The organism is Carnobacterium jeotgali MS3, assembly GCF_000745125.1.
Lineage (GTDB): Bacteria > Bacillota > Bacilli > Lactobacillales > Carnobacteriaceae > Carnobacterium_B > Carnobacterium_B jeotgali.
Genome location: NZ_JQNF01000010.1, coordinates 403,700 through 519,042 on the forward strand (window position 1 = coordinate 403,700; position 115,343 = coordinate 519,042).

Annotated in this window: 113 protein-coding genes and 1 pseudogene (2 of these 114 running past the window's edge); 38 read left to right on the forward strand and 76 right to left on the reverse strand. The window is 35.4% G+C overall.

Annotated features, from left to right (window positions below; all coding sequences use genetic code 11):
* A protein-coding gene (locus tag BP18_RS09445; protein WP_007721890.1) for a TPM domain-containing protein crosses the window boundary here: on the forward strand, nt 1-539 show its 3' portion. It extends 277 nt beyond the left edge of the window; only the last 539 of its 816 coding nucleotides appear in the window; the start codon falls outside the window, past its left edge; its stop codon occupies nt 537-539.
* A 226-nt stretch (nt 540-765) separates the two neighbouring features.
* On the opposite strand, the gene lacD is transcribed toward BP18_RS09445, so the two are convergent.
* The 8 genes from lacD to BP18_RS09485 are packed head-to-tail and all read right to left on the reverse strand — an operon-like array spanning nt 766 to nt 8,577.
* A complete protein-coding gene (gene lacD / locus BP18_RS09450; RefSeq protein WP_007721892.1) occupies nt 766-1,764 on the reverse strand; it encodes a tagatose-bisphosphate aldolase in 999 nt (332 codons plus the stop codon).
* Between the two features lie 12 nt (nt 1,765-1,776).
* Nucleotides 1,777-2,937: an N-acetylglucosamine-6-phosphate deacetylase gene (nagA, locus tag BP18_RS09455; protein WP_007721893.1), complete on the reverse strand. Its 1,161-nt coding sequence runs from the start codon at nt 2,935-2,937 to the stop codon at nt 1,777-1,779.
* Nucleotides 2,938-2,957: 20 nt separating this feature from the next.
* Nucleotides 2,958-4,139: an SIS domain-containing protein gene (locus BP18_RS09460; RefSeq protein WP_007721895.1), complete on the reverse strand. Its 1,182-nt coding sequence runs from the start codon at nt 4,137-4,139 to the stop codon at nt 2,958-2,960.
* A gap of 17 nt (nt 4,140-4,156) precedes the next feature.
* A complete protein-coding gene (locus tag BP18_RS09465; protein WP_007721897.1) occupies nt 4,157-4,564 on the reverse strand; it encodes a PTS sugar transporter subunit IIA in 408 nt (135 codons plus the stop codon).
* 24 nt (nt 4,565-4,588) lie between these two features.
* The gene (locus BP18_RS09470) at nt 4,589-5,398 is read right to left on the reverse strand and encodes a PTS system mannose/fructose/sorbose family transporter subunit IID (RefSeq protein ID WP_007721899.1); all 810 of its coding nucleotides are present in this window, start codon (nt 5,396-5,398) and stop codon (nt 4,589-4,591) included.
* A complete protein-coding gene (locus tag BP18_RS09475; RefSeq protein WP_007721901.1) occupies nt 5,385-6,272 on the reverse strand; it encodes a PTS mannose/fructose/sorbose/N-acetylgalactosamine transporter subunit IIC in 888 nt (295 codons plus the stop codon). The genes BP18_RS09470 and BP18_RS09475 overlap by 14 nt, the downstream gene beginning before the upstream one ends.
* A gap of 30 nt (nt 6,273-6,302) precedes the next feature.
* Nucleotides 6,303-6,788 (reverse strand): PTS system mannose/fructose/N-acetylgalactosamine-transporter subunit IIB, encoded by a 486-nt coding sequence (locus BP18_RS09480; RefSeq protein ID WP_007721903.1) that lies wholly within the window; start codon nt 6,786-6,788, stop codon nt 6,303-6,305.
* 1 nt (nt 6,789) lies between these two features.
* Nucleotides 6,790-8,577, reverse strand: coding sequence for a glycoside hydrolase family 35 protein (locus tag BP18_RS09485; protein WP_007721905.1), 1,788 nt, complete (start codon nt 8,575-8,577; stop codon nt 6,790-6,792).
* 171 nt (nt 8,578-8,748) lie between these two features.
* On the opposite strand from BP18_RS09485, the gene BP18_RS09490 reads away from it, so the two are divergent.
* The 6 genes from BP18_RS09490 (at nt 8,749) to BP18_RS09515 (ending at nt 15,483) form a co-directional block, all read left to right on the forward strand.
* Nucleotides 8,749-9,462, forward strand: coding sequence for a GntR family transcriptional regulator (locus BP18_RS09490; RefSeq protein WP_007721906.1), 714 nt, complete (start codon nt 8,749-8,751; stop codon nt 9,460-9,462).
* 229 nt (nt 9,463-9,691) lie between these two features.
* Nucleotides 9,692-10,870, forward strand: a complete 1,179-nt coding sequence (locus tag BP18_RS09495; RefSeq protein WP_007721908.1) for a galactokinase — start codon at nt 9,692-9,694, stop codon at nt 10,868-10,870.
* Nucleotides 10,867-11,868, forward strand: a complete 1,002-nt coding sequence (galE, locus tag BP18_RS09500; protein ID WP_007721910.1) for a UDP-glucose 4-epimerase GalE — start codon at nt 10,867-10,869, stop codon at nt 11,866-11,868. Before BP18_RS09495 ends, galE begins: the two co-directional genes overlap by 4 nt.
* 5 nt (nt 11,869-11,873) lie before the next feature.
* Entirely contained in the window at nt 11,874-13,367 is a 1,494-nt protein-coding gene (galT, locus tag BP18_RS09505) for a UDP-glucose--hexose-1-phosphate uridylyltransferase (protein WP_035019359.1), read from the forward strand.
* An 18-nt stretch (nt 13,368-13,385) separates the two neighbouring features.
* On the forward strand, nt 13,386-14,435 hold the full coding sequence (locus BP18_RS09510; RefSeq protein WP_007721914.1) for an aldose epimerase family protein: 1,050 nt from the start codon (nt 13,386-13,388) through the stop codon (nt 14,433-14,435).
* A 55-nt stretch (nt 14,436-14,490) separates the two neighbouring features.
* Nucleotides 14,491-15,483: a LacI family DNA-binding transcriptional regulator gene (locus tag BP18_RS09515; protein WP_029276681.1), complete on the forward strand. Its 993-nt coding sequence runs from the start codon at nt 14,491-14,493 to the stop codon at nt 15,481-15,483.
* Between the two features lie 82 nt (nt 15,484-15,565).
* Here the strand turns inward: BP18_RS09515 and BP18_RS09520 are convergent, their stop codons facing one another.
* The 15 genes from BP18_RS09520 to BP18_RS09590 form a co-directional block, all read right to left on the reverse strand.
* Nucleotides 15,566-16,903: an acetyl-CoA hydrolase/transferase family protein gene (locus BP18_RS09520; RefSeq protein ID WP_007721918.1), complete on the reverse strand. Its 1,338-nt coding sequence runs from the start codon at nt 16,901-16,903 to the stop codon at nt 15,566-15,568.
* Nucleotides 16,904-16,938: 35 nt separating this feature from the next.
* Nucleotides 16,939-17,724, reverse strand: coding sequence for an enoyl-CoA hydratase-related protein (locus BP18_RS09525; protein WP_007721919.1), 786 nt, complete (start codon nt 17,722-17,724; stop codon nt 16,939-16,941).
* A gap of 15 nt (nt 17,725-17,739) precedes the next feature.
* Nucleotides 17,740-18,594: a 3-hydroxybutyryl-CoA dehydrogenase gene (locus BP18_RS09530; protein ID WP_007721920.1), complete on the reverse strand. Its 855-nt coding sequence runs from the start codon at nt 18,592-18,594 to the stop codon at nt 17,740-17,742.
* A gap of 43 nt (nt 18,595-18,637) precedes the next feature.
* Entirely contained in the window at nt 18,638-19,759 is a 1,122-nt protein-coding gene (locus BP18_RS09535) for an acyl-CoA dehydrogenase family protein (RefSeq protein WP_007721921.1), read from the reverse strand.
* A 54-nt stretch (nt 19,760-19,813) separates the two neighbouring features.
* The gene (locus BP18_RS09540) at nt 19,814-20,992 is read right to left on the reverse strand and encodes an acetyl-CoA C-acetyltransferase (RefSeq protein WP_007721923.1); all 1,179 of its coding nucleotides are present in this window, start codon (nt 20,990-20,992) and stop codon (nt 19,814-19,816) included.
* Nucleotides 20,993-21,258: 266 nt separating this feature from the next.
* Nucleotides 21,259-22,149 carry a LysR family transcriptional regulator gene (locus BP18_RS09545; protein ID WP_007721925.1) on the reverse strand — a complete coding sequence of 297 codons (891 nt, stop codon included), beginning with the start codon at nt 22,147-22,149 and terminating at the stop codon, nt 21,259-21,261.
* Nucleotides 22,150-22,320: 171 nt separating this feature from the next.
* The gene (fadE, locus tag BP18_RS09550) at nt 22,321-23,541 is read right to left on the reverse strand and encodes an acyl-CoA dehydrogenase FadE (RefSeq protein ID WP_007721927.1); all 1,221 of its coding nucleotides are present in this window, start codon (nt 23,539-23,541) and stop codon (nt 22,321-22,323) included.
* Nucleotides 23,542-23,784: 243 nt separating this feature from the next.
* Entirely contained in the window at nt 23,785-24,651 is an 867-nt protein-coding gene (locus BP18_RS09555) for a YtnP family quorum-quenching lactonase (protein ID WP_007721929.1), read from the reverse strand.
* A gap of 158 nt (nt 24,652-24,809) precedes the next feature.
* A complete protein-coding gene (locus BP18_RS09560; RefSeq protein ID WP_007721931.1) occupies nt 24,810-25,736 on the reverse strand; it encodes a 2-dehydropantoate 2-reductase in 927 nt (308 codons plus the stop codon).
* A 39-nt stretch (nt 25,737-25,775) separates the two neighbouring features.
* Entirely contained in the window at nt 25,776-26,822 is a 1,047-nt protein-coding gene (locus BP18_RS09565) for a PTS transporter subunit IIC (protein WP_007721933.1), read from the reverse strand.
* A 508-nt stretch (nt 26,823-27,330) separates the two neighbouring features.
* Nucleotides 27,331-28,809, reverse strand: a complete 1,479-nt coding sequence (locus tag BP18_RS09570) for a carbon starvation CstA family protein (protein WP_007721935.1) — start codon at nt 28,807-28,809, stop codon at nt 27,331-27,333.
* 168 nt (nt 28,810-28,977) lie between these two features.
* Complete coding sequence (locus BP18_RS09575) at nt 28,978-29,706, reverse strand: LytTR family transcriptional regulator DNA-binding domain-containing protein (protein ID WP_007721936.1); 729 nt, start codon at nt 29,704-29,706, stop codon at nt 28,978-28,980.
* 2 nt (nt 29,707-29,708) lie between these two features.
* Nucleotides 29,709-31,457 carry a sensor histidine kinase gene (locus BP18_RS09580; RefSeq protein ID WP_029276686.1) on the reverse strand — a complete coding sequence of 583 codons (1,749 nt, stop codon included), beginning with the start codon at nt 31,455-31,457 and terminating at the stop codon, nt 29,709-29,711.
* A gap of 122 nt (nt 31,458-31,579) precedes the next feature.
* Nucleotides 31,580-31,795, reverse strand: a complete 216-nt coding sequence (locus BP18_RS09585; protein ID WP_023179262.1) for a helix-turn-helix domain-containing protein — start codon at nt 31,793-31,795, stop codon at nt 31,580-31,582.
* A 15-nt stretch (nt 31,796-31,810) separates the two neighbouring features.
* The gene (locus tag BP18_RS09590; protein WP_029276689.1) at nt 31,811-32,287 is read right to left on the reverse strand and encodes a DUF2975 domain-containing protein; all 477 of its coding nucleotides are present in this window, start codon (nt 32,285-32,287) and stop codon (nt 31,811-31,813) included.
* Between the two features lie 252 nt (nt 32,288-32,539).
* Between BP18_RS09590 and BP18_RS09595 the strand changes: the two genes are divergently transcribed.
* Complete coding sequence (locus BP18_RS09595) at nt 32,540-32,911, forward strand: iron chaperone (RefSeq protein ID WP_029276691.1); 372 nt, start codon at nt 32,540-32,542, stop codon at nt 32,909-32,911.
* A gap of 475 nt (nt 32,912-33,386) precedes the next feature.
* Nucleotides 33,387-33,938 carry a GNAT family N-acetyltransferase gene (locus tag BP18_RS09600; RefSeq protein ID WP_029276693.1) on the forward strand — a complete coding sequence of 184 codons (552 nt, stop codon included), beginning with the start codon at nt 33,387-33,389 and terminating at the stop codon, nt 33,936-33,938.
* A gap of 435 nt (nt 33,939-34,373) precedes the next feature.
* On the opposite strand, the gene BP18_RS12620 is transcribed toward BP18_RS09600, so the two are convergent.
* Entirely contained in the window at nt 34,374-34,544 is a 171-nt protein-coding gene (locus BP18_RS12620) for a hypothetical protein (RefSeq protein WP_156097226.1), read from the reverse strand.
* A gap of 170 nt (nt 34,545-34,714) precedes the next feature.
* Between BP18_RS12620 and BP18_RS09605 the strand changes: the two genes are divergently transcribed.
* Nucleotides 34,715-35,560: a hypothetical protein gene (locus BP18_RS09605; RefSeq protein ID WP_029276695.1), complete on the forward strand. Its 846-nt coding sequence runs from the start codon at nt 34,715-34,717 to the stop codon at nt 35,558-35,560.
* 88 nt (nt 35,561-35,648) lie between these two features.
* On the opposite strand, the gene BP18_RS09610 is transcribed toward BP18_RS09605, so the two are convergent.
* Entirely contained in the window at nt 35,649-36,533 is an 885-nt protein-coding gene (locus BP18_RS09610) for an SDR family oxidoreductase (RefSeq protein ID WP_029276697.1), read from the reverse strand.
* A 232-nt stretch (nt 36,534-36,765) separates the two neighbouring features.
* On the opposite strand from BP18_RS09610, the gene BP18_RS09615 reads away from it, so the two are divergent.
* Nucleotides 36,766-37,644, forward strand: coding sequence for a coiled-coil domain-containing protein (locus BP18_RS09615; protein ID WP_029276699.1), 879 nt, complete (start codon nt 36,766-36,768; stop codon nt 37,642-37,644).
* Nucleotides 37,645-38,034: 390 nt separating this feature from the next.
* On the opposite strand, the gene BP18_RS09620 is transcribed toward BP18_RS09615, so the two are convergent.
* Complete coding sequence (locus tag BP18_RS09620; protein ID WP_081835454.1) at nt 38,035-38,682, reverse strand: NADPH-dependent FMN reductase; 648 nt, start codon at nt 38,680-38,682, stop codon at nt 38,035-38,037.
* 352 nt (nt 38,683-39,034) lie between these two features.
* Here BP18_RS09620 and BP18_RS09625 point away from each other — a divergent pair, with 352 nt between their 5' ends.
* Genes BP18_RS09625 through BP18_RS09640 form a run of 4 tightly spaced genes read left to right on the forward strand, consistent with a single transcriptional unit; the run spans nt 39,035 to nt 42,136 of the window.
* Entirely contained in the window at nt 39,035-39,970 is a 936-nt protein-coding gene (locus BP18_RS09625; RefSeq protein ID WP_029276703.1) for a ring-cleaving dioxygenase, read from the forward strand.
* Between the two features lie 37 nt (nt 39,971-40,007).
* A complete protein-coding gene (locus tag BP18_RS09630; protein WP_029276705.1) occupies nt 40,008-41,000 on the forward strand; it encodes a ring-cleaving dioxygenase in 993 nt (330 codons plus the stop codon).
* Nucleotides 41,001-41,043: 43 nt separating this feature from the next.
* Nucleotides 41,044-41,649 carry an alpha/beta hydrolase gene (locus BP18_RS09635; RefSeq protein WP_007721974.1) on the forward strand — a complete coding sequence of 202 codons (606 nt, stop codon included), beginning with the start codon at nt 41,044-41,046 and terminating at the stop codon, nt 41,647-41,649.
* Between the two features lie 43 nt (nt 41,650-41,692).
* Entirely contained in the window at nt 41,693-42,136 is a 444-nt protein-coding gene (locus tag BP18_RS09640) for a lipocalin-like domain-containing protein (protein WP_007721975.1), read from the forward strand.
* A gap of 88 nt (nt 42,137-42,224) precedes the next feature.
* On the opposite strand, the gene BP18_RS09645 is transcribed toward BP18_RS09640, so the two are convergent.
* The 8 genes from BP18_RS09645 to BP18_RS09680 form a co-directional block, all read right to left on the reverse strand.
* Complete coding sequence (locus tag BP18_RS09645) at nt 42,225-42,629, reverse strand: cupin domain-containing protein (RefSeq protein WP_007721977.1); 405 nt, start codon at nt 42,627-42,629, stop codon at nt 42,225-42,227.
* A 311-nt stretch (nt 42,630-42,940) separates the two neighbouring features.
* The gene (locus tag BP18_RS09650) at nt 42,941-43,315 is read right to left on the reverse strand and encodes a hypothetical protein (protein WP_029276708.1); all 375 of its coding nucleotides are present in this window, start codon (nt 43,313-43,315) and stop codon (nt 42,941-42,943) included.
* Nucleotides 43,316-43,492: 177 nt separating this feature from the next.
* Nucleotides 43,493-44,125: a class I SAM-dependent DNA methyltransferase gene (locus BP18_RS09655; protein ID WP_231549462.1), complete on the reverse strand. Its 633-nt coding sequence runs from the start codon at nt 44,123-44,125 to the stop codon at nt 43,493-43,495.
* A gap of 5 nt (nt 44,126-44,130) precedes the next feature.
* Nucleotides 44,131-45,039, reverse strand: a complete 909-nt coding sequence (locus BP18_RS09660; RefSeq protein ID WP_029276712.1) for an NAD(P)/FAD-dependent oxidoreductase — start codon at nt 45,037-45,039, stop codon at nt 44,131-44,133.
* A 69-nt stretch (nt 45,040-45,108) separates the two neighbouring features.
* The gene (locus tag BP18_RS09665; protein WP_029276714.1) at nt 45,109-45,522 is read right to left on the reverse strand and encodes an RrF2 family transcriptional regulator; all 414 of its coding nucleotides are present in this window, start codon (nt 45,520-45,522) and stop codon (nt 45,109-45,111) included.
* Between the two features lie 106 nt (nt 45,523-45,628).
* Complete coding sequence (locus BP18_RS09670; protein WP_035050606.1) at nt 45,629-47,083, reverse strand: SulP family inorganic anion transporter; 1,455 nt, start codon at nt 47,081-47,083, stop codon at nt 45,629-45,631.
* Nucleotides 47,084-47,339: 256 nt separating this feature from the next.
* Nucleotides 47,340-48,173, reverse strand: a complete 834-nt coding sequence (gene fghA, locus BP18_RS09675; protein WP_029276718.1) for an S-formylglutathione hydrolase — start codon at nt 48,171-48,173, stop codon at nt 47,340-47,342.
* A 4-nt stretch (nt 48,174-48,177) separates the two neighbouring features.
* On the reverse strand, nt 48,178-49,293 hold the full coding sequence (locus BP18_RS09680) for an S-(hydroxymethyl)glutathione dehydrogenase/class III alcohol dehydrogenase (RefSeq protein WP_029276720.1): 1,116 nt from the start codon (nt 49,291-49,293) through the stop codon (nt 48,178-48,180).
* Nucleotides 49,294-49,422: 129 nt separating this feature from the next.
* On the opposite strand from BP18_RS09680, the gene BP18_RS09685 reads away from it, so the two are divergent.
* The 3 genes from BP18_RS09685 (at nt 49,423) to BP18_RS09695 (ending at nt 51,381) form a co-directional block, all read left to right on the forward strand.
* Nucleotides 49,423-49,764 (forward strand): winged helix-turn-helix transcriptional regulator, encoded by a 342-nt coding sequence (locus tag BP18_RS09685; RefSeq protein WP_007721994.1) that lies wholly within the window; start codon nt 49,423-49,425, stop codon nt 49,762-49,764.
* A gap of 204 nt (nt 49,765-49,968) precedes the next feature.
* On the forward strand, nt 49,969-50,244 hold the full coding sequence (locus BP18_RS09690; protein WP_007721996.1) for a hypothetical protein: 276 nt from the start codon (nt 49,969-49,971) through the stop codon (nt 50,242-50,244).
* A 177-nt stretch (nt 50,245-50,421) separates the two neighbouring features.
* Nucleotides 50,422-51,381, forward strand: a complete 960-nt coding sequence (locus BP18_RS09695; protein WP_035050157.1) for an IS30 family transposase — start codon at nt 50,422-50,424, stop codon at nt 51,379-51,381.
* A 41-nt stretch (nt 51,382-51,422) separates the two neighbouring features.
* Here the strand turns inward: BP18_RS09695 and BP18_RS09700 are convergent, their stop codons facing one another.
* Complete coding sequence (locus BP18_RS09700) at nt 51,423-52,172, reverse strand: sulfite exporter TauE/SafE family protein (RefSeq protein WP_029278219.1); 750 nt, start codon at nt 52,170-52,172, stop codon at nt 51,423-51,425.
* A gap of 178 nt (nt 52,173-52,350) precedes the next feature.
* Between BP18_RS09700 and BP18_RS09705 the strand changes: the two genes are divergently transcribed.
* Together BP18_RS09705 and map are read left to right on the forward strand one after the other, a co-directional pair.
* Nucleotides 52,351-52,662 (forward strand): hypothetical protein, encoded by a 312-nt coding sequence (locus BP18_RS09705; protein ID WP_007721999.1) that lies wholly within the window; start codon nt 52,351-52,353, stop codon nt 52,660-52,662.
* Nucleotides 52,663-52,813: 151 nt separating this feature from the next.
* Nucleotides 52,814-53,569 (forward strand): type I methionyl aminopeptidase, encoded by a 756-nt coding sequence (gene map, locus BP18_RS09710; protein ID WP_007722001.1) that lies wholly within the window; start codon nt 52,814-52,816, stop codon nt 53,567-53,569.
* A 75-nt stretch (nt 53,570-53,644) separates the two neighbouring features.
* Here the strand turns inward: map and BP18_RS09715 are convergent, their stop codons facing one another.
* The 8 genes from BP18_RS09715 to BP18_RS09750 form a co-directional block, all read right to left on the reverse strand.
* Nucleotides 53,645-54,823 (reverse strand): NupC/NupG family nucleoside CNT transporter, encoded by a 1,179-nt coding sequence (locus tag BP18_RS09715; RefSeq protein WP_007722003.1) that lies wholly within the window; start codon nt 54,821-54,823, stop codon nt 53,645-53,647.
* Nucleotides 54,816-55,481 (reverse strand): deoxynucleoside kinase, encoded by a 666-nt coding sequence (locus BP18_RS09720; protein WP_007722006.1) that lies wholly within the window; start codon nt 55,479-55,481, stop codon nt 54,816-54,818. Before BP18_RS09720 ends, BP18_RS09715 begins: the two co-directional genes overlap by 8 nt.
* Before the next feature lie 349 nt (nt 55,482-55,830).
* Nucleotides 55,831-57,738 carry a carbohydrate-binding domain-containing protein gene (locus BP18_RS09725; RefSeq protein ID WP_051926206.1) on the reverse strand — a complete coding sequence of 636 codons (1,908 nt, stop codon included), beginning with the start codon at nt 57,736-57,738 and terminating at the stop codon, nt 55,831-55,833.
* Nucleotides 57,738-58,421: a DUF4956 domain-containing protein gene (locus tag BP18_RS09730; protein WP_029278223.1), complete on the reverse strand. Its 684-nt coding sequence runs from the start codon at nt 58,419-58,421 to the stop codon at nt 57,738-57,740. The genes BP18_RS09725 and BP18_RS09730 overlap by 1 nt, the downstream gene beginning before the upstream one ends.
* On the reverse strand, nt 58,418-59,167 hold the full coding sequence (locus BP18_RS09735) for a polyphosphate polymerase domain-containing protein (RefSeq protein ID WP_007722010.1): 750 nt from the start codon (nt 59,165-59,167) through the stop codon (nt 58,418-58,420). The genes BP18_RS09730 and BP18_RS09735 overlap by 4 nt, the downstream gene beginning before the upstream one ends.
* A gap of 346 nt (nt 59,168-59,513) precedes the next feature.
* Complete coding sequence (locus BP18_RS09740; protein ID WP_029278225.1) at nt 59,514-60,893, reverse strand: glycoside hydrolase family 1 protein; 1,380 nt, start codon at nt 60,891-60,893, stop codon at nt 59,514-59,516.
* 277 nt (nt 60,894-61,170) lie between these two features.
* A complete protein-coding gene (locus tag BP18_RS09745) occupies nt 61,171-62,409 on the reverse strand; it encodes a sensor histidine kinase (RefSeq protein WP_029278227.1) in 1,239 nt (412 codons plus the stop codon).
* Nucleotides 62,406-63,080, reverse strand: a complete 675-nt coding sequence (locus tag BP18_RS09750; protein WP_029278229.1) for a response regulator transcription factor — start codon at nt 63,078-63,080, stop codon at nt 62,406-62,408. Before BP18_RS09750 ends, BP18_RS09745 begins: the two co-directional genes overlap by 4 nt.
* A 279-nt stretch (nt 63,081-63,359) precedes the next feature.
* Between BP18_RS09750 and BP18_RS09755 the strand changes: the two genes are divergently transcribed.
* From BP18_RS09755 to BP18_RS09765, 3 genes are all read left to right on the forward strand, one after another.
* On the forward strand, nt 63,360-63,674 hold the full coding sequence (locus tag BP18_RS09755; protein WP_007725073.1) for a PadR family transcriptional regulator: 315 nt from the start codon (nt 63,360-63,362) through the stop codon (nt 63,672-63,674).
* Between the two features lie 2 nt (nt 63,675-63,676).
* On the forward strand, nt 63,677-64,219 hold the full coding sequence (locus BP18_RS09760; protein ID WP_007725074.1) for a DUF2812 domain-containing protein: 543 nt from the start codon (nt 63,677-63,679) through the stop codon (nt 64,217-64,219).
* Nucleotides 64,220-64,397: 178 nt separating this feature from the next.
* Entirely contained in the window at nt 64,398-65,000 is a 603-nt protein-coding gene (locus BP18_RS09765) for a hypothetical protein (RefSeq protein ID WP_007725077.1), read from the forward strand.
* Nucleotides 65,001-65,049: 49 nt separating this feature from the next.
* On the opposite strand, the gene BP18_RS09770 is transcribed toward BP18_RS09765, so the two are convergent.
* On the reverse strand, nt 65,050-65,880 hold the full coding sequence (locus BP18_RS09770; RefSeq protein ID WP_007725080.1) for a squalene/phytoene synthase family protein: 831 nt from the start codon (nt 65,878-65,880) through the stop codon (nt 65,050-65,052).
* 325 nt (nt 65,881-66,205) lie between these two features.
* Here BP18_RS09770 and BP18_RS09775 point away from each other — a divergent pair, with 325 nt between their 5' ends.
* A complete protein-coding gene (locus BP18_RS09775; RefSeq protein ID WP_081835489.1) occupies nt 66,206-66,829 on the forward strand; it encodes a trimeric intracellular cation channel family protein in 624 nt (207 codons plus the stop codon).
* Between the two features lie 254 nt (nt 66,830-67,083).
* Here the strand turns inward: BP18_RS09775 and BP18_RS13025 are convergent, their stop codons facing one another.
* From BP18_RS13025 to BP18_RS09820, 9 genes and pseudogenes are all read right to left on the reverse strand, one after another.
* On the reverse strand, nt 67,084-67,200 hold the full coding sequence (locus BP18_RS13025; RefSeq protein WP_155860443.1) for an IS3 family transposase: 117 nt from the start codon (nt 67,198-67,200) through the stop codon (nt 67,084-67,086).
* A gap of 371 nt (nt 67,201-67,571) precedes the next feature.
* The gene (locus tag BP18_RS09785) at nt 67,572-68,843 is read right to left on the reverse strand and encodes a cytosine deaminase (protein ID WP_029278233.1); all 1,272 of its coding nucleotides are present in this window, start codon (nt 68,841-68,843) and stop codon (nt 67,572-67,574) included.
* Between the two features lie 16 nt (nt 68,844-68,859).
* The gene (gene codB, locus BP18_RS09790) at nt 68,860-70,110 is read right to left on the reverse strand and encodes a cytosine permease (RefSeq protein ID WP_007725089.1); all 1,251 of its coding nucleotides are present in this window, start codon (nt 70,108-70,110) and stop codon (nt 68,860-68,862) included.
* 526 nt (nt 70,111-70,636) lie between these two features.
* Nucleotides 70,637-71,104 (reverse strand): annotated as a pseudogene (locus tag BP18_RS09795) (GNAT family N-acetyltransferase); the annotation flags it as partial.
* Between the two features lie 406 nt (nt 71,105-71,510).
* Nucleotides 71,511-72,608 (reverse strand): GGDEF domain-containing protein, encoded by a 1,098-nt coding sequence (locus BP18_RS09800; protein WP_007725092.1) that lies wholly within the window; start codon nt 72,606-72,608, stop codon nt 71,511-71,513.
* A gap of 62 nt (nt 72,609-72,670) precedes the next feature.
* Complete coding sequence (locus tag BP18_RS09805; protein WP_007725093.1) at nt 72,671-73,393, reverse strand: EAL domain-containing protein; 723 nt, start codon at nt 73,391-73,393, stop codon at nt 72,671-72,673.
* A 145-nt stretch (nt 73,394-73,538) separates the two neighbouring features.
* A complete protein-coding gene (locus tag BP18_RS09810; RefSeq protein WP_007725096.1) occupies nt 73,539-75,389 on the reverse strand; it encodes a hypothetical protein in 1,851 nt (616 codons plus the stop codon).
* A complete protein-coding gene (locus BP18_RS09815) occupies nt 75,386-77,596 on the reverse strand; it encodes a glycosyltransferase (protein ID WP_007725098.1) in 2,211 nt (736 codons plus the stop codon). Before BP18_RS09815 ends, BP18_RS09810 begins: the two co-directional genes overlap by 4 nt.
* Nucleotides 77,593-78,645 carry a bifunctional glycosyltransferase family 2/GtrA family protein gene (locus BP18_RS09820; protein WP_007725100.1) on the reverse strand — a complete coding sequence of 351 codons (1,053 nt, stop codon included), beginning with the start codon at nt 78,643-78,645 and terminating at the stop codon, nt 77,593-77,595. Before BP18_RS09820 ends, BP18_RS09815 begins: the two co-directional genes overlap by 4 nt.
* A gap of 492 nt (nt 78,646-79,137) precedes the next feature.
* Between BP18_RS09820 and BP18_RS09825 the strand changes: the two genes are divergently transcribed.
* Both BP18_RS09825 and BP18_RS09830 read left to right on the forward strand, forming a co-directional pair.
* Entirely contained in the window at nt 79,138-79,362 is a 225-nt protein-coding gene (locus BP18_RS09825) for a DUF1858 domain-containing protein (protein WP_007725102.1), read from the forward strand.
* A gap of 4 nt (nt 79,363-79,366) precedes the next feature.
* The gene (locus BP18_RS09830; RefSeq protein WP_007725104.1) at nt 79,367-80,686 is read left to right on the forward strand and encodes a DUF438 domain-containing protein; all 1,320 of its coding nucleotides are present in this window, start codon (nt 79,367-79,369) and stop codon (nt 80,684-80,686) included.
* Between the two features lie 102 nt (nt 80,687-80,788).
* Here BP18_RS09830 and BP18_RS09835 read toward each other — a convergent pair whose 3' ends face one another.
* From BP18_RS09835 to BP18_RS09885, 11 genes are all read right to left on the reverse strand, one after another.
* On the reverse strand, nt 80,789-81,382 hold the full coding sequence (locus BP18_RS09835) for a chorismate mutase family protein (protein WP_007725106.1): 594 nt from the start codon (nt 81,380-81,382) through the stop codon (nt 80,789-80,791).
* 133 nt (nt 81,383-81,515) lie between these two features.
* Nucleotides 81,516-82,655, reverse strand: a complete 1,140-nt coding sequence (locus tag BP18_RS09840) for an acyl-CoA dehydrogenase family protein (RefSeq protein ID WP_007725108.1) — start codon at nt 82,653-82,655, stop codon at nt 81,516-81,518.
* Nucleotides 82,656-82,946: 291 nt separating this feature from the next.
* Nucleotides 82,947-83,834 (reverse strand): ROK family protein, encoded by an 888-nt coding sequence (locus tag BP18_RS09845; RefSeq protein WP_007725110.1) that lies wholly within the window; start codon nt 83,832-83,834, stop codon nt 82,947-82,949.
* Between the two features lie 184 nt (nt 83,835-84,018).
* Nucleotides 84,019-84,732 (reverse strand): GntR family transcriptional regulator, encoded by a 714-nt coding sequence (locus BP18_RS09850; protein WP_007725116.1) that lies wholly within the window; start codon nt 84,730-84,732, stop codon nt 84,019-84,021.
* Between the two features lie 140 nt (nt 84,733-84,872).
* Nucleotides 84,873-86,291, reverse strand: coding sequence for a glycoside hydrolase family 1 protein (locus BP18_RS09855; protein ID WP_007725119.1), 1,419 nt, complete (start codon nt 86,289-86,291; stop codon nt 84,873-84,875).
* 22 nt (nt 86,292-86,313) lie between these two features.
* The gene (locus BP18_RS09860; RefSeq protein ID WP_007725122.1) at nt 86,314-88,545 is read right to left on the reverse strand and encodes an alpha-galactosidase; all 2,232 of its coding nucleotides are present in this window, start codon (nt 88,543-88,545) and stop codon (nt 86,314-86,316) included.
* A gap of 55 nt (nt 88,546-88,600) precedes the next feature.
* Nucleotides 88,601-89,209, reverse strand: coding sequence for a hypothetical protein (locus BP18_RS09865; protein ID WP_007725125.1), 609 nt, complete (start codon nt 89,207-89,209; stop codon nt 88,601-88,603).
* Nucleotides 89,210-89,238: 29 nt separating this feature from the next.
* Nucleotides 89,239-90,099 (reverse strand): carbohydrate ABC transporter permease, encoded by an 861-nt coding sequence (locus BP18_RS09870; protein ID WP_051669187.1) that lies wholly within the window; start codon nt 90,097-90,099, stop codon nt 89,239-89,241.
* 3 nt (nt 90,100-90,102) lie between these two features.
* Nucleotides 90,103-90,996, reverse strand: a complete 894-nt coding sequence (locus tag BP18_RS09875; RefSeq protein ID WP_407921364.1) for a carbohydrate ABC transporter permease — start codon at nt 90,994-90,996, stop codon at nt 90,103-90,105.
* A gap of 47 nt (nt 90,997-91,043) precedes the next feature.
* Nucleotides 91,044-92,366 carry an ABC transporter substrate-binding protein gene (locus tag BP18_RS09880; RefSeq protein ID WP_029276172.1) on the reverse strand — a complete coding sequence of 441 codons (1,323 nt, stop codon included), beginning with the start codon at nt 92,364-92,366 and terminating at the stop codon, nt 91,044-91,046.
* Between the two features lie 98 nt (nt 92,367-92,464).
* Nucleotides 92,465-93,394, reverse strand: a complete 930-nt coding sequence (locus BP18_RS09885) for a glycoside hydrolase family 113 (RefSeq protein WP_029276170.1) — start codon at nt 93,392-93,394, stop codon at nt 92,465-92,467.
* Between the two features lie 154 nt (nt 93,395-93,548).
* On the opposite strand from BP18_RS09885, the gene BP18_RS09890 reads away from it, so the two are divergent.
* Genes BP18_RS09890 through BP18_RS09900 form a run of 3 tightly spaced genes read left to right on the forward strand, consistent with a single transcriptional unit; the run spans nt 93,549 to nt 97,070 of the window.
* On the forward strand, nt 93,549-94,886 hold the full coding sequence (locus BP18_RS09890; RefSeq protein WP_007722025.1) for an MATE family efflux transporter: 1,338 nt from the start codon (nt 93,549-93,551) through the stop codon (nt 94,884-94,886).
* Between the two features lie 32 nt (nt 94,887-94,918).
* Nucleotides 94,919-96,124 carry an AGE family epimerase/isomerase gene (locus BP18_RS09895; RefSeq protein ID WP_007722026.1) on the forward strand — a complete coding sequence of 402 codons (1,206 nt, stop codon included), beginning with the start codon at nt 94,919-94,921 and terminating at the stop codon, nt 96,122-96,124.
* 1 nt (nt 96,125) lies between these two features.
* Nucleotides 96,126-97,070: an acetylxylan esterase gene (locus tag BP18_RS09900; protein WP_007722028.1), complete on the forward strand. Its 945-nt coding sequence runs from the start codon at nt 96,126-96,128 to the stop codon at nt 97,068-97,070.
* Between the two features lie 118 nt (nt 97,071-97,188).
* Here BP18_RS09900 and BP18_RS09905 read toward each other — a convergent pair whose 3' ends face one another.
* The gene (locus tag BP18_RS09905) at nt 97,189-98,181 is read right to left on the reverse strand and encodes a sensor domain-containing diguanylate cyclase (protein WP_007722030.1); all 993 of its coding nucleotides are present in this window, start codon (nt 98,179-98,181) and stop codon (nt 97,189-97,191) included.
* Nucleotides 98,182-98,451: 270 nt separating this feature from the next.
* Here BP18_RS09905 and BP18_RS09910 point away from each other — a divergent pair, with 270 nt between their 5' ends.
* Genes BP18_RS09910 through BP18_RS09920 form a run of 3 tightly spaced genes read left to right on the forward strand, consistent with a single transcriptional unit; the run spans nt 98,452 to nt 100,936 of the window.
* Nucleotides 98,452-99,237, forward strand: coding sequence for a DeoR/GlpR family DNA-binding transcription regulator (locus BP18_RS09910; RefSeq protein WP_007722032.1), 786 nt, complete (start codon nt 98,452-98,454; stop codon nt 99,235-99,237).
* Nucleotides 99,227-100,612: a M24 family metallopeptidase gene (locus tag BP18_RS09915; protein ID WP_007722034.1), complete on the forward strand. Its 1,386-nt coding sequence runs from the start codon at nt 99,227-99,229 to the stop codon at nt 100,610-100,612. Before BP18_RS09910 ends, BP18_RS09915 begins: the two co-directional genes overlap by 11 nt.
* A 57-nt stretch (nt 100,613-100,669) precedes the next feature.
* Entirely contained in the window at nt 100,670-100,936 is a 267-nt protein-coding gene (locus BP18_RS09920) for a linear amide C-N hydrolase (RefSeq protein ID WP_269319415.1), read from the forward strand.
* On the opposite strand, the gene BP18_RS09925 is transcribed toward BP18_RS09920, so the two are convergent.
* From BP18_RS09925 to BP18_RS09935, 3 genes are all read right to left on the reverse strand, one after another.
* Entirely contained in the window at nt 100,925-101,626 is a 702-nt protein-coding gene (locus tag BP18_RS09925) for a hypothetical protein (RefSeq protein ID WP_007722037.1), read from the reverse strand. The genes BP18_RS09920 and BP18_RS09925 overlap by 12 nt on opposite strands.
* A gap of 1 nt (nt 101,627) precedes the next feature.
* Nucleotides 101,628-102,338, reverse strand: a complete 711-nt coding sequence (locus BP18_RS09930; RefSeq protein ID WP_007722038.1) for an ABC transporter ATP-binding protein — start codon at nt 102,336-102,338, stop codon at nt 101,628-101,630.
* An 83-nt stretch (nt 102,339-102,421) separates the two neighbouring features.
* A complete protein-coding gene (locus tag BP18_RS09935) occupies nt 102,422-103,060 on the reverse strand; it encodes a TetR/AcrR family transcriptional regulator (protein WP_007722039.1) in 639 nt (212 codons plus the stop codon).
* 228 nt (nt 103,061-103,288) lie between these two features.
* Between BP18_RS09935 and BP18_RS09940 the strand changes: the two genes are divergently transcribed.
* From BP18_RS09940 to BP18_RS09950, 3 genes are all read left to right on the forward strand, one after another.
* Entirely contained in the window at nt 103,289-103,735 is a 447-nt protein-coding gene (locus BP18_RS09940) for a HEAT repeat domain-containing protein (protein WP_007722040.1), read from the forward strand.
* 155 nt (nt 103,736-103,890) lie between these two features.
* Entirely contained in the window at nt 103,891-105,354 is a 1,464-nt protein-coding gene (locus BP18_RS09945) for a PTS transporter subunit EIIC (RefSeq protein ID WP_007722041.1), read from the forward strand.
* A 316-nt stretch (nt 105,355-105,670) separates the two neighbouring features.
* The gene (locus BP18_RS09950; protein WP_007722042.1) at nt 105,671-106,687 is read left to right on the forward strand and encodes a N(5)-(carboxyethyl)ornithine synthase; all 1,017 of its coding nucleotides are present in this window, start codon (nt 105,671-105,673) and stop codon (nt 106,685-106,687) included.
* 113 nt (nt 106,688-106,800) lie between these two features.
* Here BP18_RS09950 and BP18_RS12955 read toward each other — a convergent pair whose 3' ends face one another.
* The 4 genes from BP18_RS12955 to BP18_RS09970 form a co-directional block, all read right to left on the reverse strand.
* The gene (locus tag BP18_RS12955; RefSeq protein WP_007722044.1) at nt 106,801-106,935 is read right to left on the reverse strand and encodes a hypothetical protein; all 135 of its coding nucleotides are present in this window, start codon (nt 106,933-106,935) and stop codon (nt 106,801-106,803) included.
* A 314-nt stretch (nt 106,936-107,249) separates the two neighbouring features.
* Nucleotides 107,250-108,239, reverse strand: coding sequence for an L-glyceraldehyde 3-phosphate reductase (gene mgrA, locus BP18_RS09960; RefSeq protein WP_007722046.1), 990 nt, complete (start codon nt 108,237-108,239; stop codon nt 107,250-107,252).
* Between the two features lie 122 nt (nt 108,240-108,361).
* Nucleotides 108,362-108,871 carry a GNAT family N-acetyltransferase gene (locus BP18_RS09965; protein ID WP_007722048.1) on the reverse strand — a complete coding sequence of 170 codons (510 nt, stop codon included), beginning with the start codon at nt 108,869-108,871 and terminating at the stop codon, nt 108,362-108,364.
* A 14-nt stretch (nt 108,872-108,885) separates the two neighbouring features.
* Nucleotides 108,886-109,338, reverse strand: coding sequence for a MarR family winged helix-turn-helix transcriptional regulator (locus BP18_RS09970; protein WP_007722050.1), 453 nt, complete (start codon nt 109,336-109,338; stop codon nt 108,886-108,888).
* Between the two features lie 155 nt (nt 109,339-109,493).
* On the opposite strand from BP18_RS09970, the gene BP18_RS09975 reads away from it, so the two are divergent.
* Complete coding sequence (locus BP18_RS09975; RefSeq protein WP_007722051.1) at nt 109,494-110,840, forward strand: FAD-dependent oxidoreductase; 1,347 nt, start codon at nt 109,494-109,496, stop codon at nt 110,838-110,840.
* Between the two features lie 223 nt (nt 110,841-111,063).
* Here BP18_RS09975 and BP18_RS09980 read toward each other — a convergent pair whose 3' ends face one another.
* From BP18_RS09980 to aroE, 4 genes are read right to left on the reverse strand one after another with little or no spacing between them, the layout of a single operon-like run.
* Nucleotides 111,064-111,900 carry a prephenate dehydrogenase gene (locus BP18_RS09980; RefSeq protein ID WP_007722054.1) on the reverse strand — a complete coding sequence of 279 codons (837 nt, stop codon included), beginning with the start codon at nt 111,898-111,900 and terminating at the stop codon, nt 111,064-111,066.
* Complete coding sequence (gene aroQ / locus BP18_RS09985; protein ID WP_007722055.1) at nt 111,900-112,346, reverse strand: type II 3-dehydroquinate dehydratase; 447 nt, start codon at nt 112,344-112,346, stop codon at nt 111,900-111,902. The genes BP18_RS09980 and aroQ overlap by 1 nt, the downstream gene beginning before the upstream one ends.
* Nucleotide 112,347: 1 nt before the next feature.
* Complete coding sequence (locus tag BP18_RS09990; protein ID WP_007722056.1) at nt 112,348-112,869, reverse strand: shikimate kinase; 522 nt, start codon at nt 112,867-112,869, stop codon at nt 112,348-112,350.
* Nucleotides 112,866-113,681 carry a shikimate dehydrogenase gene (gene aroE, locus BP18_RS09995; protein WP_007722057.1) on the reverse strand — a complete coding sequence of 272 codons (816 nt, stop codon included), beginning with the start codon at nt 113,679-113,681 and terminating at the stop codon, nt 112,866-112,868. The genes BP18_RS09990 and aroE overlap by 4 nt, the downstream gene beginning before the upstream one ends.
* Nucleotides 113,682-114,208: 527 nt before the next feature.
* On the opposite strand from aroE, the gene BP18_RS10000 reads away from it, so the two are divergent.
* Both BP18_RS10000 and aroF read left to right on the forward strand, forming a co-directional pair.
* Complete coding sequence (locus BP18_RS10000; protein ID WP_007722064.1) at nt 114,209-114,745, forward strand: hypothetical protein; 537 nt, start codon at nt 114,209-114,211, stop codon at nt 114,743-114,745.
* Between the two features lie 21 nt (nt 114,746-114,766).
* Nucleotides 114,767-115,343, forward strand: the 5' portion of a protein-coding gene (gene aroF / locus BP18_RS10005; RefSeq protein WP_007722066.1) for a 3-deoxy-7-phosphoheptulonate synthase. Its footprint extends 464 nt past the window's final position; the window shows 577 of its 1,041 coding nt (coding positions 1-577); it begins with the start codon at nt 114,767-114,769; its stop codon lies beyond the right edge, outside the window.

Sequence of the window (115,343 nt, forward strand, 5' to 3'; positions counted from 1 at the left end):
CTGCCTTATTCGAAAAATGGAAAATTGGAAATACTGACTACGATAATGGTGTCCTCATCTTACTAGCTTTAAAGGAACGAGAAATTCGTTTCGAAGTTGGCTACGGTTTAGAAGGCATTCTAACAGATGGAAAAACAGGAAAAATATTAGATAATAACATAACTTATTTAAGCAACAATTTATTCGATAGTGGGCTTCAACAGATATTTAGAGCTACTGCAATAGAAGTAGCTACCGAATACCAGTATGATATTGAGGCAACTTTAGCTTCTAGTAATTCAAAAGTCATTGAAACGCTCAACACTACACCGCGTGACAAGGGTTTTATTCCATCTACTATTCGTTTTTTTAAGAGTTTAAAACCCTTTAATGTGCTTATTATTATTGTGGGTATAGCTTTTGCTGTTTTCACCCCTGGTAGTGGCGGCGGTTCAAGTGGGCGTAGAAATAAATCCGGTTCTGGAAGAAATAGGAAATCAAGCAGACGCTCTGGTGGCGGTGGTCGTTCTGGCGGTGGCGGTTCTAGTCGGAAATTTTAAATGAATATTTCGAACGAACTTAACGACTAACAGTCTTATTGACAGATTATCTGATAATTTATTACCATGATGAATTTGATAACGATTGTTTTTCTGCCGAGTAAATCTAGAATATACCGTAAATATTTTTTTAGGATTATGACTCAACAAAAAACCGTTGCTCACATCTGTAAGCAACGATTTTTCTTTTATCTCTAAATTTATAAGATAGCTTTCTTTATTAATTCTATCTCACTAATTCACTTACTTCTACTTTTTCATGCCAAGAAGTAGCTGTGCGTTCTACTACTTTGTTTAAACTTTCAATATTTTCTCTGCCTTCTGATTGAAGCCATTTTCTAGTAGCGTCTTCTCCATTTGCTACAAAGTGGTGAACACCATTTTTCCATGTTGCTCTTCCACAAAGAACACCACTAAAAGTAGAACCTGCTTCTTTTGCAAATTCAAGCGTCTCTTGGAATAAGTTTGCAGACACACCAGCACTAAGAAAAATAAACGGTAACTGTGTTGATTCACTTTGTTCTTTAAAATAAGCTGCAGCAGTTTCTTTTGTATAAACAGCTTCTTTCCCAAAACCTTCAACTACATCCATGTTGACAGGTACTTCTACCTTTAACACGTCAACTTTATATTGAGGTTTGGAAAATTCTTTCATCATATCGATTACTTTACGAGGTTTAACTTTTGCATAGTCGTTAGAATTATTATCTTGAATAGTTTTATCATAAGACAGTAGTTCTAAATAGAACGGGATATCTTCTCCAAAACATTCGCTTCCTAAACGTTCTACAAAAGCATGCTTTTGATGGTTTATTTTAGGTTCCTCATTTACATCATAATAAAGCAAGAATTTGATTGCATCTGCACCTTTATCTTTTAAGCCCTTTACTGACCAGTCTTCTAACAAGTCAGGTAATCGTCCAGGAATTGTCACGTCATAGCCTGTTTTTTCATAGGCTAATAGTAATCCAGCTTCAGCATGGCGAGCATCAGCTGCTTCTATACCAAACTCAGGATCCAATAAAATAGAAGAAGCATATGGCGTTAATTCTTCAGATACTAATTTTTTGAATTCAATAATGAGTTCATCAGTTGGTTCTTGACCTTCTGCTTTAATCATTTTTTTTAAAGCACCGCGTTGATCAATAGCTAAAGCTTCTATAAAGCCTTCTTTAGTAGATAAACGATCCATTGCTGCCTTTTTTGCTTTTGAAATTTTTAGCATTTTCTTCATCCTTTAGTTATCATTTTTGTAAACAGATACACCATTTAAATAGGTTTCATGTAACTTCAATTGAGGATCTATCACTAAAAAATCCGCATCATGACCAGCTTGTAAACTGCCACAACAATCATCGATATGACAGCTTCTTGCTGGAATGATAGAAGCCATTCGAATTGTCTCTTCAATGGTTGCACTATCCCAATCACAAACATTTCTGACAGCATCCATCAATTTCAGAACACTACCAGCTAGGCTTCCATTTTCTTTTAAACGAGCTGCTCCGTCTTTTACTTCAACTGGAAAGTCTCCTAAAGTGTAATCTCCCTCAGGCATTCCACCAGCTCTCATACAATCGGTGACTAAAACAATATGTTCTGGCGTTTTTGCTTTTATTAAAACATCTGCCGCTGCTGGATGGACATGGTGTCCATCACAAATCAACTCAGCAAAAGTATCTTTTGTTGTCATAGCTGCTCCAACCATTCCAGGTTCTCTGTGGTTCATACCACTCATTCCATTGTATGTGTGAACAAAGATTGAAGCACCAGAAGAAACAGCTGTTCCAGCTTGTTCATATGTTGCAGAACTATGCGCCAGGGCAACAGTTACCCCTTCTTTGACTACATTTTCGGTAAAGTGAACTGCTCCTGCTCTTTCTGGAGCAATAGCAATTTTCTTTATTAAGCCCTTTGATAATTCTTGCCAATGATGAAAAATCTCTAGATTAGGATCTTGGAAGAACCGAGGATTTTGCGCCCCCTTGTGTTCTTCTGTAAAAAAAGGTCCCTCAAAGAAAATACCACGAATTTTAGCTCCTTGTACTTCTTGATAGTGATCCCCGATTGTCCGACTCACTTGATTTAAAGTTTCAATATCTGAAGTCAGTGTAGTAGGTAAAAAGGACGTTACACCACAACTTAATAACCCTTTTGATATTGCCTTGAGGCCTTCAAAGTCATTGTCCATCACATCATGACCCATAAATCCATGAATATGTGTATCCACAAGGCCAGGTGTAATCCATTTTCCTGAATAATCAAGAACTTGCTCATTTTCATTAGGTAATTCCTTTATATACGACCCAAACTTTCCATCTTTAACCGCTAGATAGCCTTCACCTTTTATTCCACTCGGCAAGAAAAACCGGCTCGCGTATATATAATAGGTTCCCATCTTTTCATCCCTTTTTTTGATTAGTCCTTGTACTCGTGTATCGTTACACCTTTGACTACTCGATTAACCGTTCCAGATTTAGAAGGAGTATCCGGTGTATTAGTCACTTTAATAGAAGCTAGTAACGAAACGGTCTGTGCTGCCATGATAAATGGCAACGCAAGATAAGCTTCTGGCAAGAGCAAATGCTGGTTATCAAAATCAATTGTTGTACCAGAAAAATTTTGTCCTTCAACAGGCTGAGCTATCGCTATTGTTTGCATAGCAATTTGATCCTGTTGTATTTCTTCTAAAATATCTAAATCATATTTACGGGTATAGGGGTCATTGCTTACAAAAACAAAGACCAGCGTTTGTTCATTTACAAATGATTTAGGTCCATGGCGGAATCCCATAGAGGAGTCAAACATTGTTGCAATTTTCCCAGCTGTTAATTCTAATACTTTTAGCTGTGCTTCACGTGTTAAACCTGCTAAGCTGCCGGATCCTAAATAAACAATGCGATTGAAGTCAACCGCTACTAATTTATCTAAGTTTCCTTCATGTTCAATCACTTCTTTGCCCATTTTAGTTGCAGTCATCACATAACTTTCTTTATCAGCCACAGAGGACTGATCAAAAACCAGTAATGCAGTCAATGTCATACAAGTAAAACTTCCCGTCATAGCAAATCCTTGATCATTTGATCGTTCAGGCATTAGTAACAATAAATTTTCTTTATCTGTGGCTGCTGCTTTTGCTAAAGCTCCATCTGCTGCACAAGTAATGGTGATGTGTCGAATATTTTTCACGACTTTATTCGCATTGGAAACTGCTGTAACACTTTCAGGGCTGTTTCCACTTCTTGCAAATGAAACCAATACCGTCCAATCATTTTCATGCAGATAATCTTTTGGGGAAGAAACAAGGTCCGTTGTTGGAATACTTTCAAAAATAAATGAATCTGTATCTCCCGCATTATTTAAGTATGGTAGCACAGTATCCCCAACATAAGCCGATGTTCCTGCTCCAGTAAAAACTACACGTATTTTACTAGAGGACTCTTTTTTTATTTGTTGCAAAAAAGAGTCTATTACATCTTTTTTATCTTGATAGTTATCCCAGGCTTCTTCCCAAAGCCCAGGTTGTTGTATGATTTCTTGAGTCGTAATCGCTGCTCCAAGATCCTTTAATTCATTTTGTGATTTAGTAAATAGTTGCACGTTCATTTCACTCCAATCTATTCATCTTCTTCATCAAAATCATTTGCTTCTAATAAATCATTTACTTTGATGATGCTCTCTTTCGTTTCCTCTAAAACTGAAAGCGGATTGCCAATCAATGTTGCATTTACAAAACTAATGATCATTGGCAAGTTCATACCCGTATATAGATCAAAATGAGCACCGTTCATAATTTTTTTTGAAACGATGTTACAAGGAGTGCCACCCAATAAGTCAGAGAATACAATATAATCTCCCTCTAACGAATCAGCTACTGCATCAAATTTCTCAGTAAATTCTTTTTCACCTTCGTGTGGCAATAAAGATACCGTGAAAATATTTTCTTGTGAACCTAGTATCATTTCTGCACTCTTCTTTAATTCTGTACTGAAATCTCCATGGCTTACGAGTATCAAACTTTTCATTCTATTCATTCCTTCACTTGATTCTTATTTTGAAATCACGCCTAATGCAGATAAAGCGATAGAAACTATTAATACAATAAAGATAGCTTTAGTAGAGGTGATATTCTTTTTACCTAATAACCAATAGACAGCTCCAACGATTACAGCTGGTAACAGACGAGGCATAATCATATCAACGTTATTTTGTACATCAACAACTAAATCGCCAATCATAGGTGTCCAAGATAAACGAACATTGATCATGGTTGCTACTAAAGCACCAACCATAAATACACCTAATAATGTAGCTGCATCTGTGATAGCTGTTAGTCGACTCTGCATGGTTGTAACAAGTGATACTCCTTCTTTATGAGCAATTTCAAGTTGTTTCCAACGGAAGAACATTACCGCAAAGTTAACGATCATCCATATAAATGCGCCTATTGGGTTTCCGCTTACGGCCATATTAGCTGCTAATGCTCCAAAAATAGTTGGCAATAAAGCTCCGAAAATTGAGTCTCCAATTGCAGCGAATGGTCCCATCAAACCAACTTTAATCCCAGCAATTGATTCTTGTGCATCAATACCTTCTTCTTCTTCAATCGCCATATCAATCCCTGTAACGATTGTATTTAAAAAGTTACTTGTGTTGAAGAATTGAGCATGTGTTTTCATCATTGCTTTCAACTCTGGTGTACCATCACCATACAATTTTCTTAATTGCGGTAATATCGTATACAGATACCCAGATCCTTGCATACGTTCGTAATTCCAACCAAGTTGAAATCCAAACAAACTTCTTCTATTAATTTGGTTAAAGTCTTTTTTGGTCAATTTATAATTAGATTTCGTCATCTTCTATTTCCCCTTCCTCTGATGCAGAATTAGTTGTGTGTTGCGTTTTTGGGGCTTCTGTTGTTCGTTTATATTCTTTAAAAGCAAAGGCAAAGCCAATCAATGCAATAGCTAACATTGGCATACCTGTAAATGTATTTGCAAATCCGTCTACTACACCTGCTACAGATCCGCCAAGTACTTGAATATTTCCAAATACTGTTGTTAACAATGCGGTAATAACAAATCCTAAAATCAAGTACGGCAGGTGTTTTTTCACTGGTAAGTATCTTAATAAGATAGCAAACCCAACTGCAGGTAGAACAGCACCAGCTACAGCTAATCCATTACCTAACCACAACAATTGATTGTTTAGAACGCCTACAATAGAATTAACAAAACTTCCACCTAGACTCAATGCTAATAAGACTGGAACTGCTCTTGATAATGACCAAGAAAGAGCACCCATAAGATAATTGCGTTCAATGCCTTTGTAGTCCATTTCTTCAATTTTTGTATCAATACGATGTGCAAAGAATGTATTTGCAAATCGTCCTAGGATATCCATTTGAATCATTAATCCTGCTACTGGAACTGCGATTGCAGCGATTGCTTGCTCCGGATTCATTCCAATTCCTACTGAAAAAGCTGTAGCCAAAACGGTACCAGAGTTAGCATCAATTTTTGATGAACCCCCAAATGTACCTATACCCAAAACGGTTAATTGCATACTTCCACCAATAATAAGTCCAGTTGTTACGTCACCCATAATTAAACCCGCTACTAATCCGGCAAATACCGGTTGAGCAAGCCCAGTATAAACTTGCAATTCATCTAAAATTTGATACCCTGCGTAAAGCGTTAATAATATTATCTGCCACCATGCTACTGCCATTATTTTTCCTCCTCTATCTATCTTTATTTATTAAATATGTTGTTTTAACAAGTCCATAAATTTCTCTTCACGATCATTTGGCACCATTTGCGATACCAACTCGACACCTTTTTCATCAAGTTTTTTAAAGTTTTCAATATCTTCTTCTATAACGTTAATCGATCTTGTAATAGATTTTGAGTCATCCGATTGAGACATATTCCCCACATTAATTTTTTTAATAGGTACCCCTAATTCCACCAGTTTTAATAAACGATTTGGTTTCTTTGCAATAATCAGCAATCGTTGTGAATCATATTTTCCAGCCAATATATTTGTAGCTGCTTTTTCAATCGACAAAATACTTAATTTAACCCCTGCTGGAGTAGCCAATTTCAAACCACTTTTTTCAATTGCATTCGTCGTTACTCCATCATCTACAACCATGATTCTGTTAATACCTAATTTTGTAGTCCAAAGATTTGCAACTTGTCCGTGAATCAATCTTCCATCTATTCTTACTGCTGTGATACTCATATTACTCTTCCTCCTTATCCATTTTTTTAAATTTTGGTTCTTTTTCTAAACTTATTGTCTCTGACCAAATACCTTCTGTTTCAAAAACAATAATCTCATTTTCTCCCTTTTTAAAGAGAGATTTTGGAGCATATAAAGACAGTGTCGGTCCTACATTCCAGAATCGTCCAATATTAAACCCATTTACTAGGACAATTCCTTTACCAAATAATTCCATGTTGATAAAGGTATCTTCTGGTGTATCAATTGTGACCTTATACTGGTAAAAAGAAGGTGCATTCTCTTTCCATTCTTCATTAAAATCTATCGTTAACGGTTTCAAAAAATCTAAACTGTACTGTTCCCAATCCGTAATAAAGTGCAAATCAGACATGACACCTCTTCGAATTCCTTTTTGTTGTGTATCTGCTAATAATTTATGCCCATAATTGACACGTCCCATATTTTCTACTAATACATCTAGCTGATTAGAACCCGCTATAGGTGAACCGTATATTTTTTCGCCAATTTCTTCTTGGTACTGTGTAGCAATTTTTTCTTCATTCAGGAAAAAGTGTACTCGATCGCTTCCGTCTATTACACGGTAAAATTCTTCGTCACTGTCTTTTGTTACAAAACTTCTATATAACGTGTAGCCATATTGCTGTCCTAATGCTTCCATTGTTTTTGGGTATTTTGATTCTTGTTTATCCGCAATACGATCGATAATAGAAAGCAGGTTTACTTTTCCAACAACTGGAACATCCGTGATGCTCATACTATTTTTAACTAGCGGAGAATGTTGTTCAATCCCTGGAAAACTTTCTTTCATCATTTTTTGCAAACTATCGTATTTATTCGTTGGATTTCCTTGTTCATTTAATGGTGCATCATAGTCATAAGACGTTAATTGAGGTAAATCTTTTCCTAATCTTGCTGAACAACCATTCATGAAACCAAAATTAGTTCCGCCATGAAACATATAAAGATTTAGGCTTCCAATTTTTAATGCTTCTTTTACATCATTTGTTAAATCTTGTGCATCTCTTTTTATGATGGGATCATTCCAGCGATTGAACCAACCACCCCAATATTCCATACACATTAAAGGCCAATTTTTTCCTTTTGATTCATGAAACTCTTTCAAATTTTTAAAATTTTCTTTTGATTGGGAGCCAAAATTTCCTGTGGTCAAAATATCAAGATCCGTCATTGTTCCTGCTTCTTGAGTTGCTTTCCAAGCTCCGTCTGATGTGAAAATTGGAACCGTTACGCCCAATTCTAGCATTAACTCATAAAGTGTTTTCAAGTACTCCTTATCTTCACCATAAGACCCATATTCATTTTCTAACTGCATCATAATAACCGGTCCACCTGAAGTTACTTGTAACGGTACAATTTGTTCAAAAAGTTTTTTATAATAACTAGAAACTTTTTCAATGAACTGTGGATCAGAAGAACGAATGCGCATATTTTTATAAGTGAGTAACCATGCAGGCAGTCCTCCAAATTCCCATTCTGCACAAATATAAGGAGACGGTCGAAGAATTACAAACAAACCTAATTCTTTTGCTGTTTGAACAAATCGTTGAATATCTAACTGACCAGAAAAATCATATTCTCTTTCTTTAGTTTCATGTACATTCCAAGGAATATAGGTTTCTACTGTATTAAACCCAAGGGCTTTTAAATTGTATAATGAATGGTACCAATCCTCAGGGAGAATTCTAAAGTAATGAATAGCTCCTGATATAATTTTAAATGGTTCACCATTTAGTAAAAATTCTTCTTTCACTTCAAATGTATTCATTAGGTTCCCCTTTCTTAAAACGTTTACATTTAATATATTAATATACTAAGTTGCTTTCTGTCAATCATTTTTTAGTAAAAAAGAAAAAAATTTACTAAAGAAAGAAATAATTGGTAAAATTCCTTTTTTTAAGTTAGTATATTAAATAAATGGTATAGCAAGGAGAAAAGCATGAGAATCCCAAAGTATCAACAAATTAAAGATGATTTACTCAAAAAAATTGAAGTTGGAGAGTTTAAACATGGCGATCGTTTTTATAGTGAAGCAGAGTTAGTAAAAATTTATAATGTCAGCTCAATTACCGTTATTAGAGCCATCCAAGAGTTAGCAAATGATGGTTATCTTGTCCGCTATCAAGGAAAAGGGACGTATGTTTCACGCTCACGGAAACGGAAACTGGTTGGATTCTCAGATATAGAAGTTTATTCTGGCGAACCAGAAACCGTTGAAGTCTTAAGTATGAAGATTCAAAAGGATGAGGAAAAACGAAAAGAACTACAATTAAGAAAAAAGGAAGATTATTATGAAATTATTCGCTTGAGAAAAGTTAATGATGATCCTTTTTTATTGCATCTTTCGTATATTCCCAACAAGTTTATTAAACAGGACATTCCAAGTCTTGACTATTATGATTCCATTTATAATCGCTTTAAAGATGATTTCAATATCTACATGTACGACGAAGAATCGAAAGAAACCAATGAAATTTGTTTTCCTACAGATGACTGGGTTGCTGAATTATTAAAAATGGGAACAAACGAACCTACTATCAGACAAGAAAAGAAAACTATTTTACAAGATGGAACTGTAGCTGAAGTCGTGATTAGTTACAAAAAATGGAACTATTATAAGATAGAATTGACTTCATTCAAAAACCCGAATTAAAGAATAGCGGGCTCCACGGTTAACATATATAGAAAGCTAAAGAGCTGTCTTCTTTTAATTAGCTTATCAACCAATCCTAATAACCATAACAAAACGGTCTCAGAAATTACACTGGTCCATTTTGCTATGGTTATTCTCTTTTTTAAAATTTTACTAAATTTACTTGATTTTATTTACTAAATTAATTAAACTGATGACAATAACCTATTCTTAAGGAGGATATTTAAAAATGGACTTAAACACACTGAAAAACAGATTCGAGGAGTTATTTAAACAATCAGATATGAAAGCGTTCTTCTCTCCAGGAAGAATTAATTTAATTGGCGAACATACAGACTATAATGGAGGAAACGTGTTTCCTTGCGCTATCACTTTAGGAACCTATGGCCTAGCCACCAAAAGAGATGATACTCTAATCAAACTCTATTCTGAAAATTTTTCTGAATTAGGCGTGATTACGATTGACTTAAACAATTTAGAATATGATCCAGCAGACAAATGGACTAATTACCCTAAAGGAATGATTAAATTTTTAAAAGAAGCTGGCTACGTTATTGATCATGGATTAAATATTCTATATTACGGAACTATTCCAAATGGAGCTGGACTTTCCTCTTCTGCTTCTATTGAACTATTGACTGGTTTTATCGTTCAAGATTTATTTGAGTTAGAGTTAGACCGATTAGATCTAATAAAAACGGGACAACGAGTTGAAAATGAGTTTATCGGAGTCAACTCAGGAATCATGGATCAATTTGCAATAGGAAAAGGGAAAAAAGATACTGCAATCTTGCTAGACTGCAACACCTTAGAATATGAAATGATTCCAGTAGTCTTAAAAGATCATTCTATCGTGATTATGAATACTAAAAAAAGGCGTGAGTTAGCTGATTCTAAATACAATGAACGTCGCAGTGAATGTGATCAAGCTCTAGCAGAATTTCAAAAAGAACTTAATATCTCTTCATTAGGTGCTATGGATGAAAAAACATTTGATGAGCACAAAGCAATTCTTTCAAATGAAACTATTCTAAAACGAGCACGACATGCTGTGACCGAAAACCAACGGACATTGAAAGCTGCTACCGCATTAAAAGCTGGTAAATTAGCAGAATTTGGCAAGTTAATGAACGAATCACACATTTCTTTACGAGATGACTATGAAGTAACTGGCTTAGAGTTAGATGCTTTGGTTCAAGCTGCTTGGGACCAATCAGGTGTGTTAGGTGCTCGAATGACTGGTGCTGGTTTTGGTGGATGTGCCATTGCTATTGTTGAAAATAATGCGATTGATGATTTTATCGGTCAAGTTGGCAAACAGTATCAAGAGAAAGTCGGTTATCCAGGTGAATTTTACATTGCTCAAATCAGTGATGGTCCTAAAGTACTTGAGGGAGAAAACTTATGACCGTATTAGTGTTAGGTGGAGCAGGATACATTGGTTCTCACGCTGTCGATCAGTTAATTGAAAAACAGTATGATGTTGCAGTAATCGACAACTTGCGCACAGGACATCAACAAGCTGTTCACAAAAAAGCACGCTTCTATCAAGGAGACATTCGTGATAAGTCGTTTATGGAATCTATCTTTGAAAAAGAAGCTATCGAAGGAGTTCTTCATTTTGCAGCTCATTCATTAGTTGGAGAATCTATGCAACAACCTTTACAATATTTTAATAATAATGTTTATGGAACGCAGGTAGTCTTAGAAGTTATGCAAAAATTCGGCGTGAAATTAATTGTCTTTTCTTCTTCAGCTGCCACTTATGGCGAACCTAAAGAGATTCCAATCAAAGAAACTGCTGATACGAATCCTGAAAGTCCTTATGGAGAAACAAAATTAATGATGGAGAACATTTTAAAATGGTGTGATCACGCTTATGATATGAAATTTGTTGCTTTGCGTTATTTTAATGTTGCCGGAGCAAAATTAGACGGCAGTATTGGTGAAGACCATTCGCCTGAATCACACTTAGTGCCGCTTATCCTCCAAACTGCTTTGGGTCAGCGTAAAGAAATGCTTATCTTCGGAGACGATTACCCAACAGCTGACGGAACTTGTATTCGTGACTATGTCCACGTCGTCGATTTAATTGAAGCCCATATTTTAGCACTTGACTATTTGAAGGCTGGAAATCAAAGCACTATTTTTAATTTAGGTAGCAGTGCCGGTTTTTCAGTCAAACAAATGTTGGATACCGCTCGAGAAGTTACTGGAAAAGAGATTCCAGCGGTAGTGACTGCACGCCGCGCTGGTGACCCAAGTACTTTGATTGCTTCGAGTGAAAAAGCAAGAAACATCTTAGGTTGGAAGCCTCAGCATACAGATATAAAGGCTATTATCGCTTCAGCTTGGAACTGGCATAATGCTTTTCCAAATGGCTATGACGATACTAAAAATGAATAGAAAGGATGAATAGCGTGATTGACCAAGCAATAACAGATTTCATTCAAATTGGGTATATAAATGAAGACATTCATCCATTAGATTTACTTCTCAAACAAAATCAACTTCTCGCTTTAGTTGGAAAACAAGCATTAAATACAGACCTAACTGCTGCTACACTTTTGCCTGATCGTTTAGACGTATTGGATTCTTTAGTCAACTATGCTGTCAAAAAAAAAATCATCTCTGACAATGAATCTGAAAGAGACATCTTGGCATCAAAAATAATGAACCTTATTACACCTCTGCCTTCGGAAATAAACCGCAAATTTTGGGAGCTATATCAAGAGAGTCCTGCAGCTGCTACAACTTATTTTTACAACCTTAGCCAAGAAAATGATTATATTAAAACGAGAGCTATTGAAAAAAACATCGAGTTTACTAAGACAACTATTTATGGGGATTTGGAGATTACAATAAATTTATCTAAACCAGAAAAAGATCCAAAACAAATTGCTTTAGCTAAAACTGCTCCTGCTTCATTTGGCTACCCTACTTGTCTTTTATGTATGGAAAATGAAGGGTATGAAGGTCATTTAAATCATCCGGCTAGAAGCAACCATCGAATTATTCGTTTAAAGATTAACCAAAATGACTGGGGATTGCAATATTCGCCTTACGCTTACTATGAAGAACATTGTATTTTTCTATCCCAAGAACACAAACCGATGAAATTAGAAAAAGCGACATTTGCAAAACTACTCAATATAGTTGAGCAGTTTCCCCATTATTTTGTGGGATCTAACGCTGATTTACCGATAGTTGGGGGATCAATTCTCTCTCATGATCACTATCAAGGCGGCCAACACACTTTTGCAATGGCAAATGCAGCAATCGACTTTCCTTTTGAGCTAAAAGACTATCCGACTGTAGCAGCTGGGCTTGTTCAATGGCCTATGTCTGTTATTCGCTTAAGTAGTACTCATCAAGCTGATTTAACGGCTGCAGCTAGCATGATTTTGGACAAATGGCGCTCTTATTCAGATGAATCTGTAAATATAATAGCTCATACAGATGGGGAGCTTCACAACACAGTCACCCCTATCGCAAGATATAATGACGGAAAATACGAACTAGATTTGGTATTACGCAATAATCGAACTTCAAAAGAATACCCAGATGGCATCTTCCATCCACATTCGGATGTTCAACACATAAAGAAAGAAAATATTGGCTTAATTGAAGTCATGGGTCTTGCTATATTGCCACCTAGACTGAAACAAGAACTTGCTGAGGTTGAACGTTATTTATTAGAAGAACCTAATCAGTTAGATCCTTCGCATAAACAATGGGCTAATGAATTAAAGAATTCATCCAACATCACTAAAGAAACTGTAGGAACTATTGTAGAAGAGGCCGTTGGTTCTGTTTTTCTACGAGTCTTAGAAGATGCGGGTGTATTCAAAAAATCCGCTGAAGGAAAAGCCGCGTTCAAGAAATTTGCAACCCTTTTTTGCTAAAATATGAGGAGGAATATCATGGAAATTTCAATTAAGGATTTTGGAAAACTTTCAGAAACTATCATTCAAGAATATACTTTGACGAATCGTCAAGGCGTATCCCTTTCAGCTATAACTTATGGAGCTGCCGTCACTTCTATTCAAACACCAGACAAGAATGGACTTTTTCAAAATATTTTATTAGGTTATACCGACTTAAATGAGTATGCCAATTATCGTCCTTATTACGGTGCAACAATTGGTAGAGTTGCTGGAAGAATTGATAAAGGGTCGTTTACATTAGAAGGTACCCCTTACAAGCTAGAAACAAATGATAAAACCAATCATTCTCATGGTGGAATAAATGGTTTGGATACCAAAATTTGGACTGTTGAAACAGTTTCTTCAGAAGATGAAGCTCAGCTGATTTTCACTTATACTAGTCCACATCATGAAAATGGCTATCCAGGAAATTTGACCGTTCAAGTTACTTATACTTTAAACGAATCGAATGAATGGAAAATCAATTACCAAGCTACCACAGATAAAACAACCTTATTTAATCCAACAAATCACGTCTATTTTAATTTGTCAGGAGAGCCAACTAAAGGGATTAACCAACATGAATTGACTTTAACTAGCTCCCATTTTGCTGAACTACGAGCAGACTCTATTCCAACCGGAAAGTTGTTGCCCGTAAATGGAACACCGTTTGATTTTAGAACGACTGATACTGTGAATAAAGGTTTTGAAAGCGACTATCCACAAAACAAACTCGTTTCAGGATATGATCACCCTTTTATTCTTGAGCATCTAGCGAACAAACCAGAAGCAATCTTATCTGACCGTGCTAGCGGTAGACAAGTTCAAATGGTTACGGATAGAGATGCTGTTGTGATTTATGCTGTCAATACATTAGATGGTCGACATACTGATGAAGGTAGCTTACAAGAACATTTTGCTGGAATTACTTTAGAAGCGCAAAATCTACCTAACGCAATTAACCAAGCTGGTTTTGGGAACGTCATCCTGCATCCTAATGAAACTTTTCATTCCGAAACGACTTACCGCTTTGATACCATGTTATAATAGAGAAAGAGTAATGATAAACTAAATGGTACCTTCAAAGAAAGTGGTGAGAAAATTGGCAACCATCAAAGATATTGCCGAACAAGCAGGCGTTTCAAGTTCTACAGTATCTCGTGTATTGAATTATGACGATACTTTATCTGTAGGAGATGACACAAAAAAGCGTATTTTTGAAGTCGCTGAAGCTTTAGACTATACAAAATATCAAAAGAAGCAATCTAAAAAACAAGGCAAATTGGCCATCGTTCAGTGGTACACCGAAAAAGAAGAACTAGATGATCTTTATTATTTATCGATTCGTTTAGGCGTAGAAAAAAGAGCAGAAGAAATGAATTACGATATCATTCGAGTTTTTCAAAATACTGATTTTGAGATGAGCGCAGAGATAGAAGGTATTATCGCAATCGGAAAATTTAGTGATTCACAGGTGAACAAGCTTACCTCGTGGACAGAGAATATCTGCTTTGTTGATTTCGACCAACTTCATCGTAAATTAGATTCTGTTGTCATCGATTTTGAACAAGCCGTCAATGCCGTTCTTGACTATTTCCAAACTCACGGTCAACGTCGTATTGGCTTGATTGCTGGACAAGAAAATTTTGGTGACAAATCTAAAACGATTATTGACAAAAGAACCATCATTTATGAAAACTATATGAAGCAAGTGGAGCTTTATGAAGAAGAGATTGTATTTACTGGAGCATTCAATGTTTCATCTGGACAAGAACTCATGAAACACGCTATTGAAACGTTAAAAGACGATTTACCAAAAGCTTTTTTTGTTTCAAATGATTCAATGGCCATTGGTTGTTTAAGAGCCTTACAAGAAGCAGGAATATCCGTACCAGAGCGGGTCAGCCTTATTGGCTTTAACGATATCAGTGTAGCCAAATACATCTATCCTACATTGAGCACAGTGAAAGTGCATACAGAGTTAATGGGAGAAACGGGCTTTGATTTGTGGTTGGATAAAGTCACAAGTGAAAGAACCGTTGCAAAAAAAATCACTTTATCTACCGATTTGATCTTACGAGAAAGCACAAAATAAGGGTTTATAACCAAATCAAAAAAAGGTACAAGCCTAGAATTCAAGTGAATTCTAGGCTTGTACCCTTTTATTTTTTATTCCATTACCCTTCCATCATGACCATTGTTTCTTCTTTTTCAGCAACTTCTTCCACAATAAAGTGTTTTTCAATGGCTTTTTGTCGCAATTCTTCACGAAACTTAGGATGTGCTACTTCAATCAAAGCCTCTGCTCTTTCTTGTACTGTTTTCCCAATTAATTCAGCTTTTCCATACTCCGTTACAATTGTATCGATATCATTTTTAGAAGTTGATACAGCTGATCCTAAAGCTAATTCAGGTACAATTGTAGAGATAGTGTCGTTCTTAGCTGTTGAATACAAGCAGATGATTCCACAGCCATTTTTAGCTAGTCTAACTCCTTTAGTAAAGTCAGCTTGACCACCTGTAGATGAATAATACGAACCTTTTACCGTTTCTGAATTGCATTGTCCTAAAAAGTCAACTTCAACTGTCGAATTGATGGCTTTTAAATTATCAATTTTAGCAATTTCGCGAATATCATTCGTCATATCACAGGGCAACATCAATATATCTCTGTTGTTATTCATAAATTCATATAATTGTTTTGAGCCGATCGCGAACGTAGAAACTGTTTTTGTTGGATAAGTAGTTTTATATTTATTGTTGACAATGCCTTTTGCATAGAGTTCCACAATTTTATCTGGAAGCATCTCACTATGAACACCTAAATTTCGTTTATCCATCAAGTAGTCCATTACAGCATTTGGCATTGAACCAAAACCAATTTGAACCGTATCTCCATCTTTCACCGTTTCAGCAATGATTTTGCCGATAGCCAAATCTTTTTCACTTAATTTAGGGCTAGGTAAAGTTGGCAATTCAAAATCGTGTTCAATTAATGCTGAGACTTCACTAATATGAATGGTATTTTTGGCACCAAATGTACGTGGCATATTCTTGTTGACTTCAAGAATGATGGTTTTTGCATCTTCAATCAATGAAGCAACATAAGAAGGACTTGTTCCTAAAGAGAAGTTACCGTCTTCATCCATTGACGATACTGTCGCCATGATTACTGGACGATCTGTACGTTTTTTTAGTAATGCCGGTATATCCGAAAAGTGATTTGGCAGTAAATCAATGTTGCCTTGATTAAATCCTTTTCTGTCCATACCTGATAAAAATATTGATACTTGTTTTAGCTTAGATGGCGAGATATCCACGGTCGGAAAGCTTGGCAGCATACGGTATAAAGTATTTCCTTTTAACGACCCATTTATAGGTAACGCTTCCAATAATGCTGGAGGTTCGCCTGGCATGATTGGGAAAATGATCCCCTCTCCTGGCTCAATCAATTGTACCGCTTCTTGTGCTGTTGTTTTTTTCTTTTCATACATTTTTTCGTATAATTTTAACATGACTACAATCCCCCAATCAGATGAATGATTCTTTTTTATTTATTTTCAAATTGTGCATTACGCTTTTCAACAAAAGCAGTCATACCCTCTTTTTGATCTTCAGTAGCAAATAAAGCTCCAAAAACTTCAGATTCCAATGCTAATCCTTGCTGTATACTCATTTGCATGCCTTGATTGATTGATTTTTTACTGCCTTCTACACCTAATGGCGAATTTTTGATTATTTTTTCAGCCATCGCTTTTGTTTCTTCTAGCAAGTCTTCAACGGCTACTACTTTATTCAGTAAACCAATTCGATAAGCTTCTGCGGCTGCGACGTTTGCTCCTGTGTAAATCAATTCTTTAGCTTTCCCAGTTCCAACCAGGCGTGGCAAGCGTTGGGTTCCGCCAAATCCAGGAATGATTCCCAACCCTACTTCAGGTTGTCCAAATTTTGCATTTTCAGCGCCGATTCGAATGTCACAAGCTAAAGCAAGTTCACACCCACCGCCTAAAGCAAATCCATTAACGGCAGCTATAGTCGGCTGACGTAATTGTTCCAATTTTGAAAAAACCGCATTGCCTAAGGAAGAAAAAATTGTTCCTTCAACTGCATTTTTTTCTTTCATTTCTTTGATATCTGCACCTGCTACAAACGCTTTAGTACCTGAACCGGTCACGATTAGCACACGAATCGCACCATCTTTCTCCACCTCATCAAGCGCAACCGACACTTCTTCTAAGACTTCTTGACTTAATGCGTTTAACATTTTAGGTCGATTAATGGTTAAAGTAGCGATTCCTTCTGCTTTTTCTAAAGTAAGTGTATTATATTCTGTCATTTCGTTGTCCTCTCCTTATGAAGCATATTCATAAAACCCTTTACCGGTTTTTCTACCTAGCCAGCCAGCTTCTACATATTTTTTCAACAACGGACAAGGACGATATTTGGAATCATTAAATCCTATATATAAAACTTCCATAATAGCTAAACAAACATCCAGTCCAATATAATCTGCTAAAGCAATTGGACCCATTGGGTGATTTGCACCTAGCTTCATTGCTTCGTCGACTTCTTCAAGTGTTGCTATGCCTTCATGCACCGTAAAAATGGCTTCATTGATCATTGGTATCAAAATACGATTAACGGCAAACCCTGGCGAATCTTTAATATCAATCGTAATTTTCCCGATTTTTTCGCTCAACGCTTTAATAGTGGCTGCTGTTTCATCATCTGTTGCCAAACCTCGATTGATCTCTACTAATTTCATAACAGGAACCGGATTAAAGAAGTGCAATCCAATAACTTTTTCAGGTCGATTTGTCGCTGCAGCAATTTCTGTAATCGAAAGAGAGGACGTATTGCTGGCTAAAATCGTTTCTTTATCTGTAATTTCATCTAGTTCTTTAAAAATAGACAATTTGATTTTTTTATTTTCTGTCGCTGCTTCAATGACTAATTGCGCTTCTTTTGCATCTTGAATATCTGTTGAAAGTGTAAAATGAACTAAAATACGTTGTTTTTCGGCTTCTGTTTTACGACCTTTTTCAACTTCACGAGTTAACCCTTTTTCGATCTTAGTGAATCCTCGTTGCACAAATTCTTCTTTTATATCGTTCAAGATAACATCATATCCAGCTTGTGCCATAACTTGCGCAATACCACTGCCCATTTGTCCTGATCCGATTACCATAACTTTTTTGATTTCCATCATCTCACTCCTCTAAATAAGTAACTAGTACTTTTCTTTGTGATCAGTTAATCCATTTTTTTGCAATTGCATCTTTTTGCGTTTCTAACGTACCACCATAAATGGCTGTTAACTTAGCATCTCTAACGTAGCGTTCGATATCGTTGTTCCGCATGTATCCGTAACCGCCAGTTACTTGAATGGCCATTTCAGTCATTTCGATACTAGTATTTGCAGCTTTCAACTTAACCATAGCGACCATTATTGAATCAAGTTGATCGTTTTTCGCTACTTGATCCAACAGTGCAGCCGCAGCTTGTAATTCTGTATACATTTCAGCGAGTTTAAATTGTGTGTTGCGCAGATCAATCAGTCGTTGCCCAAATTTACGATCTTGACTAACATAGTTTAAAGCTCGTTCAAAAGATCCTTCAGCGATTCCTATCGCTTGAGCGGCAATTGACAATCGCATATGATCACTGATAGATTGGCATTGCTCTGCTCCATTACAGCTACCACCCAATAAATTTTCTTTTGAAACGCATATCTGGTCAAACTCAAGTGAAGCCACAGGAAGAGCACGTATACCCATCTTTTCTTCTCTATTTCCTATAGTAAGCCCACGCATTTCAGCTGTTATAATAAAGATACCGTATCCGCTTGTTCCATCTTTAGCTATGGTCTTACTTCCTATTAAATAAACGTTTGCTTTTCCCGCATTTGAAACAAATGCTTTAGCCCCACTTAGTTCCCAATAATTTTCTTTTTCAACTGCAAGAGTTTCCATGTTTTCAAGATTATTGCCCATCCCTAACTCATTTAGTCCAAATGCACCAAAGGTTTCTCCACTTAGCATAGCAGGCAGATGCTTCTGTTTTTGTCGTTCAGTGCCATATTGATAGATTGGCCAAAGGCTCATAGATGTTTGAGTCAGTAAAATACTAGCTGTTGAAGCACAATCTCTTGATACGATCCGAATGACTTCCAACAAATCTTTAAATGATCCCCCAAGTCCCCCATGCAACCGATCAAATGGCATCCGTAAAACGCCCATATCACTTAATTGATTTAGTTGTTCTTCAGGAAATGCTTCTGTTTTATCATATTCAGAAGCATTTGGTCGTATGACTGTTTTAGAAAAATCAGCTACTCGACTGATCAAATGGTTCATTGTTTCATTCATCATGTTTGGATACTCCTCTTTGAATTTTCTACTAGCTAGCCATACATTTTTTATTTCTTAACGTTCAACGATTAGTGACATTCCTTGTCCTCCGCCAATACATAACGTTGCTAATCCACGTTTTGAATCGCGTTTTTCCATTTCGTGAAGTAAAGTGACCAAGATACGAGCACCACTAGCTCCAACTGGGTGTCCTAAAGCAATCGCACCACCATTGACGTTAACGATATCCGTGTTGAATTTTAAATCTGTTATGACACTTAATGCTTGTGCCGCAAAAGCTTCATTTGCTTCGATCAAGTCTAAATCTTCTACTGTTAAACCGGCTTTTTTCAATGCTTTTTGAGTTGCTGGAATTGGACCACATCCCATAATTTTTGGATCTACACCTGCACTTGCATATGACTTGATTGTAGCTAGAGGTTTCAATCCTAACTCATCTGCTTTTTCACGGCTCATAACGATCAAGACTGCTGCACCATCGTTCAATCCTGAAGCATTTCCTGCTGTTACTGAACCATCTTTTTTGAAAGCGGGTTTTAATTTCGCCATTGCTTCATTTGTTGTACCAAAACGTGGGTGTTCATCTGTATCGATTACTTTAGGTCCTCCTCTGCGTTGAGGTACTTCGATTGGAACGATTTCTTCTTTGAATCGGCCAGAGGTTACAGCCTTCTCAGCATTATTTTGACTGCGAACCGCTAATTCGTCTTGTTGCTCACGAGTAAATTGATATTTTTCAACAATATTTTCAGCTGTTATGCCCATATGAATATCGGTAAAGGCATCCGTTAAACCATCCTTCAACATTGTATCGATCATTTGACCATTACCCATTCGTTTACCCCATCGTGCATCAGGCAATACGTATGGTGCTTGACTCATACTTTCGGTTCCACCAGCAATAACAATTTCATTGTCTCCTGAAAGAATTGATTGCGCTGCTAAAGCGACCGTTTTCAATCCCGAACCACATACTTTATTGATAGCAAAAGATGGAACGTGTTTTGGGATTCCAGCTTTTATTGCTACTTGTCTAGCAACATTTTGACCTAAACCTGCACTTAAAACGTTTCCAAATATCATTTCATCAATTGTTGCTGGATCTAATCCAATACTGTCAATTGCTTTTTTTACAACAGCAGCTCCTAAATCAACGGCTGATACATCTTTAAAAGCTCCTCCAAATGATCCAACTGGCGTTCTTAATGCTGACACGATTACTGCTTCTGTCATTTAAATTACCTCCAAATAATTTCCCTATTTTTATTACGTCTTCAAGTTTACGTGAAGCGTTTACATCGTTATCATAAATGGATTGATTCTAAACGTCTAACAAGTATATATTACAGATTCAATAAGTTTTATTAATACCTTTGTGAAAGGGTATTCAAAAAAAACAAAAATACGAAAGAACCGGATAAAAACATCGGGCCTTTCGTATTTGAGTAAAGAAATTTCTTGCACAATTTCAAGCTAATTTGTACTGCTTACTTCATGAATCAGTAAAAATAACTTAAAACAGATTCATGTAAATTTGTTTCAACAACTGAATAATTAGTTTTTATCGGACGGCACAATAGAACATTAAAAGGAATCGGGTTCTTAAATGTTTTTTCCACATAATCCTCACTGTTTAAATAGCGTCCAATAGGTGAAGGTAAAATAGCAATTGTATCTGAGTAACGAGTTGTTTCAATTAAAAAATCCCACGAAGAAGAAGTAAAAATAATTTCTGCATTAGAATTTTGTTCCTTAAATGTTCGTTTAACTAAATCGTTGGTCACAAATGATTCATTAAATGTAGCAATTGGGTAATCATCAATTTCTGTCCAATTGATTTTATTCTTCCTGCTTAAATCATGAGTTGTTGACATAAAAGCTGTTAATTCATCAATTTGAATCACATGCTCTTCATAGGCTTTCGGATCAAGATTCGTTGGTTCGATCAATACGACATAATCTAAATCTTTTTGCAAGAACATCCTTCTCAACTCATTACAGCCATCTTCTACAATCTCTATTTTAATTTCCGGGTTTTCCACGATGAATTTAGAGAAGAAGTTGGAAAAGAAAACACGTAAAATCAAAGAAGGTACACCTAAACGAATCGTTCCTTTTTGTTTGGATGATTCTTTACGAATCATATTTTTCATTTCATCATGCATTTTCAAAATATCTAAAGCATATCGGTATAACTTAATACCACTTGGTGTCATTTCTTCTAATCTTCCATTTTTACGATAAAAGAGACTTAATTCTTCATCTTTTTCAAAATTAGTAATCATTTGGCTTAAAGCTGACTGCGAGATATGAATTTTTTTTGCAGCTAACGATAAATTGCAACCGCATTCAACAATGTTGATAAAATAATTCAATTGTGTAATATCCAATTCCAGTTATTCCCCTTTTTTTTGATTATTCCTTTTGAGACCAGTTTATGTCATAAGAAATAATTATATCTATATATAGAATACCATGGTTAAAGATGTTTGTGCAAAAGGAGACAAAAAAACTCAGAAAACAAGGATCATTGATCCCGTTTTCTGAGTTTTTAATAACATTTAAACAAAAGCGCCTACACCTGTCAAATATCTTCCAACAATTAAAGCATTGATTTCATGTGTTCCTTCGTAAGAGTAGATAGCTTCTGCATCTGCAAAGAATCGAGCAACATCCGTTTCCAGTGTAATTCCATTTCCACCGACTACTTCGCGAGCTAATGCAACAGTCTCACGCATGCGTAAAGCATTATGCATTTTTGCCATTGAAGAATTCACTTCGCGGTAATTGCCTTCTTCCTGCATTTGAGCTAAACGTACAGAGAAACTTAAATTAGCCGTTACGTTTGCTTGCATGATAGACAGTTTTTCTTGAACCAATTGGAATGAACCTAAATTCTTACCAAATTGTTCGCGTTGTTTGACGTAACGTAAAGCAGCTTCAAACGCACCTGCTGTTAATCCTGTCGCCAAATGAGAGATATCTGCACGCGTAATCCGTAGAATACCTGCTACATCTTTAAATGAATTCACGTTTTGCAATCTGCGATCTTCTCCAACTTTCACATCCGTAAACGTGATATGCCCATTTTGTGTCATACGAAGTGAAATTTTTCCTTCGATTTTTTGAACATGTACCCCTTCAGCTTTACCAGGAACCATAAAGGCTTTAACTTTTCCATCCGCTTCATCACGAGCAAATACAGCCATTTCATCTGCTGATCCAGCTCCACCGATCCAACGTTTTTCTCCATTGATGATCCAAGTATCGCCTTCTTTACGTGCAGTAGTTGCTAGTCCGCCAGCAATATCTGAACCGTGTTCGGGTTCGGTCAAAGCAAAACACCCTTGAATTTCATACGAAGCTGTTTTATCAGCCCAACGTTCGATTTGTTCTTCATTTCCGCCTTGTAACAACGTTGCGTAGAATAATCCGCCATGAACCGTGTAGAAGGTTGCGATAGAAGCATCTAGTTTAGCTAACTCAAAATATCTAAAAACGTTGTATAATTCGCTTGGTTTACGTGTATTTTCACGACCTTCAAATAACAATGGATTATCCATCATTCTTACTTTTCCGATTTTCTCAAAAGCTTCAAAAGGAAATTCGGCTTTTTCCCAATACTCACTTAGTACAGGACGTAAATTTATTTCAAGAGCCTCACGCAACTCTTTTAAAACTGTTAATTCTCCATCTGTTAATGCACTTGAATACTCATAAAGATCTGATGGATAAAAAGTAGCTAAATCAACTGGTCTTTCCATTGTCTTTGTGTTCATCATTTTAATCGCCCCTTAATTATTTTTAATTTTTAATAGGTTTTGTTTTATCAACCGCTTACAATGCTTAATTTAAGCCATTTATAAATTTTAGTCTACTTACCATAAATTATAGAAGGTATAAGAAGAACTTAACGTCATTCTACAAACCTATAGTTTATTGCTTTTTTCAAAATAAATGACAAAAATAAAAACACTATCTAAAAACAGATTCTTAAAATCAGCTTTTAAATAGTGTTGTTTGTTTTAGTTAAAGGTAATATATGCTTGTTTACTTCGCTTCAATGAATCTACTACATTTTTTCCAGTCTCATCCCATTCAATCATACGATAATACGCATCGTGGTAAAAAATGAATTTATACTGGTTTTTATAAGCTTCTTTCATCCATTTTTCTTTACTGAATATAGACGTCATTGGATAATCATCGTAAGCCAAGACCCATAAAGGATTTTGATGTGCATGTGTTGGCATGATGTCGGCCATATGCACTAACGTTTCACCATTTTGTGTTAGTTTGATTAATGCATGCCCTACACTGTGTCCTCCAGTGTGGATCATATCAATTCCAGGCACTACTTCAAGCGATTCCTGATACGTAATGATTTGATCCTGAACTGGCTCCCAATTTTCTTTCCAATACGTGCTTTTGGAACGAATATTTGGATTTCTCATTTCATCCCATTCAATCTCGTTAACGTAAATAGCTGCACTTGGAAAAGTAGAAACGAGCTTCTCATTTTCCCAATGTGTTAATCCGCCGGCATGGTCAAAATGTAAATGTGTCATTAATAATACATCAATGTCATTCACGGTCAATCCAAGTTCTGCTAGACTTTCCTTTATCTTTGTCTCTTCCACAACTCCATAATTGCGTCGTTGCTTATCTGATAATTTCCCTTGCCCTACTCCAGCATCAATCAAATAATTCTTATTTTGATATTGGATCAGAATCGAATCCGTTGGTAACTCGATTTGATTTTTTTCATTGACCGGATATTTACGTGACCATAATGGTTTAGGCACTACCCCAAACATTGCTCCTCCATCCATAGAAGTGATTCCACCATCCATCCAAGTTAACTTCATGTCATGAAATACTAAACTATCCATCTTCTTCCTCCTTCTATTAAAAAAAGCGTTTCCATTCATTCCCAATTGATTATACGCAATCTTTCGTATTTATTCAAAATTAAGAAAAACATTTAATAATTTGATCAACAAAAAAAGATTCAAAGTTTTTTACTTTGAACCTTTTTTTAAAGTCGTTTTTAACGTTTAATTCCTAGGATATCTTCTTTTGCATGGATTAACTGCGTGATTTGTTTGCTATATGGTGCTTCAAAACCTCTACGTTCAGATTCTTTTGCTACCATGCCATTCAAAAAGTCGATTTCAGTTGGGCGTTTATTCTTTAAATCTTGATGCATTGATGGATAATGTCCACCAACTTTTTCGGCAATTCCTTTCAAGTAATTAATCGTTTCTTCAACATCTAATGTTACACCTTCCGTTTCTGCTACACGAGAAAATTCACTAACAATTCCTTGATTTAATTCGTCAATTTGAGCCACATCAAACAATTCTTTGATATTGCAGTCCAATAAAGAACAAAGGGCATTCATTGTTCCATTAACACATGCTTTTCTCCAAGTTGTAAAATGGACATTTGAACTATACACTCCGTTTAGTCCACAATCTGCCATCATTTGAACAACTTGACGTGTACCTTCTTCTTCGTTCTCATCACTATTTTGAACTTCAACAGGACCTTCTCCCATAAAATGCGTTTTCCCAGGTGCGTCTAGACCACCTGTCCACACTGTTGTTCCCATGATGATATTCTTTTTAGGAATATATTCAGAGATGGTATTCGCATGTCCTAATCCATTTAATAAGCACACCACTTTTGTGTCTTCTGTTAACGTGTGTTTGATTTCTTCCAACATATGTCTCAAACCCATTGATTTAGTAAAGATAAAAATAGTATCAAATGTATCCTTGATCTCTTCCGGTTTGCCAATTGAAATATTGATAGTATCTTCTTTGCCATTTACTGTAACTGACAATCCATTTTCTTTAATGGTATTGATATGTTCGTCCCAAAAATCTAATAATGTAACATCATTTCCACCTTTTTGCATCATGTAACCAAATCCACATCCTAAAGCTCCTGAACCTGCAATTGCTATTTTCATTATAAAATTCCTCCAATTTAATTTAACGTATCTTTTGTATTAGTTTGATGCAGGGATAAATTTAAAGATTTCATCCTCATAAACATGTAAGAACTTGCTACATACCAAGTCAATAATATATCCTCCAACGAAAGGAATTACAAAATAGGCTAATAAAACATTTAACAACCCAGTTCCCATATTGAAAGCTTGAATAGGTCCAACTAGTCCCACGATTCCAAAACCAGCTGTTTGCGGAGTTCCATGAATCGTAAGAACATAAACCCCTATACCTGAAACAATGGCATTCAGCACAACAGGAATCATGATTTTTGGGTACTTAATTAAGTTAGGAATCATCATCTTCATAGCACCAAGTAAGATGGCCAAAGTGGTTCCTGTTTGATTAATTCGGATAGAGCCGATAACAAGAATAGCTGTACATGCTGTCACTCCTACTGCTGCAGCACCAGCTCCTAAACCAGATACGCCAATAGCAATTCCAATCGCTACTGTTGAGATCGGTGAAATAATTAATACTGAGAAAGCCACCGAAATCAAAATAGCCATCACTAATGGTTGAAGAGTCGTGAAGCTATTGATTAAATTCCCTATTGTAGAAGTAATCATTCCAACATATGGTAACATAATCAAACCAATTGTTCCTACCCCAGCACCAACAATAATTGGCATCAAGATCAATGTCAATGAGCCTAATTTGCCTTGCAATAAACGGGTAACAAAAACGGCAATAGCAGAAACAAGCATAACATTTATTAAATCTCCGATGCCAACTAATTGAACACCCGTTTCGGTAACTTTATAAGCACCAGATCCTAAGAATGTTGCTGCTCCAATAACGACACTTTCCATTCCGTTCATTTTAAACTGTAAAGCTACAAGCACACCAATAATAGCGGGTGTAATAAATTGCATAACCATAACCACACTTGATAGCAGTGCAAATATAGATCCATAAGGAATAAGAGCTTTAAATATCGACCCTAGTATCGCATTAGCAATCAATCCGATAACAATACCCGATGCCGTTCCTCCTAAAACCTTGTTTAAATAATCTTTACTCGTATATTTTACTGTATCTCCCATTAAACTCAACCTCTCTTGTTTTATTAAATGAATAATTAACCCTTTTTTATATTTGTTAAACTATTCACTAATATTTACTACTAGTTAAATTTATCACAATCTATCTTTCGTTTCAATATAAATATCATATTCTAATTTTTTACTCATCTGTTTTTTTCGCGTAATTGATTGGTATACTTATCTAAACAATCATCTTTCCTATTACAAACAACGTATATAAAGACTCGTTTGAAAGATGACTATGCTTAAAATACCAATTGATTTCAAATACAAATTTAATTTTCCAACTTAATACCCATCTAATTGCTCAACGAATAACAAAACAAACCATTTAATTACCTAATCACTAATAAAAAAATCTATCTGAACATTTTCTTGCATAAAAAAACATTTTATCAAATTTTAAAAGTACTCTCAAATATTAGTCACCTCATCACACAAAAAGAAAGAAAGAAAGAGCAAAATTTAAAAATTGAAGAATTTGCTCTTTCTTGTTTAAAACATTTTACTAATTATTTGATGAAAATGTACCAATTGGCAATTGATCATTTAACAATTCGTCTGATGGATCTAAACTTCTTTTTTGCTTTTTACCGGTTTCCCAATAAAGAATCATAATACCAATTGTTAAAATTAAACTTAAAATATACGTTAGCCTACTCAATCCCATACCTAAGCCAATTGGTTCACTAAATATATAGACCACACAAGCATATAGCATGAATATTCCGGGAAGAAGAGTCACGAAATAGTTTTTATTTTTTAAATATAAATAACGTGTAGAGACTAATAGAGAAATTACTGCCGTAACTTGATTTGCCCAGTTGAAATATCTCCATAAAATATTAAAATCAACTTGCGTTAAGATTAAAGAAATAATGTATAGAGGAATGGTTACCATCAATACTTTTTTCAGTGTATCTTGTTTAATATGCAAGTAATCTGCAGCTATCGTACGTAAACTTCTAAAAGCAGAAAGACCTGAAGAGATTGGCAATACAATTACACCAATAATCGCAACTGTCCCAAAGACACTACCCAACAACATGTAAGATACTTGGTTCACTACAAGTGATGGCGTCCCATTATTGATCATTTGACTGAGTGTTTGTCCATTAAATAAAGACATAGATGCCGCAGCCCAAATCATTGCAATCACACCTTCAGCAATCATCATGCCATAAAAAGTAAAGCGTCCTTCTTTTTCATTTTTAGACGTTCTAGAAACCATTGGCGCTTGTGTAGCATGAAAACCAGATAAAGCTCCACAAGAAATGGTAAAGAATAGCGCAGGAAAAATAGGTGTCCCTTCTGGATTGAAGTTTTGCATCGTCCCTGGTGTTAAGTTTGGTATGCTGTGTCCACCAAAAATCAAGCTCAATCCAATAGCTAGCGTGCTGATAATTAAAATAGCTCCAAAATAAGGATAAACAGCCCCCATTGCTTTATCGATTGGCAAAATGGTTGAAATGAGATAATACATAAAGATTAATCCAATGATTACACCTAATGTTAACCAGTCAGGTGTAATACTTTCAATCAAATTAGCTGGTGAAGTAACGAAAACTGTACCAACTAACATCAGAAGCAGCATAGAAAAAATATTCACCACATGTTTTACCGGTTTCCCTAAGTATTTGCTAGCTAATTCTGGCAAGTGGGCACCATCATTTCGTAAAGAAATCATACCTAGCATATAATCGTGCACTGCTCCTCCTAGAATACAACCTACGATAATCCAAATGTAAGCAACTGGTCCGTAAAGCGCTCCCATTATTGGTCCGAAAATAGGGCCTGTTCCTGCAATATTTAATAATTGAATAATAGCATTTTTAGATTTAGACATTGGGACAAAATCGTAGCCGTCTCTCAATGCTTCTGCAGGCGTTGTACGATCCGGATCAATACCAAAATTCTTTTCAATATACTTTCCATAAATAAAATAACCTAAAATTAATAACGCGATACCACCCAACAACGTAATCATTTTTCCTACCTCCTTATAGTATTAAGCAAAAAATTGGCGTTGCCAATTTTTTTATAGCCCTACTGTACTATAAAAAATGAGGTTTAGGATCCAAATCAAGCTGACATAGCAAAACTGCTAGCTAAAGTGCCCGCCAGCAGTTCTCAAATTCATTTAATCAATGAGCCATTACAATCCTACTTCTTCTTTAAATTGTTTCATATAATGTCTACTTACCGGGATTTTCACTTGATTGCTCATCGTAACGAGAAACGTATGGTTAAACCACGGCTGTATTTCTAGGATCTCTTTCATGTTAAGCAAATAAGAGCGGTGTACTCGCAAAAAAGCATGCCCTTTCACTTTTTCTTCATAGGCGTTTAAAGGTTCAGTCGCAGTGTATTCTTTCTCATCAGTATAGATAGTTGTAATGCCGTTTTCCACAGCGATAGCAATAATGTCTTCGATTTTAACAATGTAGATACGCTCGTCCATTTGAATAGGGATCGTCTTTAAGTATTCTTGTTTGTCCTCCGCTTGCAATTGTACCCGTTCTTTTTGATATCTAGTGTACGCTTTTTGGACAGCATCTTGAATTCGAGGCAATTCAAACGGTTTTAAAACGTAATCCGTTGCATTTAATTCAAATGCTTTTATGGCATATTCATCATAAGCGGTCGCAAAAATAATCATTGGCGGATTCTTTAACTGGTTGATTTTATTCGCTAACGTCAGTCCGCTTTCACTGGTCAAATGAATATCTAAGAAAATCAAATCTATTTCATGCTGCAGCATTTTTTCCAAAGCTTCTTCAATAGATTCGGCTTCAACGATAGCTGTAATTCCTTCACAACGTTCCAATAAATACGCCAGTTCATTTCTAGCTAATGGTTCATCATCCACTATTAAGGTATACATTTTTATCCCTCCATTCCTTGGTAAGGTATCTTGCAAAAAACAACGGTTCCTTGTTCTGAAGATTTAAAGTTCAATTGAGCTTTATCCCCAAATAAACTGATCAGGCGCTTATTTAAATTTTCTAAAGCTGATCCGGTTCCTTTTTCAGAAGTAACACTTTCTTTGCCTAATTTTCCAAGCCTATCCTCTTCTATCCCATAACCATTGTCTTGTACACTTACGAGAATGTCCTGATTCATCTTATTGACCGTTACTTGGACTAGATTATCCACTTTCCGGTTTTTAAATGCATGTTTAAAGGCATTTTCTACCAATATTTGAATCACAAATGGAGGCAATAAAATATTCTTCAACCCATTTTCTATGTTCATTTCGACCTGATAGCGATCTGGAAAGCGCGCTTGTTCCAACTTCATATAAGCTTCTACTTGAAGCAGTTCTTTTTCTAAAGGAATCACATTCGTTCTGGCACCTTGCAGATTAGATCGGAAAAAGGTACTCAACTGCAGCAACATTTCGCGAGCTTTCTCACTATCCACTCGAATCAATGCAGAAATGGTATTGATGGTATTAAAGAAGAAATGTGGATTTACTTGAGCTTGCAACGATTTGATTTCTGCATCTTGCAATAGTTGACTTTGCAATTCCATTTCGCCAAGTTCAATTTGACTGGAAAATATAGTAGCCAAGCCTTCCGCTAATTGTCTTTCAACAAAGGTCAACTTTGAGGCGTCAGTGAAATACAACTTTAACGTTCCAATCGTTTTTTCCTTTGACTTTAAAGGAATAACGATTGCAGCTTCTAATGGGCAGCCAGGGTGATCACACCCGATTTCTCCATGAGAATGTGCTTCTTTGATCTCTCCCGTTCGCAAAACTTCTTTAGATAAGTTGGTCACTATTTTTTTTGACGGAAAATGATGATCACTGGCTGCACCAACATGTGCTAAAATGCTATCTTTGTTGGTGATGCTTACAGCTGAAACTTTGATCAGCTTCTGAATGATTTTTGCTGCTTGCGTACAGGATTCTTCATTCATGCCCGAACGAAAATAAGGCATCGTTTCATTGGTCAATTGGAAAACATCATGGGTTTGGACGGCTCTTGTCTGTTCTTCCTGCCGCAATGTTGAGTCAATGATCGACAAGAAAATCCCTGTTCCAATACTGTTCGTCAAAATCATGGGCAACCCAATAAATTTGACTAAATTTACAGCTTCTTGGAAGTTTGTACTTAATAAAATAATACACACCATTTGGACAGCTTCCATTGCTGCACCAAAGACGAGTCCCTCTCCAACTTTTGGATAAGTATTTTCCCGAATAGACTTCAACCCATATAACCCGGAAAATAATCCAACTAATATAGATGAAATCACGTAAATATAAGCGTCCATTCCGCCTTGAAGATAGCGGATAGCTCCCGAAATGATTCCTACACTCACACCTATGATCGGTCCTCCTATCAATCCTGAAACACCAATCGTCAATACACGTGTATTAGCCAGCGAAGAATGGGTGGCTAAGTCAGTAAATGGTTGATCGATCATAATTTGATTTCCGTCAATTTCTATACCGGTAAAATTAGAAATAATAGCAAATATTCCGAATACTACAATCAGCTGAACCATCGTACTTGCTCTTCTTCGATTTCCTAAAAGATTTTTAAAATAAGGAATATTCATTAAAATATATGCCAAAATAATAATCAATCCGCCACGTTCAAGCATTAAAATAAATAAGTTGAACATCTTTTCACTTCCTAAAGTTTGATGTCTTTAGTTTACCTTACAAAAACCCGTTATGCACACAAATAAATAGAGCTCCACCATCAATTGACGCAGAGCTCTGTTTGTTCATTTTTCTATCTATTTTATTGAGTATTATTATTTTTGTATTCTAAAATGTCTCCAGGTTGACAGTCTAATGCTTTGCAAATCGCCTCTAAAGTTGAAAAACGGATCGCTTTTGCCTTTCCATTTTTCAATATCGAAAGATTAGCCATTGTAATTCCAACCTTTTGGGAAAGTTCGGTTACGCTCATTTTTCGTTTAGCCAACATTACATCAATATTGATTATAATTGCCATATTATTCACCTCAGATTAGACTATTAAATCATTTTCCTTTTTTATCTCAATAGCATCTTGCAAAAGTCTTTGAAGAACAGCAGCAAAGACTGCGATAACCAATGATGCAAAAATTGGAACCATTCCGACTAAGACAAGCCCTGGGGCATCATCTATTTGTGCTAAACCAAAAACAAATGGTAGAATTACCACATATAAACCACTGATTATCAATGCACAAAATTTAATCTTTTTTAGCGCTTTAACAGATAGATCAGAGAACGCTTGGTTCTTGTCAATATAGCTTAACAATTTAAATGCCTGATACAGAGCAATGAAAAAAGGGATAGTAGATATATAAATACCAATTATGATGGGATAGAGTACTTGGTCATAATCTGGATTTGCCGGATTACTTATTAACCCAATCAATCCGAATATACACAATGCAATAATCGGAAGACCAATAAAAAGAACGGCTAACTTCAAAAACAATGTTGTTCCTCGTTTCATAAAATAACCTCCTCACTTAGTATATATAAATATTAACTTGTTTTTTATCGAATATCAATAAATATATATCATTTTAGGATAAACTTATATTGTTATCAAAAAATAAGGCACATTAATAATTTGTTCCATAAAGTTATTTGACTAACAAGGTTGTAAAATATATAGTTGAAACAAGAATTACTCAAAAAGTTTATTTACTAATAGGATCGATCACTTTCTCAGAGCGACTACCTTAATTTCAGGAGGGATTACATGGACATCTTTTCAGACTATTTAGCAAACATTGATAATATACAACAGCGGGAACGAACAGAAGAAGTACTAACTTGGGTAGCAAAGACCTTTCCAAAATTGAAACCAAGAGTTGCATGGAATCAGCCCATGTTTACCGATCACGATACATTTATTATTGGCTTTAGCGTATCCAAAAATCATATGTCTGTTGCGCCTGAAAAAGTAGGAATCCGTCAATTTTCTAATGAAATTGTACAAGCTGGCTATAATCCCACTAAGGAAATTTTCCGTATCCAGTGGAACAGCCCGATAGATTTCTCATTACTTGAAAAAATAATCGAATTTAATATTTTAGATAAAGCAGATTGTTCAACTTTTTGGCGAAAATAAGGAGTTTTCAATGAGAAAAATAATCGATTACAAGTAATTGGTACTGTTCTTTTAGATAGTGGTTTTCTGTTATATTTTATTGTTTTTTCACACAATTTAACCCTATCTATATCTGATATTAAAGAATGGATCACGATAATACTGGTACTGATTTTTTCAGTCTATACAACGTTTGACACATTCAAAAAAATTATTCTAAAGTAATGCTAAGGAGAAGGAGAAGGAATATGAGAACTAGAAAACAACTTATAGTTACGCTATTACTAGTTTTTCTGGCAGTTATTCTAAGTACTAACTTTAGATTTTCACCTGCAATAGATAATCTATTCTTACTATTTTTTGTTTTATTAGGATGCTGGTTTTCTTATGTTAATTACAAAAAAAAGAACAACTGATGTATACTAAACAGCATCACACTGCTTTTAACTATTTTTGATTTTTTTACAGCAATTTTATTTAGTAAAGGAGAATTTCTATGAAACATTATTTTCATTTGCCAATAGATTCAAAATTATCACTTGTACAACCTACTGTAGACATGGCATCTACGCTTTTTGATCTGGTGGATAGCGATAGAGAACACATCAGACAATTCCTTGACTTTGTGGACGTAACTAAGGAACCAACTGATGAGATCAAGTACATAAACATGAAATTATCAGGTCAAGTAAAAGGAACAGATAGACTATTTTTAATTTCATATGAAGATAAATTAGTTGGTTCTATTGATTTACATTTTATTGATTCTCGCAATAAAAAAGCAGAAATAGGCTATTGGATCCATTCTTCTCAAGCAAAAAAAGGACTAACAACTAAATGTGTAAAAAAAGTATGTCAAATAGCTTTCGAAGAAATGGGATTAAATAAACTAACTATTGTTGCTGATACTGAAAACATAGGCAGTAATGCAGTGGCCTTAAAAAGTGGATTTTCTCTAGTTGGAACAGATAAAGAAGATATCATTATGTATGGTGATTTACGCGATATGAACAACTATTCTCTTTTGAAATCTGAATTTAAGCTTTAAAAATCCAAGTAGTTCAAGAGGGTATGAGTAGTTTATTTAGTTGTCATTTTTGTTGGCGTCTGTTTAATTTTTTCAATGATTTAAAACTACTAAACTTTGAAAGAGCGGAGTATTCAAATGAATAAACTAAAAGAAATACTATTCATTATATTGATATTCTTTATTTTTTATTCCATGTTCTGTACATTAATAGCTTTAATAGTCGCAACATACCAAACAGTTAGATATAAAGCATCGTTCAAAGAGTCGTACAGAGACACTTTTTTGTACTTTATCTTTGAAATGTTTGATCCATTCAATTATTTTTAAAAGTATTAGTCAAGTTATAACGGTCTTTGCTATGACCTATCCTACTTAACATGAAAAAACACTTAATTTCTTTTGACATTAAGTGTTTTTCTTCTATTCTATATGTAACATCTTAGTCAATTATGTCTAATTAGGATGTTTATTTATTTTTTTTAGCTCTTCACTGATTTCACTTAAATACTTATTTTGTTCTTTCATTAATTTCAATACTGCATAAACAACGACTACCAAAACTACCGGCCAAAATAAAATAATTAACACACTATAAAGTTGAAACAGAACATCTGAAAAAACCATAAAATTCCTCCCTAATATCATATTTATTAGTTTATTTATAACATGCGGTATCTATATAAGTACATGACTATTCAAATCATCTGTCTCACCTTTTCACTCATAAGCCTATTTAGTTTACCTCAAAAAAAGAAAGCGTTATCCTTAATATAACCTATTAAGGAGGCCTTTTTATGAAAAAAAAGAAAATTCCCCAATTTTTAATAATGGGGCTATGTGGTGCAGTATTGGTAGGATGTTCAACTAATGGAGATACAGGCGACACGTCATCATCTGACAATGAGTCAGATGAAACGCAAAGCATGGACACAACTAGCAGTGAAAGCAGTTCAGCTGCTTCTGAAGCAAGTAGTAGTTCAAGTAGCGAAGAAGCAACCAGCTCTTCTTCTGTTAATGAAGAAAGCCAAGAAACGCCTTCGTACCAACCTATTGGGATATCTTCTGAATTGAAAATGAACCCTGATCATGTCTTATTGCCAACAGCTTTTCCAACTACTGAATCCTCTTCAGTTACAGCCGATATAATAACAAATGAAGTAGATAACTATACCGTTAGTTATACGGATGACCAAGGAGAATTAGCTGAAGTTACTGGAACAATTTATGGAAATTCCGATTTGGCAAGTGAAGAAATGGATACCTTCTCAAATGGAAAATCCATAAGCCCCTATGAGGAAGGCGGTTCAGATTTGGGCTATGGTATTACCGGCTATGGAGAAGGCGCTGCTGGGACTCAATACTTTAGCTGGGAAGAAGGAAACTGGCTGTTTTCTATCCGTTCTGTTAGTGAAGATCAAATGGATAACCCTGGAATTGCAAAAAAAATAGTGGACTATTTAGAAGTTCATTATCTTCCAGCTCCTGATGATCAAGGTGTCGTTTATATACAATATCCACAAGGTGGAGAAGAAGTTAATGTGGATATTCGTTGGCAAGATGGCAACATAGTTTATCAACTGAGAACTACTAGAGTTCCATTAAAAGCATTAGAAATGACCGTTTCAATGAAACAATCATAAAGGTTAAACCTTTCTCTTTATCAAACACAAACTCGTCTAAATTTGGAAGAGCAAAAAAAGAACTGCCTCACAGAGGCAATTCTTTTTTTTATAGTTTATCTTTTATTTTATTCACGATGCCTTTTGTAGGAGTTGTAGCTGGTTCAATATCAATTGATTTCTGAACCATTTCATGTCGTTCTCTTAAATTCTCATCGATCTTTTTATTCCACAATTCTTTTTGTCTTTTTTTAACGATTGACTCCATTGCCTTAGGAATGACATTCCGATAGTCGTTCGTTTCGCCAGTCATTACTTTAATAGCCTCTTTGATGAGCTCTTCAGGATCAAATTGTTCATAAGGGAACGCTAGCTGTGTATAGTCGAAAATGCGTTCTTCTGGATTATCTCTCCAAGTTCTCCAAGCTTCAAACTCGCGGTCATTGAAGCCCGTCAAGTAAGGTCCAGGATTAATGGTTGACACTTGTACATTAAATTCCTGAAGTTCTTTGCTTAAAGACTCGGCAAATGCTTCCAATGTAAATTTTGATCCGCCATAAGGTCCTGATAATGGATCTGCCATCAGACCAGAAACAGAAGACATAAACACGATTTTTCCTCTTTGTTTCTTAACCATTGCTTTGGCTATTTTTTGAGTTAATAAAATTGGTCCGAATACATTTACTTCAAATTGATTACGCAATCGTTCTTCTGGTATATCTACCAAAGATCCACCTTCTGAAATTCCAGCATTATTCAATAATACGTCAATATCCCATGTCCATGCTCTTTCTCTATCTGCTGGATTGGTCACGTCTAATTTCTCAACTTGTATCTCAATCTTCTTTTCTTCTGCTTCTTTTAAAAGTGCAGATACTTCCGACATTGTTTCGACTCCTGCGATAACTTTTTTTCCTTGTTCCGCCAGACCTAAAGCAATCCCTTTTCCAAATCCTGTACCTGCACCTGTAATCAAATACGTTTCTTGTACCATATACTATTCCTCCTAAAAGATTTAATAGATTGGTTAACACATAAGAAGTATAACGGTACATAGAAACCGTTTTCCAGTAATACGCATTAATTCCTATAATTTTTAAAAAAAGATAACTTAAAGAGAATAAACTCATTTTTTACTATTGAGGTTCCTCATTTTTTAAGACATAATAGTTTTAACGAGTACCTGATTCGTTCAAAGAAATTATACATAGAGAGTGGGTTCAATAATGGAAGAATATGAAGCTTTACAAGCAAAATTAAAGACTCTATTAAAAAAAGAAGCCTCTGCCAACATACGTTACAAAGAAAATAATGAACGCTACGAACTAGCAAAGGAAACTTTTGATAAAGAAAGTGAAGATGTCGAAAAGTTACAAGCGGAATCCTTGTCCACTTTTTTAAAACGGTTGGTTGGAAATTATGATAAAAAATTAGGCAAAGAAATGCAGGAACAGCTTACTGCTAAAATGGAATTAGATTTATCTTTAGCTTTATTGCTTGAAGCTAGAGAAGATTTAGCCGCTATTCAAGCCGCTGTTGAACAAAGTACTACTCAAATCAAACAACTAAAAGACGTTTTATACCGTCAAGACCCTCATTTTCGCGAAAAGATTACTGACGAAGAAATAAAACGGGCTCAACTAAATCAAGAATTACTTGAATTAGATGAAGCATCAGCTGCTGGAGAAAGAGTCTTGGAAGGAATTGACGATGCACTAAGGGATTTAGATTCAGCTGATTCTTTTTCAACTTGGGATATGTTTACAGACAGCAGCCTTATATTTGATATGATGAAATACGATAAAATTAATAAAGCTGAAACTAAAATGAGTCGCTTAGAACAACTATTAGAAAGTTACACTAAAGAACTAAAAGACCTTTCTTTAGATACTTATCTTAGCTATGAAAAATTTAGCGGCATGGGTAAAACTTTCGATATTTTCTTTGATAATCTCTTTTCAGATTGGGATACAAAAGCAAAAATTGGCCGCAATATTGATATGCTAGAAACACTCGGCAGATCAATCGCCGACTTACAAGGTAAACTTAAACTAAATAGACAAGAACTAGAGAAACAAATCAAAGAATCAGAAACTTTATTTTAAGCTACGGCAAAAAGCTACCTAAAAAGCGTGTTTACTTTTAGATTAATTTCTATCAAGTAAATACGTTTTTTAATTTTATCAGTCTAGTAAACTATTGTGTTCTTATCTACTATATAAATAGTATTTTTCATTCTTATCCTTCTCAAAAAGAGTTTGCGTGCCATATGGTTAGTTTTATCAAAAAGATAAGGTCCATAATCTATCCTTCAGTACCACATTTTCAGTTTTACCACACGCATACGGTTCTTATACTGAATTTACGCACCTTATGACGAGTATTCTATCCTCCGTATGGTACTTCAATTACTTTACTGCTTTAATTCTAGTTTAAAGCAAAAAATCCTATTCTATTCCCGAAACGGGTATAGAATAGGATTCATTTTTTCAAGCTTATCTAATTGTGTTAAGAGCTTTAGTCCATAACAACAAGTCATCAAACATGCCTTGTGCATTTACTTTATTGTAATCATTTGGTTTGAAAACACTCATATTTTCAAAATCAGCCATTAGAGAGAAGTTCGTTGTTGTGTGAACTGATGCCACACTTAATTCTCCTAAAATCACACGCATGTTTTCGTGAGCACGTGCGCCACCTAGGCTACCGTATCCAACTAATGCTGCTGCTTTGTTCGCTACTTCTACTTTTAAGAAGTCAGTCGCATTTTTCAATGCTCCTCCTACTGCATGGTTGTATTCTGGAGTGATAAATACGTATCCGTCAAATGAAGCCATTTTTTCAGACCAGGCTTGAATTGCTGCTCCAGCTGTTGCTTGGCGTTCTTCAGAAAGTTTAGCGCCTAATAATGGTAGATCGTAATCTGCTAATTCTACCATTTCGTATTCTACACCTTCATCATTTCTACTTATTGCAAAATCGTAAATCCATTGTGTTACTGCTGCTGAGTTTCTTCCTTCACGTACGCTTCCTGAGATAATACCGATTTTCATAATTTTGTTCCCCTTTTCTTCTACTGTTTTTTGTTCATTTTTTCCGAATAAAGCTTCACTCACTCTTGTAAAGACCGATTTGTTAGTCAATGTGTTTCCTCCATTACAGATTATTTAATTGAAGGTCCCCCACCAATTAACACTTACATTTCGTAAGTACATTTACTAGTATGCCATAGACTACAAATTATTTCAACACTAAATATTCTTAATTAAACGTTTTTACAAAAAATAAGTAAAATTCCAAATCGCTATCACCTTTTTCTTCTATAAATGTGCCAAAATTAAAAGGATAGTAAAAAAATGTTTATTATTTTTTTATCTTCTGATCCATTTGACAAAACAGATCAAACGTATTACAATTACCTCGAATTAGTAATAAATGAATTCGTACTTTTAAAAAACGTTTTATTAATCAACTATCTCAAAAGGAGCGATTTATATGAAAAAAACAGCAGGTATTCACCATATTACAGCTATCGTGGGGCACCCTCAGGAAAATGTCGATTTTTATGCCGGAATTTTAGGTTTGCGCTTAATTAAGAAGACCGTTAACTTTGACGACCCTGGTACGTATCATTTATACTTTGGCGATGATGGTGGAAAACCAGGTACCATTATCACTTTCTTTCCTTGGGCTGGAGCTGCACAAGGTAAAATCGGTGGCGGACAAGTTGGTATAACAACTTACGCTATTCCAGTTGGAACTTTATCTTATTGGGAAAACAGATTAGCAAAATTTGCAATTCCATTCGAAAAAACAACTCGTTTTGATGAAACTTATTTACAATTTGAAGATTACCATGGGTTGCAACTGGAATTGGTCGAACGTGCAGCAGGTCAACTAAACAATTGGTCTTTTGGAGAAGTAAACCCTGAAGTAGCCATAAAAGGTTTTGGTGGTGCTGTATTGTATTCAACTGATCCTGCTTCAACAATTGAAACGCTACAAGAAACTATGGGATTAGAAAAAGTTGCTGAGGAAGATGGTTTCGTTCGATTACAAGCTTATGGGGATATCGGGAATATTATTGATGTCAAACAAAGTACAGTAGCGCTTGGAAGTTTAGGCGTCGGAACTGTTCACCATATTGCATGGCGTGCAAAAGATGAAGCCGATCATGTAGAGTGGCAAGCTCATGTCCATAAAAATGGCTATGGCGTAACCGAAATAAAAGATCGCAACTATTTTAACGCTATTTATTTTAGAGAATATGGCGACATTTTATTTGAAATTGCAACCGATACTCCTGGATTTGCACATGATGAATCTTACGAAACTTTGGGACAAGAATTAAAATTACCGATTCAATATGAAAGTGCACGAGATCAACTAACAAACACACTTATTCCGATTGAAGTAAAAGAATTGGATTAATCCTATCACTAAAAAAAACAAATTGGAGGAATAATAAATGAAAGCATTTGAAGGAATCCACCATGTTACAGCTATAACAAGTAGTGCAGAAAAAATATACGATTTTTATACAAACATCTTAGGTATTCGCTTAGTCAAAAAAACGATCAACCAAGATGACATTCAAACGTATCACTTGTTTTTTGCAGATGAAAGCGGCAGTCCAGGAACGGATATGACTTTCTTTGATTTCCCAAATATCCCAAAAGGCACAAAAGGAACAGATGAGATTTCAAGAACTTCTTTCCGTGTACCAAATGATGCAGCATTAGATTATTGGGTTAAACGATTTGCTAAATATGCTGTTAACCATGGTGAAATCAAAGAATTATTTGGCGTTAAAACACTTCAATTTGAAGATTTTGATGAGCAGCAATATCAATTGATCTCAGATGAAACGGATACTGGAGTGGCTTCTGGTAACCCTTGGCATAAAGGACCCGTTCCTGATGAATTTGCCATTACTGGTTTAGGCCCTATCTTTTTTAGAGTCTCAAACTTCGATTATATGAAAGAAGTTCTTGAAAAGGTTCTTTTTTTCAAAGAACTTGCAGTCGATGGACAATACCATCAATTTGAAGTAGGCGATTTTGGCGGAAATGGCGCACAGATCATCGTTGAATCGAATACAATTTTACCACGTGGAAGACAAGGTTACGGCAGCGTACATCATGTAGCTTTCCGTTCGAAAGATCGTGAAAATCTGGACTCTTGGACTGAACGCATGCAAAGTTTTGGTTTACCGAACTCAGGATACGTAGATCGTTTCTACTTTGAATCAACCTATACAAATATCTATCCTGGTATTTTATTTGAGTTAGCTACCGACGAACCTGGTTTTATCGATGATGAGGAATCGATTGACCATTTAGGAGAAACATTAGCTTTGCCACCCGCATTTAGAAATGATCGTGCCCGAATTGAATCATTGGTACGTCCAATTGATACTGTACGCAGTACTAAAGTATTCGAAAAAGAGTATTTAGCTTAAATATCCTGAATAGTTAGAAAGCCATAAAGGAGGACTAAAAAGTATGAAGCATTTGTTTATTAAAGGGAGCGACCAAACAAAACCCACTTTGCTTTTGTTGCATGGAACGGGTGGCACTGAACGTGATCTTCTCCCTCTTGCGGCAGAAATAGATCCAAGTGCCAATGTATTAAGCGTTCGAGGAAACATACTAGAAAATGGCATGTCCCGCTTTTTCCGCCGATTAGCTGAAGGAATCTTCGATGAAGAAGATTTAATTTTTCGTACTAAGGAATTAAACGAATTTCTTGATGAAGCTGCTGAACAATATGAATTTAACCGTACAAATATCTTAGCTTTAGGATATTCAAATGGAGCAAACATAGCAGCTAGTCTGCTATTCCATTACGAAAACGCCTTATCTGGAGCCATTTTACACCATCCAATGGTGCCTAGAAGAGGAATTGCTTTACCCGATTTAACGGATACGCCTATCTTTATTAGTGCAGGAACAAATGATCCAATCTGCCCTTCAAAAGAATCGGAAGAGTTATATGACTTATTGGAAAAAGCCCATGCTAAAGTTGACATTCATTGGGAAAGCAACCAACATCAATTAACCTATAGTGAAGTTGATGCTGCTGCTAAATGGTATCAAACAGCTTACTAATCACAGCTAATCCTATTAGATAATCCATAAAAGGAGGTATTTGATGGAAAAGACATTTCGTGAACAAGTCATTGGAACATGGAAACTGCTTGAATATACCCGCATAAATACAGATGGAAAGCGTTATTACCCTTTAGGAAAAGACGCTACTGGATTTCTTATGTACACACAAGATGGCTATATGTCCGCTCAATTGATGGCACAAGAACGACCTGAGTATACGCTTGAAGGATTGCACAACGGAACCCTTCAAGAAATGGCAAAAGCTGCACATGGCTATCATGCTTACTCGGGGCAATATGAAGTTGATGAAGAGAATCAAACACTTTATCATCATATGGAAGTGAGTATGATTCCTAATCGACTTGGTAAAATGCAAGACCGCAAGATTGTTATGGATGGCACCAAAATTACTATTACATCAAACGCCACTTCATCCTATATCGTTTGGGAGCGTGCCCCAGACCATAGCAAAAATAGTTTATAGCAGCTAAAAAGGATACACCTTTGATTGTTTAAAAGAGGTGTATCCTTTTTTAGTATTAAATTATAACGAACATATTTAGCTTATTTCTTTATTTTTTTGGAGCATCTTCACGAGAAAGGTGAATTGTCCCTTCTTCGTGTTCTTGTCCAGAATAGATTGTATACAATTTCAAAGCTTGTCCGCCCGTATTAATGATATTGTGCCACATATTCATTGGTACCAGTACAGCATCTCCTTTAGTGACAGCTCTCTCGAAATCTAGATTATCTTTGGTTGAGCCCATTTTACAGATGCCTTGTCCCTCTTCAATTCGAATGAACTGATCGATTCCTTCATGAACTTCCAATCCCGCTTCATCGTTTGGTTCGATGGACATCACCGTCAATTGTAATTTTTCACCTGTCCAAATTGCGATACGAAAATTATCATTTTGAGCAGTCGCATCTTGAATATTAACCATGTACGGCTTTTTACCATTATCTTTATATTCCATTTTTCCCCTCCTCCTAACAATTTTCCTAACAGTTTCATGAAATAGCATTCTGAACTTCACATTTATTGTAGCGCTTCCAAATAAAAAATTCATCTTTAGGAGACTTACTAACATGAGTAAAAATAGGTTTATTTTCCATTTCTAATGGTGAACAAATTCTACTATCTCTCGTTATTCAATTTCCGCTTCAATCATCGTTATTTCTCCATCAAATGAAACTTTACTTGTTCCACTATATTTATCTTCTTCATTTTCCGCCTATTCCCAAATTTGAACTACTAGTTGATTATTTATAAGACGACTATCTTTCCTCACAGCTTTATCTTCTTAAGAATAAGATCTGAAATAAAGAACCCGATAATGAGTGATCCTATAAACAATGCCAATGACGGAAATGCTTGATTCAATCCTTCACCATAAAAATAATCTTGGAACAACTTAAAAAGACCAAAACCTACCATAGCAGATGCTACAAATCCAATCATATAAAATAATAACGTATGCGTAAATGTGCTATTATCGCTGACTCTTTCATCGTCATTATTCATACTACCACCAGTGTGTGACGGCTCAGCACCATCTAATGAGTTTTTATCAGCATTTTGACCAACGTTTACTCTAGCATATAAAGAATTTGAAATATTATTCTGCTGGTTGTGTTTATTTAACTTGTCCCGATCGCTCATTTTAAACACTCCTTTATCTTCTCTACCTATTTATTTTTAGTATACCACAATAGAAAACGCTGTCTATTTTATACTTACAATGAATAGATACATTTTCATTACATAACATGTAGCGTTCTTATTTTTTGATAAAAAAGAGCTCCTAAAGAAGTAATTCTTAGGAGTCCTGTTTTTATGTTAGTTTAATTTTTTTCTGGCACTTAGGACAAATCTTGATGCTTCTTGTCCATCACTTTCCTTTTTTGCATCATAGAAAATGTCTGACTGGATATTTTGGTAGCCTATTCCTGCTAAAGTAGTTGCCAATGCTGATCTGTCCATTCCGTGGCCGTGGTCGCTTGAATCTTTTTCTTGTTTTTCCATTTCAATAATTAACAATTGACCATCTTCATTTAAGGTCTCATAAAATTTTGTTAATAGGCGGTGATTATCTTGAATATGATGCAATACAAGAGATAGGATGATTGTATCCACTTTGTTAGGAAGCTGAGCGTCTTTTTCAATATCCAGGCACAGTACTGACGCTTTTTTTGTATTTTTGTCTGCTAGTTTCTTCTCAACTTGTTCGATCATTTTTATAGACGCATCTATAAATAGCATAGATTTAAAATCCTCTAGCAAATCTAGTCCTACAAGTCCTGTGCCGCAACCAAAATCGATAGCTGATTTTTTATGACTTTCATCTAACAAATTACGTATAGCATCAGCAGCACGTTTAGCCATGTGCTTATTCTTTGGTGTATCATATTTTACTGCCATTTGATTGAATTCATATATATGTCCGATTGTTTTCACTCCGTTCTTTTTCATTCTGACTATTTTTGTATGCTCTGAAAAGCTTCTTCACAAGAATCGGCTATGATTCCTGCACCTGCCATATGACCTTGACTGGCAGAAACTATCAATTGAGAGGGTCCGGTTATTTCTCCTGCAGCATAAATTCCCTTTATGTTCGTATGTCCCATAACATCAGCGATAACAAAGCCTGCTTCGTTGACTTTTATACCTAATTGCGCAATGAACGGAAGTCTATTATCTAGTACTGTAGTACAGAAACCACCTGATCTGTTAATTTTTTCTCCACTTTCGAAAAAAATGCTCTGAAGTTCTCCGTCTATGCCTTTTAATTCAATAATCCTTTCTTCTATCAATCGAATATTATTTATTTCTAGCATTTTCTTCTGATCAGTATCAAAGATTTTATTTCCATTAGTTGTTACAATAAGGTTATCCGTCCAATTTTTCAATAACTTAAGAACATGTAATGCCTGAACTGATTCTGCTATGAGTATCAGGGGTCTATCTTTCATTTCCCATCCGTCACAGAAAGGACAAGAGAAAATACTGCTTCCATAATAGTTTTCAATTCCTTTAACATTTGGAAGCGTCTCTGTCACTCCTGTAGCTAAGACGATATTTTTAGCGTTTATTATGTCACCTGACTCAGTGGTTATTTCAAATGTATCTTCCGCCTTTTTTTCAATTGATAGAACTTTACTATTTTTTATAGAAATGGTTGGGTATTTCAGTAAATCTCTTCGACCCTTTTCTCTGAAAACTTCCGGCTTGGTACCATCTCTAGTTAAAAATGCATGGGTTTCATGCGTCACAGCATTTCTGGGTTTTTCTTCATCAATAAGGATTACTTGCTTTTTACCTCTTCCAGCTACTAAAGCAGCACTCATTCCGGCAGGGCCTCCACCGATTACAACAACATCAATCATTTCTTCTCCTCCTATAAACTCTATTAAGGACCTTTAATATCTGTAATTAAAACAAAAATTAGCTAAATACTAATTTCTTTCTTGCATTTGATTTAAAATACCAGCAATTGTCTTGTGCGCAAGTTCATCTTTCATCCTATCTTCTGAATCTGCTACTGCACGTTCAATCAAGCAATCTCTATTCCATTTGCCATCATGAGACATCATACAGTTTAATAGTGATTCTTTTCCTTCTATCGCTTGAATGATATCAAGAAACGTACACTCTTCTGGTGAACGTAATAAACGATATCCACCTTTCACTCCAGGAGTTGATGCAATCAGTCCTGCTTTTGATAATTTTGTCAGTATTTTTGATAAATAAGTGGCCGATATTCTCTGGTGTTTAGCTAAATCTTCTACTCTTACTGCTTCATCATTAGATTCCATTGCTAAATGAACCATAGAATGTAATGCATAATTTGTAGCTTTTGAGTACTTCATATTAATCTTCCTTTTAATTGTAGATTCATTTTATCTTTAATTGAATATAAGATAAATCTGATTTAAAGTCAACACATAAATTTATTTATAATAAAAAGACCTCTTTTTAGAGGTCACCATTCTGGTTTTTTTTATCATGATGCGTAGAATTTTTCTTGAATAACTCTTTACTTTGTTTATTAGCATTAATAAAGGTCACATTAGAGTCTTTATTTTTACTGATTAATTTATCAACAGCTTCAACAGCTGTTGAATCCCATAGAGTCATTGCACTAACATCAATAATCAGTTCTCCTTCATGTTCAAAGTCATGAACAAAAAAATCTGAAAATTTTTCAGCAGAGGCAAAGTAAAGATAACCATGAGCTTTGTAGTGATAGTCATCTTGATCTGTGCCTTTTTCTACTTGGAAATGAGCCATTTTAAATGCTGCAAAAATGGCACTTACTAAAGTCCCAGCAACTACACCATAAGCCAAATTATGTGTACCCAAAACGATCCCGACGGTTAATATCATAACAAAGCTTTCATTTTTAGGCATAACATTTAAGCGTTTAACAGATCGCCAATCAATCGTTTCATAGGCTACAACTACCATAACCGCTGCCAAAGCAATGATTGGAATTTGTACCACTACTTTATTAAATAGCACTACAGACATTAGCATAAAGAAACCAGACAAGAACGTCGCTAAACGACCGATACCGCCGTAATTAAGGTTGATGATGGTTTGACCAATCATCCCACAACCCGCAATACCACCAAAGAAACCAGATAACATGTTTCCAATTCCTTGACTCATAGACTCGCGATTTTTATCACTTGGTTCGTTCGTCAATTCATCCACTAATTGTGCTGTCAATAAGGATTCTACTAAACCGACTATCGCTACAGAAAGTGAAGTTGGCAAAATGATCTTTACTGTATCTAAATTCATAGGTACCCTTGGAATACCAAAATGAGGTAAGTCACTTGAAATAGTCCCTAAGTCACCTAACAGTTGGGCATTTAAATCTAATCCTAATACAAGAGCTGTAATCACTGCAATTGAAATAATGGGTGCAGGTATTTTTTTCGTTAATTTGGGAGCCAAAAAGATAATGGCAATTCCAATAATTCCAAGGACTATTAGGATTGGTCCGCCTTTGAAATGATCCAATTGAGACAAAAACATCATAATCCCCAAGCCGTTCACAAATCCAAGCATCACAGGCTTTGGAATGTAGCGCATTAATTTTCCTACCTTGAATATGCCTAACACCACTTGTATGATTCCCGCTAAAATGGTTGCCGCAAAAAGATATTCTATCCCATACTCAGCAACTAAATTTGCCAGTACCAGTGCAACTGATCCTGCAGCTGCAGAAATCAATCCTGTCCGCCCTCCAAAAAAAGCGGCAGTAGCTGTGATAAAGAACGTGGCATAGACTCCAATAATCGGTTCCACACCAGCAACTAGCATGAAGCCGATGACTTCTGGGAACAAAGCCAAACAGACAACAATTCCCGCTAGTATATCCCCTTTAATATTACCAAACCATTCATTTTTGTACTTTTGCATAACTACCTTCCTTTTCAAATACTTTAAAAAAATTCACATCAAATTATATTAACATATAGAGGAGCAAATAAAAATTTATATTGAGAACAATTTGGGTATAAAGAACCGAATTAGTCTAATTAAATTTACTACTGCGTACTTTTTTGCATTCAAAAAACACCTTCGATTTAGTAGTATTTTGACTATACCAACTCGAAGGTGTTTGCTGTTATTTCATGTTAGATTCATCATTAATAGCAATCTTTGAAACCATTTATTATTTTTTCAATTCATTCACATGAAATTGGATGTGTTCTTCTATAAATGTTGCGATGGTAAAGTAACTATGATCGTAGCCTTTTTCCAATTTATAAACTACCGGCTTATTTCCTATAGCATTTAAAAATTCTTTTTCTTGCAATTGCACATCGTAAAAATTATCAGCTGTACCTTGCGTGATTAAGATAGGAGGAACTTTATCTATTTGCTCAATCAAACTTGTTGAATCCCATTCTTGCCATGAAGATTCATCTGAACCTAAATAAGCTGTGAATGCTTTTTTACCCCAGGGTACTTGAGTAGGATTCAAAATTGGGGCAAAGGCTGAAATGGAAGCAAAGCGATCCGTTTCTTTCAAACCCATCATGATTGCTCCATGTCCTCCCATTGAATGTCCCATGATACTTTCTTTTCCCGAAAAATGTGGAATCAGACTATAAACTATTTGGGGCAATTCTTCTGTTAAATACGTGTACATTTGATAATTTTTAGCCCAAGGATCTTGTGTTGCATTTAGGTAGAAGCTTGCGCCTTTCCCTAAATCCCATCCTTCATCATCCGGTACCTTATCTCCTCTTGGAGAGGTATCTGGAATGATCACGGCTACTGTCTGATCTGCAGCAGCTTTTTGAAAGCCGCTTTTTTGACTAAAATTATCATCTGTACAAGTCAATCCTGATAACCACCAGATTAGGGATAGTTCCTTTTCTTCAAATAAGGGCGGCAAGTAAAGGCTAAACATCATTTCACAATTTAACACTTTGGAAAAATGACGGTATTTGCGTTGCTCTCCTTGAAAAGAGAGATGCATTTCAAGTTGTTCGACAACCATTTAATCACTCCTCATACGTTAAAATAGTGCGAATTGATTCACCTTTGTGCAATAAATCAAACGCTTCGTTAATATCTTTGAATGCTAAGTGATGCGTAATAAACGAATCTAAATCAATTTCACCATCCATAAAATCTTGAACCATTCCTGGCAACTCCGTGCGTCCTTTTACTCCGCCAAATGCTGATCCGCGCCATACACGACCCGTTACTAATTGGAACGGACGTGTGTGAATTTCTTTACCAGCACCAGCAACACCAATAATAATACTTTCACCCCATCCTTTGTGACAGGCTTCAAGTGCTGATTTCATTACTTCTACGTTACCAATACATTCAAAACTGTAATCTACGCCACCATTTGTCATTTCTACAATAACTTCTTGGATTGGTCGATCATAATCAGCGGGATTAACAAAATCAGTTGCTCCCATTTTTTTAGCTAATTCCCATTTATCAGGATTTAAATCGACAGCAATAATACGTTTTGCATTTGCTTTTTTTAGTCCTTGAATAACTGCTAAGCCAATTGCTCCTAATCCAAATACTGCTGTGACAGCATCTTCTTCGACTTTTGCCGTATGCTTAACAGCTCCAAGACCAGTAGTGACCCCACAACCAAACAAACAAACTTTGTCTAAAGGTGCATCTTCATCCACTTTTACTAAATTGATTTCATTGACTACCGTATATTCACTAAAGGTGCTCGTTCCCATGTAATGGTAGATAGGTTCTCCATTATATGAAAATCTAGTCGTTCCGTCAGGCATTAAACCTTTTCCTTGAGTCTCACGAACCGCACTACATAAATTGGTTTTACCAGAAAGACAGAACTCACATTTCCCACATTCTGGTGTATATAAAGGAATCACATGATCCCCTGATTTTACAGAAGTTACTCCTTCACCCACGGATACAACTACGCCTGCCCCTTCATGTCCTAAAACAGCTGGAAAAATTCCTTCTGGATCTTCTCCTGATAACGTAAATGCATCTGTATGACAAACAGATGTGTATAAAATTTTGACTAACACTTCGTTTTCTTTGGGTTCTTCTACATCAATTTCAACGATTTTAAGTGGCTCATTCGGGCCAAATGCGACTGCTGCTTTACTTTTCATACTTTTCCTTCTTTCTTTTAAAACTATTCTTTCTAGTATACCCATTGTATTGTACAATGATCAAGAAGTTAATACTGATATTTTTGTCACTATGAATTTTCAAACTAATTATTGAGAAAGAAGTTGATTATGTTGATCACGTATAAAGATAAAGAATTTTATACAAGTAAAGATTTAGCTCTCTCCGTTATTGGTGGGCGCTGGAAAATTGCGATTATCTGGGCATTACTGCATAAATCTCCCTTACGTCTGAGTGAGTTTCAGAGACAGTTTCCAGATATCAACCAAAGAACATTGATTCGGCAATTAAGAGAACTGGAAGAAGATAACATCATTCACCGAACCATTTATCCGGTAGTCCCTCCAAAAGTTGATTATGTATTAACCGATATTGGTTTAAGCCTAGAACCAGTTGTAACGGCTATTTGTGATTGGGGAGATCTTTTTCAGCAGTCATTAAACTCGAATTAAGCTAGTATTTTGAACCTATAATCTCAAATAAAGCTTTTTTTTGATAATACTTCCAAAAATTGTCTATTCTTTTCAGTTTATAAACTTACACACGATAACTCGTATCATACACTTTTCATCTGATTAACGATTATCAAATTTTTTATTGAAGTACATGCTAAAATATTACTTAATCAACCATACTAGCAAAGGAGGTAAATCTATATGGATAATGAAAAATTACCTGCTCCACCAATTAATGACTTTCCAGAATATAACGAAGATACTCAAGATTATTTGTGGCCAGTTATCGTAAAGTATTATGGAAAACCAGATATTGAATTTTCTGCCTCAAAATCAGAGATAATACAGGCATTTCACTTATTAGATAGCTTATTTGAGGACGATTCAAATGAACCTATAACAATAGGTAATCGTACCTTTGAGCTGAAAAATTTAGATTATATGCAGTTTGAAGGTCGAACTTATGATTTTGCTTAATAATTAAATTATACGGTTGCTTTTAGTTATTCATTTTACAAAACTTAATGTCTACTAAATATACGCTAGCTTTTTTTGTTAACGCCGATTGTAAAATTAAGCTAGACAAATAAAAAAGCCATTCGTGGTACACTCAAAATGTATTTCCGACCAAAGAAAACATAGGAGTGATCACGAATGACCTACACCCATCTTACCACTGAAGAACTTGTAATGATAGAAGCTTATTTCCATCAAAAAATTTCTGTTTTGAAAATTGCCACCTACATTGGCCGTTCACGTCAGACGATTCATAACGTAGTTACTTTCCTAAGGAAAGGTTACACGGCTCTTGATTACTTTAAACAATACAAAGAAAATAAGAAGCGCTGCGGTAGACATCCTATTACCTTACCCAATGACCAACAAGAATATATTCAAAAGATGGTTGCTCAAGGATGGACTCCAGATGTGATTATTGGTCGTGCAGAAAGGTTCATCGCTTGTTCCTCACGCACCTTGTACCGACAGTTCAAACAAGGGCTCTTTGATCAAACAACTCTTCCTATGAAAGGAAAACGTAAACCAAACGGTCATAAAGAAAAACGAGGGAAACAAGCTTTCAAAAGAAATATATCTGAAAGATTAACGGATTATCCTCAATTTGAAGACGAGTTTGGTCATCTAGAAGGAGACACTATTGTTGGCATTCATCATAAAAGTGCTGTAATCACATTGGTTGAACGGATTTCAAAAGCCATTATTACTTTGAAGCCCAATGGGCGTAAAGCACAAGATGTTGAAGAAGCTATAAACAACTGGTTCCAATGTATTCCAAGAAATCTCTTCAAATCCATTACGTTTGATTGTGGAAAAGAGTTTTCCAACTGGAAAACCATTAGTAATCTAAATGATGTTGCTATTTACTTTGCTGATCCAGGAACTCCATCCCAGCGAGCTTTAAACGAGCATTCTAATGGACTGCTTCGAAAAGACGGTTTACCGAAAGAAATGGATTTTAACCAAGTTGATCAATCTTTTGTCTCTGCAGTCGCTTCAGTAAGAAATCAGATCCCAAGAAAATCTTTACAGTATCTGACACCGTTAGAAGTATTTTTAAATTACATTAATGAGTGGGAACTGTCTAACTTAATTTGACAAACGAAATAATAAAATAAGTTGATTTCGATAGCTAATGTTTAATTAGGGTTGACCAATAACATAATACCTAAGAGTATAACAACGACAAAGACATAGCGTTCAAATTTATAACTTGGGATTCGCCCATGGATAAATGTTCCTACTAACATGGCTATTCCAATTGCCGGAAGAGAAAATCCATATAATACAAATAGTTCTTTAGACCAAAACCCTCCCATAAACTGGCCAATAATAATTAATGAACTAGACACCAAAAAATGAGCTTGTAGTGTCTTTCTAAATATTTCTGGTTTCCAATCACGCAATGTACCATAAACAACAATTGGTACACCGTTCATATTATAAGCACTTCCAAACATCCCAGCAGCAAAACCAAACGGGATAGACCAAATAGGTTTATTCAACCACAGACGTGATTTTGATTGAAATAATTTTGGTTTAATTAATGAATAAATGCCATAAACTACTAGAAAAATTCCTAATCCATAAGTAATTACTGCGTTAGGCGCAAACTTAACCAATGCTAAACCAACAGGAATTCCCAACAACGTTGAGATAGAAAGTACTTTTAAGACAGGTCGATCAATATTTTTCCAACCTGAGAGAACCGTTAACACCGCCACAGTGAAACCGACTAAACCAATTAACGAAATAGAGGTAGACAAACTAATTGGTAGCAAAGCTAATAAGGGCATACCAATAATGGAGTCCCCAAAACCAAATACTGCACGCATTAATGAACCTAGAAAAACAATACCTATTACCAGTAAAATAAGCGTAACACTCATTACAAAAAAACTCCTTTTTCAAAGCACTCTTTTAACCTTATTTCTAATGTATCAGATACACATTATTTTACAAGGTTAAGACTTATATCCAATTTTTTTATTTTATAATACATTGATTTCATCTAATTTTATGTATGTGTTACACTAAAAAGAAAGAAACAGAGAGGAGATTCCCAATATGGACTCGGCTTTAGAAATTGCACGCATCTTGCTGCCTATTTTAATAGTGGGTGGAATCGCAGTCTTTGTAGTTATGAGAATGAAATCCAAACATACTAGAGGTACGCTAGGTAAGAAAAAATCAAAAAGTGCTCAAAGTTTATTAGATAGTTTAATACCGTTTGGAATGATACTTGGTTGTATTGTTGCTATACTTATTAGCATAATTTTCTCAATTCCCTTACTATCTACGATAAGTTTGGGATCTGCAGTAGGCTTGTTATTTGGATACTTTGCTTATGAAATTTATGACAAAATGGATGAAAATTAGTCATTACTTTGAATAAAATACAATCACTATGGCAATGACTGTAATCCATCTATCTAAGCTACTAAAAGTGTTATTAGTTCTATCTTTATATTTCACTAGAAAAACTATATTATTAAGTATCGATTTAATTATACAGAAAAGAGGAACTTACTTGATTACATTAAAATCACAACGCGAAATTGATGCTATGGATGAATCTGGAACAGTATTAGCGAACATGCATATCGCTTTACGCGATTTTATCAAACCTGGCATAACGAGCTGGGATATTGAAGAATTCGCTCATAAATTCATCTTGGATAATGATGCAACACCTGAACAAATTGGATTTGAAGGATACGAATATGCAACATGTATTAGTATAAATGATGAGATTTGCCATGGTTTTCCAAGAAAAGAAGTCCTCAAAAATGGAGATTTGATCAAAGTTGATACTGTCATTAATTTGAAAGGTGCTTTATCAGATTCTTGTTGGAGTTACGTAGTTGGAGAATCAAATCCTGAGAAAGATCATTTAATGGAAGTTACTCTAAAAGCTATGTATAAAGGTATTGAACAGGCAAAAGTTGGAAACCGGATAGGCGATATTGGTCACGCGATTCAAAGTTACGTTGAAAGCGAAAATTTATCAGTCGTTCGAGACTTTTTAGGCCATGGCGTTGGACCAACATTACATGAATCTCCTGACGTTCCTGCCTATGGACAACCAGGTAAAGGACTACGCTTAAAAGAAGGCATGGTTATCACTGTTGAGCCCATGGTAAACACTGGATCATGGAAATCAAAAATGGATGCTAATGGATGGACTGCTCGAACAAAAGACGGTGGTTTAAGTTGCCAGTTCGAACATACATTGGTCATTACAAAAGATGGTCCACGTATTTTAACTTCTCAAACAGATCAATAGAAAAAAAGATGTGCCCCAGGAAGTTATAGGGCACATCTTTTTTAGTCATTAATGATTTTATAGTTAATTGTTTTTTTATAAATACAATCCGATAAACATAGCAGACAATATAGGAACAACAAATCCACCAAACATTCCTCTTAAGGCTAGTTTAGATAAATCATTTTTTCTAGTTGGTGCGAACACGGATAATCCTGTTACACAGATTGCAATACTAGAGAATGCTCCAAAACTACCAATGGCCACAGATATCATTGCTACAGCTCTTTCTGATAATTCAGACATCATAGGAGCAAAATCAGCATAAGCGACAAATTCATTAATTGATAATTTGGTCCCTAACAGCTGTCCAGCTAACCTAGCCTCAGTACCGCTTAACCCCATCAACCAACCAATTGGCATGAAAATGTAGCCTAAAACTCCTGTAAAACTGGTTCCTACTAGTCCTAAAATACTATTCAATAAGGCCACAATAGAAATACCTGCAATCAAACTCGCTCCGATTCCTAATACCATTTGTAACCCATTATTGATTCCTTCAGCCATGGCAGAAAAAACAGAGGTATTTGAGCCTTTACGATCTAACGTTACATCTGTTACTCTGCTGATTTCCGTCTCAGGTGTTAAAATTTTAGCTACTAGCAATGATCCAAACGGTACTAAAGCCGTTGTAATCAATAACCATTTCATTGGAATACCTAATAAATTATATCCAACTAAGATAGAAGCCGACATAGATCCCATTCCTGCAACTAAGACTGTCATTAATTCTGATTTTGTCATATCAGGCAAATATTTGGCTACTAAGAAAGGTGCTTCTGTCTGCCCCAACAACATATTCGCTACAGCAACAAAAGATTCTGCTTTTTCAGTGCCTAATAATTTCCCAACTGCTCCACCAATGATTTTAACGACCCAACCGACTATACCTAAGTAGCCAAGAATCCCTGTCAAAGCGGATAGAAAGATAATGACACCTAATACATCAATAAAGAAATAGCCTTTTCCAAATAAATCGCCAAATACAAAGGCTAGTCCTTCATTCGCAAAACTGAATAGTTTTGTTACTCCTGCAGCAAGTTGTTCAATGATCCAGCTGCCTACAGGAACTTTAATTAAGAATAACGCCAACACTAACTGAGCGGCTAGTGCAACTCCAACCGTTCGTTTATTGATTGCTTTTTTATTGTCTGATAATAAAAATAATATTCCTAATATGACTATAATACCTAAAACAGTTACTACTTTATTCATTAATTCTACTCTCCATTTCAGCTAACTTTTCTTTTACTAATTTCACCACAAAGTCTGCATCTTCACTATTATTGACCACGTCAATTCTATCAATATTAATCACTAAAACATCAGATGCTTTATAGTGATCAGTGACCCAGTTATCATAACCTTGCCAAAGAGCTTTGTAATAGTCCATTAACCCTTGATCTTGTTCAAAGTCTCTTCCTCGCAAGCCGATTCGATAAAGTATCGTTTCGAAGGACCCTTGTAAATAAACCATTAGATCAGGTGCTTTTTTTGGTAGTTCTTGTAATTCTTCCATCATGTTGTTTAATAATTTTTCATAAATACTAAACTCTGAAGCTGAGATACGTCCTAACTCTGTATTTACTTTGGCAAAATACCAATCTTCATAAATTGAGCGATCCAACACATTATTCTTGTTGTGTAAAGCTTCTTTAATACTTTTAAAACGACTACTTAAAAAATCTAATTGCAATAAAAACGGGTATCGTTTTAAATGCTGTTCCTCTTCACTTGCTGTGTAAAATAAAGGCAATATTTCATTGTCATCTACATTCTCATAGAATACCTCACTGTTTAAAGATTTTCCTAACAGTTCAGCTACACTTGTTTTTCCTGCTCCAATCATTCCACCAATTACTAAAATTGCCATCTGCCCCTCTCCTCATTGCATGGAAAAAGAGTAGCGTAATTCAGCTACTCTTTTTCCATGTCATTACTAGTTGTTATCTTAGTAGTTTCTAGAAAACGTATTGCTTAATTTTTTATTGCAGCTTTTATGTAACTATTTATTGCTTAACCATCGATTAGCTCCTTAGCTATAATACTATGATATGAAAATTATATCAACCTGAAATTATACCATATGTGCTAATTACGAAAAAATAAACACCATATATTGTGGTTGCGCATTCAAAACATCCTATAGACTAAAAAATAGACAAGCCTTAGGAATTTTCCTACTGACTTGTCTATTCTATTTTACTTCTTAACTAACTAGGTTAAGGCATGGTTGGTATACTGCCTGTATCTCCTTCACTTGGTTTTTGCATGTCGCCATTTGGTTGCATGTTCTTGTCACCAGGCTGTTGCATTCCGCCCCCCATTTGTCCTGTTGTAGTGCCCACTGTTGTTGATACTGATTCAATTGGAACTTCAAAAATTTCATCATTAATGGATAAAGTGTATGTTTCATCTACTGCTAAATCAGCAGAGCTGAACTGTACAGAAGTGAAACTTTTATCTGCTGTCCATGATAAGAGAACTGTACCGTCTGCATCGCTTAATTCAATTTTGCTACCTGCTTCATAAGTTGTTTCAAATCCATAAAAAACACTTACTTGACTAGAACTGTCTGCAAAAGTTACTGCCATTCCAGAGCTTCCAGCAGCCATTAACGTTCCACCAGTTATCACAGCCTCTCCATTTGAATCAATTGTTCCATTACCATCATTTTCTGGTCCGCTAACGGTCGTCACCCCTCCAGAAATTTCAATCGTTCCGTTTGAATCTAATCCATCACCACTGCTGTTCACTGTCAATGTACCACCAGAAATGACCAATGTATTTTCACTGTTGCTGCCAGATTCACCCGGTCCGGCTGCTTGTTCAGTTGATGTTGAATTCCCACCAGATACATTTACTCCGTCATCACTAGCTACAACGCTTATTTCTCCATTACTGATTGTAATCGCCTTACCCTCGATTCCTTCATAGCTTTCTGTAATAGCAACATTCGAACCACTTAATTGCAAATCATTATCAGCATGCAAGCCATCGTCTCCGGCAATTAATGTGAGCGATCCTCCTGCAAGTGTCAGATTTCCATCAGTATGCACTGTATCATCAGCCGCATCAATTGCAATCGTGCCATCATTAATAATCAACTCGCCGGCTGCTTTCAATCCTTTGGTACTGGTTGAACTGATCTCATCGCTATCCGCATTTTCTTCTTCATCTGCTGCTTGAGCAAAGAAATCCATCCCTTCTTGTGTTTTTGCTACTGCATTGGCACTCCCGCCACCTGCTGTAATGTCAAATGTTCCGCCATCAATTTGAAGTAGCGTTTCAGCTTGAATACCGTCTTGCTCTGCATCAATAGTAAAGTTACCTCCGGCTATATAGACAAAACCTTTGCCTTCTTCATCTGCATTATCGGACTGAATACTATCTGTTCCGGTTTCAAGAGTAAACGTTCCATCTTTGATTTTCACTGCATCTTTTCCTGAAAGTCCTTGGCCTGCTGCAGTAATATTATACGTACCACTTACGACGATTAATTCATCTTTTGATACGATTCCGTGATTCGTATTCGCATGTATCGTTAAACTACCAGAGCCGTTAAATGCCAAATCAGCTTTACTAAAAATTGTTCCATCAATACTAGTCGCATCGGCATCCGTATCAAGTGTTGCTGTACTTCCAGCTTTATCAGTCAATGTATTTTCTGATCCTTCTGCCAATGTCACAAAGACTTTATCAGCTTCTTCGATCAATAAAGGAGCACTTGTTGAGGAGGTAATATCTACTCCGTCAAAGATCAAATGAACTTCTTCAGTATTCGGGGCCGTTACTTTGATTTGACCATCTGAAAGAGTTCCGCTGATCAAATATGTTCCACCAGTTGTAATTGTAACAACATTACCATCAACCGTTGCTCCTTCTCCGCTGCTTGTGTTCTGATTGTCAGCCAATTGGATAGTAGTAGAATCAGCCTCGTCATATCCGACTTCAAGATCATCGGAACTAAATTCTAAATCATAATCTACTGTACTTTCTACAGTGCCAGACTTAGTTGCTGTAGCAGAATCTGCACTTTGACTAGTGCCAGAAGCGGTTGATTGGCATCCGGCTAACATCACCAAAACAGCTAGTGATAAAAATGGTGTGATCTTCGTCTTTTTTTTCATTAGAGTTCTTCCTTTCCAGCTAACGAGCGTCCACAGATAATTTCTAAATTTCCATTTCTGCAACGCAATGCGTCGATAAATTGTTTTTCCTGATTTTGATCTTTCAATTCAATCGTATATTCAATCCGAAACAAACTTCCCATATTGGTCGTCTTCACTCTTATCATCTGATAATTAGACAAGAATTGTTCGAAGATATCATCAAAAACAGCACTATAATCTAGATTTTCTGGAATTGTTATTTTTAATAACCGAACCCGTTCACCCATTTCGCCAAAGCTGGAAAGATTTAATCCAACCATTGCGCCACAAATAATCACAGCAAATACTACAGCAAATCCAATATACCCCATTCCGGTTGCCAGCCCAACGGCCATTGCCAGAAAGATGCTGCTGATTTCCTTAGCTGAACCTGGTACAGAACGGAAACGAACTAAACTAAATGCCCCCATTACTGCAACACCGGCTCCAACATTTCCATTGACCAGCATGATCACCATTTGTACCATAGCTGGTAATAGAAATAGAGTCATGACGAAACCTTTAGAAAATTGATTTCTATACATATAGGTCCATGCTATAAATCCTCCTAAAACCAAACTTGACACCGTACAAAGTAGAAAACTCGTGATTGAAAACGCAGATGTACTTTCCATATATAAACTATTAAACAACTCACTCATGCACTATAAACCTCTCTTTCTCTTGCTTCCATTATTGGTTCTTCTTGTTTTTTCAAATAATCTTTATACCCATTTGCATATTTCGAAAATTTTGCTGGGTAAATTTGTTGCTCGGATAAGATACGAGCAAGCCATACAGGCATTGCCCCACAAATTTTTATTTCCATCAATAAGTGATTTTCCGGTAAAATCGGCTCTCCATAAGATCCAGATGACAAAGAAAGATCATGAGTGCGGTATAAAATTTCTTGATCAAATGTAATCCGAACATCGTTATCCAATTTCCCAATATAAGCTAGTCTTTTATAAGACAAATACATGGCTGGTTTTAAGTCTGGATAAAAAGAAAGAACTGACTCAAATTCATGTACCTTTTGATCATTGCTGATCGATTCCAGCTCATTTTGATGAGCTAAAAATCTTTCAGCATTTTTCAATTGCATCTTTGTTCTTCTTTTATAGACGATTCCATCAAATTTTTTCTTGATTTCCACATAGACTGAATCTTTTTTAGTTGGAATACCATAACTACGCAATCGAACTTTTTCTTTGTAGAGCGGTTTACTCATTGAGTGGCGTATCAAGTACCAACTTGGGGTATCATAGTAAATATTTGTAATCAAATGCTTGCCGTATTGATCCAGTTCCATATACGGTCTAAGCTCTATAAGCAATTTATTCCATTGATCATACGTAATTAAATACTTTGTTTCCTTTCGTTCAAAAACACTTTGATAGTTAGCCATATTTATTACCTCCTTACTCGATGGATACAATATAAAACTTGAACCTTAATTGAACCTTAAGTCTAAAATTTTAAAAGCAGATCTGTATGTCAGAAGCAACGCTAAGGCAACTAAAGAAATTCGTCTGCTTTTCATGACAAAGATCTTAAAAAACACTGAATCGATGACATAAAAAGAAGAATGGCCCAATTTTCTTGAAGAAAATTGGGCCATTCTTTATTAAAGTTAGAACTGATACTTTTTATTGTGTCAGTCTCCTTTTATTCGTATTCCTGATCGACAGACAAGCAGGCTGACATAATAAATCAGCTTACAACATGTTTTCCTGACTCTGATGCTTCTTCTGTCAGGTTCTGTCAACTCCTTCAGTCAAACACTTCCCATCTGTTTTAATGACTTCTTTGAACCATTCATAACTTTTCTTCGGAACTCTCTTCATGTCTTTCAGATCATGGTTATCACGGTTCACATACACTACTCCATAACGTTTACGCATGTCTCCTTGTGAACTCAAAATATCAATCAAGCCCCATCCAAGATAGCCCATTACTTCTACTCCGTCGATGTACATAGCGTCATACATGGCTAATAAATGTTTCTTATGATAATCGATGCGATAGTCATCTTCTATTAGATTCGTTCCATCCCACTCTTCTTTCACTCCAATACCATTTTCAATTGGAAAGACGGGTAACTGATAGCGCTGGTACAATTTGTTTAACACATCTCGGAATCCAAGTGGATCAATCTGCCAGTTCCATTCCGTAGTATCTAAATGCGGATTGTCTAATCTACCGTAATCCATATACTCATTTGGAATGGTTCCCGCTGGAATCTTTTCAGCACTGATGGTTGACGAAGCATAATAACTAAAACTTATAAAATCATTCTTCTGATTTTGAATTGTTTCTAATTCTCCAGATAATATGTTCATATCAATTTCATTGTTCTTCACAAACTGCATCATTTCTTTTGAATACGTTCCTTTTGTATAAGCGTCAAGTAACGTATAGTTTACAAATTCATCCCATTTTCTAGCTGCTAGAATATCTCCAGGTTTGCAAGTAGCTGGATAAACTTCACTGTAAGCTAACATTCCACCAATCTGAGCGTCCGTTGTTTCGTGAAGATAATTGGCAATTTCAGCATGAGCCACCATGACATTGTGTAAAATTTGATATAATTCGTTTGCCGTCTTTTCTCCCTGTAAATATCCACTGATTCTAAATGCTTCTGGTACATGATAGAGATTCTGCTCATTGAATACGATCCAGTACTTCACTTTATCCGCATAACGATCGACCATTTCTTTTCCGTATCTGACGAAGGCATTCAGTACTTCTTTTGAAACTAACCCATTATACTCTTCTGCTAAATACAAAGGCATGTCAAAATGATACAGACAGATCATCGGTTCGATGCCTCTTTCAATTAGTCCATCAATGAATCGATCATAATAAGCAATGCCTTCTTCATTCACTTCACCGTTACCGTTTTCAATCACTCGTGACCAAGAAATCTGGAACCGATACATATTCATGCCTAAGTCCTTGATGTGATCTAGATCTTGTTCAAACTGATGGTAATTATCATTCGCAAATTTCCAATCACTTGCATGTTCTGTTGCTTCTCTTACATCATAAACAGATGGGCTCTTACCACCTTCGTCCCATCCTCCCTCAGTTTGCATGCTTGATACTGAGTTACCCCAGAAAAATTTAGTCATCGTCTAGTCTCCTCGTTTTAGATTTAAAATGTAATCGGTTTATACTCATACTCTAGCAAAGTTTTATTTTTATGTAAAGACCAGAATATATTACAACACGAATCATGTAAAGCCTTTCATTTGCAAAGTATTTTCTAAAAGATAGAAGCGATTATTTGGTCTGTCTGGTCATACTATGAACGGCACTTTTTTATCGAAAATGACGAAATAAAGATACCTAAACTGGACAAAGAAAAGACAAGTCTTCTGATTTATATCAGTGACTTGCCCAAATTTTTTATTTTAATGGCATTACAACTTCAAAAGCAATGGTTTCTTCATTCAACGGGCTAGCTTTGATTTGTCCATGGTAGCTTTCAACTATAGCAGCGGCCAATGACAATCCAATGCCATATCCACCAGCAGTGTGCCTTCTTGCTTGGTCTTCCCGGTAAAAACGATCAAATAGCCGATCAAAATTTTGTGGCATTTCACTAACAGTATTGGAAACAATCAATCTGATTTTATGTTGATGACTATCTAAACGGACTTGAATGGTTCCCGGTTCTCGAACATATTTATTCGCATTGTCCATTAAAAGTGAACACAACTTGTTGATTGCCTCCATTTCTGCTTGGATAATGATATTGGGCTGGATATTTAATGAAACAGTAACATTTTTTTGTTCACCAATCAGAATGTATGGTTCGCATGTCTCACGTAAAACTTGCGAGAAATCAACGGATTCAATTTTAGGTTGATAGGTTTCTTCTTCCATCTGTGTTAACTGAAGCATGCTTTCCATTAAACCATTTAAACGGCGAATTTGTTTTCCTGTACTTTTGGTCCATTCAGTATCTCCGTTAAGCATTTTCTGAACGTCATTATTAGCTGAAATAATAGCCAGAGGCGTTTTAATTTCATGACCCATATCGGTAATAAATTGCTTTTGACGGTCAATACTTTCTTGGACAGGTTTAACAATTTTTTTTGAAAAATAGAAAACCAGCAAAAAAATAAAAGCTAAACTAATTAATCCAATCGATAATGAGTTTTGCAAGAATGTTCGCATAGTCTGTAATTCTCGTTGACTATCAACGAAGAGCAATAAAAAGGTTCCATCCTCTTTCTCTACAACTTTATAACGAAAATCATCTAGATATCCTTTTGTTTTGTTAGAAGTTAAAACTTCTTCCGCGTATATCTGGCCAGCTTCAGAATCAACCGACCGAATCCTTGTTGTATCAATTTGAATGATTTGTCGATTTGAATTAGTGATTACAGTAAAATAGCGGGTCTCAAAAGGAGTCTCTGCTGAAACCGCCTGATTTGGCGGCAAGTTTCCTGATTCTTGTTTTTTAAATTCCTCAGCAGGAAATTCTCCGCCATTTTCAGCCAAGATGCTCAATATCTCATCTGCTCGTTCTGCTGCATGAAAGTAATTTGTAACATTCAATGCTACTAAGACAACGAACATCACTAGAAAAACTACGGCCATCGTAACAAGAATAAATTTTTTCCTCAGCTTCTCTATCATTCAATAACCTCCAGCGAATAACCCACACCACGAGTGGCAACTATTTTCACGTGAACATCCAGTTCTGCTAATTTTTTTCGCAAATTACTTAAATGTACCCATATACTGTTCATTTCAATATCCGAATCCCAACCCCAGATACGTTCTATCATTTGGTCGGCTGAAAAAATTTGTTTTGGATTTTCCATTAATAATTGCAAGATTTGACATTCTTTATTTGATAACTTTATCTCGTCTTGACCATTGCTGATACGCATAATATCTTTGTTCAATTCTAAGTCTTCAAATGTTAAATTATTCGCTTGTAAGACCGTTTTCCGGCGTGTCATAGCCCGTATACGCGCTAGTAATTCTCCCATCGCAAATGGTTTGGTTAAATAATCATCTGCTCCTAGATCCAGCCCATCGATTCGATTCTCGATAGCGGACTTTGCGGTCAAGAGCAAGATTGGGGTCTGATTACCTTCACTTCGTAATTTTTCTAAAACTTCCATTCCAGAAAGTTTCGGCATCATGATATCAAGAATAATCCCATCATATTCAGCCAAAACAGCATACTCATATGCATCTTTCCCATCATGAACGCTATCGACAGTGTAGCCTTCATTTTCCAAAATCACTTGAATGGCACGAGCTAATTCTGCTTCATCCTCTGCTATCAACAACCTCATTATCCAGACCTCCTCAAACCTTCTTTTGATTAGCATATTCTACTCTGCTAAGATGCGCAAGAACATTTATTTTCAGTAAATTTTCTTAGCATCACTCTGTATCTATTCTTTTATTTACGTTCATACATACTAAAAAGGGTGTAGATAAGCTTTAATCTGATTTATTGTTTTAACGATCTGGCAACGATAACTATATCGCGGTACGATACTTTTATCTTGCTAACTATATCACACCGTGATATAGTTTAACTAACAAATACATCGAGGTGTGATATAGTAATGGATACTAAATTAAAGAAGTCTTATTTTCCAATGACTGAAACAGCATTCTATATTCTTTTATCTTTAGCTACACCTAGACACGGATATGCGATTATTGATCATGTTGAACAACTGACTAAAAAGCGAATTTCACTAGGACCAGGAACCATTTACGGAACGTTATCAAAGATGAAAAAAGATGGTTTGATCGAACCGGTAAAAGAAGAAAACAATCGAAAGATTTATCAAATCACACGATTAGGAAAAGAAATTTTAGAGATTGAGAAAGCTCGAATCAAAGAACTTTATATGAATTCTAAGGGAGGGATATAATTATGGAGAAAAAAATCTTTAAGTTTATTACAGTAGATCAATTAGAAAAAGAGCAAGAGTTTTTGCATGATATGGATTTAAAAGGTTGGCATTTTAAGTGTTACAAGAACTTAAGGTACCATTTTGAACAAACTCCTCCAGCGAATTATGTTTATCGGATCGACTACAAAGAAACACTAGAAGATCTAGATGAGTATCTAGCTATTTTTGAAGATGCAGGTTGGGAAGTGGTTTACTCTTATCCTATATTTCAAGGCAGTTGGATTTATTTTAGAAAACTTAGCACGACTGAATCTCGAGATCTTGAAATTTTTTCGGACAAGGATTCGATGGTTGATTTATTGAAAAAAGTAAGAACGCACTGGACTCGATTTGGAACAGCTATGTCACTTTTGTTGCTTTTTTTTACAATCTTAAATTTATTTGTCTCCAGGTCCCTTATTAGTGGTGTTATAACAGCTCTTTTTTTCTTTGTTATTGTAATTCTCTACGTAAAGCTTTTCATTAATCTAACTAAAAAAATCAAACAACTAGAGCAGAATTAAGATCTTTATTTGATTGTTTTTGAAGAATACGGTATCTCTTACGAGCAAATAAAATGTATTTCAGGTCGTAACCAATTGATTGCAACATATAATTCAAATTAAATATCAACCATCCTCTATCTCTTGATGATAGAATATAAGAGTAACTAAAATAGGCTAATGAAATGAGGTGCTTTACATGAACACAAATAATAGCGATAAACAAAACAGCCATCTTGATTTAACCGATCCAGATGTAAAAGAAATTTTTTCCCTCTATAAAAATCACGAGGAAGTTCCTTATATTTCACCGAAACGCAACTTGAAAGAGTGGTTAGATTTGGTGAGTATCAGTTCCGAAAGCTTAGTTCCTAAACGAAACATGATGCGGTTTAAAGAAGACATCCTTCCTGGTCATCTTATTTTGTTATGGCGTATTCAGTTCGGCACGTTTACAACTAGCAGCGGCTACCCTAAATATTTTGAATATGATTATGGCATCAATGCAGAACAAGCTCTTAAAGAAGTCATCAAAAAAGGGTACGCAAATCAGTTGTCGGCGATGGATTCTTTGCCCTACTTAAACGCTGCACAACTAAAAGCCGTCTTGAAACAATTTGGACTTAAAGGGTACTCTAAGTTGAATAAAGAAGGACTTATGGAACTAGCTCAAGCAGAGTTGACAGAAGATCAAATCAGTCCTTGTTTTACTATCAGAGGCTATAAAATCACCCAAGCTGGAACAGAGATCCTTGCTAACTATCCAGAAGTCGTTGATCGTCACCCTAAAAAGAAGTATTAATCTATTGTATAAAGAAGGCACTCTCAAACGAGAATGCCTTCTTTATACTTTATTTTTCATCTACTTCTTTTTGAACTTCTTTAACGGTCTGCTCTACTTCTGCTCGGGACATTTTTTTCTCCCCTTTTTTCATAGCTGCTAAACTTTTATGCGCAAAAGCAAGCGGCAAGCGACAAAACAGAATCGTACTTTTTTCATTAAGTGTCTCAATATAAGCATCCGCTTGTGCTAAATTCTCATCTGCATATGCAAACAATTGATCTCTTGACCAATCATCTGGAACAAAGCTGACACTACGTTCTTCTTTATCTTCTTTTTGGTTACGCAAAATGTTAACAATTTGAAGCCCACGACCAAACTCAATCGCAAGTTCTTCATTTGTTTCTTGGCCATAAGACCAGTTCCACAATTTAGAAAGGTAAACACCAACACAACCTGCAACATAGTAAGTATAGTCGTCTAAATCTTCTTTTGTATGTACTTGCCAATTTTCTTTTGCCCATTTTGCCATACCAAATGCCATTTCACTAGCTGTTTCCATCATTAATGAACGCGAACCTTCTGGACATGCTTGAATCCAATCGACTAAGCGAATAGACACTTCAGGTAATTGCTCTTTTACAGGAGCGATAATGTCGCAATACTCCTCTTGTGTAAATGGTCGTTTGAAGAGCTCGCTTAATTGCATTAAAAGATCAAATTTGGTCGTATTTTGAATACTCTCATGGTCTTCAATCTCATCTATTGCTCGTAAAACTAAGTAAGCAGATGCAACTGAATATTTTAAATCTGCTTTCAAAAAAGTAATAGGAATATAAAATGTTCGGCTAGTTTCTTTTAAAACTCGCATGGCATCTTTAGGGTATTTCTCTTTGTTCATTATTTCGCCGTCCTTTAAACTAAATTATCTCTATTATACAGAATATATCAAAAAGATTCATAATGCTACGGAACAAATTAAGAAAGAAATTAGAATTTTTTATGTTTTTATGTGTTATCCATAAAATTTTTGGATTTATCTGAATGTAATGCTACAATAACACTCTATTTATTGTTAACATTCAGTTAAATAAATTGGTTTTCTAAGGAATTTTTTTAATCTACGTATGAAGAAGTTCTCTGTATTAAAGAGTGTTATTTTACTTTATAATTCTTTCGTACTAAAATAAGGAATAAGTATACATCATAGAATAGGAGACTTCGAAATGACAGATGTGACATGGGAAGTTCTCAATATTATAGGTACAATAGCCTTTGCTATAAGTGGGGCTTTTATTGCCTTAGAAGCAAAATATGACATATTAGGAGTTTATATTTTAGGTTTTACAACGGCTTCCGGTGGAGGGCTTATCCGAAATTTGGTCATTGGGATTCCAGTTCAAAATATTTGGATGCAAAGTACTTTATTTAAGTTTGCATTCTTAACTATTACGATAGTTTTGATTCTACCGAGTATCTGGGGAGGCCTTTGGAAAAAAAGCATCGTGTTTTTTGATGCAATTGGTCTAGCCGCATTTGCTATTCAAGGCGCCAATTATGCCGTATCTATGGAAGTTCCCATAATTGCAGTCGTTCTTGCTGCTATTATGACTGGTACTGGTGGTGGAATATTACGAGATCTATTTGCTGGACGTAAACCGATGATTTTCTATTCAGAAGTTTACGCTTTATGGGCTGCCATTGCTGGTTTAATTATTGGTTTGGATTGGATAAGAGGTCCGTATGTCGTTATTATTTTATTTATTTCAATTGTCGTTTTAAGAATCTTATCAGCTTACTTTAATTGGAACCTTCCCCACTATTTCAATTTTAAAAAAGAAAGAGAATAGTTCTGTTTAAAAACATTTTATAAAGAGTATGCGAAACTAATAAACCTTTGGTAATGATGTTTAACTGTAAATTCTTAGAGTTTATACAGTATTATTAGTTTTTTATTGACAAAAACTTTCTTTCAAAAAAATATATTGACCCTAAAAAAATCAAGCTTTTTTCGGAGTAGTTCATTCTACTCCATTTTTTGTATTTTCAAATCTCTCACTGTTATTTAAGACCTTAAGGCAGATGTGTCTGCAAAGATATTTATTTATAATTCTCTATATTGACTTGGACTCACCCAGTTCAACTTTCCTTTCATTCGTTTAGTATTGTAATAGCCGATATACTGTTTTCGCCTCATTAAAACTCCGATAAACAGTTTCATAATAGTTTTCTTGTTTTAAAATACTAATTTTTTTCCATAGGGGAACTATCCAAACAGTTTCCCTTGCGAGACATGCTTTGAAAAATGCCTTGTTTTTCAAGTTTGCGGGTATCTACTTTCATTTGATAATCCCATCCTTGTACTTGAGAACAAGCTTTCATATCACATTTTTTAGTTAAAAACCGATATTTTCCATCACCTGCTACATAAAATCGAACAATTTGCATTTTAATATACAGCTGTATTTTGACATAAAAATAACCCCTAAAAGTTAGTTTTTTCTAACTTTTAGGGGTCACTATCTGGACGGGCTTTTTAATTTTTATCCTATGACTGTCTTTTTTTGAAGATTTTTTTTTTTCGTCCTTACTTCAGCGATTAAATTGCACAGGTTCCTCGAATCCGTCTACCAATGACCAAGTTTCGCTTAATTTGGTTTCTACAATTTTTTTTCCACTTCTGTAAGAGTAGCGGACCGGTACTTGTCTGCGGATGGCTTCATATTCATTCTCAGCCGGAAGAACGATAAAGTCAGCTGGCTTTCCTTCTTCAATGCCGTAACGTTCTTCAATGTGCAGCGTTTTTGCACTGTTAATCGTGATCAGATCCATGGCATTCATGATCTCTTCATAGCCTGTCAGCTGTGTCGCATGCAGCCCCATCAACAGAACTTGCAGCATATTTCCTGTTCCCAACGGGTACCACGGGTCATAAATGTCGTCATGACCGAAACAAACCGTTAAATCGGCTTCCAACAATTCTTTAACACGTGTCAAGCCTCGTCGTTTCGGATACGTATCAAATCGCCCTTGTAGGTGCATGTTGACCAACGGATTAGAAACAAAACGAATATCAGATAGTTTCAATAGGCGGAATAATTTAGAGGTATACGCGTTGTTGTATGATCCCATTGCTGTTGTATGGCTGGCAGTTGTACGTGAGCCCATTCCTCTTTCGTAAGCTTCTTTTGCAACAACTTCCACAAAACGTGACTGTTCGTCATCAATCTCATCGCAATGGATATCAACTAGACGATCATATTTTTCAGCCAGATCAAAAGCAATTTTAAGCGATTCTACGCCATATTCTCTAGTGAATTCATAGTGCGGAATGCCGCCCACTACATCAGCTCCCATTTTCAAGGCTTCTTCCATCAGTTCTTTTCCATTTGGATAAGATAAGATGCCTTCTTGCGGGAATGCAACGAGTTGGATGTCGACATAGGGTGCCATTTCTTCTTTCACTTCCAGCATAGCTTTTAAGGCCGTCAAATTGGGATCCGTAACATCCACATGTGTACGTACGTACTGGATTCCTTGAGCAATCTGCCATTGCAGGGCTTTTTTTGCACGTGTTTTAACATCTTCATGTGTTAGAAAAGCCTTGCGTTCAGACCAACGCTGGATGCCTTCGAATAATGTTCCGCTTTGATTCCATTCCGGTTCGCCTGCTGTCAAAGTTGTATCTAAATGAATATGTGGTTCAATAAACGGCGGAAGCACCAGTGAACCGTTGACATTCAAAACATCATTTATTTTTTCTACAACCTCTAGTTGCGGTTCAATACGGGTAAACATTCCGTCTTCTATCGTGATTTGCCAAAGTCCTTTTTTTCCTTTTAGAGCTGCATTTTGAATAATCATATACTCCACACTTTCATTAATTATTTTTTTCAAACCTTAATGCTGCCTTAGTTACCGGTAGTTTCATCAGTCCTGTATAAACCACAGCTGTTCCCACTAATGCGTTGAGTGGTGTGATTCCCGGTGCGAATTGGGCTAAAGCTACACCGATAGCCCAAGCTAGAAGAGCTATCCAGTTGATTGGTACAAAAGTCGCTTCTTCAAATCTGGTATAGTTGCGGTGTTTCACAAAAAAGTAATCTGCAATAATGATTGCTCCAATAGAAGGAATAGCCGCGCTCAGCAAGTTCAAAAAGCCGACAAAATTAGTGTACATCCACATAGCTAATACAGTTCCAATAATTCCATTCACAAAAACCCAGAATTTTTTAGAGATTTTCGTAATATTAGCAAATCCTAAACCAGAAGCGTAAAGTGCATTATCATTGGTTGTCCAGATATTCAAAGCCAGTACCAAAATTGCCGGTATTGTCAGCCCTTGCAAGAATAGGACTTCTGAGATATCTGAAAGCCCATAAACCATTGCCCCCACAGCTCCAAATAGGAACATCAGTGAGTTACCCAAGAAGAAAGCTGTTGAGGTAGCTGCAACAGCTGACCGCGAAGTTTTTGCAAAACGTGCAAAGTCAGCTGTCAACGTTCCGCCACTGATAAAGGATCCGATACAGATAGTCAAAGCAGCCGATATTGTTAAACTCGTTTTTGGTTCATAGTCGAATAACGCTCTCAGTCCGCCCATGGTTTCTATTGCTTCTATGGCAGAGTAGCTTCCTAAAATCGCAATCAAAGGAACCGCTATAAAGCTTAGAATCACCAGCGACTTCATCCCATAAAGAGAAGCCAGAGTGATAACCATCCCGAAGATAAAAATCAACAAGTAACTATTCCAGCCCATTTCTTTTGCAATCGGAACAGCAAACATCGCCACACCGACTCCAAACCATCCTACTTGCGTAAAGCCCAATAAGAAGGATGGTAAGTACGAACCTTTCTCACCAAACGAGTACTTTGCCAGCAAGTGGGTAGACAATCCCATTTTAGCTGCAATGTGCGCCAATGTTCCGGTATAAAGACAAAGTGCCAAGTTTCCCAACAGAATGACGAGCAAAAATTGAGAGAAAGTCAAATTTAATCCCAATTGCCCTCCTGCTAGCATACTGGCTGAAAAAAAGGTAAAACCCAGCATTACAGCCATTGTTTTTGCAAAAGAATTACGGCTCGTTTGCGGTACCGTTTGTAATGAAAACTCTGTATCGATTTTCTTCATGTTGTTCCTCCCATTTCTATGGGTACCAAAAGCACAAAAAGAGGCTGAATATCAGTTTTCCTGACATTCAGCCTCTTTCTTTAATCTAAGAGAAAAGTGTATACATATACACCTGCACACATTTCTCTTAGATTTTATCCGCTTCCTTGTCAGTCTCTCTGGACTGGTTTAAAGGTACCTGTATTTAATTAAGTTTATTATTCCAGAAAATAGTTTCTCTGTCAACTAGAAAATTCCCCACTAAGATGTCTAAATGTAATGAACTGTATACAATTAAGACAAAAGAGCAGATACGACAACCGTTCCCTACAGGAACAATGTAGTGAAAAGACTTTTAACAAAAAGATAGAGCGAGAAATGTGTGCCCCTCTTCCTTGAATAAACGAAGATGATAATTGATGCGTTAGAAGATTTGGGACTAAACGCTTTTCGTCCCTTTCGCATAGAACACTTTACTTGACATGTCTACAAGCACCTCCTATTCCTCCGAAAATTTCAACTAAGCTAGTTAACTATTCTATCAACATTAAAAATTATACAACTTTTCTTTTTCCCAGTCTGCTTTAAAGATAGAGTAAGTTGCTATATCACAAAGGTTTCCCTCGTTATCTTTTGCTCCTTCTCTTTTAATTCCCTCTAAACTCATTCCAACCTTTTTCATAACTTTTCCAGAACCTGAATTTTCAGTATGGTGACTGGCTTCTATTCTATTAAATCCAACACGCTCAAACAAAAAGTTTTTTACAGCAGTAAATGCTTCAGTCATAATTCCTTGATTCCAATAGTTCTTAGACATGCAATATCCAAACACTGCACATTCAATGTCACTATTTATATCGACGACATCGATAGTTCCTATTACTTGTTGGTTGTCTTTTAATTCTCTACACCAACGATAGCAATCCTCTTGTTCCAATTCTTTTTCCCAACTTGAGATGGCGTTTTTTGTATCTTCGATTCTTTTATGCGGCTTCCATGTTAAATATTTTGTTACTTCCTCATCACTTGCTCAGTTATGATACATATCTTCCGCATTTTCTATCGTAATCCTTTTCAAGACTAAACGATCTGTTTCTATTTGTTGTGTCCCTATGTTTTTCATATAATCATTCTCCCCCAGCATAATTTTTCTTTATACACATAATACCTGATATATTTATACTCTTCACTATTCTCATTAGAAAAATAAAGCTTTAGACTCATGATTTATGCTTGCGGCTGCAGTGAATTGAAATAGTTTGCTTACAAATGTAAAAAAAAGAGAACTGCTATATATAAGCAATTCTCTCTGGATAATATAGAAATGGGCTCTTAGTTTTTTTGAAAATAGCCAATCAGAAAACAATATTATTTTCCAATAAGTTATTCTTTCTGTGGATGGAAATAAATTTACTTATAATCTACTCATTTTCCATTGTTGCTCCAATTACTTTGTTTCTCCCTTGATCTTTAGCCATGTATAAACAACGATCGGCTAGTCGAAAGAGTTTCTTCATATCTTTTTTTTGAGTAGAGGCAGCCAAACCAATCGATACAGTTATATAAATACCAGCTCCATTTTCTAATAAGAATTCTTTACTTGCTACACTAGCTCTGATTTTTTCAGCAGTCTTTTTTTGTTCAACATATGGCAGGTTGTTTAAAATTATACAGAATTCTTCTCCGCCAACACGATAGATCAGCTCATTGTCAGGAGCTCCAACTTGCAGGATTACTGCTAACTGTCGCAAGATAAAGTTTCCATTCGCATGTCCATAAGTATCATTGATCCATTTAAAATGATCAATATCCAACATCATAAAAGCAGTCGTAGCAATTGATTTATCCGCTTGAATCGTTTGCCATTTTTTATTAAATACTCTCATGTTGTACAATCCTGTCAAGTAATCCATTTGTGCTTGTTCTTGAATCTCTAAATACAAATGAAGGTTCTTTATCAAGTCTTCTATAAAAGCAGTTACTACAATAACTACGATACTCGAAAGAATCAACAAGCTGATGCAAATAAGAGAACTCAATAAAATATCATCATAGAAAAAAAACAAGTTTAAAGTAATCGCTGAAACACAAACCACATTAAGCCATGATAAAACAGCGTATTGATTAAACCGTTTCGTTAACTTACTACAGACATACGGCAATAAAAGACCCAGCACAATATACATAAATGCTGTTCGAGTCGAAGCAGGATTGACTCCCAATAACAAACGCAACACTGAAATCAAAAAAGCTGTTGGAATAGAAACTGTAGGTCCAAAATAGTAAACCAACAAAATTAAAATAATATGTCTAAAATCTATTATCGCTTCTTTAGGCAAGTTAACCGAAAAAAGCATTAAAATAAAATTTGTCATACTAGCTATTCCAATCATTATCAACTTTTTCTGCAGGTTAAGTGTATATTTTTTTTCTTTTGGAATCAATTTAACAAATATATAAGATGCTGTACAGAGAATCGAAATATTGGCAATAACACTCAAGAAAACAGATGACAGCATAAAAAAACTCCTTCCATCAGCCAGTCACAGAGAATAATAAAGTAAAGAAATTCAGTAATTACTTAACAACACTTTTTTATATTTTTTGAAGGTTTTCCAAAATAGTAACCTTGCTGAATCAAAATTCCTTGTTCTTTCAATTCATCACTTGTTGCTTGATCTTCAATACCTTCGACGATAAAACCGAGATGATAGTCTTCTGAAAATTGTTGCCACGCGTTCAAGAAAAGATGCAAGGTTTCTTCATTTAAATCTTTTTTAGCACATTTTACAATTGAAAATTTAATCTGATCTAGATAAGGAACATATTTTAAGACCTCATCTAAAGAATTCATACCTGAACTAACATCGTCCAATGCAATACAATAACCTTTTGCCTTAATTGATGCAAAAATAGAGTGGAATTTCTTATCAAACGTTAAAGAATCAACAGGTTCAATTGAAGCAGCAAATAATGGTGCTTCTTCTGTTATTTCGATGATCAATTGTTTAGCATATGGCTGCATGTTAGTGAAAAAAATATGGGCCTCCGGGTAAAATAATTGTTTTGGTGCAAAATTAATAGAAAATTGAATCGCTGGAAATGACTTTAACAACTGCACCAGTTCCTCTTGAAACCATACTAAAAATTGTTTGTGCTCTTCTTTATTATGAATAATGTTATCCATTTTCACTGCTGGATAATACGGATTTTGTTCTTTATTTCTTAATAAAATTTCATATCCAACAATTCGATTGTCTTGTACATCGAATTTAGGCTGGAAGTGAAGTTGAAATTCATCCATTTAAAGCCCTCCCCTTACTACTACTTCAATCGGTCATTTACGTAAGATAATAAGATGGCGCTACGTTTTTCATGTGACTATTTAAAATAGAGAATGGCTAAGGTTATAAATCACACTGAGTTCATAAGGAACAGTTAAATCTAATCTATCTATTATTATAATTAGCAAGTAACTCCTCAGAACTATAAACCTGCTGCTTTATATTGATATTTAGAATTTTTTTAGCTAAGGCATTAAAAGTATAGTGTTCGTCAATTACTACTATATAATCATAATTGGATAAAGTGGATATAAATTCTTCGTCTGAAATAATAAAGTTTTCAATTGCATCCACCTGATTTGAGTATAAGTAATATTTCCCTACATACTGAGTATAATAACTATCAATGCTTTCTTTATCTGCACTTACTATCAAATAACTAGCATTGTTCAAAACTTGGTTATCTCCAGTAATGTTTTTTATCAAATAAGGTATTTCATTCTCATAATTTTTATTACTGAACATCATCCCATTGCTTTCTGATAAAATTAATCCTGTAGAAAAGAATAACAATAAAATCGAACTGTATTGATAATATTTTTTTGTTTTGATACTTTTATAAGACCTATGATTTCGCATAGCAATAGTTTGTTCATAGAGAAGAGAATCCATTTCTTGTACAAGAGTTATAGACAGAATCCCTAAAGAAAAAATAACCATACTTGAAGCATATCTTTCAAACCCTGCTAATACTAAAGCTTCTTCTATAGGCATAGAAAATAAAAACATTCCTAGTATCCCTATATAATATAGAATAACTATAGCATCCGTCAAAAATAGCATCTTAATCAAGCTATTCTTTCTCTTAAATCCTACTCTAATAATTAAATATGCCCCAATAAAGATTACATTTACGAATATAATTCCTTGAGTAGATAAACTATGCCAATCTATAACAGTTGAAGTGAAAGTGTGTATAATCTGAGTGGTTATCTCGTTTGTTTTTTCTGCAAATATATCTTGATAAGAGCTAATATTCACACTATGTTTAGATACTTCTTCTGTAAATGTGTTTTTTACATGTACTTCCCATAATATAAACGTGGAAATAGAAAACATCACTGTTGAGCCAGTTCCCACAACTAGGAGTATTATTTTAGACTGTTCTTTATTGAAATTTTTTATGCTGGTGTACAAATAATAAATCAGCACGATCACAACAAAAAATAATCCGCTATTTTTAACAATAGCTAAAACTGATAATAACAGGATTGTATGAATCGAAGAAAGCAAAAAGTTTTTTCTCAACACATAAATGCCTGAAACAGCCGCTAGTGCTAACAGTGGCAATATAAAATCCACTAATAAGTTATTCATCCTAATAGCTATATTAAAATAATTAAATAGTGCTATAGTCAAAAATAGACTACTTGTCATAAGCGTTCTAGAAGAATCTCGTATAACTGAAAATAGAGAATAGAGTGCAGCCATAATAAGCATAAACTGTCCTAGCAACATAACGCCTTCATGATAACCAACAATTAAAGTAACATAATAAACAAACAGAGAAGATCCAATAGGATAGGATGTGAAGCTAATAATCCCTGTTGTCGCTGTAGGTAATGAAGCTTCTGTAATAAGGTACTTGACGATTACAGCCCAATGAGAAAAATTGTCATAGTGAACAAGACTGGATTGCAATAGAATAACAGAAAAAATCAAAAAATAACCGATCATCCATATTCTAGTCAAATCTAACGAAAAGAGCCTAATTTTACTATCATTTTTATCTCTAAATAGGTTCACACTAAAAAGAAGTAGCCCGATTAGAAACATAGCAATTGCAGTGCCAGATAAAAATCCTAATAAAGAAGCAATATACAAAACGATTATATTTGCACAAAAGACAACAATTAAAGACAGCTTTGATGGATAGCCAAACTTTCTTTCAATGTAAATTCGATACCCATACGTTGACAAACAAAACAGAAAAAAACGTAATACTATAATGATCATCTTTTGTTTCTCCAATCCTTTAATAAACTATGAAAAGCACTATCCTCAATTAGTTCATCTATATTCTCTACTAAATAAACATAATTCCCTGTACTTAAATCAGACACAGATAACGTAAGTTTAAACAGTACGTTTTTATATAGAACATCCATTTGTTTCTGCATGATATCTACACTATCACTTTGTATAACCATTGTCTGAAAATCAAATTCTTTTAATACTACAGAAGTATTCTGAATTTCAATGCTTTCATGCAGGGTAATTATTGGAAATTTAGATAATTTTTTGGGAGCAGCTATTTTTTTAATTGAAAAATGGTGCATAAAATTGTCTATTAAACCATCTAAAGGTGTTAGCCACACATCATGCTTCTTAGGCAAATATTGATTACTTCGATCATAAACCAATTGAAAATAGGCTTGTTTATTAGCACGTTCCGGTTTTTCAATCCAAACGCCATATAGCCACCCATCAGATTGTTCCATCAATCTGGCAATTTTCCCTCTAACCTCTACACTATTTATTTCTGTTTGTATGACAAAATTGAGCCATTCATCAGGTGGGAAATAAATTGGTTCTTCAGAAAAGAATGACAGCCCTTCTTCTGATATGTTTGTCGTATAGAGTGAATAACTATGGTTTAAGCAAGTTATCGTTATCGCTTCTTTGGCATAAAACCTTTCGAATTTACGATAAATTGGCCGGCCTAGAGAGAATAAAACGGCATATGCAAGATTCACTATATGATGTAATAACCAGAACGTAATAACACTGCCATACAATAATTCCGAACCGTATTTTCCATAATTAAATTTAACTAAACCGTAAAGTGAAAGGAGCAGCATTATTAGATGCGGAACTACAAATAACAATTCATATCGTGATTTGTTCACTGACTTTTTCGTAACCTTGAATTTTTTTTCTGTGATTCCAATAGACTCTAAAAATACAGGTATTACTAAATAAGGTGCAAAGATTGTTTCCTGTATCTCTCCCCAACGTTGCGATCTTATTTCGCCCGAGACGCTGGTCATAGCACTTTGTAATAAAAAATAACTAGGAAGCCAAAAACACATTAATATCCAAAAATCAGTATCAACTACACGAATGTTGAATACAGTAAATAAAATTGGAGCAAATACATACAAAAGACGCCTAAAAAATGACCACCAATACAAATAACTATTTAGAAAAACCAATTTCTGATTCCATTTAAAATTAGGATTAGTTAATATGCGTAAATTATAGATACTACGGATAACACCGCGTGCCCATCTTACACGCTGGTTCAAGACGCTTTGAAAATCAGTTGGGGTCAGCCCACTGGCCATTGGTTCAAGCGTTGAAATACTTCTATAGCCGCAACTATTTATTTTTGCCCCTAATTGAAAGTCTTCTGTAATCGTATTGGTTGGAAAACCGCCAGCCTCTTCAATCGCTTGTCTTAGGATCAATGTATTTGATCCTGTGTATATAGCTGTATCATGTGCATTATTTAATACATTTACTTCTCTAGAAAAGAAATCTTGTTCATTAGCTATTGAATTTTCTGAGAATAAATTATATTGAAAAATATCGGCATTGTAAAAACTTTGAGGGGTTTGAATAAAACCAAGGTGTTTATGATTAGGGTCATCTTTAACCTTGAAATCTTCCATAAAATAAGGAACGGTTTCCATTAAAAATTTTGAATAAGGTATCATATCTGCATCAAAAGTTGCAACTAATGGGGAATTCGTCATACTTAATGCATTATTCAAATTTCCTGATTTTGCATGCTTATTGTTTTCAAAACCTGCATATCCCACATTGAATTGTTTTGCCAATTCCTTAACTTCTTTTCTATTAGTATCATCAGATAAATAAATATGAACTTTTGAAGGATCAGGGTATTCCATATGAACACAGGCATTAACCGTTTTATATAATAAATCTACATCCTCATTGTGTGTTGCTATTATTACGTCTACATGCGGGTATGCTTCATTTTCTAGTACCGGTTTTTCCAATATTTTTTCTTTGCTCTTACTCCAAATCAAAATAAATGCTGTGAAATTTGAAACGACTTCACTCACCCAAAGTGCTATACCAAAAATAAGGGCAAATAATGATCCTGATAAAGGTAACGTAAAGAACAGTCTCCACACTAAATAAATGACTGAAAATAGAACAGCTGCTAAATAAAGTATCTTTTTATTATCTTTCATTTGACCACCTTATGAAAAACCCATTTTTTTTGAACATAAAAACTAATGACGAATAGTAATAAATCTATCACTACCTTTACTAGCGTAGGATTAAAATCCATTAGCACATTATGTACCAATGAAACGAATAAACTTGAGATAAATGTTTGTATAATAACTAGACCATAGTATTTAATAAAGCTATTAGAACTACCATTCTTAAAGACGATATAATTGTTTACCAGATAATTAAATAATGAAGATATACTGCGCGCAATATACGAAGCTATCGTGATAGCTTGAAAATTACTTTCTCCTATAAAATAAATAATTAAAGAAAAAATACTGATATCAATAAAAAAAGAAAAAACAGATGAAAAAAGATATTTAATAAAAACGGCATAAATAGCAATCGAATCGAACAAAGCATGAAAATGAGACGATTGATTTTCTTCAATGTAAACTGTTTTAATGGGCACTTCTACAATACGTACCTGTTGCTTTTTCGCTTCCAACAACATGCTCATTTCGTACTCAAATCTGTCACCTGAAGTATTTACTAACTGCTCCATAAAGAAACGGGGAATAACTCTTAATCCCGTTTGAGTATCTGTTAATTTAATTCCTGTTATGACTTTCATTATTCTCCTTGTTAGAAGATTTCCAAATTTACTTTTAAAAGGTACCTTCCCATCAAAACTTCTTACTCCCATAATTAATGCATCTTTATGAACATTAAAAGCATCAACACAAAAGACCATATCCTTGTATCGATGTTGTCCATCTGAGTCAATCGTGACGATTCCTTTAGCCTTTTCAAAATGCTTCAACACATAGTTCATAGCTGTCTTTAAAGCTCGTCCTTTACCAAAATTCTGTTCATGCGTTAGAACGATACAGTCAAATTTATCTTTTGCAATTTGAAAATACTTTTCAAATGCAATGCCACTCCCATCATCTACAATCACGATTGGTATTGTAACTGATTGCCTTGATCTAATAGTTTCCAACAAGCTTAGGAGCTTTTCATCTGGCTCTAAAGATGGTATGACAATTACTATATTTTCCATAATATTCCCCTTTAATTAACTAAGGTTTAAATTCTCAGCCTTTAACTTTCAAAAAATCATTGGATTCTTCAAAAATTAGATTCTTTTATTTATAGCACAGACTTTTTTTTTATTCCATTAATTTATACCGAAATCAATTTTTCCATTGATCTATTATGTCAATTTTGTTCACAATTAGTTATCATCAAATGATTTCTTTTTTTATCTTTACTATTTTCGCTCCTTTTTCATCCATATCAGTTAATACAACCCATTTAATTGTTCAACATTTCCTAAACTCATCTTAACTAACAATACAAAACCACTCATTGTAACAGATGTATTTCCAGATAGAATTCTCTTTAAAAAGCCTATAAATATAGGAAAAAAACAAACTATTTAGTAGTAAATTTAAATAACGATCTCTTTCATCTTGTTATTCAGTCTTTTATATTCTCTAATATGTGATATAATTAACAATAAATTCCAACATTTTAGAAATGGAGATTCGCTATGAAAGAAATCAGTTTAGGCTCTTCTGTTTACGAATTAGTTACCGCACATCCGGAAATCCAACATGTTTTATTTGACTTAGGTTTAAAAGATATTCAAACACCTGGCATGTTAACGACTGTGGGAAGGTATATGACTATTCCAAAGGGAGCAAAGATGAAAAAAGTTGATTTACAAGTCATTATTGATCAATTGGAACAATTAGGCTTTACCATTAAGGAGTGAATTTATGGAAAACAATACTGTTCAGCGTCAGAAAAAAATTGTTGAGATTTTAACGTTGCTTCATGAAGGCGGAGAGTTTGAAGAAGCCAAGCGTCTTTTTGATGAGTCTTTTGATGGGGTGGATGTCAGCGAAATTACAGCTGCAGAAAGAGAATTAATTGCTAGCGGTTTGGATCCTTCAGAAATCCAACATCTATGTAATGTTCATGCGGCTGTATTTAAAGGTTCCATTAGAGATATCCATCGTTCGAATTACGAACATGAACATCCGGGGCATCCTGTTCACACTTTAAAACTAGAAAACAGAGTAATCCGCTCACTCTTAGAAGATGAAATCCAAGAAGCTTTTGACCGATTTGCTACCGGTGACTTTTCTCAAAAAAAACGCCTGCAACACGCTCTATTAGACTTGATGCAAATTGATAAACATTATGCTCGAAAAGAAACGTTGATTTTTTCTTATATGGAACGGTACGGCATTACTGCACCCCCAAAAGTCATGTGGGGTGTTGATGACGATATACGCTCTGCGATCAAAGATGTGAACTTTTATTTAAGTAGCGAAAAATTTGCCATTAATCCTTTAAGAGACAAAATAGAGCACATTATAACAGAAGTTGATGAAATGATTTTTAAAGAAGAAGAAATCATGATTCCAATGGTTTTAGATGTGTTTTCCCTAGCAGATTGGCAATGGATTGCTGAAGACAGCTTAGATATTGGGTTTGCTTTTATCCCTAAGCCTTTGTCTTGGAAGCCGAGTAAAGATGCTCTAGCACAAGAAAAAGATCAGCAAGAAAATCGATCAGAAGCAGCAAAAAAAGCAGCAGCTATGACAGCAGCTATTTCTGAGGCCCCTCCTATTACCGAAACGGAACACTATGATTGGCAAGATAATTCATTAAGTAAAGGTTCTATCGTTTTACCAACAGGTGTCCTTCAATTAAAAGAATTAACGGCAATTTTTGGCGTTTTACCTGTAGATTTAACTTTCGTGGACAATGAAGATCGCGTTCGTTTCTATTCAGAAGGAAAGAATCGCGTTTTTCCCCGTACAAATTCTGTTATAGGACGCGAAGTGATCAACTGTCATCCACCTAAAAGTATGCATATGGTTCAGAAAATTCTTGATGATTTTAGAAGTGGAGAAAGAAATGAAGCCGAATTTTGGATTAATTTACGCGGAAAAATGATTTATATTCGTTATTTTGCTATTCACGATCCTGAAACAACTGACTACCTAGGCTGTTTAGAAGTCACACAAGATATTACCGAAATTCAAAAAATCCACGGAGAACATCGGTTGTTGAGTGAAAACAACTAGCCTTATTCACTAATATTAAAGTCAGGACAACTATTGGAACTAAGTCTATCAAACAACCCATCATTCCATATAAGGATGACAGGTTGTTTGATAGTTTTTTGGTTATCCTAAGCTAATTGTAAATTCAAAACCAGTTGGATTTTCTACAAAAGGTCTGCCAGCTTCTTTAAAGACAAGTTCAATTCCAGTAAGATCATCTGGCAAAGCAGGTGAAATAATATAGCTATGGCTCGCATGTTCTGTTGTTCCTCCGCCTCCTTCTGAATGGCAGAAATACGTATCATTAATAAACAAATCAAGCATATCAGGATAAAAGTTAGCATCTTCTTTCTCTTCCCAATCCATATGCAAGTATAGTACGCTAGCGTTAGCATATTGCCGAATAAAGGTCACCGTATACATAACTCCATCATTTTCATAAATCTTAAGTACTGGCACATATTTTTTGAATTTGACAGGCACAACCATTGGCTTGAGACTATCTTCCATTGCCATTGTTGTAAAGAGCGATTGTAAATACTCTTCCTGGAGGTCGTACTCGTCGGCCAACCTAGAAATCACCTCATCTGGTGGAAAAATTGTATTTTTCCCCAGAACTTCTTTACGTTGGTTTAATAAATCACAAATCTTTTCATCAATCAGGAAAAAACGTTCATCATAATGATTTGTTGATCCTTCATTTGATTCAAATTTCATACTTAATTCCTCCATTTTTCTATTTAAAGAATTGGTTCGTTGCTTCTATAGTAATAAAGATGACGAAGTTGCTGAAGTTCTATTTTATCTTGATCATTTTTTATTTTCGTACTACTACTGTTACGAACAGAAATTATTTTTGAATCGGTCCCAGCAATAGTGTTGCCCATGAATCGTGGAGTGATTCTTGGTCAGATGTTTGGAACAATCCAGCGTAGACATCGCGTAGTAAACGAGATAATTCGGTATCATTGTAATATGAACGCCCACCACTTGCTCTTACCATTTCCTCGACCGTTTTGATAGACGCTTCAACAGAATAGTTTTTAATAGCTGACAAGCGCGGCATCCATAAGTCTCCATGATCACTATCATTTTCGACATCGTCTGCTAGTACATCAATTTGAGGCTGAATGCTATCTAGAATTAAAGCAGATTCTGCGATACGCCAACGAATATTTTTATCTTGATCGTACGTCGTTCCTTGAGCGATTGATTTGCGTTTTTTCACACTTACAATTCCTAATTCCAGCGCACGTTTTCCAATTCCATGGTATGTTGCTGCTAGTAAAATTTCAAAATGAGAAAATATTCCAAAAACAACTGGGTCAAAACTTGGTCCAGGTTCTACTTTTGTTAATATGCTTTCTTTTGAGGCATAAGCACCAGCTAAATCCACACTATACGATTGCGTTGCACGCATACCAAGTGTATCCCAATCTGGTTTGATTTTAATTGTTTTAGCATTGTTTTCTACATACGCAAAAACTGATTGCGGGTCGCCATTATTTTCGTCCATGCCGTAAGTCACCATACGAGAGCATTCGGCAACCATTGATATAAACACTTTAGGCCCATAAAATCGATAGCCGCCATCTTCTTCCAGTTTTGCTTCACAAATAGATCCGAATAAAACCCGATCATTGGCCGGTTCAGAGATAGCAAATGACAACAAGTGTCCTTCTACTGCATCTTTTAAAATTTGTTCTCCTTTTTTATTTCCATGGCGTACCATATATTTTCCTACACCTACAATAATTTGATGCATGTTAATACCTAAGGCAGTAGCAGGAGCTGCTTTTGCTAGACGAGTTTGCTCGTGAGCAATTTCTTTCAGACTCAAACCATGTCCCCCATATTCTTTGGGTACAAAAGCTTTATAATATCCCGCTTCTTTTAATGCAACATGATCTTCATGCGGAAAGCTATTCTCTTTGTCGTACATTTCAGCACGACTATGTATTCCTTTTAGAAGTTCTTCATTTAAAAACACGCAATCTTCCTCTCTCCTATTTAAAACTTTCTCATTAAACATAATGCAAGTTATAACCAATCTGCAAGTTTCTATCAAAAAAATAAGGCGAGAAGTGATAATCCATCCGTTTCTTTTCTTCTTAACTATAAGATTAGTTTGATAGAACGGCTTTTTCAAAATTACAGGTTATTCTTTAAAATACAGTTTTGTCTTTAATAAAAAGCAGCACTATTTGTACACAATAGTGCTGCTTTTTAGACGTATTTAGTTTTTTTAATTCTTATCCGATACTAAAATTAGTTTCTTACTTCATCCTATTTTTTTATAATCCACTGTTTGTTCAAAATGAGCTACAGCACCAATCAGATTGGCATCATTGTTAAACTTACACACTTCAATTACTAGTTTTAAATCTTCTGCCTTCTGACGCTCTAAGTAAAAGGCTGCTCTTTCATTCAGACGTTGAATAAGGTCTTTGCGTGTGGATAAACCGCCACCGATTACAACCATATCTGGATTAAAGCTGACAGAAAGATTATAAATCCCCAGTGCCAGCGCATCAATAAGACCATCCACATATTTCATCGCAATTGGCTCACCTCTATCAGCTTCTTGGAAAAGAAATTTTCCATCAACCACTACATCTAAGCCTAATTCTTTACTATAACGTTCAGCAGTATGTACCGGACTTCCCATTTCACTCAATGTATGCTTACCATCCAAGAGCATGTACCCAAATTCACCGCCAAATAAATCTTTGCCTTTAAATAGCTTTCGATCAATGATTACTGAACCACCGATACCTGAACCAATAACAATAAATAAAGCATGTTGGATGTCTTTTGCGGCTCCAAGCCATAACTCTGCTAACGCTGCACAGTTTGCATCATTTTCCATTGAAACGGGTACACCAAATAAATCTTCCCATTCCTTCTTGATTGGAAAATAATGAAGATAGGGAACTGCACTGATGCCACTAATGGTTCCTTCTATCGCATCAACAGCTCCTGGAGCACTAATTGCGACACCATCTATTGAATAATTTTCGCTAAATGAGTGGTAAACTCCTAACATTTCTTCTTTCATATCGTTCCAACTTTTTGGTGTAGTAAATGAAGCTTTATTGCTTAAATTTTCGTTTTCCCATAACCCATATTTCACTGCAGATCCGCCAATATCAAACACTACAATACTCATATATTCACTCTCCATCATTTTAATAATAACGTTTTCATTACCGCGGTATTTCAGTTTCTCTGTATTCAAAATTTCCTATTAGCTATTCTTTCTTATAAGGAAAAAGCCAAGCAAAGAGCTAACCTCTAAACTGGCCTTTTTACTTATCTATTTTTTACAGAATAAACCGTTCGTTTAATTTTATTTAATCGCGATTCAATACCATTTCCACCGAAAACTCATCATAGCGATGAATTGAAGTAGAAAACTCAAACGCATTTCCTGTATCTAAGTACCCAACTTGTTCTGCTACAGCTACAGGATCTCCATTTTCAATTCCAAGCTCCTCTGCTTCACTATTTTTGGCTTTGCGCACAGAAACTGTTCTGTGCGCACTTTGAATCTTCAGAAGTAATTCATTTTCAATGTATTCGTAAATCGATCCTTTGATATTTTTTTCTTTAATACCTGGTATAAGATCAATAGGCATATACATTTTTTCTATTACAATTGGTCTATCATCAACATAACGAACACGACCAATATCATACACAAAAGTGTCTTCCGTAAGATTCAGTTTTTTAGCTGCATGTTCTGGTGCCGTCACAATTGAAAAGTTTAATATTTTACTAAAAACTTTTTTATCAGAATAAAGAGCCGTTGTCCCACGAAATTGATTTGCCATAGCAATACGCTCAATTTCTTCAGGATTCAAATCTTTTACAAAGGTTCCAGAACCTCGCCTTTTAATGATCAGGCCTTCTGTAACTAAAATATCTACTGCTTTTTTGATTGTCATTTTACTAGACTCGTAATGTATGCACAAATCTTTTTCAAAAGGTAGTCGCTGGTTGGCAATGTATTCGCCTTTTAAAATTTTATTGCGGATATCATTAGAAATAATCATATATTTTTTCATTTTTCCATTGCCCCTTTCGCTACCAATTTTTTTACAACCTATCAGTTTTTGCAGAAACAGTCTCTACCTTTAGTATAGCGAAATCTTTATTTTTTAACAATCCATCTTAGAAAATGAATTATTGATTTTATTAGTTAAAATTATAGACGAGTCAAGTCTTCTAGTATTTCAAAATGATTATTTTGTGTGACTTCTTTAAACCAATAACCAGATTTCTTGATGGTTTTCACTTGTGTATGAATATTATTAGCGATAAAACCATATCGATTACGGTAAGCATTTTTCCATGACCAACAATCAATAGGAGTCCACAAATGGTAGCCAAAACAATTTGATCCCTCTTCTATTCCTTTCGCCAACCAATACAGATGTTCTTGAATAAATTGGATTCGGTAATCATCTTCAATTACACCCTCTTCATTTAAATAACGTTCTTCTCTTGAAACACCCATTCCATTCTCCGATACGAACCATGGAATATTGTCATAATTATCTCTGATATTTAGTGCAATATCATGTAATGCTTTAGGATAGATTTCCCAACCTTTATCTACATTCATTCGTCGTCCAGGCATCTCATAGTTATCAAAATATTTCGTCGGCATCCAATCTACAGCTAAACTATTTGAAGAGATACTTGGTTGTTTGACTCTGCTAGGATGATAGAAATTGACACCAAGAACATCTATCGTGTTGGCTTTGATAATGCTCAATTCGTCATCAGTAGAATCCCACAACACACCGTCTTTTTCTAGAATACCCACTAATTCTTCAGGAAATTGTCCTTTTGTAGAAGCACCTAAAAACATATCATTCATCCATAAATTGGCAAAATGAGCTGCTGCTAGATCTTCTGGCGAATCTGTTGCTGGGTAAGAAGGGGTTAAATTTAAGATATTGCCTATTCTGCCCTTAGGATTTGTATTAATTTCGTGATAAGCCGCAATAGCTTTAGCAGAAGCTAGCGTGATGTTATAGGCAACTTGTACCGCTTTTCTTCCATCAACGATATTAGGATAATGGAACTGATACAAGTATGCGCCATCCACAATGACTAATGGTTCATTAAATGTAAACCAATCCTCTACACGATCACCAAACAACCTGAAACATTGTGCAGCAAATTTCGCAAACAAATCAACTACATGTTTTGATTCCCATCCACCGTGTTTCTCTTGCAATTCTACAGGCAGATCAAAATGCAACAAATTCATAACTGGTCTGATACCTTGTGCCAGACATTCATCAATGACTGCATTATAGAAACGCACTGCATCTTCATTGACGGTTCCTTCTTCTAAGTCGTCTATCAAGCGAGACCATTGAATGGATGTACGAAAAGAGTTCAAACCAATCTCTTTCATCATCGCAATATCTTGTTTATAGCTGTTGTAAAAGTTAGAAGCGGTATCTGGTCCTACTTGATTGTAGAACGCTTCTGGCTCAATTTCATACCAATGATCAAACACATTTGCGTGTTGTTTGTTGAAACGCCCTTCACTTTGTGGACCAGATGTTGCGGCCCCCCACCAAAAATCTTTCGGAAATTCAATTTTCATTTCTTCTCATCCTAACTATTGTCTATTTTTCTTTCAAGTGATAGATACGGCTCGCATAGTCTCCAGGCATATCGCGACTCCAATATTCATGAGCACGTCCGATATAATTTTCTCCCAATATCAATCCAGCTTGCATCAAATCATCACCATAACGGTCCACCTTGCCTTCATTGATTCGATACAACTTATCTTCTTTTAACCCCATTAATTGTATGCGTTCATACACAGGATTCGGTTTTGCTAACACTTGATATACACCAACTAAAGCTTCCGTTTGGTCAAGAGATACAACCATCCAGGCTGTTACATTTTCTTCAAATGGACTTTTCAAACGATAAAATGTCCCTTGATGGATTAACTGTTGCCATTCTTTTACTTGCTTGATTTGTTCTTTGATAATCTTTTTATCTGTCTCGTTTAACTTTGTACTATCTAGCTCATATCCAAAAGTTCCAAACGCTGCCACATCCCCACGCATTTTTAATGACGTCGTACGTGCAACCTGGTGATTCGGTACTTCTGAGACATGGCTTCCAATGGCAGACAAAGGATAAATAAATGATGTTCCGTATTGGATCTTCAACCGCTCAACTGCATCAGTATCGTCACTCGTCCAGGTTTGTGGTGCATAATACAATAGACCAGGATCAAAACGTCCGCCACCTCCTGCACAGGATTCAATCAGTAATTCCGGATACTTCGCCAGAATTTTTTCATACAAAGCATAGACACCTAAAATATACCGATGCATCACTTCTCTTTGTTTTTCGGCAGGTAAATTTTGTGAGTAGGCTTCGGAAATGTAGCGGTTCATATCCCATTTTATATAATCAATCTCGTTACTGTTAAGTATCGCATCCATCTGATCAAAGATATTCTCCACAACTTCTGGGCGAGAAAAGTCTAATACATATTGATTTCTTCCATGAGAAATGTTTTTTTCTGGATGCCCGATGACCCATTCTGGGTGAGCATCATGAATCGGTGTCCCAACAGATACCATTTCAGGCTCGAACCAAAGACCAAATTTCAAGTCCATTGCATGTATTTTTTGAGCTAATCCCAGAATTCCATTAGGCAACTTTTCTTTATCTACTGCCCAGTTTCCTAACGAACTAGAGTCATCATCACGTTTTCCAAACCAGCCATCATCTAATACGAAAAGATCAATACCTAAGGACTTCGCATCTCCAGCTATTTCTAAGATTTTTGTTTCATCAAAATCAAAGTAAGTAGCTTCCCAGTTGTTGATAAGAATCGGTCTTTCCCGTTTTGCCCACTTGGGATTAATCAATTGTTCTCGATACAATGTATGGAAGGTTTGACTCATTCCATTTAACCCTTTATCACTGTAAACCATTACGGCTTCTGGTGTGGTAAAGGTTTCTCTAGCGCTTAGCTTCCACTCAAAATGATGAGGATTAATCCCCATCATTGCGCGTGTCACATCATACGTATCGACCTCAACTTGAGCTAAGAAATTCCCACTGTAGACAAAACTGAAACCAAATACCTCTCCTCTGTGTTCAGTTGCATCTTTTTTGGCAAGTGCAAAAAAGGGATTATGAGCATGACTACTAGCTCCTCGTGTACTAGAAATATTTTGTACTCCTGTAATCAGCGCTTTTCTCTCTACTTGTGCTTCTCGAGCCCAAGCACCATGCAAATGAACAAAGTCATAGTCTGCAGTTGGGAAATCGATGTTTAAACTCATCAAACGTTCAACTCTAACGGAATGTGTTCCTTGGTTTTCCAACATTGCATGCCTTGTTATGACACTCAATTCATGAAACACAGTGTAAGAAAGAGTCAACATTACATCAGAATAATGATCTTTCAATTGGATTTCTAATGTAGTCGCTTCATTTGAAGTAGCAAAGGTTGAAGGCATCCCTTCAATTTTTTTCTTTCCTTCTACAACTGAATAGGCTTGATACTCGAAGTGACTGATGTGATCTCCATCTGGGTAACGAAGTTCAATAGCTGGATAGCGAAAGTCCGTTGTCCCGTATGCCGGCATTTCTTGTTTAATATGCTCCAAGGACGTCGTATAATTATCGACCTTTAAATTGTTTGATGGTCGCACTTCCCGTTCAATCAAATGAGCAAATGAATTGCGGTGTCGGATAGCTTTTCCAACGTATAATTGTTCCAACACGTTTGTCTCTTCCATAACCCGAAATAGATAACTTATTTTCCCATTTGTAAGATGAAACTCTTTTGTATCTTCATTGACAAGAACATAGTTAGTCATACTGTACTCCTTTAATTCATTTTTAGAGGTAATCTCTTATTAGCAAAGTTTAATATTATCGTTCATTTGCCTTTACGTGTAATCCTTTTTGAACCATCATCCAATAAAGACTAGGAACCAAAAAGACAAATAGTACTAAGTTAAAGTAGGCTATGCCCATTGAACTCCATGTCAGCATTAAAACAAACAAACTTTTGAATGGATTACGAATCATGTAGTCCAACGTATAGGCATAGAACCATTTTCCGTCATATGGCCCTTGTTTATACTCATATAAGGCAATCGCTAGCACTAAAAAAGTATGGTAAAGAGAGAATAACGTCAAAATGGTTACTACTAAGAAAATACTTATACTATGCAAATAACCCATATAAAGACCTAATAGACTGGCTAAACACATACTTAACAATATTGTCCATACAAATGATAGTACTTTATCAAAAGGGATATTCTTTCTTGTTTTTTTTGCTCTATCTTGCTCAGCAAATTTATCAATTGGAACAAGAACGACTCTTTCTTGTAAAAAAGACAGTGCACTTCTTGCTGCATCTGCAAAACCATAAATGAGACCCGAACGTATGAGTTTGCCCCAATAACGGACAGATCCGATGACAAACAGATGGGTCATCTCAATAGATCGAATCAATTTGGGGGCTTTTTTCATCTTCATTCTTCCTCTCTAAAGTTAATTGTTTATTTTACTGAACCGGCTACACCGTTATAAATATATTTTTGCAATGAAAGGAACACAATTAGAATTGGTATAATAACAATCATGACACCAGCTAGAATTACTGGCCAATTGGTTCCATAAGGTCCTTTAAATGCGAATAATGCTGTTGAAATAACTTTTAATTCTCGTCCTGGCATGTAAAGGAACGGATTGTAGAAATCATTATAGACACCAACTCCGCTAATAATAAGCATCGTTACAATTGGTGCTTTTAAGTTTGGTAAAATGATTTTCCAGAAAATTTGGAAATAAGATGCTCCATCTAAAATAGCCGATTCGTCTAATGAAATAGGAATCTCATCTAGATACTGCATAAAGATGTAAAGTGCAATAACATCTGTTCCTAAGTTTAAGACGATAACTGACCAAATCGTATTGAACAATCCTAATCCTTCAATAATTTGGAACGTTGCAACTTGACTTGTGATTCCTGGAATCAACATAGCTGTCATGAACAACGTTAGGATGATTTTCTTAAAACGGAAATCAAAACGATTCATCGCATAAGCAAACATTGATCCTAATGTTAACTTTCCAACCATACTAACAACAAAAATAAATAACGTATTCTTAAATCCTGTTAGCATTTGACCATCAACAAAAGCCGTAATGTAATTGGTAAAGTCTAATTTTTGAGGCAATGCTAAAACTCCTGATGACAAAAACTCCTCATTAGACTTAAATGAACCAATTAACACCACTAATATTGGCAATAATGCTACTATGACCCCTAAAGAAAGGACTACATATTTGAATACACTTCCAAATGAAAATTGGATTTTCTTTTTTTTCTTTTTATATCTTACTTCTGTTAGTTCCATGTCCTACCTCTTTTCTCGTATGGCTAAACGTTGGATTACAGTAACAACAATCACGATCAACAAAAGAATGATTCCCATTGCAGAAGCCAAACCAGTCTTATTGTACTTAAAGGCTGTTGAAATCGTTTGAATGACAAATGTCGTTGTTCCGTTAGAACCGCCTGTCATAATATAAGGAATATCGAATACGCTTAATGAGCCGCTGATTCCTAAAATGATATTTAAAAAGATAATGTTTTTTATACTCGGGACAATAATATAAAGAAATTTATCCCATTGACTGGCTCCATCAATATCTGCTGCTTCATAGATTTCAGGATTGACTGATTGGATGGCACCTAAGAAAATTAAGAAGTTAAAACCGGTATATCGCCAAACTGAAGTAAACGCTAAAGCAATATTATTGATTGAACGATCCCCTAACCAAAGACGAATTTGCCCATCTAACCCTAAGAATGACAAGACCGTATCTAACGTACCTCCACCTTTGTAGAAGTATAGAAAGATAAATCCAATAGCTACACCATTTAATAGATAAGGGAAAAATAGAACTCCTTTCCAAAAATTAGCGAATTTCACTTTGAATGACAACAACGTTGCAAATAATAGCGCAATACCTAATTGGAAAAATGTAGCGATGAAGTAATACAAACTCGTTTTAAAAACAGCAAAATAATTTGGATTTGTCAAAACCGTTCGATAATTGTCTGCTCCAACAAATTTTGGATTAGGCGTGATTCCATTCCAATCGGTCAAACTGTACTGGAACATTTTTATTAACGGATAATAAGAAAACAACAGCAGTAAAGCAACTGGAATGATAGTAAATAAGAAAATGAGCAACTTTTTTTCTGTATTTTGATTTAACTTTATTTTATGCACAGGATACCCCTCCATTAATAAATCGAGCGTCCCAACGAAACCGGGACGCTCCTTTCACTCAATTAATTGTTGCCAACTGTTTTGATTGCATCAGCCCAACGTGTATTAAATTCTTTCATAATATCTTCAAATGATTCATCTGAATTTCCTATACCAGCATCAATAATGCGTTGTTTTTCTAAATCAGTAGAGCCTACGCCTAATTCAGACATATTATTAACATCTGGAAATAGTGATTCTTTTCCTTCAGGTGCTGGGTTTTCTTCTAATAAGATAACACCTGCATCTTGGCTAGCTTGTAACGCTGATGGATAATCTCCACCTATTACAGCTGGCAATCCACCATTATCTACCGCATAATCAGATTCATTCACTAACCAGTCTAATAACGTACGTGCAGCTTCTTTATGTTCACTGTTCACATTAATAGCTAAGTTATAGTCTCCACCAATACCCATATATTGTTTACCATCTTCAGCTGTGGTTGGGAAAGTTTGGAATGTGATATTTTCTGAATTTTCTGGAACGATATCTTGAATTTGTGGTACAGCCCAGCTTCCTAAAACCATGACCCCGATTTTGCCGTTTGCCATATCCACTTTAGATTGTTCCCAGTCAGATGTTGTTGGGTCTGCTTCAATCAATTTTTTATTTGCTACTTGATACAATGTGTCATAAATCGTATACATTGTATCGCCTTTTTCAAATGGTGCAGGATCTTGAGCTAATTTTGTTGTTACATCTGGATCACCAGAAACTCCTGTACGTGTGAAGTCCCAGTTTGATAATGTCCACCCTGCAGCATAGTTTGTGTATAGCGGCGTTACATCAGGTGTTTTTTCTTTGATTGTTTCTAAAGCAGCAATGAAGTCTTCTTGTGTTTTAGGGAACTCATTGATCCCAGCATCTTTGAATACTTGCATGTTTACAACCATACCAGTTGCATTCATTTGTGATGGAATACCATATTGAACGCCTTCGAATGAACGGTCATTCAGTCCCATATATGTTTTGCTTAACTCTTCTTTGTCTCCTAATGGTTCAAAGAATAATTCAAAATCTTGTGGTGCAATATCAGCCGGTAGCATCAATAAATCTCCGTATTCTTTTGTATTCATACGTGTTTTCATTTGTCCTGCATAATCGGTAATGGTTTCAATTTTCACTTTGATATCGGGATTTTCCTTATTGAACTCTGCTATGTAGTCATCCCATTTGCCATTCGTTTCCCAGTCTGTCTTATGGTTGATGAACGTAATGGTTTCAACACCATCTGCTGCGTCAGTTTCCTTTGTACTTTCTCCCCCACATGCAGCTAATCCTACAACAGACGCGATTGCCAAACTTGCTAAACCAACTTTACTAAAAACGGAATTTCTTTTCATCACTATATCCTCCTCAAAATGTTTTAATTCAGTAAGCGTTTACAAAACATATGTTAGCATTTTTAAAACTAAATGTATATACTTTTAATCAAATTTTTTTATTTTTTTTCGAAATATGATTGGATGGTTGATTCTGCAGGCTTCCCGTATACTGCATAATCTTGGTTTGCATCTGATTGGCGAATGGGGTATAGCTTAGCCTTCCAATCCCATAGTCCAAATCCTCCTATCCATTCATATTTATCGGTTTGGCGAAACATCTCGTCATACCATTCTTTTTGTTCAAAAAGATCCACTGATCCTTCTAATTCCCAGTTATTTGGTAACCATTTTGAGCCTGTACGACTGGCGCATCCTGCCTCGCAGAAAAAGAATGGTTTTTGTTCTTTTTCTACTACTTTTTCAATTCGTTTTAGTTCTTGTTCCCATTTATCAATAGGGTAATACCCCGACGAGGAAAGAACATCGACTGCATCCCACCATGTTAAGTTATCTTCTTGATATTTGTCGCAATTGTAGGTAATCAATCCAGTATAGGCATTCCTTACGTTTGAAATAACCTCACGCCATTCTTTTTCTCGGCGATCACTATTTACCAGCTCACATCCTACTACAAAGAGTTCACAAGCAGTTTCTTCGGCAATTTTTGCATAGTGAGTAATGAATTCTGTATATGCACTAAACCATTCTGACCATTTTGGTTCGCAAGGTACATCATGATCAAAAAAGTTAATATGCGCGCGCCACATACCGTCTGCTATATTTACCATTGGTTTTAAAATAACTTTCAATCCTATTTCTTGTGCAAATACAATCATTTTTCGAACTTCTTGATCACTTAATACAGTCTCTGATTGCCAATCAATTTGGGTTGCATGTATGGTTGCTTGATCTACGACAACTGTAAGAATTACGTGCGTTGCCGCACAACGTTCTTGCAATAACCGCAACGATTCAAACGCTTCTTGTGACTCCCATTCTCCACGTTGGCTCATATAACCAAACGTTACTCCCTTAATAAATTCCATAATTTCCTCCTTTTATGTATTGACTTTTTAAAACAAAAGTATATATTTATTTGTGTATACGTTACCATTATTATTAATCAATCTATTTAATTTGTAAAGAATAAACGAGTTAACCGTTCTAAAATAAAATTTTTAGTACCTAAAGGAGACTTTTATGAATGAAGAGAAGCGACGTTTTTACAAACAAATGTGGGCATTTGCACTACCCATTACGATTCAATTAATGATTACCTCTGGTTTAAACATTATAGACTCCGTTATGGTTGGAAGTTTAGGTGTTGAAGCAATTGCTGCAGTGGGTATCTCAAACAAATTCACTCAGTTTTTAGCCGTCATATTGCAGGGTTTTGCTAGCGGAGCAACCATCTTCTCTTCACAATATTGGGGACAAAGAAATGTTTCAGGAGTTAAACAAATTTTAATTTTAGTATCAAAAATTGCAACGATTTTTTCATTCATTTTTGCACTTGTAACGTTATTATTCACCCCCTTCATTCTTGGAATTTTTTCTGACGATGCCATTGTTATTGTTGAAGCGGTGCCTTTCTTGCGTATCATCAGTCTTAGCTACGTATTTACTGCTTTATCTATGATTTTTAGTGTGACCCTTAAGACAATTGGAGAGGTCAAACGTCCTACTTTTTATAGTGTTATCACATTGTTAACAAACACTTTATTCAACTGGCTCTTGATTTTTGGTCCTTTTGGATTACCTGCTTTCGGAATTCGTGGAGCAGCGGTTGCTACATTACTAGCTCGTATCGTACAAACACTTTTATTGTTCTCTTTATTTGTTAAAAAAGGCATCCTAAGATCTGAAGTTGATTCAACCGAACCCGCATTACAAATCACTGGTCCTTACTGGAAAGTAACCTTTCCCTCTATCATCAATCATCTAACTTGGACCATGGGTGAGTTGGTCTTCTTTTGGCTCTACACTCGGACCGGAACAGATCAGACCGCGGCTATTTCTTTGATTGATCCACTTGTATTCTTATTTATTTGTGTCTTTACTGGTTTGAGCGATGCTTCGAGCGTGATGATTGGAAACCAACTAGGTGGGAAAATGTACAAAAAAGCTCTCTTTTATGCCAAACAATTCATCCGAATGACTACTATTCTTTCGGTTGTTGTCAGTGGAGTCATTTTTTTATTTTCACCTATGATTCTGCAATTTTACAATATCACTAGTCATGTAGAAGAACTCGTAAATCAAGTATTGCTGGCTTATATTGTTCTGTTGCCTTTTAAAAACTTAAACTATGTCAACAATGTTGGAATTTTGCGCGTTGGTGGAGATACGACTTTCGTCATGTGGTTAGATACTCTATCCGTTTGGTTATGGGGAATCCCAATGGCTTTCCTTGCAGTATACCTTGGATGGCCGCTTTGGAGCATTTTTTTCGTGGCTAATTCGCATGAAATCATTCGCGCCATTATTGGTGTACGACGCACCTTACGCGAAGGGTGGTTAAAAACGCTCATTGCTTGATAGAAAAATCATTTGATACAAGGAGGAAAATAATGAGCACAAAAGAAATGTTGAGAAATCAACTTTCAGAAAAAGTATTGCCTTTCTGGTTATCTCAGCAAGATAATACGAATGGAGGATTTTACGGCAAATTATCCATTGATTTAGAGTCCGACCCACTTGCTCCTAAAGGTGGGGTCATGATGGCTCGATTCTTATGGACTTTTTCCTATTCTTATAACACATTACAAAAACAAAAGTACAAAAGAGCTGCAGATTATGCTTACCGTTTTATAACAGAATCCTTATGGGATAATAAATATGGCGGCATTTATTGGCTTGTTGATGCCGAGGGTAAGCCTCTTAATCCGATCAAACATGTCTATGCCCAATCCTTTGCGATTTACGGTCTGAGCGAGTATGCGAAAATTGATCCAGCTTCTGATGCACTAGAATATGCGAAAAAACTATATCATCTTATTGAAGAGAATGCTTACAATCCAAGCACTCTTGGCTATGAAGAAGAATTTGATCAAAAATGGAAGCAAAAAGCGCTATCACAAGTTGCTTCTCAAAATCCTGAAGTGAGGTATACAACAAATACGCATTTGCATTTACTGGAAGCTTATACAAACCTTTACACAGTATGGCCCAATGAAACGTTATTAGAAAAGATTCAGCACTTATTGCGTTTATTCACCACTTATATCTTTCATCCTACTGGTTACTGCCAGCAAGAATTTGACCAAAACTGGACTTCAATAACTCCTGGCGTTTCCTATGGGCATGATATTGAAACTTCTTGGTTATTGGATGAAACGTTAAGCTGTTGTAAAGTAGATGAAGACTTAGATAAAAAGGTACGCAGTATGACAACTGAACTTGCTGCATATTGCTACGAAAATGGTTTAGATGAAAATGGCTGGATGATCAATCATGTCGATAGTTCGCATGTCGATAAAACAAAAGTTTGGTGGGTAGAAGCTGAAGCCGTTATTGGTTTTTACCATGCCTTTCAGCAATCTGGAAATAACATCTACCGAAATACTGCATTAAATTTAATTCAATTGATCCAGAAAAAATTTGTAGATACTCGTCCTGGAAGTGAATGGTATTCTCGGTTGGACGAAAACAATCAACTATTGTCGGTTCTTCGTAAAAATGGAACAACAGAAGAAAATATATCCGATTCATGGAAAGGACCTTATCATACGGTTCGCTTTTATTTAGAAATGATTAAACGTCTGGAGGAAAAATAGAATGCAAATAAAAGATTTGGAAAGCTATTCTGGTAGCGGCATCAAACCAGTTGATTTTGATGCTTTTTGGGAAGAAGGGTTACATGAAATGGAGTCTCTTCCACTTGATTATATACTAGACCCGGTAGATATCCCTTCGCAAGTTGCTAAATTTTATCATCTGACATTTAAAGGCGTTGGTGGAGCTACCGTTCATTGTCAACTTATTACGCCAAAAGAAACGACGGGTAGAAACTTTAAAGGCTTATTGCAATTCCATGGCTACCATACAGATTCAGGCGATTTCCAAGATAAAATTGGATGGGCAGCTGAAGGGTTTGTTGTCTTAGCAATGGATGCTCGTGGTCAAGGTGGACTTTCTGAAGATCGAACGCAGACAAGCGGTGGAGTCATGAAGGGGCTTATTATTCGCGGCATGGAAGAAGGAAAAAACAATCTTTATTTTAGACAAGTTTTCTTAGATACCGCTCATGCGGCTCGAATTTTAAAATCAATGGATTTTGTAAACGAAAAACGTATCTATGCTCAAGGAGCTTCCCAAGGTGGCGGTCTGACCATTGCTTGTGCAGGCCTTGTTCCTGATCTTTACCGTATCTATGTTTCTTATCCTTTCCTTTCTGATTACCGAAAAGCGTATTCTCTGGGGGCTCAAACATCTGCTTTTGAAGAAATACCGTATTGGTTCCAATTCCGTGATCCTCTTCATAAACGCGAAAAAGAAATTTTTGACACTTTAGAATACATTGATATTCAACATTTTGCTCCACGCATAAATGCTGAAGTCTGTTGGGTCGTAGGAATGCAAGATACAATCGTACCACCCGTCACTCAAATGGCGACGTATAATAACATTCACACTAAAAAAAACTTAGTTGTTTTACCAGAATATGGTCATGAATACTTGCCTAAAGTCAGCGATGACATGCGCAGTTATTTTATCGATTAAATAGACGAATAAAAGCACTACAAGTATCTGTCAAAATAGATACTTGTAGTGCTTTTTCCTTACATCCTACTCTTTTAATCGCTTTAGCTTATTTAGAGTCATTGTCAGACTAGAAGAGTTACAAAACAACTTGATTTCCACCATTTTTTTGAGCCGCAACTAGCTTTTGAGCGGATCTTTGAATCAGTTCACTGATTGTTTCATCTGGATAATAAGCAGAAACTCCCGCACTAATACTTACGTGTTTAGGTATATCAAAAATAGTTTCTAGAACCGTTTGTTTGATTGATTCAGCCACTATACCAGCTTCTTCTTCAGCTGTATTTTCTAGTATGATTAAAAACACTGAGTCTCTATATCTTCCTGCAACGTATCTCTCCTTGATAGAAGCTTTAATCACTTCTCCCGTTGCCTTCAATACTCCTTCACTCAACATTATCCCGAAATGCTCTTCTATTTTAGCATAATTGTCTACGTTTAAAACAATCACTGACATCGGTTGTTTTTGCTCTTTAGCTCGATTTGCCTGTTTTACCAATTCTACTATGATAGCAGATCGTGTATAAAGGGAAGTGAGTGTATCTCTCTTCATTTGAGTTGTTAGACTTTTATTTTTCACGACTAATTGTTCTCTTTCAAATTCCTCTTGTGTAACATCAAATACAATCCCAGTAAGAAAAAGAGGTCTGCCATTTTCATCTCTTTCCGTTACTTTTCCTCGGTCTCGATAAACTTTCCAAGAACCATCTTTAGCTTGAATACGATACTTTACTTCCCAAACAGGTATTTCTCCTTTTAAATGGTTGGTCATCAATTGCATAACTTCATTTTTGTCATCTGGATGAACTTTATCTGTAAAAAATTCATACGATACTTTTTCAGGTAAGTCTTTTTTCATATACCCTATTGCTTCTGCTTTTAAAGGATTAAATGTCACTTCATTTGTAGTGAAATCCCAGAACCACTGTCCTAAATTTCCTGTCCACCCAAATTCCAAACGTTCTGACTTTTGAAAAGTCAGCAATAACTCTTTATTCAATCGATCTAATGATTGCACCTTTAAAATTAATTCTTCTTTTGTTAATTCTTCGTATTCTTTATACTCTTGCAAGATATCCCTCCATTTATACTCTTTTTGAGTTTAAATATATGTCTATTTAAGTGTACTTTATTTATAAGCGCGGTTCAATGTTTATAAAAGTAGGCAAAAACTAGACACCTCACTCCAATAACAACCACTTTTTTATACTTCCAACAGTTTATTCAATCGAAAAACAACACTATATAACATTTATTGTTATATAGTGTTGTTTTAATTATGTTAAATGTTATAATTAGTTACAAATGCACCATGTTTATTCTTATGATGGAGGTTACGTGATTGAATCAAACAAAAAGACAAGAACTCATTAGTGATTTATTAAAAGTTAATGGTGAAGTCAGCTCAAAAGAACTCGCTGATGAATTAAGTGTTTCTATGATGACCATTAATCGAGATTTAAAAGAATTAGCCATCCAAAAAGAGATTCAACTCGTCCATGGTGGCGCAGTCTACCGAGGTGATGATTCCTTTGAAAACCCTATATCTATCAAGGAAGAAGTTAGTGTCCAGGAAAAGAAAAGGATTGCTAACTTTTGTAGAACTTTAGTTAAACCAGGAAGTTCTGTTTTTATTGAAACCGGTACAACCACACTAGCTGTTGCCAGAGAAATTTTCAACATAGAGCATTGTCAATTCTATACCAATTCATTATTAGTTATGAATGCTCTGTCAAAATTTGAAGGCATTCAATTGCATTGTGTCCCAGGAAAATATCGAGACCTTTCGAAAGGTTTCTTAGGACTAGAAACGGCTGAGTTTGTTCAGCAATTTAATTTCGACGTTGCTTTTATTGGAGCTGAAGGTATTAATCTTGAATCAGGCGTTTCTTTGCCAAATGAAGAAGATGCTTTTACAAAAAAAGCGATCTTAAAGCAATCTAAAAAAACGATTCTGGTTGCTGATCATAAAAAATTTGATTTATCTTACTTATATAAAGTTGGGAATATCACTGACTTTGATATGATTGTCACTGATTTACCAAGTGAGGATAAACTCTTCCAGAAATTAAGCAACGTAACTACTATAAAATCTGTTAGAAATGAGGAAAAAAACAATGAAAATTAATTTAACGACTGTGGACTTACCTATTATTCACCGCAATCCAGTATCTGTTGTATTAACGGATGAGACAATGGCTGCTAGAAAAGAACGATTCTTAGAACAACTGCATGTCCACTCTATTGATACAGCTATCATTTACGCTGACCGCGAACACGGTGCTAACTTTGAATACTTCACAGGTTTCATCCCAAGATTTGAAGAAGCCTGTTTAGTGATTCACGCGTCTGGTGAAAGTCATTTATTATTAGGAAATGAAAACGTAAAAATGGCTGCACATTCTAGAATCAAAGCAAATCCAATTCATGTTCCTTTCTTTTCTCTTCCAAATCAACCTATGTCCGGTGAAAAAACACTAGACCACTACTTTAAAGAAAGTAATATTTCTCCTGATGCAAAAATTGGCATTATTGGCTGGAAACTCTTCACTTCAAGTCAGTACAATAATAAAGATTTATTCGATCTTCCATTCTATGTTATGGATAGTTTGCTAAACTATGTTTCCACTAGAGATCAATTACAAAACTTCACATTTTCTTTAACTTCTCCAACAGTTGGGTTACGAACAACCTATAACGCAAACGAGATTGCTCACTACGAATACGGCGCTTCCTTAGCAGGACTGGCAATGTTTAATGCCTTACAAGAAATTTCGGTTGGAAAAGACGAAAAAGAAATTGGGGCTTTACTAGCACAAGATGGACAGCCCAACTCAGTTACAACCATCAGTGCTACAGGACAACGTTTTACAAATGCCATCCTTTATCCTAGAAACAAAACCATTGCTTTAAAAGATAATTACTCTTTAACGGTGGGTTACAAAGGCGGGTTGAGCAGCAGAGCTGGGTTTGTCATCTCTTCTGAAAATCAATTGCCAGAGAATCAAAAAGATTATTTAGATCGCGTTGGGAAACCTTACTTCAAAGCCTATTCGACTTGGTTAGAAACTCTGTCTATCGGCATTTCTGGAGACGAATTTTATGCAAGAATCCAAGAAGTTTTCCCTTCTGAGATTTATGGCTGGACATTGAATCCTGGTCACTACACTTCAGATGAAGAATGGATGTCTTCTCCATTCTTCGAAGGCTCTAAAGCCGTCATTCAAAGCGGACAATTATTACAAATTGATATGATTCCAAGCGTTCCTGGCTATACTGGAGCAAGTTGTGAAGAACCAATAGCAATTGCTGATGAAACATTAAGAAATGACCTAAGCCAACATTATCCTGAAGTTTGGAAACGAATTGAAGAGAGAAGATATTACATTAAAGAGGTTATAGGCATTAACCTTTCAGCGGATATTCTTCCCTTAAGCGATACGGTAGCTTTTTATACGCCATTCTTATTAAATAAAACACTAGCTTATACAAAAGAAGACTAATATTCAAAGACATCTCCAATTGGCTATCTTAAAAGAAACATTTAACTAAACCGTCTTATTGATAAAAAAGGAAAACTCTCTTCACACTATTCCATAATTGATATGTCCATGATAGTAGATAAATATTCATTGTACTTTGACGCTGTTAATGAAAAAGGTCTTGGAATAGGTGGATTAAATTTTGATGGTTTTGCAGTCTATCATGATGAGAAAAAAGATAAAAAGAACCATCAATCCATTACACTAATTAAAACCCACAAAAAGGAATCAAAGCAACTGGAACCATTCTCAGTTGCTTTGATTCCTTTTCTATTATGCCTCTAGTCGCATCACTTTTTTAGTTAACGTTAAAACTACTAATACACCTATAAGAAAGAGGACACCAGAAATAGCTAAAACCACTTCAATTCCACCTACTGTAACTAAATTACTTAATATGCTGCAAAGAACTACTGCCGCAACAATAGCTAAAGGCAGTGAATTTCTCCACCAGCCTATTGCTAGAGCAATCAAACTAATACTAATCACTAAAACGATAGAAACAATTATGACTGGTAACTGATTGACAATCGTTGCAAATGATAACGTATCAGTTACTAAAGAAAAAATAGATTCTGATACAAAGAATAGACTATTGGTTAATAAGACTCCCATAAAAACGCCGAGTCCACAAAACAATTCACAAAAAAGTACCTTTGCCCAGAAGACTTTCTTTCTAGAAACGGGATAACTCAGCGTCAAAGGAATATAATTATCGTTATAAGATTCCATGATGACTTTTCCTAACATGGCTGTATTCATACATGCAAATCCAGTTACATTTATAATGAAAGAAATAACATATAAAAAGGCATAAGTTCCCATTTCTGGATCAGTAGCTAGAATAGTTGGATCAATTTGAGGCACATAGGCTAATAAATCAATTAAAGCTAAAGCGGCCAAAGGAATTAAGATGCTAGTAAGCAGATAAGGAGTTAATGCAATTTTTTTCATTTCCAATCCAATAAGTTTCATTTTAATACTCCCCTTCCATTTTACTGATTAAGAAATCTTCTAATCCATCTTGATGTGTTGCAACAAGATCCACCTTTGATTCATCTAAAACGAGTTCGCCATCAAAAATTACACCAATTCGTGTGGCAACGGATTCCACTTCTGTTAAGATATGGCTCGACATAATAATTGTTTTACCTAACAAAGAAAGCTCTTCAATTAGTTCACGAAATTGTTTGATACCTCTGGGATCAAGACCGTTTAATGGTTCATCTATAATGATTAATTCAGGATCATGAACGAGAGACCTTGCCAGAACAAGTCTTTGGCGCATACCTAATGAATATTCTTTTACCGGACGATCATTATCCACTGCCAACCCTACTACTTTAAGCCACTCAGGAATGCGCTTTTTAGAAGATTCCATATAATCACAGTGAATTTCTAAATTTTCCACGGCGCTTAAATGTTCATAAAAAACTGGCTCGTTAATATTCGACCCTATTTTGACTTTCACTTTTTCTAAATCTTTCTCTTCATTTAAAATTGTGATAGACCCATTTGACGCTTTCGATAGTCCTGTTAGAATTTTAAAGAGTGTTGACTTTCCAGCACCATTTCTTCCTAACAACACATAGATTTCACCTTTTTCAACAGTCAAACTAAAGTCTTTCAAAATTTCTTTTTTTCCGTAATTCTTTTCTAAATGATGAACAGCAACAATACTTGTCATATTTATCTTCCTTTCACTCTCCAGTATAGTTTCTTCAAAAGATAGATACCACCGGTATGTATCTTTGTAAAAAAATAACCTTCTTAATTGTTATTTTTTTTTAAAACAGCAAACAAGGTAAACGCATCTTGAACAATGTCATCAGTCAATAAAGGAACACCTAATCCGTTAAACATTTGTTGAATAAACAAAATTTTTCGGTGTAACTCCTCTTCTGATAAAAGGCTCAGTTGAAATCCAATCCACAAATTAATCGTTAGCATCAGTAGTTCCGTAATTTCTTCTGGATAGTCGGTTTGAATGGATCCATCCGAAACTCCTTCATCAACGATTTTTTTCATTTCTGGAACTAGTTCTTGGAAAACTTGTAAATACTGTTCTCCTAATATTCTAGGACTTCTTAAAGTAACAGCAACAGCATAGCCAATTGATTGCCTTCGATAAGATTGGAAAGAATCCCTTATAACATTTTGCAATTTCTCTAATCCGTTACTCCCTCTAAGTTGTTCGAGAATAGGTTGTTCATCCGCTTCATCCATTATCGTTTCTAAAATAGCAAATTTTGATTTAAAGTGGTGATAAATGACCCCTTTTGTCATATTTCCCAATCCATCAACGATATCTTGAATAGAAGTTCCGTCATAACCCTTTTCTAAAAACAACTTTTCTGCTACATCGAGTATTTTCTTCCTTGTTTCCTCAGGATATTTATTTCTTGCCACCTATAACTCACCTCACATACATACTGTCGGTATGTATGTTTCATACTACCTATCGTCAGTCTGTATGTCAAATCATTTTGCACATTTTTTACTGTTCCTTGTTCTTTAAACTATAAAAAGACTCACAACTGGAAAAAAAAATTGATTTAATCGAAATAACCTTGTAAAAACCCATCAAACGCTATAGTATGGAATTTAAGACACGAAACAGAAAGAGGCAACAACATTATGACTATTATCCAAGCAGAACCAGCTAATATTGAAGAATTAAAAACTAAAGCAAATACAAAAGACAATTGGAAAATCAGACTCGAAGCCGTTACTGAATTAGCAAACTATGACTGTCAAAAATCAAGATATATCTTGACTAAACTTGCATCAAATGACCGCGTTTTCGCAGTAAAAGAAGCTGCTTTCAACGCTGCACAAGCGATGGGTGTCACAAAAAAAGGCTTGCCGTTAGTGATGAAAAGAAAAGATATCGGGTACAGCAGCAAAGACTTTGCTAAAGTGTTTAATCGTGTGAAACGTGATACAAAAATGACAGAATTTGATTTGGCTGTCTTCAAAAACCAGTTCCAAATTGTCAGTCCTGAAATGTATGACGTTATGCAATATGAAGAGCAAGAAAATTTCGATCTATGGATCACCTCTTCTTTTGCAAACTTACGCTAAGCTTTATATGTAAACTAGAGTGTACAACTACTTTGTCTAGATGAAAGAGTAGTTATACACTTTTTTTGTCTAAAAAAGCATTTTAAATGACAGAATTAGTGTGATTATGGGAAGATATACTTAAATACAATTTGAAAAGAAGGGGGCCATTAATCATGAACAATAAAAAAGAGGACTATCATACATTAGCGGCTACCATTATTCAGTTAGTTGGTGGTAAAGAAAACATCACAAACGTCATCCATTGTGTGACGCGTCTTCGCTTTTATTTAAAAGATGATACCAAAGCAAATGAGGAGGAGTTAACTCATTTAAAAGGCGTCTTAGGTGTAGTAAACGCGGGTGGTCAATACCAAATAGTCGTCGGTCCAGCAGTCGAAGATATTCATAAGGAAATTGCTTCCCAACTCTCTCTTTCTGATAATCAGCCACAAGAGACAGAAAATACAACTTCCACTTCTGAAAATCGTACTTATTTTGAAAAACTAAAATATAGTGGAAATCAACTCATTGGAATTATTACCGGTTCAGTAATGCCTATCATCAATTTGCTTGCTGCTTCAGGAATTATAAAGAGTCTTTTAGCTGTATTGACTGCTTCAAATCTAGTATCTGCTACTGGTAATGCCTATTTAATTATTAGTGCAATGGCCGATGCTGTCTTTTACTTTCTACCTATTTTAATCGGTTTTAATGCTGCCAAACGATTAGGTGGAAATCCTCTTTTAACAGCTGTTATCGGTGGTATTATTATTCATCCCACTGTTATTGAAGCTGCTAATAGTGGCTTGAACATCTTATCTATTGGAACTTTTAATTTTCCTTATGTCTCATATACATACTCTATTTTTCCTATGATATTAGCTGCTTGGTTGGTAAACAAATTAGAAATTTGGCTAAAAAGCTGGGTTCCAACCATTATTCAAGCTCTTTTGGTACCTATTCTCATCATTGGAATCGTTGCTTCAATAACTTTCTTGATTACAGGACCTATCATTACCTGGCTCTCATTTGGTCTAGCAAATGGTTTACAAGCCCTACTAAGCCTAAACGCCCCTATTTTTGGAGCCGTGATTAATGGTTTTTACCAAATATTGGTTATTTTTGGCTTACATTGGGGAATTATTCCTATCTATGTCAATGACTTTGCAACTTTAGGGTACAGTTACTTGTCAGCCATGGTAAGTATGACTATCGTTGCACAAGGAGGAGCAGCACTAGCTGTAGCCGTAAAATCTAAAAAACTAGACTTAAAAGAGCTGGGTTATGCAGGTGCTGTTTCCGCTTTTTGTGGCATTACTGAGCCAGCAATTTATGGAATCAACTTACGTTTCCGCAGACCATTTATTTGCGCCAGTATTGCAAGTGCGGTTGGTGGTTTTCTGACAGGTTTATTCCAAGTCAATATGTGGAGCATTATTGGATCCATTATCGGATTGCCTTCTTTCATTGACCCTGCAAATGGAATCACAGCAAACTTTTGGTATGCCGTACTTGTTACTGCTATTACCTTGTTTTTAGCCTTTGCTCTTACTTATATTTGGGGTTACAACGATTCAATGGTTATGCAAGAAAAACGTGCTAAACCAAAAAATCCAGCAAAACAAACTATAGCTTAATTTAAAAAACTTTCAGAATCAGTAGTTTGAGATTCTGAAAGTTTTTTTGTAGCATTTTATTTAACATATTGGTTGTGTCAGTTGGTCTAAAAAGATATTTTCCCATCTATTTTCCATATAAACTATTTTCTCAGAATTGATGAAGTAAGTATAATCCTAAACTTTCATTTAACTAATCCTTACGTGTCAAACTAATTAAACTTCTAATCATTTTCTAATCCTTACACCGCAAAAATTTGTAACCGGTTGCGATTAATGCAATAATGAGATGATATGTCTAGTCATACTATACATACTCAGATGGGAGGTTCCAACTATGCACCACAAAAAATTAAAAACAATTGGTTTTGTCAACAGTCATAAACCTGGTGAAAAACGAATCGCCTTATTGCCTAAAGATATTACACGGATAAATCATAGAGAAGCTTTATTTTTTGAGGAAGGCTATGGAAGTGATTTAAATATCTCTGACACTGAGTACGCTGCTTTGGGTTGTCAAGTTGTGCCTAGAGCCGTTGCCTTAGAGCAAGATATTATCTGTGATCCTAAAATTGGTGACGCTACTTTTATAGACAAACTAAACCCAGGACAAACGTTATTCGGCTGGGTTCATGCTGTGCAAAGCAAAGAAGTGACAGATATATTAGTAGCTAAGGAACTTTCCGCTTACGCTTGGGAAGATATGTATGAAGACAATCGCCATTCTTACTGGCGCAATAATGAGTTGGCTGGGGAAGCTGCTGTTATGCATGCTTACCAATTAAACGGGGTTATGCCTTATGATACAAAAGTTGCTATTTTAGGACGCGGAAATACAGCACGTGGCGCGCAACGAATTTTAATCGGATTAGGTGCAGATGTTAGAGTCTATAATAGCAATCAAGAAACGTTATTCCAGAAAGAAATGACTGAATTTGATGTGATTGTCAATGCAATATTATGGGATACTTCACGTACCGATCACCTAATTTACAAAACAGATTTAAAACGATTTAAACCTGGTACGCTCTTGATTGATGTTAGTTGTGACGAAAATGGGGCAATCGAAACGACTGTTCCTACGACTTTAGAACACCCAACTTATCAAATTAACGACGTTATTCATTACGCAGTTGATCATACGCCTACTATTTTTTACCGCTCTTCTTCAAGTGCTATCTCTAAAGAAACGTTTAAGTATATTGATGACCTAGTTGAAGGACATCCTAACGTTATTTTAGAAGATGCTTTGATCATTGAAAGAGGCTATATTATCGATGAACGTATCAATCAGTTTCAAAATAGAACAACACCTCTTCAATTTGTTGATTCTGATGAAAGAAATCCTGCTTAATTCATTTGCTTGAACCTATTCTATTGCAGGTATTGTTTGGACCATTACTTATGCGCGCTTTGAATCAGCACCAAATATTCATATTTTATCTTTACTTGTTCATTTTTATTCATTCATAGGTCAGGCGTTACTTCATGAACGTGTTCCAATGACTTGCCATAGAGGTTATCACTTTTAATAACTTTATCCATATGGTCTACACTATTTTTTGTGTACCAGTATGTACCATATGGATAAAGATTTTTCATCTTTACCGTCCTCAAAAAGATTTTGCGTACTATATGACTGGATTTCATCACACAATATAGTACGTAAATCGCTCTTATATACCCTATCACTCCCATTCCACCCTTCATATGGTACACAAACCGGCTTTATCTAACACAATCCAACAAAAAGGGATTGCACTTTTTAGGTGTAATCCCTTTTTGTTGAGTTATTTTCTTAAATATTTAGTGTTTCAAAGAACTAAATAGTGCGCATTTTTTCCATGTATTATTTTAAGAACAATTCCTAAATTGATTCCCTACATTAGAAGGTAATCAATAAAAATCTCAATTGATTAAGCTTTCAATATCTTTTCAATTTCGGCTAATTCTGAAGGAGAAAATTCAAGGTTATCTAATGCTTTGACATTGTCCTCAATTTGGCTTACCTTGCTAGCTCCAATCAATACACTTGTAACTTTTCCGTCTCTTAAAATCCACGAAACAGCCATTTCAGCTAAAGTTTGACCTCGGCGTTTTGCGATTTCATTTAAGGCTCTTGATTGTGCAATAGTATCATTTACTTTGGTTTCGTCTAAGAATGGGCTTGTTGTCCGACCAGCTCTTGAATCCTTTGGAATACCGTTTAAGTAACGATCTGTTAACATACCTTGCGCTAAGGGACTAAATGCAATCGTTCCTAATTGGTTTTCTTGTAAGACATCTTGTAGACCATCTTCTATCCAGCGGTTATACATGCTGTAAGAGGGTTGGTGAATAATGAAAGGTGTTTTTAATTCTTTAAATATTTTTGAAATTTCAGCTGTTTGTTCAGCAGTATAATTAGAAATCCCAATATACAATGCTTTACCTTGGCGAACCATTAAGTCCAATGCTTGTGCTGTTTCTTCAAAAGGTGTATCTGGATCTGGACGATGTGAATAAAAGATATCAACATAATCTAACCCCAAGCGCTTCAAACTTTGATCAACACTAGCAGTCAAATATTTTTTAGACCCAAATTCGCCATATGGACCTGGCCACATGTCATAACCGGCCTTGCTTGAAATAATCAATTCATCACGGTAAGGAAGTAAGTCTTTCTTTAAAATACGTCCAAAGTTTTCTTCAGCACTTCCTGCTGGAGGACCGTAATTATTAGCTAAGTCAAAATGAGTAATCCCCAAATCGAATGAACGTTGAACCATTTTACGGCTGTTTTCAAATAAATCCACATCACCGAAATTATGCCACATTCCTAAAGACAATGCTGGCAATTTTAATCCACTGTTCCCCACACGATTGTAAATCATATTGTCATAACGATTTTCTGCTGCTTGATACATTCAACCACTCCAGTTTTTTTCAATCTATTTCTTACGCACTTAATTATAACGCTTTCAAATACAAGAAACAATGAATTGTAAGAGTTTTTAACATAATTCCATTAAGAATCTGGCTATTAATATTAAATAATCTTGGTCATGATCAAATCGATTTGCTCGTCCTCTCCCATGAAGAACGAATGTGAGCTAATCTGGATAAACCCGTTCTTTTTATAAAAGGAAAGAGCACTAAAATTTTTTTCCCAAACACCTAACCAAATCACTTTTTTATTCTTCTGTTTTGCAAATTGTTCAGCATTCTCTATTAAAAATGTTCCATATCCTTTTCTTTTAAGATTACTTAAGATGTAAATCCTTTCGATTTCTACAGCATTTTCAGCGATATCTTCTGTTTGAGCATCACCTATGTTCAATTTTAAGTAACCAACTATTTCTTCGTTATCTAATAAAAAGAAAAAAGTAGAATTATCATTTGTAAGTTCTTGTTTGAGTTGTGTGCTATTGTAGGCTTTTTCTAAATAATTTTCTAGATCTTCCTCAGTGTTTTGATCCTTAAAGGTATCCGTAAATAGTTCTATGCTGATGTTTTGAAGTACTTTTAAATCTTCTAAGGTGCATTCTTTCAATTCCATAGTATCAGCCTCCTTTAGTAATTCCGTTTATTTCCTTTTTTTACAAAATTCCAATCAGTTTCCGTATTTTGTTTTATTTTATTTAAAATCCGAGAAAAATTTTTGATTTCTTCATCCGACAAGCCTTGTAGAGCAATCTTATTAGAATAAAGATTTTCTTTCACAATATATTCCGCTAATTCATCTCCTTTAGGTGTAGTAAACAACCTTTTGATTTTTTTATTCACTGAATCAGCTCTTTTTTCAATCAATCCATTTTGTTCAAGTTTTTGAATAGCTCTCGATACAGTTGTACGATCTACTTTTATCATTTCACTTAAATTATCTGGTATTATTCCTGGGTTCTCTTTAATCCTTACTAAATAGAGGTATTGACCTCTTGTAAGATTGAGATCTTTAAATTCTATATTAGCGATAGAGTCTAAAGCTCTTGCAATCACTCCAATGTCACGAAGAATGTCTATCATTTCGTTCCCTCTTTTCGTCTTTAATAAATCTTATTTTATATTCTTTTTGTTGTAAATGCAACGAAAAATGCATGATAGGCAAATTATTTCATAAAAATACCGATAAGTGGTATGGTGCTTTTTGGAACAAATACTTATTATTGTAGGCAATTTTAGTGAAAATTATTGTTGTAGGAACATCGCATGCTGGTTATGAAGCCATTCAAACATTATTGAAAGAGCAGCCAAATGCTGAATTGCATTTGTATGAACGCGGAGATACCGCATCATTCTTATCTTGTGGAATTCAAAGTTACTTAGAAGGCATTGCGGAGTCTTTAGATAGTTTACATTATGCAACAGAGGATTCGTATATTGAACAACATGTAAATGTTCATATGAATAGTGACGTTGTCGGAATCAACCTAAAAGCTAAAACCATTACTGTTAAAACAACTGACGGAGAAACTGAAGAAAGCTATGATAAATTGATTCTTTCTCCTGGCGCAGCACCTGTCAGAATTCTAATTCCTGGTGCTGATTTAGATAATATCTTCTATGTACGTGACCGTAATTGGGCTGAAAAAGTTAAAACACGTATGGAACAATCAAAAAAAGCTGTTGTTGTCGGTGGAGGTTATATCGGTATTGAAATTGCTGAAGCATTTGCTAAAGTAGGTATTGAGACAACGGTTATTGATTCTTTAGACCGTGTATTGAATACGTACCTAGATAAAGAATTTGTTGATGTATTGAACGAAAATATGAATCAAAATGGATTGACTGTTCGCACAAGCGAAATGGTTAAAGAAGTTGTTGGCGAAAACGGAACCGTTAAAAAAGTTGTTACAGATAAAGGTGAATACGAAGCAGATACTGTGATCATGGCTGTTGGTGTTCGTCCAAATACAAAATGGCTTCAAGGAATCGTTGAATTGAACCCAGACGGAACGATCGTTATTGACGACTACCTAGAAACCTCTGAAAAAGATATTTTTGCAATGGGAGATGCTACAAAAATTCCATTTGCGCCAAATCATGGTACAAAACTAATTGCTTTAGCCTCTAACGCTCGTCGTCAAGGAGTCATTGCGGCTAAAAACATTTTAGAGAAGAAAGTAAAAATGCCTGAAGTATCTGGGACATCTGGTTTAACATTATTCGACTACAAATTAGCTTCTACAGGGGTCAAAGACATCGATCAAGATTCCATTGATGCTGAAGTTGCTAGCACATTCGTTGTTGAAAACATCCGTCCGACTTTTATTGATGACGAAAAAGTCATGATGAAAATCCACTTTGAAAAAGACACTCACCGTATTGTTGGTGCTCAATTGATGTCAACTTATGACGTTACCGCTTCTATCAATGTACTATCGGTTGCTATCTCTTCAGGTTGGACACTAGAGCAATTAGCCTTTGCTGATTTCTTCTTCCAACCAGGATTCAACCGTCCTTGGAACTACCTAAATGTTCTTGCTCAAAAAGCTTTAGACGGCAATTTTGATAATAAAAAACTATAATATTTTTTTCTTGAAAATTAAAATACTCCTTACATGTAACTTAGAAATAGTTCTTATTTCTAGTATTTACCATGTAAGGAGTATTTTTTGTCTGTAATAATAAATCAGGATTTATTTCATTTCTCCTTGGATCGTTCAAATATTTCACTCTCAGCTTTTAAACGTATAAGTTGCAACGTTTTTGAATCTATATCAAGAGCATAAACTTTTTTAGAGAAAGCATTTAGTACCATTCTCTTCGTTTACTAGTAGCCTGTTTAAAGATCTTTTTCAACTCATCTTCATCATTATCTGCTAGCGTACGTTTCATAGTATTCAACTCAACCTCAAATTGGTTAATCGATTTTAACAAAGCTGTTCGGTTATTTAAAAATAATTCACTCCATAGTTCCCCATTGATATCTGCTATCCTAGTCAGTTCTTGAAAACTATTACCAGCAAACGTCAGTGTTTCTTCGGAAGCTTGCTGGCTATTTACAACTGCTACAGACAAAACGTGCATCAATTGACTAACATACGCAATTTGTTCATCATGTTTTTCAGGAGAAACGCGCGTTAGTTGGTTAAAACCAACCTCTCTATAGAGCTTTTCAATAAGCTGTAAAGAGGCTTCTTTGTTAGTCGCAATAGGAGTAATCAAAGCATTGGCTCCTATAAATCGCGTGTGATCCGCCCCAATAATCCCTTGTTTCTCACTGCCACGCATAGGATGTGCAAATACAAAATCGACTGTTGAAGGAAGAACGGTAGCAATTTCTTCTATAATAGTGGTTTTAACACCTGTTACATCCGTTAGAACAGCCCCTTCTTTTAACCTATTTTTGTGTTGCTCAACAAAAGAGGCAATTTGATTCGGATAAAGAGAAATCATAACAACATCCATATCCTGCAAGATATCATTAGCTTCAACGAATCCTTTTTTGATGATCCCTTGATTTACAGCTGTTTTTAACGTGGATTCGTTGACGTCTATCCCATAAACATTGGTATATCCAGCTGCTTGAAGACCTTTAGCAAACGAACCTCCAATGACTCCTAAACCGACAATCGCAATGTTCATTAGTTCTCTCCTTTATTTTTGACTTCTTTCAAGGCTTGGATAGCCAACAAATAACCTGTTGCTCCAAATCCTGAAATTTGTCCAATACAAGCAGGTGCTACTACAGAATCTTTTCGGAAAGATTCTCGGGCATGAATAGCACTTAAATGCACTTCTACAGTTGGCACATCTACTGATTTCACCGCATCGTGAATCGCGTAGCTGTAATGGGTATACGCTGCAGGATTGAGTACGATTCCATCTACCTTATCCATATGAGCTTGTTGAATTCGGTCAATCAACTCTCCTTCAGAATTGCTTTGAAAAAAAGTGCACTCTACTTTTTGTTGTTCAGCGTATTTTTGAATTTTACTTTCTATCTCTTCCAGCGTTTCTGTTCCATAAATTTCAGGTTCACGAGTCCCTAAAAAATTTAAATTTGGACCATTAATAATAACGATTCTCATACTATCTTCTCCTTTTATGTGTAATAGCTTCTGGTAGACGATGCGTTATTTCATTCAATACATTTTCCAAATTGGATTGATTATCCACGCAAAAATCGGCTGCTGTTTGATATAAATCAAACCGTTCTTCGTATAATTGGTATAGCACGTTTTTACCGTCTTTTAATAAAGGCCGATGCCCAATTTCGATATCTTTGATAATGTGTTCAACAGGTCGATCAACAAAAACAATCCAGCCTGTTTTTCTTAATGCTTCAATATTTTCTGGGTTGAGAACGACTCCTCCACCACACGAAATGACTGTATAACTTTCCGTCACTGCCAATTCTTTACAAGCTTGGGTCTCAATTGCTCTAAAGTGAGCTTCACTTACTTCAAATAATTCCGAAACGGTCTTTTTAGTTGTTTGTTCAATAAAATGATCGATATCTTTAAACGGCATGTCTAGTTGCTGACTAAGTTTTTCTCCAATAGTACTTTTCCCACTACCTGTCATACCAATCAACACAATATTTGTCTTCATAAACTTTCACCATTTTTTGTTTTCCATTCAGAGATCAACTCTTCCGTAACTTGTTCATCAATCGAACACTTTTCCCAGATTTCTACTGCACGAATAGCTTGACCCACTAACATATCTAACCCATTAGCCGTTTGTTTGTTATTTTCACGTCCTAATTGTAAAAAAGCAGTTTCACTAGGGTTATAAATCAAGTCAATCAAATGATCAAACTGCTGAATGGTAGTCTCACTTAATGGAGACTTAGTGATATTAGGGTACATACCAACAGGCGAAGTATTAATTAAAAAATCTCCCATTAAAGATTGGGCTTCTTTATAATTGGTATACCTTTTATTTTTGGTGTTTTCAAACTGTTCTGGCCTCCGAGACACAATATAAATCATTTGAATACCGTGATCCATTAAATACGCTTCAACTGTTTTGGATGCTCCTCCTGATCCTAAAATAACGGCTATCTTTCCGTTTACATCCCAGTTTCTACGGCTCAAAATCAAACCAAAACCACTATAATCCGTGTTATGACCGATTAACTTCCCATTTACATTTTCAATTGTGTTTACTGCTCCCAATTTTTTTGCAAATGGACCGATTTCGTCTAAATAAGGGATAACAGCTTCTTTATAAGGAATCGTAACGTTTACCCCTTTAATCGATAACGTCCGAACGCCATCCATAGCTTGTTTCAACTGTGTTGGCGGAAATGCAAAGAGCTTATAAGCAGCGTCTAATCCTATTTTTTCATAAATCAACTTATGGAGGCTTGGAGAATGGCTATGTACAAGTGATTCTCCGAATAATCCGTAAAATTTCATGTGGCACCTCTTTTCATCATTCGATAATGTGTTGAAGTATAAACAAAAGAAATAGAAAGTTCAATTAAAAATTTAACGAACAATTATTTAAAATGACTCTAATTCGTTTGGCATCAACTGTTTGAGGTGCTTTTTTAATTGTTTACTAGATTTGTTTTTTTATTTAGTGTTGACAATATTTTTTTTACTTGCTAGTATTGGTCTCACAGTTGGAACACAGCTGATAATGATCAATTGAGGAGAGACCACCATGAACTTACAAGCACAACTTAAAACTGCAATGGACTCACAATTGAATAATTATTATTTTAGCTTCTTTATGAGAAAATCTATAGAGGCTAAAGCTTTTTAAGCTGCTAACAACAGTTGCCCTATAGATTTTGAAAGAAATCGAAGGGGCAACGAACTAATCTGATTTTATAGATACTATTAGTGAACTTACCTAACGCTACATTCGATAATCTTTCAAAAGACTATCGGGTGTGGCGTTTTTTCGTTTTTCAATAATTTTAGTGGAGGAAAAAGAGATGATCATTCATACGCTAGGACCAAGCAGCACGGATAGTTATGCAGTCGCCGAATCTTTGCTCCAGTCAAAAGACGATGGTATTGTAGCCTATCCATCTTTTGACAATCTACTACACAACATTCAGCAACTAAGTGAACAATACGTATTGTTCCCTGTAGCTTTTAAAAGCGCCCGAAAAGAGTATGGGTGGAAAGAATTTAATTATGATTATTGGGATAAAGTTGAGTTGGTAGATGTCTTTCAACGAAGAACCAAGCCGATGGTTTTAGTCAAAAATAACTATTATTCTGAAAACCGAGCAATGATTCATCCAGCAACCACTATTTTCTTGAAAAAATATTTAATCCAAAAAAACGAAGACACGGTCATTGAATTTTCAGACAGTAAATTCAAAGCTTGGTCAGGCTTTTGTAAGAAAAATCTGAAATACACGATTATTAGTGAGGATGTGTTTGAAAAAGAAAAAAATCCAGGTTATACGATTGAAGAACGATATGAGCCAGTAATGGTGTGGTGTTTGTACAAAATAAACTAAACAATGCAGAGGAGAATAATTATGATAATCGTTTTAAAACAAGGAATTAAAGCCAGTGAGGTTAAAGAATTAGCTACTAAATTAGAAACACAAGGAGTAGCTGTGAGCCATTTCACCGATATCAAGCGCGATTTCCTAGGTTTGATTGGTGATACTAGTGGGATCGATACTCACCAATTGCGTGTTTTTCCAGAAGTTGAGCAAGTTATTCGAGTAGAAGACCCTTACAAAAGAGCAAACAGAAAATTTCATCCTGAGAATTCTATCATCAAAATTGGTGACGAAACAATTGGCGGCACTAAATTGGGAATCATCGCGGGGCCGTGTTCTGTAGAAAGTGAAGAACAAATTGTGACGATTGCAAAACAACTGAAACAAGCTGGCGCAAACTTCTTACGTGGAGGAGCATTCAAACCAAGAACTTCTCCATACAGTTTCCAAGGACTTGAATTAGAGGGATTAAAAATGCTTCAAGTTGCTAAAGCAGAAACAGGAATGCCTATTGTGACTGAATTGATGTCAACAAAATGGGTCGATCAATTTGTTGATTCCGTAGATATCATTCAAATTGGTGCACGCAATATGCAAAACTTTGATT

Coding starts and splice junctions, on each gene's coding strand:
- BP18_RS09610 (WP_029276697.1), bottom strand. CDS start 36,533: ATGGTACAAGAAACGTATTTGATTACAGGTGCAGGTACAGGATTTGGA.
- BP18_RS09735 (WP_007722010.1), bottom strand. CDS start 59,167: ATGGCTAACTATCAAAGTGTTTTTGAACGAAAGGAAACAAAGTATTTA.
- BP18_RS09560 (WP_007721931.1), bottom strand. CDS start 25,736: ATGAAAATAGCAATTGCAGGTTCAGGAGCTTTAGGATGTGGATTTGGT.
- BP18_RS09925 (WP_007722037.1), bottom strand. CDS start 101,626: ATGAAACTTATTGGATTGGAAATGAAAAAAATTGCATTAACTCCTTAT.
- BP18_RS09750 (WP_029278229.1), bottom strand. CDS start 63,080: ATGAGGTTGTTGATAGCAGAGGATGAAGCAGAATTAGCTCGTGCCATT.
- BP18_RS09980 (WP_007722054.1), bottom strand. CDS start 111,900: ATGAACATTGCGATTGTCGGTTTAGGAGTCATTGGAGGTTCGTTTGCT.
- BP18_RS09465 (WP_007721897.1), bottom strand. CDS start 4,564: ATGAAAAGTTTGATACTCGTAAGCCATGGAGATTTCAGTACAGAATTA.
- BP18_RS09890 (WP_007722025.1), top strand. CDS start 93,549: ATGAATGAAGAGAAGCGACGTTTTTACAAACAAATGTGGGCATTTGCA.
- BP18_RS09555 (WP_007721929.1), bottom strand. CDS start 24,651: ATGGATAGTTTAGTATTTCATGACATGAAGTTAACTTGGATGGATGGT.
- BP18_RS09940 (WP_007722040.1), top strand. CDS start 103,289: ATGACTATTATCCAAGCAGAACCAGCTAATATTGAAGAATTAAAAACT.
- BP18_RS09540 (WP_007721923.1), bottom strand. CDS start 20,992: ATGACAGAAGCAGTAATCGTGTCAGCATTAAGAACGCCAGTTGGATCA.
- BP18_RS09655 (WP_231549462.1), bottom strand. CDS start 44,125: ATGAAAAAGAACGGAGTGAAAACAATCGGACATATATATGAATTCAAT.
- BP18_RS09690 (WP_007721996.1), top strand. CDS start 49,969: ATGGATAATGAAAAATTACCTGCTCCACCAATTAATGACTTTCCAGAA.
- BP18_RS09835 (WP_007725106.1), bottom strand. CDS start 81,382: ATGAAATTTGAATCAAATGAAGGATCAACAAATCATTATGATGAACGT.
- BP18_RS09580 (WP_029276686.1), bottom strand. CDS start 31,457: ATGTTCAACTTATTTATTTTAATGCTTGAACGTGGCGGATTGATTATT.
- BP18_RS09870 (WP_051669187.1), bottom strand. CDS start 90,099: ATGGAACTAACAGAAGTAAGATATAAAAAGAAAAAAAAGAAAATCCAA.
- BP18_RS09745 (WP_029278227.1), bottom strand. CDS start 62,409: ATGATAGAGAAGCTGAGGAAAAAATTTATTCTTGTTACGATGGCCGTA.
- BP18_RS09765 (WP_007725077.1), top strand. CDS start 64,398: ATGAACACAAATAATAGCGATAAACAAAACAGCCATCTTGATTTAACC.
- BP18_RS09855 (WP_007725119.1), bottom strand. CDS start 86,291: ATGAAAATTGAATTTCCGAAAGATTTTTGGTGGGGGGCCGCAACATCT.
- BP18_RS13025 (WP_155860443.1), bottom strand. CDS start 67,200: ATGAAACTGTTTATCGGAGTTTTAATGAGGCGAAAACAGTATATCGGC.
- BP18_RS09570 (WP_007721935.1), bottom strand. CDS start 28,809: ATGATTACGTTGTTGGGTGGTATCGCGTTATTAATTTTAGGTTATTTT.
- BP18_RS09650 (WP_029276708.1), bottom strand. CDS start 43,315: ATGAGCGATCGGGACAAGTTAAATAAACACAACCAGCAGAATAATATT.
- BP18_RS09815 (WP_007725098.1), bottom strand. CDS start 77,596: ATGAAAGATAATAAAAAGATACTTTATTTAGCAGCTGTTCTATTTTCA.
- BP18_RS09495 (WP_007721908.1), top strand. CDS start 9,692: ATGGACTTAAACACACTGAAAAACAGATTCGAGGAGTTATTTAAACAA.
- BP18_RS09475 (WP_007721901.1), bottom strand. CDS start 6,272: ATGGCAGTAGCATGGTGGCAGATAATATTATTAACGCTTTACGCAGGG.
- BP18_RS09900 (WP_007722028.1), top strand. CDS start 96,126: ATGCAAATAAAAGATTTGGAAAGCTATTCTGGTAGCGGCATCAAACCA.
- BP18_RS09880 (WP_029276172.1), bottom strand. CDS start 92,366: ATGAAAAGAAATTCCGTTTTTAGTAAAGTTGGTTTAGCAAGTTTGGCA.
- BP18_RS09820 (WP_007725100.1), bottom strand. CDS start 78,645: ATGGAAAATATAGTAATTGTCATACCATCTTTAGAGCCAGATGAAAAG.
- BP18_RS09860 (WP_007725122.1), bottom strand. CDS start 88,545: ATGACTAACTATGTTCTTGTCAATGAAGATACAAAAGAGTTTCATCTT.
- BP18_RS09785 (WP_029278233.1), bottom strand. CDS start 68,843: ATGATTATTCAAAATGCAGCTCTAAAAGGAAAAAAAGGACTTTGGCAA.
- galE (WP_007721910.1), top strand. CDS start 10,867: ATGACCGTATTAGTGTTAGGTGGAGCAGGATACATTGGTTCTCACGCT.
- BP18_RS09645 (WP_007721977.1), bottom strand. CDS start 42,629: ATGGAATATAAAGATAATGGTAAAAAGCCGTACATGGTTAATATTCAA.
- BP18_RS09590 (WP_029276689.1), bottom strand. CDS start 32,287: ATGAAACGAGGAACAACATTGTTTTTGAAGTTAGCCGTTCTTTTTATT.
- BP18_RS09770 (WP_007725080.1), bottom strand. CDS start 65,880: ATGAACAAAGAGAAATACCCTAAAGATGCCATGCGAGTTTTAAAAGAA.
- BP18_RS09695 (WP_035050157.1), top strand. CDS start 50,422: ATGACCTACACCCATCTTACCACTGAAGAACTTGTAATGATAGAAGCT.
- BP18_RS09605 (WP_029276695.1), top strand. CDS start 34,715: ATGAAAAAAAAGAAAATTCCCCAATTTTTAATAATGGGGCTATGTGGT.
- BP18_RS09720 (WP_007722006.1), bottom strand. CDS start 55,481: ATGGCAATTTTAGTAATTGGTGGAATGATTGGAGCAGGAAAAACAAGT.
- BP18_RS09670 (WP_035050606.1), bottom strand. CDS start 47,083: ATGCAAAAGTACAAAAATGAATGGTTTGGTAATATTAAAGGGGATATA.
- BP18_RS09725 (WP_051926206.1), bottom strand. CDS start 57,738: ATGAAAAAAAAGACGAAGATCACACCATTTTTATCACTAGCTGTTTTG.
- BP18_RS09630 (WP_029276705.1), top strand. CDS start 40,008: ATGAAAGCATTTGAAGGAATCCACCATGTTACAGCTATAACAAGTAGT.
- BP18_RS09705 (WP_007721999.1), top strand. CDS start 52,351: ATGGACTCGGCTTTAGAAATTGCACGCATCTTGCTGCCTATTTTAATA.
- BP18_RS12955 (WP_007722044.1), bottom strand. CDS start 106,935: ATGAAAAATCTTTATCCATATGGTACATACTGGTACACAAAAAATAGT.
- BP18_RS09950 (WP_007722042.1), top strand. CDS start 105,671: ATGCACCACAAAAAATTAAAAACAATTGGTTTTGTCAACAGTCATAAA.
- BP18_RS09700 (WP_029278219.1), bottom strand. CDS start 52,172: ATGAGTGTTACGCTTATTTTACTGGTAATAGGTATTGTTTTTCTAGGT.
- galT (WP_035019359.1), top strand. CDS start 11,874: ATGAATAGCGTGATTGACCAAGCAATAACAGATTTCATTCAAATTGGG.
- BP18_RS09945 (WP_007722041.1), top strand. CDS start 103,891: ATGAACAATAAAAAAGAGGACTATCATACATTAGCGGCTACCATTATT.
- BP18_RS09865 (WP_007725125.1), bottom strand. CDS start 89,209: ATGAAAAAAGCCCCCAAATTGATTCGATCTATTGAGATGACCCATCTG.
- BP18_RS09490 (WP_007721906.1), top strand. CDS start 8,749: ATGAGAATCCCAAAGTATCAACAAATTAAAGATGATTTACTCAAAAAA.
- BP18_RS09470 (WP_007721899.1), bottom strand. CDS start 5,398: ATGACGAAATCTAATTATAAATTGACCAAAAAAGACTTTAACCAAATT.
- codB (WP_007725089.1), bottom strand. CDS start 70,110: ATGAAGAAAATCGATACAGAGTTTTCATTACAAACGGTACCGCAAACG.
- BP18_RS09970 (WP_007722050.1), bottom strand. CDS start 109,338: ATGATAGACATTCTTCGTGACATTGGAGTGATTGCAAGAGCTTTAGAC.
- BP18_RS09585 (WP_023179262.1), bottom strand. CDS start 31,795: ATGGCAATTATAATCAATATTGATGTAATGTTGGCTAAACGAAAAATG.
- BP18_RS09575 (WP_007721936.1), bottom strand. CDS start 29,706: ATGTATACCTTAATAGTGGATGATGAACCATTAGCTAGAAATGAACTG.
- BP18_RS09510 (WP_007721914.1), top strand. CDS start 13,386: ATGGAAATTTCAATTAAGGATTTTGGAAAACTTTCAGAAACTATCATT.
- BP18_RS09600 (WP_029276693.1), top strand. CDS start 33,387: ATGAAACATTATTTTCATTTGCCAATAGATTCAAAATTATCACTTGTA.
- BP18_RS09715 (WP_007722003.1), bottom strand. CDS start 54,823: ATGAATAAAGTAGTAACTGTTTTAGGTATTATAGTCATATTAGGAATA.
- BP18_RS09525 (WP_007721919.1), bottom strand. CDS start 17,724: ATGACAGAATATAATACACTTACTTTAGAAAAAGCAGAAGGAATCGCT.
- BP18_RS09535 (WP_007721921.1), bottom strand. CDS start 19,759: ATGATGAATGAAACAATGAACCATTTGATCAGTCGAGTAGCTGATTTT.
- BP18_RS09595 (WP_029276691.1), top strand. CDS start 32,540: ATGGACATCTTTTCAGACTATTTAGCAAACATTGATAATATACAACAG.
- BP18_RS09830 (WP_007725104.1), top strand. CDS start 79,367: ATGGAAAACAATACTGTTCAGCGTCAGAAAAAAATTGTTGAGATTTTA.
- BP18_RS09775 (WP_081835489.1), top strand. CDS start 66,206: ATGACAGATGTGACATGGGAAGTTCTCAATATTATAGGTACAATAGCC.
- BP18_RS09895 (WP_007722026.1), top strand. CDS start 94,919: ATGAGCACAAAAGAAATGTTGAGAAATCAACTTTCAGAAAAAGTATTG.
- lacD (WP_007721892.1), bottom strand. CDS start 1,764: ATGCTAAAAATTTCAAAAGCAAAAAAGGCAGCAATGGATCGTTTATCT.
- BP18_RS09680 (WP_029276720.1), bottom strand. CDS start 49,293: ATGAAAAGTAAAGCAGCAGTCGCATTTGGCCCGAATGAGCCACTTAAA.
- BP18_RS09800 (WP_007725092.1), bottom strand. CDS start 72,608: ATGCTGTCATCTGTTTTCTTGAGTGTTATTGCCAATATTTCGATTCTC.
- BP18_RS09825 (WP_007725102.1), top strand. CDS start 79,138: ATGAAAGAAATCAGTTTAGGCTCTTCTGTTTACGAATTAGTTACCGCA.
- aroE (WP_007722057.1), bottom strand. CDS start 113,681: ATGAAATTTTACGGATTATTCGGAGAATCACTTGTACATAGCCATTCT.
- BP18_RS09565 (WP_007721933.1), bottom strand. CDS start 26,822: ATGGGAGATACAGTAAAATATACGAGTAAAGATTATTTAAACAAGGTT.
- BP18_RS09520 (WP_007721918.1), bottom strand. CDS start 16,903: ATGTTAAAATTATACGAAAAAATGTATGAAAAGAAAAAAACAACAGCA.
- BP18_RS09660 (WP_029276712.1), bottom strand. CDS start 45,039: ATGATTGATGTTGTTGTAATCGGTGGAGGCCCTGCCGGAATGAGTGCT.
- BP18_RS12620 (WP_156097226.1), bottom strand. CDS start 34,544: ATGGTTTTTTCAGATGTTCTGTTTCAACTTTATAGTGTGTTAATTATT.
- BP18_RS09805 (WP_007725093.1), bottom strand. CDS start 73,393: ATGGATGAATTTCAACTTCACTTCCAGCCTAAATTCGATGTACAAGAC.
- BP18_RS09965 (WP_007722048.1), bottom strand. CDS start 108,871: ATGGAATTGAAAGAATGCACCTTAGAAGATTTAAAAGTACTTCAAAAC.
- BP18_RS09640 (WP_007721975.1), top strand. CDS start 41,693: ATGGAAAAGACATTTCGTGAACAAGTCATTGGAACATGGAAACTGCTT.
- mgrA (WP_007722046.1), bottom strand. CDS start 108,239: ATGTATCAAGCAGCAGAAAATCGTTATGACAATATGATTTACAATCGT.
- BP18_RS09625 (WP_029276703.1), top strand. CDS start 39,035: ATGAAAAAAACAGCAGGTATTCACCATATTACAGCTATCGTGGGGCAC.
- BP18_RS09875 (WP_407921364.1), bottom strand. CDS start 90,996: ATGGAGGGGTATCCTGTGCATAAAATAAAGTTAAATCAAAATACAGAA.
- BP18_RS09760 (WP_007725074.1), top strand. CDS start 63,677: ATGGAGAAAAAAATCTTTAAGTTTATTACAGTAGATCAATTAGAAAAA.
- BP18_RS09480 (WP_007721903.1), bottom strand. CDS start 6,788: ATGAGTATCACAGCAGTAAGAATAGATGGAAGATTGATTCACGGACAA.
- BP18_RS09930 (WP_007722038.1), bottom strand. CDS start 102,338: ATGACAAGTATTGTTGCTGTTCATCATTTAGAAAAGAATTACGGAAAA.
- BP18_RS09915 (WP_007722034.1), top strand. CDS start 99,227: ATGAAAATTAATTTAACGACTGTGGACTTACCTATTATTCACCGCAAT.
- BP18_RS09485 (WP_007721905.1), bottom strand. CDS start 8,577: ATGAATACATTTGAAGTGAAAGAAGAATTTTTACTAAATGGTGAACCA.
- BP18_RS09850 (WP_007725116.1), bottom strand. CDS start 84,732: ATGAAAAAATATATGATTATTTCTAATGATATCCGCAATAAAATTTTA.
- BP18_RS09885 (WP_029276170.1), bottom strand. CDS start 93,394: ATGGAATTTATTAAGGGAGTAACGTTTGGTTATATGAGCCAACGTGGA.
- nagA (WP_007721893.1), bottom strand. CDS start 2,937: ATGGGAACCTATTATATATACGCGAGCCGGTTTTTCTTGCCGAGTGGA.
- BP18_RS09685 (WP_007721994.1), top strand. CDS start 49,423: ATGTTGATCACGTATAAAGATAAAGAATTTTATACAAGTAAAGATTTA.
- BP18_RS09810 (WP_007725096.1), bottom strand. CDS start 75,389: ATGATCATTATAGTATTACGTTTTTTTCTGTTTTGTTTGTCAACGTAT.
- aroQ (WP_007722055.1), bottom strand. CDS start 112,346: ATGAGAATCGTTATTATTAATGGTCCAAATTTAAATTTTTTAGGGACT.
- fadE (WP_007721927.1), bottom strand. CDS start 23,541: ATGATGAACACAAAGACAATGGAAAGACCAGTTGATTTAGCTACTTTT.
- BP18_RS09615 (WP_029276699.1), top strand. CDS start 36,766: ATGGAAGAATATGAAGCTTTACAAGCAAAATTAAAGACTCTATTAAAA.
- BP18_RS09845 (WP_007725110.1), bottom strand. CDS start 83,834: ATGAGTATTGTAGTGTTTGATATTGGCGGATCTGCAGTGAAATATGGG.
- BP18_RS09755 (WP_007725073.1), top strand. CDS start 63,360: ATGGATACTAAATTAAAGAAGTCTTATTTTCCAATGACTGAAACAGCA.
- fghA (WP_029276718.1), bottom strand. CDS start 48,173: ATGGTTGTCGAACAACTTGAAATGCATCTCTCTTTTCAAGGAGAGCAA.
- BP18_RS09990 (WP_007722056.1), bottom strand. CDS start 112,869: ATGAAGACAAATATTGTGTTGATTGGTATGACAGGTAGTGGGAAAAGT.
- BP18_RS09530 (WP_007721920.1), bottom strand. CDS start 18,594: ATGGAAATCAAAAAAGTTATGGTAATCGGATCAGGACAAATGGGCAGT.
- BP18_RS09740 (WP_029278225.1), bottom strand. CDS start 60,893: ATGACTAAATTTTTCTGGGGTAACTCAGTATCAAGCATGCAAACTGAG.
- BP18_RS09665 (WP_029276714.1), bottom strand. CDS start 45,522: ATGAAGTACTCAAAAGCTACAAATTATGCATTACATTCTATGGTTCAT.
- BP18_RS09635 (WP_007721974.1), top strand. CDS start 41,044: ATGAAGCATTTGTTTATTAAAGGGAGCGACCAAACAAAACCCACTTTG.
- BP18_RS10000 (WP_007722064.1), top strand. CDS start 114,209: ATGATCATTCATACGCTAGGACCAAGCAGCACGGATAGTTATGCAGTC.
- BP18_RS09730 (WP_029278223.1), bottom strand. CDS start 58,421: ATGAGTGAGTTGTTTAATAGTTTATATATGGAAAGTACATCTGCGTTT.